At 72.7% G+C, this 115,343-nt stretch carries 83 protein-coding genes (2 of these 83 only partly in view); 38 read left to right on the plus strand and 45 right to left on the minus strand.

Translation table 11 applies throughout. The annotated features are described in order from the left end of the window. Window positions 1-223, minus strand: partial view of a trypsin-like peptidase domain-containing protein gene (locus tag AC5P1B_RS07185; RefSeq protein WP_493885699.1) — the 5' end (the start) only. It extends 4,751 nt beyond the left edge of the window; the window shows 223 of its 4,974 coding nt (coding positions 1-223); it begins with the start codon at window positions 221-223; the stop codon falls past the left edge of the window. Window positions 224-246: 23 nt separating this feature from the next. Continuing rightward, a complete protein-coding gene (locus tag AC5P1B_RS07190; protein WP_493885700.1) occupies window positions 247-552 on the minus strand; it encodes a trypco2 family protein in 306 nt (101 codons plus the stop codon). A gap of 281 nt (window positions 553-833) precedes the next feature. Here AC5P1B_RS07190 and AC5P1B_RS07195 point away from each other — a divergent pair, with 281 nt between their 5' ends. From AC5P1B_RS07195 to AC5P1B_RS07205, 3 genes are read left to right on the plus strand one after another with little or no spacing between them, the layout of a single operon-like run. Further along, a complete protein-coding gene (locus AC5P1B_RS07195; protein ID WP_493885701.1) occupies window positions 834-1,130 on the plus strand; it encodes an SHOCT domain-containing protein in 297 nt (98 codons plus the stop codon). After that, window positions 1,127-1,906: an ABC transporter ATP-binding protein gene (locus AC5P1B_RS07200; RefSeq protein ID WP_493885702.1), complete on the plus strand. Its 780-nt coding sequence runs from the start codon at window positions 1,127-1,129 to the stop codon at window positions 1,904-1,906. The genes AC5P1B_RS07195 and AC5P1B_RS07200 overlap by 4 nt, the downstream gene beginning before the upstream one ends. Next, window positions 1,903-4,470 (plus strand): FtsX-like permease family protein, encoded by a 2,568-nt coding sequence (locus AC5P1B_RS07205; RefSeq protein WP_493885703.1) that lies wholly within the window; start codon window positions 1,903-1,905, stop codon window positions 4,468-4,470. The genes AC5P1B_RS07200 and AC5P1B_RS07205 overlap by 4 nt, the downstream gene beginning before the upstream one ends. Before the next feature lie 129 nt (window positions 4,471-4,599). Here AC5P1B_RS07205 and AC5P1B_RS07210 read toward each other — a convergent pair whose 3' ends face one another. Further along, complete coding sequence (locus AC5P1B_RS07210; RefSeq protein WP_493885704.1) at window positions 4,600-5,148, minus strand: ATP-binding protein; 549 nt, start codon at window positions 5,146-5,148, stop codon at window positions 4,600-4,602. Between the two features lie 181 nt (window positions 5,149-5,329). Continuing rightward, entirely contained in the window at window positions 5,330-5,656 is a 327-nt protein-coding gene (locus AC5P1B_RS07215; protein ID WP_493885705.1) for a hypothetical protein, read from the minus strand. 181 nt (window positions 5,657-5,837) lie between these two features. Between AC5P1B_RS07215 and AC5P1B_RS07220 the strand changes: the two genes are divergently transcribed. After that, the gene (locus tag AC5P1B_RS07220; RefSeq protein ID WP_493885706.1) at window positions 5,838-6,941 is read left to right on the plus strand and encodes a PLP-dependent cysteine synthase family protein; all 1,104 of its coding nucleotides are present in this window, start codon (window positions 5,838-5,840) and stop codon (window positions 6,939-6,941) included. A 41-nt stretch (window positions 6,942-6,982) separates the two neighbouring features. Here the strand turns inward: AC5P1B_RS07220 and AC5P1B_RS07225 are convergent, their stop codons facing one another. After that, window positions 6,983-7,489, minus strand: coding sequence for an SRPBCC family protein (locus tag AC5P1B_RS07225; RefSeq protein WP_493885707.1), 507 nt, complete (start codon window positions 7,487-7,489; stop codon window positions 6,983-6,985). A 283-nt stretch (window positions 7,490-7,772) separates the two neighbouring features. Beyond that, a complete protein-coding gene (locus tag AC5P1B_RS07230; protein ID WP_493885814.1) occupies window positions 7,773-8,630 on the minus strand; it encodes a DeoR/GlpR family DNA-binding transcription regulator in 858 nt (285 codons plus the stop codon). 354 nt (window positions 8,631-8,984) lie between these two features. Between AC5P1B_RS07230 and AC5P1B_RS07235 the strand changes: the two genes are divergently transcribed. After that, entirely contained in the window at window positions 8,985-11,381 is a 2,397-nt protein-coding gene (locus tag AC5P1B_RS07235) for a hypothetical protein (RefSeq protein ID WP_493885815.1), read from the plus strand. Here the strand turns inward: AC5P1B_RS07235 and AC5P1B_RS07240 are convergent. The 6 genes from AC5P1B_RS07240 to AC5P1B_RS07265 all read right to left on the minus strand — a co-directional run bounded on the left by AC5P1B_RS07240 (window position 11,341) and on the right by AC5P1B_RS07265 (window position 17,635). Continuing rightward, window positions 11,341-13,773 (minus strand): right-handed parallel beta-helix repeat-containing protein, encoded by a 2,433-nt coding sequence (locus tag AC5P1B_RS07240; RefSeq protein ID WP_493885708.1) that lies wholly within the window; start codon window positions 13,771-13,773, stop codon window positions 11,341-11,343. The genes AC5P1B_RS07235 and AC5P1B_RS07240 overlap by 41 nt on opposite strands. A 102-nt stretch (window positions 13,774-13,875) precedes the next feature. Beyond that, window positions 13,876-14,478, minus strand: coding sequence for an Rv1733c family protein (locus AC5P1B_RS07245; RefSeq protein ID WP_493885709.1), 603 nt, complete (start codon window positions 14,476-14,478; stop codon window positions 13,876-13,878). A 164-nt stretch (window positions 14,479-14,642) separates the two neighbouring features. Further along, window positions 14,643-15,020, minus strand: coding sequence for an ATP-binding protein (locus AC5P1B_RS07250; protein WP_493885710.1), 378 nt, complete (start codon window positions 15,018-15,020; stop codon window positions 14,643-14,645). Window positions 15,021-15,061: 41 nt separating this feature from the next. Continuing rightward, window positions 15,062-15,877 (minus strand): MEDS domain-containing protein, encoded by an 816-nt coding sequence (locus AC5P1B_RS07255; RefSeq protein ID WP_493885711.1) that lies wholly within the window; start codon window positions 15,875-15,877, stop codon window positions 15,062-15,064. A gap of 219 nt (window positions 15,878-16,096) precedes the next feature. Further along, window positions 16,097-16,927 carry an MOSC domain-containing protein gene (locus AC5P1B_RS07260; RefSeq protein WP_493885712.1) on the minus strand — a complete coding sequence of 277 codons (831 nt, stop codon included), beginning with the start codon at window positions 16,925-16,927 and terminating at the stop codon, window positions 16,097-16,099. 222 nt (window positions 16,928-17,149) lie between these two features. Continuing rightward, window positions 17,150-17,635: a DUF6643 family protein gene (locus AC5P1B_RS07265; RefSeq protein ID WP_493885713.1), complete on the minus strand. Its 486-nt coding sequence runs from the start codon at window positions 17,633-17,635 to the stop codon at window positions 17,150-17,152. 210 nt (window positions 17,636-17,845) lie between these two features. On the opposite strand from AC5P1B_RS07265, the gene AC5P1B_RS07270 reads away from it, so the two are divergent. Further along, window positions 17,846-19,162, plus strand: coding sequence for a TerD family protein (locus AC5P1B_RS07270; protein WP_493885714.1), 1,317 nt, complete (start codon window positions 17,846-17,848; stop codon window positions 19,160-19,162). A gap of 49 nt (window positions 19,163-19,211) precedes the next feature. Here the strand turns inward: AC5P1B_RS07270 and AC5P1B_RS07275 are convergent, their stop codons facing one another. Beyond that, a complete protein-coding gene (locus AC5P1B_RS07275; RefSeq protein ID WP_493885715.1) occupies window positions 19,212-20,444 on the minus strand; it encodes a glycosyltransferase in 1,233 nt (410 codons plus the stop codon). Window positions 20,445-20,768: 324 nt separating this feature from the next. Here AC5P1B_RS07275 and AC5P1B_RS07280 point away from each other — a divergent pair, with 324 nt between their 5' ends. Together AC5P1B_RS07280 and AC5P1B_RS07285 are read left to right on the plus strand one after the other, a co-directional pair. Beyond that, on the plus strand, window positions 20,769-21,554 hold the full coding sequence (locus tag AC5P1B_RS07280; RefSeq protein WP_493885716.1) for a glutamate racemase: 786 nt from the start codon (window positions 20,769-20,771) through the stop codon (window positions 21,552-21,554). A gap of 132 nt (window positions 21,555-21,686) precedes the next feature. Next, complete coding sequence (locus AC5P1B_RS07285) at window positions 21,687-22,247, plus strand: hypothetical protein (RefSeq protein ID WP_493885717.1); 561 nt, start codon at window positions 21,687-21,689, stop codon at window positions 22,245-22,247. Between the two features lie 225 nt (window positions 22,248-22,472). Here the strand turns inward: AC5P1B_RS07285 and AC5P1B_RS07290 are convergent, their stop codons facing one another. Then, the gene (locus AC5P1B_RS07290) at window positions 22,473-23,498 is read right to left on the minus strand and encodes an O-antigen ligase family protein (RefSeq protein ID WP_493885718.1); all 1,026 of its coding nucleotides are present in this window, start codon (window positions 23,496-23,498) and stop codon (window positions 22,473-22,475) included. Between the two features lie 435 nt (window positions 23,499-23,933). Between AC5P1B_RS07290 and AC5P1B_RS07295 the strand changes: the two genes are divergently transcribed. Further along, a complete protein-coding gene (locus AC5P1B_RS07295; RefSeq protein WP_493885719.1) occupies window positions 23,934-24,416 on the plus strand; it encodes an NUDIX hydrolase in 483 nt (160 codons plus the stop codon). 27 nt (window positions 24,417-24,443) lie between these two features. Here AC5P1B_RS07295 and AC5P1B_RS07300 read toward each other — a convergent pair whose 3' ends face one another. The 5 genes from AC5P1B_RS07300 to AC5P1B_RS07320 all read right to left on the minus strand — a co-directional run bounded on the left by AC5P1B_RS07300 (window position 24,444) and on the right by AC5P1B_RS07320 (window position 29,639). Continuing rightward, entirely contained in the window at window positions 24,444-25,793 is a 1,350-nt protein-coding gene (locus AC5P1B_RS07300) for an erythromycin esterase family protein (protein WP_493885720.1), read from the minus strand. A gap of 146 nt (window positions 25,794-25,939) precedes the next feature. After that, window positions 25,940-26,320, minus strand: a complete 381-nt coding sequence (locus AC5P1B_RS07305) for a PTS-dependent dihydroxyacetone kinase phosphotransferase subunit DhaM (RefSeq protein ID WP_493885816.1) — start codon at window positions 26,318-26,320, stop codon at window positions 25,940-25,942. A 104-nt stretch (window positions 26,321-26,424) separates the two neighbouring features. Then, complete coding sequence (dhaL, locus tag AC5P1B_RS07310) at window positions 26,425-27,021, minus strand: dihydroxyacetone kinase subunit DhaL (protein WP_493885817.1); 597 nt, start codon at window positions 27,019-27,021, stop codon at window positions 26,425-26,427. Between the two features lie 194 nt (window positions 27,022-27,215). After that, a complete protein-coding gene (gene dhaK / locus AC5P1B_RS07315; protein ID WP_493885721.1) occupies window positions 27,216-28,208 on the minus strand; it encodes a dihydroxyacetone kinase subunit DhaK in 993 nt (330 codons plus the stop codon). A 483-nt stretch (window positions 28,209-28,691) separates the two neighbouring features. After that, entirely contained in the window at window positions 28,692-29,639 is a 948-nt protein-coding gene (locus AC5P1B_RS07320; RefSeq protein WP_493885722.1) for a methionyl-tRNA formyltransferase, read from the minus strand. 247 nt (window positions 29,640-29,886) lie between these two features. Between AC5P1B_RS07320 and AC5P1B_RS07325 the strand changes: the two genes are divergently transcribed. The 4 genes from AC5P1B_RS07325 (at window position 29,887) to AC5P1B_RS07340 (ending at window position 48,533) form a co-directional block, all read left to right on the plus strand. Continuing rightward, the gene (locus AC5P1B_RS07325) at window positions 29,887-31,239 is read left to right on the plus strand and encodes a lysine N(6)-hydroxylase/L-ornithine N(5)-oxygenase family protein (RefSeq protein WP_493885723.1); all 1,353 of its coding nucleotides are present in this window, start codon (window positions 29,887-29,889) and stop codon (window positions 31,237-31,239) included. A 91-nt stretch (window positions 31,240-31,330) separates the two neighbouring features. After that, window positions 31,331-32,374 carry an iron-siderophore ABC transporter substrate-binding protein gene (locus tag AC5P1B_RS07330; RefSeq protein ID WP_493885724.1) on the plus strand — a complete coding sequence of 348 codons (1,044 nt, stop codon included), beginning with the start codon at window positions 31,331-31,333 and terminating at the stop codon, window positions 32,372-32,374. 335 nt (window positions 32,375-32,709) lie between these two features. Continuing rightward, entirely contained in the window at window positions 32,710-48,327 is a 15,618-nt protein-coding gene (locus tag AC5P1B_RS07335) for a non-ribosomal peptide synthetase (protein WP_493885725.1), read from the plus strand. Further along, window positions 48,324-48,533, plus strand: coding sequence for an MbtH family protein (locus AC5P1B_RS07340; protein ID WP_493885726.1), 210 nt, complete (start codon window positions 48,324-48,326; stop codon window positions 48,531-48,533). The genes AC5P1B_RS07335 and AC5P1B_RS07340 overlap by 4 nt, the downstream gene beginning before the upstream one ends. A 183-nt stretch (window positions 48,534-48,716) precedes the next feature. On the opposite strand, the gene AC5P1B_RS07345 is transcribed toward AC5P1B_RS07340, so the two are convergent. Both AC5P1B_RS07345 and AC5P1B_RS07350 read right to left on the minus strand, forming a co-directional pair. Next, on the minus strand, window positions 48,717-50,561 hold the full coding sequence (locus AC5P1B_RS07345; RefSeq protein ID WP_493885818.1) for an ABC transporter ATP-binding protein: 1,845 nt from the start codon (window positions 50,559-50,561) through the stop codon (window positions 48,717-48,719). Between the two features lie 80 nt (window positions 50,562-50,641). After that, window positions 50,642-52,339, minus strand: coding sequence for an ABC transporter ATP-binding protein (locus AC5P1B_RS07350; RefSeq protein ID WP_493885727.1), 1,698 nt, complete (start codon window positions 52,337-52,339; stop codon window positions 50,642-50,644). Window positions 52,340-52,606: 267 nt separating this feature from the next. Between AC5P1B_RS07350 and AC5P1B_RS07355 the strand changes: the two genes are divergently transcribed. From AC5P1B_RS07355 to AC5P1B_RS07375, 5 genes are all read left to right on the plus strand, one after another. Next, window positions 52,607-53,626 (plus strand): FecCD family ABC transporter permease, encoded by a 1,020-nt coding sequence (locus AC5P1B_RS07355; protein WP_493885728.1) that lies wholly within the window; start codon window positions 52,607-52,609, stop codon window positions 53,624-53,626. Further along, window positions 53,623-54,747, plus strand: coding sequence for a FecCD family ABC transporter permease (locus AC5P1B_RS07360; protein WP_493885729.1), 1,125 nt, complete (start codon window positions 53,623-53,625; stop codon window positions 54,745-54,747). Before AC5P1B_RS07355 ends, AC5P1B_RS07360 begins: the two co-directional genes overlap by 4 nt. Continuing rightward, window positions 54,744-55,592, plus strand: coding sequence for an ABC transporter ATP-binding protein (locus AC5P1B_RS07365; RefSeq protein WP_493885730.1), 849 nt, complete (start codon window positions 54,744-54,746; stop codon window positions 55,590-55,592). Before AC5P1B_RS07360 ends, AC5P1B_RS07365 begins: the two co-directional genes overlap by 4 nt. 182 nt (window positions 55,593-55,774) lie before the next feature. Further along, entirely contained in the window at window positions 55,775-57,349 is a 1,575-nt protein-coding gene (locus AC5P1B_RS07370; protein ID WP_493885731.1) for an amidohydrolase, read from the plus strand. Further along, window positions 57,346-57,573: a hypothetical protein gene (locus AC5P1B_RS07375; protein WP_493885732.1), complete on the plus strand. Its 228-nt coding sequence runs from the start codon at window positions 57,346-57,348 to the stop codon at window positions 57,571-57,573. The genes AC5P1B_RS07370 and AC5P1B_RS07375 overlap by 4 nt, the downstream gene beginning before the upstream one ends. A 248-nt stretch (window positions 57,574-57,821) precedes the next feature. Here AC5P1B_RS07375 and AC5P1B_RS07380 read toward each other — a convergent pair whose 3' ends face one another. The 6 genes from AC5P1B_RS07380 to AC5P1B_RS07405 form a co-directional block, all read right to left on the minus strand. Beyond that, window positions 57,822-58,376: a DUF4396 domain-containing protein gene (locus AC5P1B_RS07380; protein ID WP_493885733.1), complete on the minus strand. Its 555-nt coding sequence runs from the start codon at window positions 58,374-58,376 to the stop codon at window positions 57,822-57,824. 197 nt (window positions 58,377-58,573) lie between these two features. Continuing rightward, on the minus strand, window positions 58,574-59,215 hold the full coding sequence (locus AC5P1B_RS07385; RefSeq protein WP_493885734.1) for a DUF305 domain-containing protein: 642 nt from the start codon (window positions 59,213-59,215) through the stop codon (window positions 58,574-58,576). A gap of 85 nt (window positions 59,216-59,300) precedes the next feature. Then, entirely contained in the window at window positions 59,301-59,729 is a 429-nt protein-coding gene (locus AC5P1B_RS07390; protein WP_493885735.1) for a DUF6153 family protein, read from the minus strand. 239 nt (window positions 59,730-59,968) lie between these two features. Continuing rightward, window positions 59,969-60,700: a DUF6766 family protein gene (locus AC5P1B_RS07395; protein WP_493885736.1), complete on the minus strand. Its 732-nt coding sequence runs from the start codon at window positions 60,698-60,700 to the stop codon at window positions 59,969-59,971. An 87-nt stretch (window positions 60,701-60,787) separates the two neighbouring features. Next, the gene (locus AC5P1B_RS07400; protein ID WP_493885737.1) at window positions 60,788-61,195 is read right to left on the minus strand and encodes a hypothetical protein; all 408 of its coding nucleotides are present in this window, start codon (window positions 61,193-61,195) and stop codon (window positions 60,788-60,790) included. 381 nt (window positions 61,196-61,576) lie between these two features. Beyond that, entirely contained in the window at window positions 61,577-64,882 is a 3,306-nt protein-coding gene (locus AC5P1B_RS07405) for a S8 family serine peptidase (RefSeq protein ID WP_493885738.1), read from the minus strand. A gap of 561 nt (window positions 64,883-65,443) precedes the next feature. Here AC5P1B_RS07405 and AC5P1B_RS07410 point away from each other — a divergent pair. Both AC5P1B_RS07410 and AC5P1B_RS07415 read left to right on the plus strand, forming a co-directional pair. Then, window positions 65,444-66,718: an HAD family hydrolase gene (locus tag AC5P1B_RS07410; RefSeq protein ID WP_493885739.1), complete on the plus strand. Its 1,275-nt coding sequence runs from the start codon at window positions 65,444-65,446 to the stop codon at window positions 66,716-66,718. Between the two features lie 404 nt (window positions 66,719-67,122). Further along, the gene (locus tag AC5P1B_RS07415; RefSeq protein ID WP_493885740.1) at window positions 67,123-68,283 is read left to right on the plus strand and encodes a CapA family protein; all 1,161 of its coding nucleotides are present in this window, start codon (window positions 67,123-67,125) and stop codon (window positions 68,281-68,283) included. Window positions 68,284-68,403: 120 nt separating this feature from the next. On the opposite strand, the gene AC5P1B_RS07420 is transcribed toward AC5P1B_RS07415, so the two are convergent. Genes AC5P1B_RS07420 through AC5P1B_RS07430 form a run of 3 tightly spaced genes read right to left on the minus strand, consistent with a single transcriptional unit; the run spans window position 68,404 to window position 69,924 of the window. Next, on the minus strand, window positions 68,404-69,213 hold the full coding sequence (locus tag AC5P1B_RS07420; RefSeq protein WP_493885741.1) for a hypothetical protein: 810 nt from the start codon (window positions 69,211-69,213) through the stop codon (window positions 68,404-68,406). Further along, on the minus strand, window positions 69,197-69,775 hold the full coding sequence (locus AC5P1B_RS07425; RefSeq protein ID WP_493885742.1) for an RNA polymerase sigma factor: 579 nt from the start codon (window positions 69,773-69,775) through the stop codon (window positions 69,197-69,199). The genes AC5P1B_RS07420 and AC5P1B_RS07425 overlap by 17 nt, the downstream gene beginning before the upstream one ends. Beyond that, window positions 69,772-69,924 (minus strand): hypothetical protein, encoded by a 153-nt coding sequence (locus tag AC5P1B_RS07430; RefSeq protein ID WP_493885743.1) that lies wholly within the window; start codon window positions 69,922-69,924, stop codon window positions 69,772-69,774. Before AC5P1B_RS07430 ends, AC5P1B_RS07425 begins: the two co-directional genes overlap by 4 nt. A gap of 331 nt (window positions 69,925-70,255) precedes the next feature. Here AC5P1B_RS07430 and AC5P1B_RS07435 point away from each other — a divergent pair, with 331 nt between their 5' ends. The 4 genes from AC5P1B_RS07435 (at window position 70,256) to AC5P1B_RS07450 (ending at window position 76,351) form a co-directional block, all read left to right on the plus strand. Further along, window positions 70,256-70,735 (plus strand): OsmC family protein, encoded by a 480-nt coding sequence (locus AC5P1B_RS07435; RefSeq protein WP_493885744.1) that lies wholly within the window; start codon window positions 70,256-70,258, stop codon window positions 70,733-70,735. Window positions 70,736-70,920: 185 nt separating this feature from the next. After that, window positions 70,921-72,120: an acyl-CoA dehydrogenase family protein gene (locus tag AC5P1B_RS07440; protein ID WP_493885745.1), complete on the plus strand. Its 1,200-nt coding sequence runs from the start codon at window positions 70,921-70,923 to the stop codon at window positions 72,118-72,120. A gap of 168 nt (window positions 72,121-72,288) precedes the next feature. Next, window positions 72,289-74,652: a serine/threonine-protein kinase gene (locus AC5P1B_RS07445; protein ID WP_493885746.1), complete on the plus strand. Its 2,364-nt coding sequence runs from the start codon at window positions 72,289-72,291 to the stop codon at window positions 74,650-74,652. A gap of 106 nt (window positions 74,653-74,758) precedes the next feature. Then, entirely contained in the window at window positions 74,759-76,351 is a 1,593-nt protein-coding gene (locus AC5P1B_RS07450) for a phytoene desaturase family protein (protein ID WP_493885747.1), read from the plus strand. Window positions 76,352-76,567: 216 nt separating this feature from the next. Here AC5P1B_RS07450 and AC5P1B_RS07455 read toward each other — a convergent pair whose 3' ends face one another. Then, window positions 76,568-78,787, minus strand: a complete 2,220-nt coding sequence (locus AC5P1B_RS07455) for an NADP-dependent isocitrate dehydrogenase (protein WP_493885748.1) — start codon at window positions 78,785-78,787, stop codon at window positions 76,568-76,570. A gap of 534 nt (window positions 78,788-79,321) precedes the next feature. Here AC5P1B_RS07455 and AC5P1B_RS07460 point away from each other — a divergent pair. The 3 genes from AC5P1B_RS07460 (at window position 79,322) to aroQ (ending at window position 83,220) form a co-directional block, all read left to right on the plus strand. Further along, on the plus strand, window positions 79,322-80,425 hold the full coding sequence (locus AC5P1B_RS07460; protein ID WP_493885749.1) for an NAD(P)H-dependent flavin oxidoreductase: 1,104 nt from the start codon (window positions 79,322-79,324) through the stop codon (window positions 80,423-80,425). A 144-nt stretch (window positions 80,426-80,569) separates the two neighbouring features. Then, window positions 80,570-82,123 (plus strand): acyl-CoA synthetase, encoded by a 1,554-nt coding sequence (locus AC5P1B_RS07465; protein ID WP_493885750.1) that lies wholly within the window; start codon window positions 80,570-80,572, stop codon window positions 82,121-82,123. A gap of 449 nt (window positions 82,124-82,572) precedes the next feature. Then, window positions 82,573-83,220, plus strand: coding sequence for a gamma subclass chorismate mutase AroQ (aroQ, locus tag AC5P1B_RS07470; RefSeq protein WP_493885751.1), 648 nt, complete (start codon window positions 82,573-82,575; stop codon window positions 83,218-83,220). A 238-nt stretch (window positions 83,221-83,458) separates the two neighbouring features. Here the strand turns inward: aroQ and AC5P1B_RS07475 are convergent, their stop codons facing one another. Further along, entirely contained in the window at window positions 83,459-85,111 is a 1,653-nt protein-coding gene (locus AC5P1B_RS07475; protein WP_493885752.1) for an acyl-CoA synthetase, read from the minus strand. 171 nt (window positions 85,112-85,282) lie between these two features. Here AC5P1B_RS07475 and AC5P1B_RS07480 point away from each other — a divergent pair, with 171 nt between their 5' ends. From AC5P1B_RS07480 to AC5P1B_RS07500, 5 genes are all read left to right on the plus strand, one after another. Then, on the plus strand, window positions 85,283-86,272 hold the full coding sequence (locus AC5P1B_RS07480; protein WP_493885753.1) for a crotonase/enoyl-CoA hydratase family protein: 990 nt from the start codon (window positions 85,283-85,285) through the stop codon (window positions 86,270-86,272). A gap of 78 nt (window positions 86,273-86,350) precedes the next feature. Continuing rightward, window positions 86,351-87,562, plus strand: a complete 1,212-nt coding sequence (locus tag AC5P1B_RS07485) for a Zn-ribbon domain-containing OB-fold protein (RefSeq protein WP_493885754.1) — start codon at window positions 86,351-86,353, stop codon at window positions 87,560-87,562. Beyond that, window positions 87,562-88,626, plus strand: a complete 1,065-nt coding sequence (locus AC5P1B_RS07490; protein WP_493885755.1) for a thiolase family protein — start codon at window positions 87,562-87,564, stop codon at window positions 88,624-88,626. Before AC5P1B_RS07485 ends, AC5P1B_RS07490 begins: the two co-directional genes overlap by 1 nt. Before the next feature lie 13 nt (window positions 88,627-88,639). Then, a complete protein-coding gene (locus AC5P1B_RS07495; protein WP_493885756.1) occupies window positions 88,640-89,830 on the plus strand; it encodes a thiolase family protein in 1,191 nt (396 codons plus the stop codon). A 191-nt stretch (window positions 89,831-90,021) separates the two neighbouring features. Then, window positions 90,022-90,261, plus strand: a complete 240-nt coding sequence (locus AC5P1B_RS07500; protein ID WP_493885757.1) for a DUF397 domain-containing protein — start codon at window positions 90,022-90,024, stop codon at window positions 90,259-90,261. A gap of 18 nt (window positions 90,262-90,279) precedes the next feature. Here the strand turns inward: AC5P1B_RS07500 and AC5P1B_RS07505 are convergent, their stop codons facing one another. The 4 genes from AC5P1B_RS07505 to AC5P1B_RS07520 form a co-directional block, all read right to left on the minus strand. Beyond that, complete coding sequence (locus AC5P1B_RS07505; RefSeq protein WP_493885758.1) at window positions 90,280-90,438, minus strand: hypothetical protein; 159 nt, start codon at window positions 90,436-90,438, stop codon at window positions 90,280-90,282. Between the two features lie 72 nt (window positions 90,439-90,510). Further along, window positions 90,511-91,239, minus strand: a complete 729-nt coding sequence (locus AC5P1B_RS07510; RefSeq protein WP_493885759.1) for a leucine-rich repeat domain-containing protein — start codon at window positions 91,237-91,239, stop codon at window positions 90,511-90,513. Then, window positions 91,236-91,796, minus strand: a complete 561-nt coding sequence (locus AC5P1B_RS07515; RefSeq protein WP_493885760.1) for a hypothetical protein — start codon at window positions 91,794-91,796, stop codon at window positions 91,236-91,238. Before AC5P1B_RS07515 ends, AC5P1B_RS07510 begins: the two co-directional genes overlap by 4 nt. Beyond that, on the minus strand, window positions 91,793-92,179 hold the full coding sequence (locus AC5P1B_RS07520; protein WP_493885761.1) for a PadR family transcriptional regulator: 387 nt from the start codon (window positions 92,177-92,179) through the stop codon (window positions 91,793-91,795). The genes AC5P1B_RS07515 and AC5P1B_RS07520 overlap by 4 nt, the downstream gene beginning before the upstream one ends. A 269-nt stretch (window positions 92,180-92,448) precedes the next feature. On the opposite strand from AC5P1B_RS07520, the gene AC5P1B_RS07525 reads away from it, so the two are divergent. Beyond that, a complete protein-coding gene (locus tag AC5P1B_RS07525) occupies window positions 92,449-92,946 on the plus strand; it encodes a hypothetical protein (protein ID WP_493885762.1) in 498 nt (165 codons plus the stop codon). 152 nt (window positions 92,947-93,098) lie between these two features. On the opposite strand, the gene AC5P1B_RS07530 is transcribed toward AC5P1B_RS07525, so the two are convergent. Together AC5P1B_RS07530 and AC5P1B_RS07535 are read right to left on the minus strand one after the other, a co-directional pair. Beyond that, window positions 93,099-95,105, minus strand: coding sequence for an N-acetylmuramoyl-L-alanine amidase (locus tag AC5P1B_RS07530; protein ID WP_493885763.1), 2,007 nt, complete (start codon window positions 95,103-95,105; stop codon window positions 93,099-93,101). 310 nt (window positions 95,106-95,415) lie between these two features. Beyond that, the gene (locus AC5P1B_RS07535; protein WP_493885764.1) at window positions 95,416-96,525 is read right to left on the minus strand and encodes an aminoglycoside phosphotransferase family protein; all 1,110 of its coding nucleotides are present in this window, start codon (window positions 96,523-96,525) and stop codon (window positions 95,416-95,418) included. Between the two features lie 328 nt (window positions 96,526-96,853). On the opposite strand from AC5P1B_RS07535, the gene AC5P1B_RS07540 reads away from it, so the two are divergent. Then, window positions 96,854-98,335, plus strand: coding sequence for a DNA-binding protein NsdB (locus tag AC5P1B_RS07540; RefSeq protein WP_493885765.1), 1,482 nt, complete (start codon window positions 96,854-96,856; stop codon window positions 98,333-98,335). A 259-nt stretch (window positions 98,336-98,594) separates the two neighbouring features. On the opposite strand, the gene AC5P1B_RS07545 is transcribed toward AC5P1B_RS07540, so the two are convergent. Next, a complete protein-coding gene (locus tag AC5P1B_RS07545; protein WP_493885766.1) occupies window positions 98,595-100,055 on the minus strand; it encodes a PP2C family protein-serine/threonine phosphatase in 1,461 nt (486 codons plus the stop codon). A 311-nt stretch (window positions 100,056-100,366) separates the two neighbouring features. Here AC5P1B_RS07545 and AC5P1B_RS07550 point away from each other — a divergent pair, with 311 nt between their 5' ends. The 3 genes from AC5P1B_RS07550 (at window position 100,367) to AC5P1B_RS07560 (ending at window position 104,717) form a co-directional block, all read left to right on the plus strand. Then, entirely contained in the window at window positions 100,367-101,794 is a 1,428-nt protein-coding gene (locus tag AC5P1B_RS07550) for a HEAT repeat domain-containing protein (RefSeq protein ID WP_493885767.1), read from the plus strand. Window positions 101,795-102,165: 371 nt separating this feature from the next. Continuing rightward, window positions 102,166-103,311, plus strand: a complete 1,146-nt coding sequence (locus AC5P1B_RS07555) for a glycosyltransferase family 4 protein (RefSeq protein ID WP_493885768.1) — start codon at window positions 102,166-102,168, stop codon at window positions 103,309-103,311. After that, window positions 103,308-104,717 (plus strand): glycosyltransferase, encoded by a 1,410-nt coding sequence (locus AC5P1B_RS07560; RefSeq protein WP_493885769.1) that lies wholly within the window; start codon window positions 103,308-103,310, stop codon window positions 104,715-104,717. Before AC5P1B_RS07555 ends, AC5P1B_RS07560 begins: the two co-directional genes overlap by 4 nt. Before the next feature lie 74 nt (window positions 104,718-104,791). Here AC5P1B_RS07560 and AC5P1B_RS07565 read toward each other — a convergent pair whose 3' ends face one another. Genes AC5P1B_RS07565 through AC5P1B_RS07575 form a run of 3 tightly spaced genes read right to left on the minus strand, consistent with a single transcriptional unit; the run spans window position 104,792 to window position 108,388 of the window. Continuing rightward, window positions 104,792-105,574, minus strand: coding sequence for a hypothetical protein (locus AC5P1B_RS07565; protein WP_493885770.1), 783 nt, complete (start codon window positions 105,572-105,574; stop codon window positions 104,792-104,794). After that, on the minus strand, window positions 105,561-107,144 hold the full coding sequence (locus tag AC5P1B_RS07570) for a vWA domain-containing protein (RefSeq protein WP_493885771.1): 1,584 nt from the start codon (window positions 107,142-107,144) through the stop codon (window positions 105,561-105,563). Before AC5P1B_RS07570 ends, AC5P1B_RS07565 begins: the two co-directional genes overlap by 14 nt. Then, a complete protein-coding gene (locus AC5P1B_RS07575; RefSeq protein ID WP_493885772.1) occupies window positions 107,141-108,388 on the minus strand; it encodes a hypothetical protein in 1,248 nt (415 codons plus the stop codon). Before AC5P1B_RS07575 ends, AC5P1B_RS07570 begins: the two co-directional genes overlap by 4 nt. 462 nt (window positions 108,389-108,850) lie before the next feature. Between AC5P1B_RS07575 and AC5P1B_RS07580 the strand changes: the two genes are divergently transcribed. Further along, complete coding sequence (locus tag AC5P1B_RS07580; RefSeq protein WP_493885773.1) at window positions 108,851-112,489, plus strand: hydantoinase B/oxoprolinase family protein; 3,639 nt, start codon at window positions 108,851-108,853, stop codon at window positions 112,487-112,489. Window positions 112,490-112,971: 482 nt separating this feature from the next. Here AC5P1B_RS07580 and AC5P1B_RS07585 read toward each other — a convergent pair whose 3' ends face one another. From AC5P1B_RS07585 to AC5P1B_RS07595, 3 genes are all read right to left on the minus strand, one after another. Beyond that, the gene (locus AC5P1B_RS07585) at window positions 112,972-113,841 is read right to left on the minus strand and encodes a 5-oxoprolinase subunit C family protein (RefSeq protein WP_493885774.1); all 870 of its coding nucleotides are present in this window, start codon (window positions 113,839-113,841) and stop codon (window positions 112,972-112,974) included. Then, complete coding sequence (locus AC5P1B_RS07590; protein WP_493885819.1) at window positions 113,838-114,491, minus strand: 5-oxoprolinase subunit B family protein; 654 nt, start codon at window positions 114,489-114,491, stop codon at window positions 113,838-113,840. Before AC5P1B_RS07590 ends, AC5P1B_RS07585 begins: the two co-directional genes overlap by 4 nt. Before the next feature lie 107 nt (window positions 114,492-114,598). Further along, window positions 114,599-115,343 carry the 3' portion of a LamB/YcsF family protein gene (locus tag AC5P1B_RS07595; protein WP_493885775.1) on the minus strand. The gene runs 35 nt beyond the window's last position, so only the last 745 of its 780 coding nucleotides appear in the window; the start codon falls outside the window, past its right edge; its stop codon occupies window positions 114,599-114,601.

Consider the following 115,343-nt stretch of genomic DNA (forward strand, 5'->3'; position numbering starts at 1 on the left):
CGAGGGCGGGGTCCGGCACCACGAGTTCGACCGCCGCCTCACCGGCGCCGCGCAGCGGGGCGGGGCGCAGCACGCGGTAGGAATAGCGGCTGTCGTCGACCACATGCCGTGCGGTCAGGACGAGTTCGCCGGTGAGCAGGAACCCCGAGCCGCCGTAGCGCGAGGCGCCGTCCGGCTGGCTGATTCTGACGACCTCGACGGCCCGGTCCGGCAGGTCACGCACGCCGCTGTCCCTTCCCGCACCGGTCAGTTGGGCCGCCGGTCAGGCTGGGCGGCGATGCGGACCGCTTCGCCCGTCTCCGTCTCGGCCGCGAGCTGCAACGCGAGGGTGTGGGTCGTGGTGGCGGTGGAGGAGGCGCCTCCCTGCCCCGAGACCACCCAGAACTTGACCCCCGCGTGGCCCTCCCTGGCATTCTCGACGGCGACCTGAAGCTCCAAACTGATCGATTCGATACGGAACTTGACCGTTTCGTTCTCCCCGTCAGCCATGGCTTCCGCCAGCTCCGCCCGCAGCCCGCGGATCGCCCGCGCGAGCCCAATGTCCGTCTCCATGGAACGCTCCCCTCCAGCAGGTTCCTCACCGTACAACGGGGTGATCGCACCCGATCACGCTCTTCCCGGCCACCCCTGCGGCGTTTCAGCCACGCCGTGGCTCCTCCGGCCGACCCTGAGGCGTCCGCCCGGAGTGTCACCACCGGAGGTACGCGGACGGCCCGGGCCTACTCCCCGCGGGGTACATCAGGTGCCGCTGGCCGTACGACGACCTCGGAGCCCGCGGCGACCACGCTCGGTAGTGACAGCACGAGCCATCCCTACCGAGGAGTCCGATCACGATGAACACTCTCGCGCACGCCTGGGGCGACGGCGGGGGACCCGGCCCCTGGATTCTGTTCTTCCCCCTCATCTGGGCCCTGGTCATCGGGGGTGGCTTCGCAGTGCTGCGACGCACCGTCTGGCGGGGCCGGGGACCGTGGGCACGGGGCATGGCGCCGTCGCACGGGCCCCAGTCACCCCTGAACGTCCTCGGCCGCAGGTTCGCCGCGGGCGAGATCGACGAGGACGAGTACTGGCGCCGCATGTCGGTCCTCGACGAGGAGTTCGGCCGCGGCCGGAAGGGCGGTGCGGCATGAGCGCCCCGCATGCCCCCGGCACCGAGTGCGCCGCCCGGGTGGTGGAAGCGGTGAAGGTCTACGGCTCCGGGGACACCGAGGTCCGCGCCCTCGACGGGGTCACCGTCGACTTCCCCACCGGGCGGTTCACCGCCATCATGGGCCCCTCCGGCTCCGGCAAGTCCACGCTGATGCACTGCGCGGCCGGACTCGACACCCTCACCTCCGGCTCCGCCTTCATCGCCGGGACCGACCTGAGCGCGCTCGACGACCGGCGGCTGACCCTGCTGCGCAGAGAGCGGATCGGCTTCGTCTTCCAGGCGTTCAACCTGATCCCCACCCTGACCGTCGCCGAGAACATCACCCTGCCGCAGGACCTGGCGGGGCAGCGCACCGACCCCGAGTGGCTGGACAGCCTCATCAGGGTCGTCGGTCTTGGCGAGCGGCTGCACCACCGGCCGAGCGAACTCTCCGGCGGCCAGCAGCAGCGCGTCGCCGTCGCCCGCGCGCTCGCCGGCCGGCCCGACGTCGTCTTCGCCGACGAACCGACCGGCAACCTCGACTCCCGCTCCGGCGAGGAGGTCCTCGGGCTGCTCGGCAGCGCCGTACGCACCATGGGCCGCACCGTCGTCATGGTCACCCACGACCCGGTCGCCGCCGCCCATGCCGACGAGGTCGTCATGCTCGCCGACGGGCGGATGGTGGACCGGATGCCGGACCCCACCGCCGAGCGCGTCCTCGACCGGCTCAAGGCGTTCGACCGGGGCGCCGAAGCCGTCAGGGAGGTGGCGTCATGAGCGGCGGCCGCGCCGCGCTGCGCATCAGCCTGGCGTCCCTGCGCGCGCACAAACGGCGCTTCGCCGGAACGTTCTCCGCCGTCCTGCTCGGCGTCGCCTTCCTCGGCGGCACCCTCATCATGGGCGACACGCTGCGCGCCAGCTTCGACACGATGTTCGGCAACGCCACCAGCGGCACCGACGCCGTGGTGCGCGGCGCCGACGCCATCACCACCCCCGACGACAACGCGGGGACCAGGGAGCCCGTCGCGACCTCCACCGTGCGGGAGATCGAGCGGGTGGACGGTGTCGCCGCCGCGGCGCCGAACATCCAGGGCGCCGGGCAACTCGTCGGCAAGGACGGCGAGGCGATCGGCGGCCAGGGGCCACCGACCCTCGCCGGCAACTGGATCGCCGACGACAAGCTCAACGCCTACCGGCTCGCCGAGGGCCGCGCCCCCAAGGCCCCGGGGGAGGCCGTCATCAACCGCGGCGCCGCGGACAAGGGCGACCTGGGCATCGGCGACAGCACCGTCCTGCGCACCCCGGAACCCGTCAAGGTCACCATCGTCGGCATCGCCACCTTCGGCGGCGAGGACGGGATGGGTGACGTCACCTTCACCGGCCTGACCCAGGCGGACGCCGGGAAGTACCTCACCGCCAAGCCGGGACTGGCCGCGAGCATCCAGGTCAGAGCCGGTCCCGGGGTCAGCCAGGAAGAGCTCGTCGACAAGCTGGCACACGTCCTCCCGCGGGGCGTCGAGGCCATCACCGGGCAGGAGTCCACCGAGGAGAACCTCGACAACGTCTCCGGGACCTTCCTGTCCCTGTTCACCACGCTGCTGCTGGTCTTCGCCGGCATCGCCCTGCTGGTGGCGACCTTCAGCATCCACAACACCTTCGCCATCGTCGTCGCCCAGCGCACCCGCGAGAACGCGCTGCTGCGGGCGCTCGGGGCCGCGCGCCGCCAGGTGATGGCCGGGGCGCTGGCCGAGGCCGCCGTCGTCGGCACCGTCGCCTCGCTCGCCGGGCTGCTCGGCGGCGTCGGCCTCGCGGCCGGGCTCCAGGCGCTCTTCCCAGCCGTCGGCTTCCCCTTCCCCGAGGGCGACCTGGTGGTCAGCGCGCTGTCGCTGCTGCTGCCGCTGGCGGTCGGAGTGGCGGTCTGCCTGGGCTCCGCGCTGGCGCCCGCCCTGCGCGCCGGGCGCACCGCGCCGCTGGCCGCGCTCCGCGAGACGGCCGTCGACCACTCCGGGGCCTCCCGCGCCCGGACGCTGGCCGGTGCGGCACTGGCGGTGACAGGCGTCGGGATCACCGTCGCCGGTGCCCTGGCCGACGACCCGTCCATCGCGGTGACCGCGACCGGCGCGGCTTTGACCCTGGCCGCCTTCGTGGTGACAGGGCCGGTCGCCTCCTCGCTGGCCGTACGGGTGTTCAGCGGCCCGCTCGGCGCGCTGCGCGGGGTCACCGGCGCGCTCGCCGGGCGCAACGCCCTGCGCAGCCCCAAGCGGACGGCGGCGACCGCCACCGCGCTGATGATCGGCGTGAGCGTGGTCTCGCTGTTCACGGTGTTCGCCGCGTCCCTGAAGGCGACGATGAACGAGACCGTCTCCCGCACCTTCGCGGGCGACGTCGCGGTCAGCGTCCCCGCGTTCGGCGGTGGCGGCTCCGGGCTCAGCCCCCGGCTCGCCCTGGCCCTCGGCAAGCTGCCCCAGGTGGACACCGCGCTCGGCCTCGGCCGCGGGGTGGCCAAGGTGGACGGCAGCGGGCGGCAACTGACCGTCACCGACCCGGCGGCACTGTCGGGAGTGCTCAACCTCGGCGACGTCGACGGCGGCTTCGGTGGCCTCGGCAAGACCGGCATCGCCGTGTCCGCCAGCGAGGCCGACAAGCACGGCTGGCGCGTCGGCAGCACGACCGAGCTGGCGTTCACCGACGGCGAGCGGCAGAGATTCACGGTGCGCGCCGTCTACGAGGAGAAGGACCTCGCGGGCGACTACATCATCACCCGCGACGGATGGGCCCCGTACCGGGCACAGGACGCCGACAGCCTCATCGCCGTCGCCTTCAAGGACGGTGTGTCCGTCTCCGAGGGCGAGAAGGCCGTCGAGGCGGCCGCCACCAGCTGGGGAAACCCCGAGGTGCAGACCCGCGACGAGTGGGCGGAGTCCTCGGCGGGCGGCATCGACATGATGCTCACCCTCGTCTACGCGCTGCTCGCACTGGCCGTACTGATCGCTCTGCTCGGCATCGCCAACACCCTCACGCTGGCCGTCCACGAGCGCACCCGCGAACTCGGCCTGCTGCGCGCCGTCGGCCAGACCCGGGCCCAGCTGCGTGCGATGGTGCGCTGGGAGTCGGTACTGGTCGCCGCGTTCGGCACCTTCGGCGGACTCGCGCTCGGCAGCTTCCTCGGCTGGGCGCTGGTGAAGGCGGCCGTCAACGCGGGCGACGGAGCCTTCGCGCTCCCGCCGGAACGGCTCGCGATCGTCGCCCTGGTGGGCCTGGTCGCCGGTGCGCTGGCCGCGCTGCGCCCCGCCCGCCGTGCGGCGAGGCTGGACGTGCTGCGCGCCATCGCCACCGAGTGAGCCGCGGCTGTACGGGCGCCGGCCGCCACGCGTGCGCGTGCGTCCGGCGCCCGTACGGCTCCGTACGGCATCCCGGTCGCCCTCAGGGGGACCCGGACAGCCCCGGTGCCCGGCGGGGGCGCCGCCCGGTCAGTGGACGGCCGCTGACCGGGCGGTCTGCCGTTCGCGCTGCGGCGCCGCGTGGCGAGCGGGCTCGGAACGTGTGAGCGGGGCGCTGTGGCCCGGTTCCGTGATGGGGAGAGCGGGATCGTAGGGGATACGCCGCCGCAGTACCTCGGTGGGCTGCGAGGCCGACAGGGTGAACCACACGGTCTTGCCGTCGCCGTCGTCCCTGGCGCGCACGCCCCAGCTCTCGCTGACGGCGGCGATCAGGGCGAGTCCACGGCCGTGGGTGCCCTCGGCGCCGTACGTGGGCAGGGGCTCCCGTGGGTCGCTGTCACGGACGGAGACCGTCAGCTGGTCGAGGACCCAGACGAGATCCACCGTGCAGCGTTTGTCCGGTTCGGCGTGGAGATAGACGTTGGTGAGCAATTCGGAGACGCCGAGCGCCGCCGTGTCTATCAAGGAATCCAGATGCCAGTAACGCAAGTGCGCCGATACGATTCTGCGGACCTGGCCGATCCGCTCCGGGAGAGCCTGGAGCTCCACGGTGCAATGCCTGCTAGTGCTGCTGATCACGGCTGCGACTCCCTGAGAAGTAGGGCTAGCCTGATTCAGGTGCGGGCGGAGAGCGACGCGTCGGTGTGACCGCCGCGCACGACCAGTGAGCTGGTTCTCAGCGTTACCACTGGTGAACTCTCGGTGACACTGATACTCGTCCCAGGGTCAGGTCATCCGCCCGATCGCGCAACTCGCGCGCTCAACTCGTCTCCGGATGCCTCTGCGCGGAGCGCACCGCGTCCAGGAACTGCCGAGCGGCCGCCGGGCCCTCCACGGCGCCTGACTCGCGCTGTCCGAGGGTCAGCAGATACCGCGTACCGTTCACGGTGGCGAGCGCGCGGTCCCTGGCCGCGAACCACGGCTTGCTCGCGTGCACCGACCGCAGCGGGGCGCTGTCGATCTCCCGGCCGTAGCTGGTCAGCAACTCCAGCCTGCCGTCCTTGATCAGCACCTGCCCGGCACGGGTCACCGAGCGAAGGAACCGCTCGATCCGCACCCCGGTCGCGTTGAACTCGGCATCCGCCACGGTCTTCGCCTCCCCAGCGACTCGGCGACCATGCCCGGCCGGACACCCGTCACCCGGCCGCGCTGTCACCGTCCTCCTGGGGGAAGTCTGCCTGGCCCGCGAGCCGGGCACCAGTGCCCATTTATGATCAGAACGGACCAGGGTGCGCCATCCCGGGTCCCGAACCAGTACAAGGAGCGGCGTGGACAGCACCGAGACCATCGACGTGGACCGTACCGATCACGCGTACCGGGCCTGGCTGAACGAGGCCGTGCGCAAGGTGCAGGCCGACGCCAACCGGTCGGCTGACACTCATCTGCTGCGTTTCCCGCTGCCGGAGGCGTGGGGCATCGACCTCTACCTCAAGGACGAGTCCACCCACCCCACCGGCAGCCTCAAGCACCGGCTCGCCCGCTCGCTGTTCCTGTACGGGCTGTGCAACGGCTGGATTCGTCCCGGCAAGCCGGTCATCGAGGCGTCCAGCGGCTCCACCGCCGTCTCCGAGGCGTACTTCGCGAAGCTGATCGGTGTGCCCTTCATCGCCGTCATGCCCCGCACCACCAGCCGCGAGAAGTGCCGCCTGATCGAGTCCCACGGCGGCCGGTGCCACTTCGTGGACGACCCGCGCACGATGTACGCGGAGTCGGCGACGCTGGCCGCCTCCTCCGGTGGCCACTACATGGACCAGTTCACGTACGCCGAGCGTGCGACCGACTGGCGCGGCAACAACAACATCGCCGAGTCGATCTACCAACAGCTCCGCCTTGAGCGGTACCCCGATCCCACCTGGATCGTGGCCACGGCGGGGACCGGCGGCACCTCGGCCACCATCGCCAGGTACGCGCACTACATGCAGTACGACACCCGGGTGTGCGTCGCCGACCCGGAGAACTCCTGCTTCTTCGACGGCTGGGTCTCCGGCGACGCGGAGGCGTGCAGCGAGCGCGGCTCCCGCATCGAGGGCATCGGCCGCCCGCGCATGGAGCCCAGCTTCGTGCCCGGGGCGATCGACCGGATGATGAAGGTCCCCGACGCGGCGAGCGTCGCCGCCGTCCGGGCCCTGGAGGGCGCCATCGGCCGCAAGGCGGGCGGCTCCACCGGCACCGGGCTGTGGAGCGCGCTGAAGATCGTCGCGGAGATGGTCGCCGAAGGGAGCACCGGCAGCGTCGTCACCCTCTACTGCGACCCGGGCGACCGCTACCTCGACAAGTACTACTCCGACGCCTGGCTCGCCGAACAGGGCCTGGACATCGAGCCGTATACCAAGACCCTCGAACTCTTCCTCGCCGACGGCCTCTGGCGCTGAACCCCGTCCGCCCGCTGAGGCGCCCCGTCGTCCGGCGCGCGTCAGCGGGCGGCCAGCCGCCGGTCAAGTGCGCGCAGCGCGCCCCGGAAGGACCCGCCGATGCCGGGGGCCACGAGCCGCATGGCGGCCCGGACCGGGGCGGAGGCGTCGAGCGCGAAGGTGTAGCGCACCCGCGTGCCGGCCACGGGGGTGCCGCCGGTGGCGACGGTGCGGTCGGCGGCCAGCGGGATGAGCCGCCACTCCTCCAGCAGGGCGCGCACCCCGGGAGCGTTGGTGACGTCCACCCGGTAGGCGTAGCGCTCCGCCGGGTCCGACGCCATGACCGTCTCCGCGAAGCGGGTGCCGCCGCGCAGCCGGATGTCACGCCCCCGGCCCCCGTGCGTGGGCCGGGCCGAAGCCACCGCGCTGAACCAGTGGGGCCACCCCGCGGTGTCGGCCAGTTCCGCGTAGACCGCCTCGGGCGGCGCCGCCACCTCGGTGGTGAACGGCAGCCGCAGTGGAGCCGTGTCGAGAAAGCCGAGCCCAACGGGCCGAAGTCGGCGAGGCATTGATCCGTACACCCCCGGTGCGGTCAGCGGACATCCGAGCCCGCACACTTTAGCGGGAGGGGCGTGAACTGTCTGCCGCGCGCCTCGCAATGCCCCTATGCGGTGCCCGGCGGGTCGTGCCGGGGGGGCTCCTGTCCGTGCGTCGCGGACGGCGGGTGCGTCGTGCCTGGTCGCGCGGTTCCCCGCGCCCCTGGTGGGGCACATCCCGGTGTTGTGCCAGGACTGCTTCCCCTCGGCCCGGCGGCCTCGGGAGGTCCCGTGCGCAGCCCGGTGCCCGAGAGTGTCACTGGCCGGTGTCCGCGGGCTCACCGGCGACCACCAGCTCCCGCAGCAGCTCCGACATCTCCTCCCGCGCCGCCGCGGGCAGCGCCGCGTCCGTCACCAGCGCGTCCACCTCGGACAGCGACGCGAACGAACTCAGGCCCACCTTGCCCCACTTGGTGTGATCGGCGACCACGACGACCCGCCGCGCCGACCGCACGAAATGCCGGTTCGTCTCCGCCTCGGCGAGATTCGGCGTGGAAAGCCCCGCCGTCGCCGAGATGCCGTGCACCCCGAGAAAGAGCACGTCGAAGTGCAGCGAGCGGATCGCCGCGTCGGCCACAGGACCCACCAGCGAGTCGGACGGCGTCCGCACCCCGCCGGTGAGCACCACCGTCGCCGCCCCCGCGGCCCGCTCCCGGGCTCCGGCCTGCGGCGCGGCCGCGTCGGCGGCCCGCCGCGCGCTGTGGAACACATCGGCGACGCGCATCGAGTTCGTCACCACGGTCAGGTCGGGGACGTCCACCAGATGCTGCGCCAGCGCGTACGTCGTGGTGCCCCCGGACAGGGCGATGGCGCTGCCGGGCGCGGCCAGTTGGACGGCGGCCCGCGCGATGTCCTCCTTCGCGCTCAGCTCCAGGCCGGACTTCGCCTCGAACCCCGGCTCATGCGTGCTCGCCTCGGCGACCGGCACGGCACCGCCGTGCACCTTCTCCACCACCCCGAGGCGGGCCAGCGCGTCCAGATCGCGACGGACCGTCATGTCCGACACGTTGAGCTTGCGGGTCAGCTCGTTGACCCGCGCCCCACCGCGCCGCCTGACCTCGTCGAGGATCAGGGCGCGCCGCTGCTCCGCCAGGAGGTTCTGGTTGTCGCTCACCTCGCCCGTCCCTTCCGCCCAGCCGCCGATTTCCGCGCTCATCCTCGCATGCGGACATGGCATGGACGGATCGGGCACAATCGGGTCGACAGCACAACACGCCAGCGCTCGCGCGGCGCGGCGCTACGGCAACACAGCACCGGATCGGGGGACACGGTGACGGCGACAGAGCGGCCGGGCGACGCGGCGGCCCACACGGGACAGAGCCGGCGGACGAACCGCGAGGACCGGAAGGTCGGGGCGGGCCGGGCCGCCCAGCCGGGCACCCGGGACCGGGACCAGCCCCCGCCGGGCGCCGAGGAAGCCCCCCGGCCCGAGGGCGGGGAACCGGACCGGGACGACCCCGGACTCGCGCTGGAACTCCTGGTGCACGGCGTCGGCGGCGCCACGCCCGCGCAGATGCTGGGCGACCCCAGGACGCGGCGCGTCACCGGCGACGAGACCGCCGGTGTCTACCGCCGCCCCGAGGACATCGACGCCGAGAAGCGCCCAGCGGACTACCGCGAGCGCCCCGTCGCCGAAGGCTACTGCTGGTCGGGCCTCACCTCAGGCGACGGCACCCGCGCCCTGTGGCTGCTGCTGCTCCCCTTCATGATCATCAACCTCGCGCACTGGATGCGGCCCGCGGCCGACCGCCGCGACACCACCCGCCGCGTCTACGGCGTCCTGGTGCGGCTCATCGCACTCAGCCTGACCTTGCTGCTGGTCGCCGCCGTCTGCGAGGTGGCGCTCGACCTGACGGCCTGGCAGTGCGCGGGCTCCGCCGCCTGCGCTGACGGGAAGTCATGGCTGGGCTTCGCCTCGCCCGGCCACGGCGGCTGGTGGGGCCAGCCCGGCCGCAGGCTCGCCCTGGCCGCCCTCGCGCCCATCGCCGTGACAGTACTGCTGTGGTATCTCTCCAGCCGCACATGGAGCGCGTACGAATCGCAGCCCCCGGCCGAGCGGCACGTGGACGACGACGACCCGGCGGCGGGTGACCGTCCGGCGCTGTGCCTGCCCGGCTTCTGGTACGGCCGCAGGCTCGTCGCCCGGCTGCGCGCCACGCACACCGCGGCCGGATTCCTGACCGTGGCCGGCGCGCTGACCACAGCGACGACCCGCTACGACCGAGCGCCGGGCGGCGCGGCCGCCCTCGACGTCACCGGCTGGCTGCTCAGCGGCCTGCTGGTGGCGGGCGGGCTGGCCGTCCTGCTCGCGATCTGCCGCAGGGGCCGCAGCGAGACCACACTCGACCACACGCTCGACCGGCTCACCGTGACCGTCCTGCCCGGCGCCTCGCTGGGCGTGCTCACGCTCGCCCTCGTGTACGCGGCCTGGTCGCGCCCCGGCTGGTCGTCCAGCGGGCGGCTGCCGGGTGACGCGGTGTTCGGTGTCCTCGCCCTCGCCCAGGGAGCCCTCATCACCGCCCTGGCCGTGGTCGCCATCGTGCTCTACCGCGCCGCCGCGCGCGACGCCGGACAGGGCAGGACCCCGCTGCGCGGCCTCGGCGGCCCGACGGTCGCGATGCTGGCGTGCGCGCTCGCCGGAGTGCTCTCCGGCGGCATAGCGCAACGGATAGCGGACTGGCTCGACGGCGGCGCCACCCCCGGCATGGGCGGCGGGCCGATCGAAGGACCGCCGGTGCTGCTCTCCTGGCAGGCGGCGATCATCCCGCCGCTGCTGATCATGCTGGTCCTGCTGCTCGCCGGCTTCGTCTGGCGGAGCTGGCGGATCAAGCGCGGGCTGATGCGCACGGTGCCCGACGGCTACCCGGGGGAGGAGCCCGACACCGTACGCACCAGCAAGATCGCGGGCACCATCGCGCGCGCCGGGATCACCGACTCCGTGCCGTGGATCGTCGGCCCCGTAGCGCTGATGACCCTGCTGCTCGGCTGTTTCGCCGTCGTCGGCGCATGGGCCACGGACGAGGTGCCGGGCCGGGCGGCGGACGGCACGCCCTCCGTGGTGGACGCCGCGGCACAGACCGCGCAGGCGCTCGGATCATGGCTGGTGGGCGTCGCGTTCGTCCTCTTCGTCACCTGGGGACGGCGCGCCTACCGGGACGCGGGAGCCCGCCGCACCATCGGCATCCTGTGGGACGTCGGCACATTCTGGCCGCGCGCCGCCCACCCCTTCGCGCCGCCGTGCTACGCGGAGCGGGCAGTCCCCGACCTCACCTGGCGGATGAAGACCTGGATCGAACGCACCCGGGGCCGCCTCGTCCTCTCCGGCCACTCGCAGGGCAGTGTCCTCGCCGTGGCCGCGGTCTGGCAGCTCGACTGGCGCACCCGGCGCCGCGTCGCGCTGCTCACCTACGGTTCGCCGGTCGAGCGCCTGTACGGGCGCTGGTTCCCGGCCTACTTCGGCCCGGCCCAGATGTCTGCCCTGCACCGCGAGGTGCACTGCTGGCGCAACCTGTGGCGGTTCACCGACCCGATCGGCGGCCCCATCGAGCCGCCCGGCGTCTGGACGGAGGAGCCCGCCTCCGAGCGGCCGCGGATCGACTGCGGCGCGCTCAGGGACCCGGTCGCCTACGGCCGGACCGCCGACCACCCGCTGCCCGCACCGATACTCGGCCACTCGGACTACCAGGCGGACCCGCTCTTCGCCACCGAGCGGGCCGGGCTGCTCGTCCGGCTGGAGAAGGAGGCCCTGCCCGGTCAGCGGGGCGCCGCGCCGCCCAGCGCGTCGGTGTCCACGGGGCCGTGCTCCGGGGCGGAAGCCGACGAGCTCACAGCAAGTCCGGCAAGTCCTCCGGATACAGCAGGGTGAGGTCCTCGGTGCTCGGGTCGGGCATGCGCGCGACCCGGCCCGCGTGCCGCTCGACCATCGCCTCGAAGGTCTGCCGCGCCGTGCGGCCGTTGCCGAACGCCGAGCCCTTGGGGATCGCCGTGAAGTACTTCAGCAGCGACTCGGCCGCGCCCTCGCCGAGATGGTACTCATGCTCCTCGGACTGCTGCTCCACGATGCGCAGCAGCTCCTCCGGCGCGTAGTCGTCGAAGGTGATGGTGCGCGAGAAACGGGACGCGACCCCGGGGTTGACGGACAGGAAGCGCGCCATCTCCGCTGTGTACCCGGCGACGATCACCACGACGGCTTCCCTGTGGTCCTCCATCAGCTTCACGAGCGTGTCGATGGCCTCGCGACCGAAGTCTCTCCCCGAGTCCTCGGGGGACAGGGCGTACGCCTCGTCGATGAAGAGCACCCCGCCGCGCGCCCGGTCGAACGCCTCCTGGGTGCGGATCGCCGTGGACCCGATGTGCTCGCCGACCAGATCGACGCGGGAGACCTCCACCAGGTGGCCGCGTTCCAGCACGCCGAGGGAGGCCAGGATCTCCCCGTACAGCCGCGCCACCGTCGTCTTGCCGGTGCCGGGGGAGCCGGTGAAGACCAGATGGCGGCGGGCCGACGCCGCCTTGAGCCCGGCCTCCTGGCGCCGCCGCCCCACCTCGATCATGTCGGTGAGGGCCCGCACCTCGCGCTTGACGCTCTCCAGGCCGACCAGGGTGTCGAGTTCGCCGAGGACGGCCTCCGGGGGCCGCACCCGCTCGGGTTCCGCGACGGGCGGCGCGGCCCGCTGGCTGGGCAGGCCGCTGAGCAGCCCGGCGGTCTGCACGGCGGGCTGGGCCGTGGGGGGCGCCGCGCCGAAAGCGCCGCCGGTGCCGGGGGAGCCGGTCGCCGCGGGTCCTGAGACCGTGGCGCTCTCGTCGCTCGTGCAGTCCTCGCTCACGGGGCCCGGCTCGGCGAACTCGTAGCCGCCGCGCGCGCACCGCTCCGTGCGGCAGCGCGTCAGCGTGGTCCGGCAGCCGTCGATGATGTGGAAGCCGTAGCCGCCGCTGCCGGTGACCCGGCAGCCGTGGAAGGTCCCACGCCCCTCAGCCGACACATAGAAACCGGCCTCCGTGGGCGAGGTCACGGTGCAGCGCTCGATCGTCGGGTCGGCGCCCTTGGTGACGATCACGCCGGTGGCCACGGTGTCGATGGTGCATCCGGCGAGCGTGCCGCCGCTCCCGTGGTCGCGGAACCAGGCACCGGTGGCCGCCTCCCGGATGCGGCAGTCGTCCAGTTGCGCGCTGGCGCCGTCGCTCACCGACACCGCGGTGTTCCGCACCTGGGACAGGTCGCTGTCGACGACGTCGACCCGTGAGCCGCGGTCGAGGACGAACAGCGCGTCCGGCACGTCGTGCACCCGGCACGAGTCGAGCACGGCGGCCGCCCCGTCGCTCACCCACACCGCCGGGTAGTCACCGGTGCTGTCGTATATCTCGCACTGGTTGGCGTCCACCCGGGTCCCCGGGTCCCACACCGAGAGGCCGTTGCGGCCGAAGCGGCGCACCGTGGACCGGGTCAGCGTCAGCACCGAACGCGAGCGCAGGTCGATGGCGTTCTCGGGTACGTCGTGGATGTCGCAGTCCGCCAGCGTCAGCACGGCGTCCGTGTCGAGGTTGACGCCGTCGGAGGTCGTGCGGTGCACCTGGCAGTCCGTCAGCAGGCCGGTGGCGCGGGAGGCGACCTGTACGCCGGCTCCCCTGATCTCGTAGACCTCGCAGCCGATGGCCTCCAGCGTGGTGCCCTCACCGGTCAGCGAGAACCCCGCCCCGCCCGCGTGGTGCACCCGGCAGCGCTCCAGGCGCGGACGCGCTCCGCCGCGTACCGATACGCCCGACTGCCCGGCGGCCACCACCTCGCAGTCCTCGAAGACGCCACCGGCGCCGTCGAGCACGCTGAAGCCGATGCCCGCCGGGTTGTCCACGGTGCAGCGGCGCACCGTGGGGCGCGCGGCGCCGCGCACCTCGATGCCCACCGCGGACCGCGTCGCGATCTTCAGGTCCGACAGCTCCGCCGTGCCGTCCTCGACCAGCAGCGCCGGGGCCGCCGCGTCCTGGCCCTCGATGTGCAGATCCCGGATGACGGCCGAGCCGCGCACGGTCAGCGCCACACCTTCGGTCGGGGCGATACGCACCGAGCCGCGCGAACCCTCGGGGCCGCGCAGCGTGACGGCCTGGGACACCACGACGTTCTCGCGGTACGTGCCCGGGGCGACGGAGAGCACATCGCCGTCCCCGGCGGCCTCCAGGGCCGCTGAGAGGGAGGCGTACTCCCCTGTGCGCCGCCGCCACCGCGACGTGCCGCTGTGCGTCACCTGGACCGAGCCCTGTGCCATGGTGCTGCCGTGCCCCCACCTCGTGCGTGCGCCGACCGGGTACGGCCGTGCTGCGTACCGGTTGGAACACCGTAGCGTGCGGCGCGTGCGGGAGTTGACCGGTCAGCTTCCCGCGCCCGCCCGGCCCCAGTCCTGACCGGCGCGCTCCCACGCCAGGTCCCACTGCCGGTGCCTGCGGCGGATCAGCCGCCACACCAGCGCCCGGCGTCCCGCCTCGGCCACGCCCGCGGCGGCGACGGCCGCGCAGACCCCGATGAGGACGGCGTGCGCGCCGACGGTGCCGGTGTCCAGCGGGCGCTCGGTGAGCCGTCCCCGGTCGTCGGTCCAGACGCGGAACCGGTCGCCTGGCGCTGTGGCGTGCCGGGTGCGCGCGATGCCGGAGCGGGTGCCTCCGCCGGGCGCGGGCCAGCGGGCGAGGACGCCGCGCAGCGCGTCGCGTTCGGAGGAGGTCTCCGCGTCGGAGTCGTAGGGCGGGGCGGACAGTACGCGTACCACCGTCGCCGGTACGAGATGCCGGTGGGCGCGGGTCTCCCGCGCCGACTGGAGCAGCGCCTGATGGGCGTACGAGCCCACCGCCCACCCGGCGGCGGGGGCGGCGCAGACGATCAGTAGGGCGGTCACGAGCGCGGCCCACCCCTCGGCGCGGTCGGACCGGCGGCGCAGCGGATTGCCCCGCCAGCGCCGTAGCCCCGCGGCGGTCCGCATGATCTCGCACGCCCTCACGGCTCAGTAGATACCGCATACCGGGGGGTGGTTGCGAGAGGCTGGTGTGGAGAACGACCGTGGGCGGGGTCGGCAGCGGCCCGGCGCGGGCCCGTGGCGCTCGCTCGGGGCAGGACGCGAGCCTGGTGACCCGGCCCCCGCGCCCCTCAGCGCAGCCGCATGGCCAGCGTCACGACGGCGCCCACGGCACCGGCGCTGATGACCAGCCGGTCGGAGACCAGCCTGCTCAGCCACAGGCCACGGCCGCTGGGGGCGCCGTCGAGCCCGGGCAGCACATCGGGGATGACGTCCGCGGTGAACCCAGGACCACTGTCGGCGATCTCGCACTCCAGCTCACCGCCCACCCGGCGCAGCGTCAGGTGGCCTCTGCCGCCCGCGTGCTCGATCGCGTTCGTGGCGATCTCGTCCACCGCGAGCACGAAGTCGCCGCGCCGGGCCTCGGTGAGCCCCGCCCACACCGCGCGCTCCTCGACGAGGACACGTAGCTGGGGGAGCTCACGGGCGGTGAAGTTTCTTTCCAGCAAGCGTACTTCCGCCTCGCCGTTCGTGGGTCGGCGGGGATCGGCTAGCACGGTCGGCTCACCTCGATCAACGCGAGCTGGGAGACGGAAGCGGCGCCGAGCCTGCGGAGCGTCTGCGCCACGAAGGGGGTGCATTCGACGGTGACGCTCTTGTGCATGTCGGCCGTTGCCATCAGCGACAGCAGGTCGGACGCGCACGCGAGCGAGAGGAAATGCAGCCGCGACAGATCCACTTTCAGCTGTCCCTCCACGGCGGTAGTCCTCAGTGCGTCACGCAGGGTACTGGTGAATCGCGTCCGGCCGGCGATGTCGGCTTCGCCGATCACCCGGAGACGCGTGGACTCCTGGGTGACACGCAGCGTGCCCAGCCGTTCGAGCAGCTGGCAGGGGTGTGCCTCAGCCATCGAGTCCAGCACTCCGCGGTCGAACCAGTGCTGGTCGTAGGCGCAGATCTCGCTGTAGGGGCGGTCGGCGAACAGCTGGTCGGCATGCGTCTCGCGGTGGATCATCACCTCGATGTCCGCGCCGAGGTCGCGCACCCAGGCCATGTCGATGAACGTACGGAAACCCGTGTAACCCTGCTGGAGCGCGCGTTCGGTCGCCTCGGCGAGCCGTGCCGTCTGGCGTTCCGCGGTGAACCGCGAGTCCGGGGCGATGAGCGCGCGCATGCTGCTGAACTGCAACTGGCCGCGTTCCAGGGCGGATTCCATGGAGGGGCCCTTGGCGTGCAGCGCGTTCAGCACCTCGGTCCCGTCCAGACCGGGATCGGCGAAGACCGTCACCTTCTCGCCGCGGGCCAGCCCGAGCCAGGCGAAGGCGGACATGATCTCCGTACGGGATTCATTGTCCCCATAGCTCACGAAAGCGTGATCCCCGGGGCGCATGTGCTGCACGGGCATCAGGCGGTTGCCTACTGCCTCCGAGGCAGACATCGTGTCTCCGCCCCCCTTGTCGGCATCAGCGTGCGGATGGTGACCTGCTGGGCCCCATACGGTCGGTGGCCCGCTCAGCGAGAGCAGAGACTACGGGGCCGGGACCGGCCTTCAGCGTCAATGACCGCGGTTGCCGCATAGTGATCACTATTCGAGGATTTTGACCGGGTCGCCCACGCGCACCGTCCCCCGGTGCTCCGGGATCAGGTTCTGGCCGAAGATGATCTTGTTGCCGATGCGGTGGTGGCGCGCCAGCGTGTGCAGCGGCTCCTTGCCGCGCTCGGCGGTCCGCTGGTCGGTCGTGGTGACCACGCAGCGGGCACTCGGCTTGGAGACCCGGAAGGCCACATCGCCGATCAGCAGCCGGCGCCAGCCGTCCTCGGCCCAGGCGTCGGTGCCGTCCACGACGATGTTGGGCCGGAACCGGTTCATGGGGAGCGGGCCCTCGCCCGCGTGGGCGCCGCGCGCGATCAGGGAGTTGAGGGCGCCGAGGGAGGCCGTCGTGGTGACCAGCAGCGGCATGCTGTCCGCCAGGCTGACCGTCTCGCCCGGGCGCCCGTACCGCGGATTGACCGGACGGCGGCGCGCCGGGTCGTCGAGATGGACCAGCCGGACCTCGGTCCCCAGGAACCGGCTCAGCCACGCGCTCTCCGCGCCGTCGCTCCACACCAGCTCGACGGGGTCCTGGAACACCCGCACCGCCGAGACGCGGCTGGTCGCCGGATCGGGCACGGCGACCGTCAGCGGTTCCTGGCCCTCCCCCGTGAACCGGACCCCGCCGTCGGGCAGCGGCTGCGCCGCCACGAGCGCCAGCTGAGGCAGCTGCCGCTGGGTGAGGAACCGCCCGTCGGGGTCCACCAGCATCCACCGGCGGTCCCCGGCGAGCCCCCACGGCTCAACGGCCGCCTCGCCGGGCGCGCACCCTCCCACAGACTTGACCGGATACACATGGACCGCGCTGAGCGCCGCGTGAGACATGCGCTCATTTTGCCAGGGGCCCCGGACAGTTGGCCGACCCCTTGGTCGTCTGGCGTCCCACTGGGCCGCCCGCGGCCTGTGGCGCCGGTCGGCCAGTCATCGGCACCCCGGCTGCGTCGCGTCCGCCGTGCCCGTCTTGTCTGCCGTGCTGACTGTCGTGCGTGTCTCAGGCGCGCTCACGCCCCCGTGCGGGTGCGCGCCCCCCTGCCGCCCCCGGGCGGCTCAGTACCCCTGACCCTGGTTGTACCCCTGACCCTGGTTGGGGTACGGGCGGCCGTACTGATCCTGGTACGGCGCCGGGTTCGGGCGCGGCGCCGCCGGGCGGGCCGCGATCGGACGCATCTGCTCATACCCGTTCGGAGCCGCCTGGCGCGGCTGCTGGTGGCCCTGCTGCTGACCCGGGTAGCCGCGCGGGCCGGTCGCCTGCGGCGGGATGTAGGGTGCGGGCGCCTGCTGCAGCGCCGGTTGCGCGGGCGCCTGGTGACCGTAGGGAGGCGGAGTGTGGTGGGACGGCCCGGCCGGGAGCGCGGGAAGCGCCGCGGGCAGGGCTGCCGGGAAGTGGCCGCCGACGTCGTAGGGCGAGGGAACTCTGATCGGGGCGATCTGGGGCGTTCCCCGCTCGGCGACAAGGCTGTCGTAGATCGGGGTGTCGGGGAAGGATGGCGCGGAGTAGTAGCCGCCGCCGTAGCCGCTGCGGGGGAGGGTCATAGCCCTTAAGTTAAGCCCACGATGTGCTGGTTGGGGAGCCCGATAAGAGGGTTGTTTCACGGGTTCCAAGTGGCCGCGGCCCCTAATACTAACCAATTCGGGAAAATCGGTCGCCGGGGTACGTTGAGATCCTGTAAAGAGCGCGATCCGGACGGGTTACCGGCGGTTGGTCAGGAACCCGGCAAGTGAAAGGACACAGGGGGAAGAAACATGACAATGAGCAAGGGCACCAACGTGCCCGTCCCCGCCCCGGCAGTACGGGTCGAACTCGGCTGGACCGGCGGAGCGGGAGTTCCCGACGTGGACGCGTCGGCACTGCTGCTGGCCGGAGGGAAGGTCCGCTCCGACGCGGACTTCGTCTTCTACAACCAGGCGACCCACAGCTCCGGCTCCGTGCGGTACGAGGGCAAGCAGACCGGGCCCCAGGTGACCGACGCGCTGTCGGTGAACCTGGGCCAGGTGGAGCCCGCGATCGAGACCATCGTCCTCGCGGCTTCCGCTGACGGCGGAACCTTCGGTCAGGTCCCCGGGCTGCACATCCGCGTGCTGGACGCGGCAGGCGGCGCGGAAATCGCCCGCTTCGACAGCCACGACGCCTCCGTGGAGACGGCGTTCGTGCTCGGCGAGCTGTACCGCAGGCAGGGCGCCTGGAAGTTCCGCGCGGTGGGCCAGGGCTACAGCAGCGGCCTCGCCGGGCTCGCCACCGACTACGGCATCTCCGTCGACGAGGCCCCGCAGGCCGCCGCCCCGGCCGCCCCGCCCGCGCCCACCCCGGTGACCGCACCGCCGCCGCCCGCCGCTCCCGCCGCGCCGCCGCCCCCGCCCGCCGCCGCGATGGCTCCCCCGCCCCCGCCGCCGCCCGCGGCTCCGGCGGCTCCCGCCGCCCCCGTGCGCCTCACCAAGGTCACGCTGACCAAGGAAGCGCCCTCCGTCTCGCTGACCAAGCAAGGCGGCACCTCGGGTGGGATGCGGGTCAACCTGAACTGGCAGGTGCACAAGCAGTTCAAGAGCTGGGGCCAGAAGCTCGGCAAGGCCATGGCCCTGCACTCCGACCTCGACCTGGACCTCGGCGCGTTCTTCGAGCTCTCCGACGGCCAGAAGGGCGTCGTGCAGGCGCTCGGCAACTCCTTCGGCGCCTTGCACCAGCCGCCGTTCATCCACCTCGACGCGGACGACCGCACCGGCGCGCGCGCCTCGGGTGAGAACCTGACGATCAACCTCGACCACACGTCGGCGTTCCGGCGGATTCTCGTCTTCGTCACCATCTACGAGGGCGCCCGCAGCTTCGCGAACCTGAACGCCACCGTCACGCTCACCCCGCAGAACGGGGCGCCGGTCGACTTCTCGCTCGACGAGTGCACGGTGCCGTCCAACGTGTGCGCCCTCGCGCTGATCACCAACACCGGCAACGACTTCGTCATCCAGCGCGAGGCCCGCTACCTGGTGCCGGACCGGGGCGTCAGCCCGCAGCGCACCCTGGACCGGGCGTACGGCTGGGGCATGAACTGGACGCCCGGCCGCAAGTAACGCCCGGCGCGCGAGCGCGCGGGGCGCCGGTCGGTGTGCCGGCGCGTGCTCACGGCGCGGCCTTGGGACGGGAGTACGTACGCCCCTTCCAGGCCGCGCCGCGCCCCTGGTAATGCCGCACCGCCGAGTCGAGCGTCATCAGCAGATAGAGCGCCGCGATGCCCGGCAACAGCGGCGCCAGCAACAGCGACTGCCGGTAGTAGCGCAGCATCGGCACATACGTGCCGGTCATGATCGCCCACGCCGCCGCGCCGGTGAGCAGCAGCGCCTGATCCCCCCTCAGCGCCCCGGCGCACACCGCCACCGGGGGAGCGAAGTAGAGCACCGCGAGGCCGGCGACGGTCGCGACGAGCAGCAGGGGCTGGTAGCGCAGCTGCGCGTAGGCGCTGCGGGCCACCATCTGCCACAGCTGGGCCAGCCGCGGATACGGCCGCACGCTGTCCACCCGGTCGGCGAGGCCCAGCCAGATCCGCCCGTCCCGCCGCTGCCGCCGCCAGCGGGTGCGCGGCGCGTCGCCACCCTCGGGGGCCGCGGCCTTCACCGCCCGGGCCAGGGCCACATCGTCGATCACCGCCTGCCGGATGCTTTCGGGGACCTGTGCCCGCTCGGCCGCCGTACGGCGCAGCAGTACGCAGCCACCGGCGGCGGCCGCTGTCCGCGCCCCCGCCCGGTTGACCCGGCGGAACGGGTACAGCTGCGCGAAGAAGTAGACGAACGCGGGGACGATCAGCCGCTCCCAGCCCGTCGCCACCCGCAACCGCGCCATCTGCGAGACCAGGTCGAGGTCGTGGGACCGGGCGGCGCCGACCAACTCCCGCAGGCTGTCCGGTTCGTGGGCGATATCCGCGTCGGTCAGCAGCAGGTACTCCGGCTCCAGCCGGGCCTTGGCCAGCGCCATGCCGTGCCGTACGGCCCACAGCTTGCCGGTCCAGCCGGGCTCCGGTTCGCCCGGCGCCGCCACGATCAGCGGGAGGCCCCCGCAGTCGGCGGACAGCTCGCGGGCGACCTTGCCGGTGCCGTCCGCGCTCCCGTCGTCGATCAGGAAGACCACGGCCTGCCCCGGGTAGTCCTGCTCAAGCAGCGACGGCAGGCTCGTCGGCAGCACCGCCGCCTCATCGCGCGCGGGCACGATGACGGCCACGGTGGGCCACTGGTCCGGTTCGGGTTCCGGCGCGGTACGCGGCGGCAGCCGGACATCCGTACGCCAGAAGAATCCGTGGCCCAGCAGCAGCCATCCCCAGGCGACCAGCGAGACGAGGGCGATCCAGGTAAGCGGGCTCATCCGCCGCAGTCTGCCCCAGCGGGCGCCCGTTGCGGAGGCATTGGCCGCATTCACGTGCGTCGTGCGCCGTCGGCACCCGGAGGCCAGGGGCGGACGGGCCACGCGGGCCGCCCCCCCGCTGTGGCGCGGGGGAACGGAGCGCCCGCTGAGGCGGCACGCACGCCCCGCCGCCGGGTGGCCGCCTCCGGTTCCGTACGCGCGATCGACTAAAGTGACCGGGTGCCGTGCTCGCGACGAGCGCCGCACCTGCCCGGAGAGCCGACGCCGGAAGTGGCGCGGCCGGGCTCGCTGAGGGGATGGACCTGCATTGCGAGGCGGACGCCAGTGAAGATCGCGCTCATGGACTCCGGCCTTGGCCTGCTGGCGGCAGCCGCCGCCGTCCACCGGCTGCGACCCGACGCCGATCTCGTTCTCTCCAGCGACCCCGACGGCATGCCCTGGGGGCCGCGTACGCCCGCCTACGTCATCGCGCACGCCCTGGCCTGCGCCCGGGCAGCCGCCGCGCACCGCCCCGACGCGCTGATCGTCGCCTGCAACACCGCCTCCGTCCACGCGCTGCCCGCGCTGCGCGCCGAACTGGAACCGGCGCTGCCGGTCATCGGCACCGTACCGGCGATCAAGCCGGCCGCGGCCGGCGGTGGCACCGTGGCCATCTGGGCCACCCCCGCCACCACCGGCAGCCCGTACCAGAGCCAGCTGATCAGGGACTTCGCGGGAGACGCCGCCGTCACCGGGGTGCCCTGCCCCGGCCTCGCCGACGCCGTGCAGTACGCCGACGAGGCGGCCATCGACGCGGCGGTGGCGGCGGCGGCCGCCCTCACTCCGACGGGCGTACGAGCCGTCGCCCTCGGCTGCACCCACTACGAGCTGGTCGCCGAACGCATCCGGGCCGCCGTCCAGCCCGAGGGCGCGCCGCCCGTCGTCCTCTTCAGGTCGGCCGAGGCGGTGGCCGCGCAGGCCCTGCGCCGCGTCGGTGCGCTGCCCGCCCCTGACGCCGCCCCGACCGGCACCCTCACCGTCCTGCTCAGCGGTCGCGAGTCCGCCCTCCCGGCCGCCGCACTGACCTACGCCGAGGGCCGTCGGCTCGCGCTGGCCGCCGCCCCCAGCTGAGCCCCGGCCGGCCGGACGGCTCCGCGCGGAGCCGGTGAGCGAGCGGACCGGCTCGTTCCGGCCCGTTCCGAGGTGCGGCCCCTGCTGGCGCGCGTCACTGCCGACAGGGCCGAACGTCGGTAGGCTGCCCACATGAGGGACCTCCCCGAGGACAAGAAGCCGGGGGCGGCCGAGCCACTCCCCGCCGTCTGGACCGGGCGTGCGACCAACCGTTTGCAGTGGGCGCTGGCGGCCGCCGGTGCCGCCTGCATGGCGCTCGGCATCGAGCTGGCCGTGGACTCCGCCTGGACCTCCGGTCTCGCCCCGTTGCTGATGTCCGTGATCGGCTGCGTGGCCGCCGGGGTCCTGATGCTGTTCGGCACGCTGGCCTTCGTGCATGTGGCCGTCCGTGTCGACGAGGAGGCGCTGGAAGTACGCTGCGGCCACATCGGCCTGCCCCGGCGCCGCATCCCGCTCGCCCAGGTGATCGCCGCCGAGTTCGCGCCGCGCGTCACCCCGCGCCAGTGGGGCGGCTGGGGCTACCGCTGGCGGCCCGACCAGGGCACCGCGGTGGTGGTCAGGCGAGGTGAGGGTCTGGTGCTGCGGCTCGGGGACGGCAGGATCTTCACCGTCACCGTCGACGACGCGGAGGCGGCGGTACGGGTCATCCGCGCGCGCCTCGGCCTGCGGGGCGGCGGCCCCTCACCGGCTTAGCTCGCGCGCCAGGTGGCACCAAGCCGTGTCCGGCGGACCATGCTGCGGGGAGCCCCTGTGCGTGGGTCGCGGAGTGCGGGTGCGTTGTGGCTGGTCGCGCGGTTCCCCGCGCCCCTGGCGGGGCGTATCCCTGGGCTGTGCCAGGGCTGCTCTCCCTGGGCCCGGCGGCCTGGGAGGCCCCGTGCGCGGCCCGAGCCGGGCTCGCCTGATCGGCCGGACGGCCGCCTAGCCGGGATCGTCGGCGCAGCCCCTGCGGGCGCTCACGTCCTCGCTGACCAGGTGCGCGGTGGCCAGCCCCGCCAGGAGCCCGGCGCCCGCCGTCACCTCGGGAAAGCTCAGCGCGTTGCCGACCGTCGCGGCCACGGCGAGCGCGGTCAGCGCCGCCCCGGCCGTCAGCGCGACCTGGGTGGTGCGCGAGGAGCACCACAGCGCGTACAGCATCCAGCCGAAGGCGGCCGCCAGCAGCGCCACGCCCGGTATGCCCTGCTCGGCGGCCTGCTGAAGGGGCGCCGAGTGGGCCCTGGTGTCCGGTTCCGCGGCCTGTCCGGCGGTCGGGCTCACCTCGCCGAAGCGGTCGGGGCCCACACCGCGCACCGGACTGTCCCGCGCGATGCCGATCGCGTCCTGCCACAGCCGCACCCGCTGCTCGGTGAGCTGGCCCTGGAGCGAGGCCGTGAGCCCGGAGGGCAGCGTGCGCTCGGCGGTGGCCCAGGAGGCGCCCACGGCGAGCACCGCGCAGAGCGCGAGCCCGGCCAGACCGAGCAGCCGGTTCGGCATCCGTGCGGCGGCCAGGGAACACAGCAGCACAGCCGCCCCCGCCAGCCCGCCCGGTGCCGCCTCCGACAGGAAGGTGGCGGCCACGATGACGGCGCCGAGCAGATGCAGCGCCACGCGCGCTCCGGCGGCCGGTGCCGCCCAGGCCGCGCAGCAGGCGGCGCCGGTGGCGAGCGCCGCCTCAGCCGTGATGACACCGGCGTGACCGGGCACGCCGGTGGGCGCCGTGAGGATGAAGCCGAGCCCGGTCAGGGCCAGCGTCGTGGCGGTCGCCACCGGCAGCAGCGCCCCGGCGATCCGGCCGCACGCGTAACCGGCGGCCACCGCGAGAACGGCGAGCAGGACCCCCTCCGGGCGCGCCGCGCGCCCAGCGGCGCTGAACAGCGACCAGGCGGCGCAGGAGCCGAGGATCAGGACACCCGCGAGATCGGGCGTGCTGCGCGCCGCGACAGCGGGGCGCACGGCAGAAGAGACCATCCCGTCGACCCCCCGAGTCGATGCGGGCACCGCTCGGCAGGAAGAACACCGCCTGCGTGCAAGGACTTTGGGACACCGTAGCCCCTGTCCTGCCAGGCTGTGGACATGTTGCGCAGGAACGATGCGGCAACTGTGCGAAACGTACGCCCCCGGAGGCCCCGGTTCCGGCGCCCGGCGCGGCTCCGGCCGGGTGTGCACCGGGCGGGGGCGGCGACGCGGACGGCTCTCGCGCCGTGGATCACAACGCACCGCGGCGGGCCACGGCGGATCATGTCCGACCACGGCGGCTCGCCGCGGCGCGCCGCGGATCGTCAGGGGGGACGGAGGCGCGGCTTCCGGGCTCGCAGTGGTGGTGTCACCGGACCTGCCCCTGGCCGACCGGGCTGGTGTCTGGCCTGGCGCCGGGCTCGCCGCGCGAAGGCTTACGCTCGGCTCATGGCTACCCCCGACTTCATCCGCGAGCTGCGGGCCAGCGCCGGTCACCAGCTGCTTTTCCTGCCCGGTGTGAGCGCCATCGTCTTCGACGACGACGGTCAGGTGCTGCTGGCCCGCCGCGCGGACACCGGCCGCTGGTCGATCATCGGCGGCATCCCCGAGCCGGGGGAGCAGCCCGCGCGGACGGCTGTGCGCGAGGTGTTCGAGGAGACGGCCGTGCGGTGCTTCCCGGAGCGGGTCGTGCTGGTGCAGGGGCTGCAACCCGTCACGTATCCGAACGGCGACGTCTGCCAGTTCATGGACACCACCTTCCGCTGCCGCGCCGTGGGCGGCACCGCGCGGGTCAACGATGACGAGTCGCTTGAGGTCGGCTGGTTCCCGGTGGACAACCTGCCGGACCTGGAGCAGTTCGCCGTCGACCGGATCAAGCTGGCGATGAACGAGGGACCCGCCTGGTTCGAGCCCGCCCCCGCGTCGAACTGATGACCGGCGGCCGGGCCGCTCGCGTCGCTACGACAGGGGTCGGGCGGTCCGGAAGCCGTGCAGGTGGATCAGGACGCTGTGCCCACCGGCCAGCGCGTACGGCCGGTACGGGTCGCCGGGCGGCCCCACGTCGCGGGTCGGGCGGACCTGGTGGAGCCACTCACGCGCGGCGGGCGGCGCGCTCCGCACATCGAGGAGGAAGCCACGGTCCCGCCTCCCGTGGCCCACCCGGTCCAGGATCTCCTCGCTGCTGCCCGCCCGGGGCGCGCCGAACCTCTCGGTCTGCCACTGCCCGTCGTCACCGGGCACGGTCGCGGCCCCGTGCCCGAAGGTCGTCCCCACGCTGAGGTAGTCGTCACCGAGCAGCTTCCGCAGATACGCGCCCTGGGTGACGGGGTAGTGCACGGGTTCGTACGTCTCGTAGGCGGTGTGCCCGTTGTGCGCGGACAGCAGGACCTTGTGCCCGGTCTGCCGGTGCCACCATGCCGTGTTCCGTGCCATCAGCTCATCGCGGTAGCGCATCGCCTCCGGAATCCGGGCCGGGTCCTTCAGGTCGAACGCCAGCAGCGTGGCGGTCTGGGCGATGACCCGGGCGTGCTGCACGGTCCACGCGTACCGCACTCGTCCCGACCCCGGGCGCAGGCCCTCCAGAAGGCGCAGCGCCTCCCGCGCCAGCCCCGCCAGCCGTTCGCGCTCCGCGGTCGGCAGCGCGCTGAAGTCGGCCTCGTCAGCGTGCCCCCACACCTCCCGGTAGAGCCCTTCGAGCCTCGGCCGCAGCGCCGGATACCACCGCCCGGCATACCCCAGGACGTGCTCGAACAGCGCGTCGTCGATCCGCGGATACGCCAGGTCGTTCCCCATGAACCGCACCGGGGTGCCCGGGCGGCGCACGTTGTGCTCGCGCATCCACGTGATCAGATCCAGGTACTCCCGTACGTTCCAGGGCCACTTGCCGTTCCCGAACTCCTCCTCCATGATCCTGCGCGGATCGCCCGTGCCGTGCCGTACGTACGCGTCGACGCGCAGCCCGGCGCCCCAGCCCGCCTCCAGAGCGAAGGTGGTGAAGCCCTTCTCCTCGACCAGGTACCGGAAGACCCGGTGCTTGAGCGTGAACAGCTCGTGCGCGCCGTGGACCGCCTCGCCCAGCGCGACCACGGGGACGTCACCGATCGCCGCGCCGAGCGGCCGCAGGTCGCCGAAGCCGCCGGACGGCTCGGTCGAACGCAGCGGGTGCGAGGCACGGGCGAGCGCCGCGATGACGGCGCCTTCGCCGCCGGGGGGACGTGGGGGAGTACCGGCCTGGGCCGGTCGCCCGATGGCGGCCAGGGCGACGGCGGGCGCGGCGGCGAGCAACGAGCGCCGTGGGAGGGAGGACATACGGGTCTCTTCCTGTGGTGGACGACCAGGGGGACCGATCCACCCTCCAGTCTCACCAGCCCGCCCGGCACCGGCGATCCCGCCACCCCCCTGCCTCGTGGTGGGGACAGCCCCACCACGGCGGCAACGACGTGGCGGGCCGCGGCTCAGACCTTGCGGTAGTCGTACGCCTCGGCCGCCGCGGCCACCACCGCTTCCAGGCCCGCGCCCGCCATGGAGGTGACGACGGCGGCCACCGCTCCCTCGATGAAGGGTGCGTCCACCAGCCGGGTGCCCTGGGGCAGTTCGTCCCCCTCGGCGAGGAGCGCCTTGACCGTGAGGACGGCGCTGCCCAGGTCGACCAGAATGGCGACGCCCGCGCCGCCGTCGACGGCGTGCGCGGCCTTGGTGATCAGCTCGGAACTGGTACCGAGACCGCCGTCCGGGGCGCCGCCCGCCGGGGCGACCGGCGCCGACTTCACACCGGCCAGTCCCCGCGCCAACTCGGCCACGTGCGTGGCGACCGGGCCGCTGTGCGAGACGAGCACGACGCCGACGAGCCCCCGCTGGGCGCTGCTGCCCGCCTCGGTCTCCCCGCTGCCGTCACTGTTGCCGCCGCCCGTGCCGCCGGTGTTCGCCGGCTGGTCTCTGCTCACTTGGCCACCTCCGCGAGCGCGGCGAAGAGCAGCGCGGAGGAGGTGGCGCCCGGGTCCTGGTGCCCGATGCTGCGATCGCCGAGATAACTAGCCCGGCCCTTGCGGGCGCGCAGTGGAATGGTCGCCCGCGCTCCGTCCTCGGCGGCGGTCCGCGCCGCCGTGAAGGACTCGCCCACCGCGTCGGCCGCGGGCACCAGCGCGTCCAGCATCGTCTTGTCGCCCTGAGCGGAACCGCCGAGCTGCGCCACGGCGTCCACTCCGGCGCGCAGCGCGTCGCGCAGTTCGCTCGCGCTGACCCGCTCGACGTCACCGAGGGCCTTGCCGGTGCGGCGCAGCAGCGTGCCGTAGAGCGGGCCGGAGGCGCCACCCACCGTGGAGATCAACTGCCGTCCGGCGAGGGTGAGCACCGCGCCCGGCGTGGCGGGCGGCTCCGCGTCGAGGGCGGCGGCGACGGCGGTGAAGCCGCGCTGGAGGTTGCTGCCGTGGTCGGCGTCGCCGATCGCCGAGTCCAGGTCGGTGAGATGGGACGCCTCGCGGTCCACGGCGGCGGCCGCCGCCGTCAGCCAGCGGTGGAAGAACGCGGCGTCGAGCACGGCATCGGAGCCTGCTCCGGTCGTGGCGGAGGGGTCGCTGCTGGACGCGGATGCACTGCCGGGCACGGTGGGGTCCCTTCGATCGGTCTCGTCCATCTCATCACTCTCACCGGTCTGACGTCAGCCCGGCTGCCGTCAGCGTACGCAGCGTGCGCGGCGGCACCCGGCCGCCGCCGCGCCCGGTCGACGAGCCGTCACAACCCCCAGCGGAGCGCCGCCGTCCGCACCGGCGCGTCCCACAGCCGCAGCAGCTCCTCATCGGCCTCGCACAGCGTCACCGAGCACCCCGCCATGTCGAGGGAGGTGACGTAGTTGCCGACGAGGGTACGCACCACCGGCACATCGCGCTCGATCAGCACCCGCTGCACCTCGGCGTTGAAGCCGTACAGTTCAAGCAGCGGTGTCCCGCCCATCCCGTTGACGAGCGCGATCACCGGGCTGTCGGGCCGCAGGTCGTCCAGGACCGTCTGCACGGCGTAGTCCGCGATCTCACGGGAGGTCATCATGGCGCGCCGCTCCCGGCCCGGCTCGCCGTGGATGCCGACCCCCAGCTCCAGCTCACCGGGCGGCAGGTCGAAGGTGGGACCGCCCTTGGACGGCGTGGAGCAGGCGCTGAGCGCGACGCCGAAGCTCCGCGTGCGCTCGTTGACCCGGCGGGCGATGGCCTCCACGCGCTCCAGTGGCGCGCCCTCCTCGGCGGCGGCGCCCGCGATCTTCTCCACGAACAGCGTGGCCCCGGTGCCGCGCCGCCCCGCCGTGTAGAGGCTGTCGGTGACCGCCACATCGTCATTGACGAGCACCTTGGCGACCTGGATGCCCTCGTCTTCGGCGAGTTCGGCGGCCATGTCGAAGTTCAGCACGTCGCCCGTGTAGTTCTTCACCACGAACAGCACGCCCTTGCCGCTGTCCACGGCGGCAGCGGCCTTCACCATCTGGTCGGGCACGGGAGAGGTGAACACCTCGCCGGGGCAGGCCGCGTCCAGCATCCCCGGCCCGACGAACCCCCCGTGCATCGGCTCATGCCCCGAGCCCCCGCCCGAGATCAGTGCGACCTTCCCGCCGACGGGCGCGTCGCGCCGCACGATCACCCGGCTCTCGACATCGACGGTCAGCTCGGGATGCGCGGCGGCCATTCCCCGCAGAGCGTCATCGACGACGGTGTCCGGCACGTTGATCAGCATCTTCACGGGTACCTCCTGGTGACGTTGGCGAACGAGCCCCCTGACCAGTCTCTTCGAAAGCCAGAGCGGTAAGGGTGCGACGCGGCTGACGCTCGATCCTGGCGGTCTCCGGCGGTCGCGGGCCAGCCCCGCGGGCACAGGAAAAGGCAGCGAGGAGCACGAACAGGCTCCGGCAGCCGCCGAGGGAGCCGGAGAGCGCGCGGCACCACCACCACGCGGACCGAATGATCCACGCGGCGGCGATGACCAGCCGATCCCCGATGCCATGGCGCAGGGCAGGGATGTGCCCCGTCAGGGGCGCGGGGAACCGCGCGACCAGCCACGACGCGCCCGCGGTACGCGACGCACGGGCAAGGGCCCCGCCCAGGGGGCCTACGGGATGGCCGGCCCGGCCGCGCCGGGCTCCGGCGAGGCCGGTCGTTCCTTCATCGTCAGGGAGGTCGTCAAGAAGATCGTCAGGAGGTTGTCAGGAGATCGCCAAGGAGGTCGTCAGGGGCGGCTGGTGAGGTAGCCGCCCATCGTGGCGAAGTAGTCGGTCGCCGGCATCTCCTCGCCGTTCTCGGTGCGTACGCGCGTGATGGCCAGGCCGTGGTTGCGGCCGGTGCGGGCGTCGGCTCCCGCGACGATCACCACGCCGTCGCCCTCGCGGTAGAAGATGCGGCCGGGGGTGCCGCCGTAGCGGCCTTCCGACACCACCGCGGACAGGATTTCGAGACGCTTGCCCTTGTGGTAGGTGAACGCGCTCGGATACGGGGCGGACTGGGCGCGTACGAGACGTCCGAGGTCTTCGGCGGGCCAGTTCCAGTCGATGCGGATGTCCTCGGCGGACCGCTTGTGGAAGAAGCTGGCCTGGGACCGGTCCTGCTTGGTGAAGTCGGTGTGCCCGGACGCGATGAGGGCGAGCGCCTCGGTGGTGACCGGGGCGATGAGGCCGACCGTCTTGTGGAACAGGTCCGTGGTGGTGTCCGTCGGTCCGACCGGCACCGCGCGCTGCACCACGATGTCACCGGCGTCGAGCTCGTCGTCCATCATGTGCGCGGTGACGCCCACTTCGCGCTCGCCGTTGATCAGCGCCCAGATCAGCGGGGAGAAGCCCGCGTACTTCGGCAGCAGCGAGTCGTGCACGTTCAGCGTGCCGTGGCGGGGCAGGGTGAAGATGCGCGGGGGTATCCACGTCCGCCAGTTGTTGGCCACGATGATGTCCGGGTCGGCTTCCTTGAGCCGGGCGAACAGCTCCTCGTCGTCGGGGCGGTTGCGGATCAGCACGGGAACGCCGTGCTGTTCGGCGAGGTCGGCGACCGAGTCGCTCCAGATCTTCTCGTACGCGTGCTCGCTCTTGGGATGGGTCACGACCATCACCACGTCGTGCTCGGAGTCAAGGAGAGCTTGCAGGGTGCGGTGGCCCCAGGTCTGATAACCGAACATGACGACCCGCATGGGGTTCCTCCTCGAAGCAGTGATGGACCGGCGCTAAGTGAAGCAAGCCTTACCTAAGTGCGCAACGGGGCGCCATTTCGGACCGCGTTTGCGTCGATGGCCCGCCGCTTGCCCGTTTTGCCCTATCGACAGGTTCGTAAGGTGAGGTTAGCTTTACCTAAGTCCTGCTCGGCCGCCAGACGTCGGCGAGCTCTGTTCTCGTTTTCCGTACGCCTGACAAGCGGCTGTTCCGCACGATGGGAGTGACATGTCCCAGGCTCTTCCTGACGACGCACCACCGATCCACGACCTCATAGGCATAGGCTTCGGGCCGTCCAATGTGGCCATGGCGATAGCGCTCAGCGAGCACAACGCACGCGTCGACAGGCAGGAGGCGGTCACCGCGCACTTCTTCGAGCGCCAGCCGCGCTTCGGCTGGCACCGCGGCATGCTGATCGACGACGCGACCATGCAGGTGTCCTTCCTCAAGGATCTCGTCACGCTGCGCAACCCGGCGAGTGAGTACAGCTTCCTGTGCTACCTCCAGAGCAAGGGGCGGCTGGTCGACTTCGTCAACGGCAAGAGCCTTTTTCCGCTGCGGGTGGAGTTCCACGAGTACTTCGAGTGGGCCGCGGCCCAGGTGGACGACATGGTGTCCTACGGGCACGAGGTCGTCGCCGTGCGGCCGTTCGTACGCGACGGAGTGGTCGAGTACCTGGACGTGACGGCCCGTTCCGGGTCGGAGGTCGTGGTCCACCGGGCGCGCAACCTCGTGGTCGGCACGGGGCTGCGGCCGCAGATGCCGGAAGGCATCGACCGGACGGACCGGATCTGGCACAACTCGGACCTGCTGGCGCGGGTGGACGACCTCGCCGATGTCCCGCCGTCCCGGTTCATCGTGGTCGGGGCCGGCCAGAGCGCCGCCGAGAACGTGGCCTTCCTGCACCGCCGCTTCCCCGAGGCCGAGGTCTGCGCCGTCTTCTCCCGTTACGGCTACAGCCCCGCCGACGACAGCAGCTTCGCCAACCGGATCTTCGACCCGCAAGCGGTCGACGAGTACTTCACGGCCCCCGACGAGATCAAGCGCAAGCTGATGGACTACCACGGCAACACCAACTACGCCGTGGTGGACATCGACCTGATCGACGGCCTGTACCGCCAGGCGTACCAGGAGAAGGTCCTGGGCACCGAGCGCCTGCGATTCCTCAACGTGTCCCGGCTCACCGACGTCGTCGAGACCCCGGACAAGGTCCGTACCACGGTCGAGTCGCTGGTCACCGGGGAGAAGACCCCGCTGGACGCCGATGTGGTCGTCTACGCCACCGGCTACCGGCCCGCCGACGCTCTCGGGCTCCTCGGCGATGTGGGGGCACACTGCCACCGTGACGATCAGGGGCGGGTCCGCGTCGAGCGCGACTACCGCGTGGCGACCGACCCCGAACTGCGCTGCGGGATCTACCTGCAGGGAGGCACCGAGCACACGCACGGCATCACGTCCTCCCTGCTGTCGAACACCGCGATCAGGGTCGGCGAGATCCTTCAGTCGATCGTCGGCCGGGGCCAGGAGCCCACGACCGGCCGCCCCCTGAGCGCCGCCGACGAGGTCAGCTCGTCCCTGTAGCGAACCAGACTTCCCCCCACATCATCGCGCCCGCCCGGTAGCCGTCCCCGCCGGACGGGCGCGGGACGCACTGTGAACCCCGTGAAAGGAAATGCCCGTGTCCACTGGTACACGCCCCGCGCTGACGAGGACCGTCAGAAACATCCCCCGCGTGGCCGTCGCCGTCGTAGCCGCGCTGGCGCTGACCGCCTGCGGCAGCGACAACGAGGAAGACGACGCGAAGTCGTCCGGGAAGACGGACGCCAAGTCCGCCGGCTTCCCGGTCACGGTCGAGCACAAGTACGGCAGCACGAAGGTCGAGGAGGAGCCGAAGAAGGTCGTCACCCTCGGTCTGTCGGACCAGGACGCGGTGCTGGCGCTCGGTATCAAGCCGGTCGGTTCGGTGGACTGGTTCAAGGAGGACCCGTACGGCAAGTGGCCGTGGGCCAAGAAACTGTGGGGTTCCACGAAGCCGCAGATCGTCGGCGAACGTGACGAGTTCAACATGGAGAAGATCGCGGCTCTCCAGCCGGACCTGATCATCGCTCAGTACTCGGGCATGAAGAAGGAGCAGTACGCGACGCTGTCCAAGATCGCCGACGTGGTCGCGCAGCCCAAGGGGCACGCGGACTACCAGGCACCGTGGGACGTCATGACCAAGCAGATCGGCAAGGCGCTGGGCAAGGACAGCGAGACCCAGAAGCTGATCTCCGGCATCGACGCGCGGTTCAAGGCCGTCCGTGACAAGCACCCGGAGTGGAAGGGCAAGACGGTCACCGTCGGCGAGCCCTACGCGCCGGGCAAGTTCTCCGCGTTCTCGCCCAAGGACCCGAAGGTCATCTTCCTGGAGGAGATGGGCTTCACGACCTCCGAGAAGTACCGCAAGGCACTGGGCAAGGAGGACGTCGCCGACCTCAGCTCGGAGCGCGTCGACGTCATGGAGGCCGACCGGACGGTGTGGCTGGGCACTCCCGACACGGAGAAGGCCATGAAGGCCGACCCGCTGTACAAGAAGACCAAGGTCCACCGGGAGAAGCGGGACCTGTTCCTCCCGTACGACAACCCGGACATCGGCGCCGCACTGTCCTTCAACACCGTGCTGAGCATCCCGTACGCCATCGACCAGATCGTCCCGAAGCTTGAGGCCATCAAGTAGGAATCGAGAAAGAGCGGAGAGCGCGTCTCCTCGGAGACGGCGACCTCCGGCGGTCGCGCCTGCCCGGTGCCGTCCCCGCCGGGCAGGGGCGGCGCGCCCCGCCCGGCCGGAACGTCGTCGCGGGTGCGGTCCACGGTCTCCCGGTCTCCCCGAAGAGGCGCGACCGCTTCGTGCCGTGCCAGGGACCCGCGTGCCAGGGACCCGTGTACCAGGACCGGCGTACCAGGACCCGCCGACGTGCCAGGACCCGGGCGTCGGCGCGGTGTTCTGGCGACACGGCTCAGTTCTGGCGACTCATCACTGACTGACGTACCACCAGGGAAGGCCCTTCGACGATGTCTGACGCCGAGCCGGACCGGACAACCGGTGCCGGAATACCCGTCACCGGTGGGCAATCCGGCATCTGGCTTGCCCAGCAGATCGAGCCGGACAGCTCGGCCTACAACATCTCGTACGCACTGGATCTGCGCGGCGGCATCGACCTCGGCCGACTGGCCGCCTCCGTACGGCGAGCGGTCGAGGAGGCGGAGTGCCTGCACGTGCGGATCAGCCCCGGGGACGGAGAGCCGCGCCAGATACCCACGCGGTTCCCCGTCGACGTTCCCACCGTCGACCTGCGCGGCGTTCCCGATCCCGCGGACGCCGCCAGGCGGTGGACGGAAGCCGACCGCGACCGGCCCGCCGACCTCGCGCGCGGTCCGCTGTTCGCCCAGGCCCTGCTCCGGCTCGCCGACGACCGCGTCGTCTGGTACCAGCGTTACCACCACATCGCCATCGACGGCGCGGGCATCGCGCTGATCACCCACCGGGCCGGTGAGCTCTACACCGCCGGTGAGCCGGCCGCGGGCACCGACTGGGCGCTGTCCCGGCTGGTGGACTCCGACCGGGCCTACGGCGCGTCCGAGCAGTACCAGGCGGACCGCGCGTACTGGCTGAGCCGGCTGGCTGACCGGCCGGAGCCCGTACGCCTCGTCCAGCGCGCCTCGGCGCCCATGACACGGCGGGTCCGGCGCACGGCGGAGCTGTCGCCGGAAGACACCGCCCGGCTGCGTGCCGCCGCGGCGGGCGCGGGCGTCCGCCTCTCCCGTCTGCTGGTGGCGGCCGTGGCGGCCTACCTGCACCGTGCCACCGGCGAGCAGGACCTCGTCCTCGGCCTGCCGGTCACGGCCCGGCGGGACGCCGAGTCCAGGGACGTCCCCGGCATGGTGTCCAACCTCCTCCCGCTGCGCGTCACCGTACGCGGGGGCATGACCGGGTCCGAGCTCGTGCGGGCGGTGCGGTCCGCGATCGGGGAGACGAGCGAGCACGGCCGCTACCGGGCCGAGGACCTGGCGAGGGAGCTGGGCCTGGTCGACGGCGTACCGGAGCTCGTCGGACCCACGGTCAACATCCTGCCCAGCGGCGAAGCGCTGCGCTTCGGCGACCACGAGACCGACCTCAAGGCCGGTTGGCTCGGCCCGGTCAGCGATCTGGCGGTCACCGTCGGCGAATCCCGGTCGGGCACGTGTGTCCGTATCCACTTCGACGCGGACGCGGACGTGTGCGACGAGCGGACGCTGCGCGCCCACGAGCGCCGGTTCCTCCTGCTGCTCGACGCCCTCGTCGCGGGCATGGACCGCCCCATCGGGCACATCGAGATGACCTCCGGTACGGAGCGGGCCCGGTTGCTCGACGTGTTCGGAGCCGCGCCATGCGCCGCGCCCGAACTGTCCTGGCCCGCCGCGTTCGAGCGGCAGGCGCGCCGCAGGCCGGACGCCGTGGCCCTCGTCTGCGAGGACCAGGAGCTTTCCTACGCCGAGCTCGACGCCGCCGCCAACCGGCTGGCCCGGCTGCTGATCGCGCGGGGCGTGCGCGCGGAGGACGTCGTCGCCGTGGCCGTGCCGCGCTCGCCCGGCCTGGTGGTCTCCCTGCTGGCGGTGATGAAGGCGGGCGCGGCCTATCTGCCGCTGGACGCCGACCACCCCCAGGACCGCATCGCCTACATGCTGTCCGACGCCGGAGCGCGCACCGTCCTCACCACGCGCGAGCTGGCGGGCGAGCTGCCGGCGGTGCCAGAAGTCGGGCACGTACTGCTCGACGCCCCGTCCATGGCCGCCGAGCTGGCCGCGCTGGACGCCTCGGGCCCCGGACTGCCGATCGCCCTGCACCAGGCCGCGTACGTCATCTACACCTCCGGTTCCACCGGCCGCCCCAAGGGCGTCGTCGTCTCCCACGACGGGGTCGGCAGCCTGATCGCCACCGCGACGCAGCGGATCGGCGTCGACGCGGACAGCCGCGTCGTGCAGTTCGCCTCGGTCGGCTTCGATGTGACGGTCTGGGACCTGATCATGTCGCTGTGCGTCGGCGGCCGGATCATCATCGTCCCCACCGGGCGCCGGGTCGCCGGGCCCGCCCTCACGGAGTACATCGAGGAGCACCGCGCCACCCACATGATCCTGCCCCCTTCGCTCGTCTCGGCGCTTCCGCGGGACTGTGAGCTGCCCGCGGGCGCGGTGCTCGTGGTCGGGACCGAGGCGGTGCCGAGCGAGCTGATCGCCCGCTGGGCCGAGCGGCTGCGCGTCGTGGTCGCCTACGGCCTGACCGAGGCGACGGTCAACTCGACGCTGTGGCTCGCCCAGCCCGGCTGGCAGGGACCCGCACCGATCGGCCGCCCCGACCCCAACACCCGTGCCTACGTCCTCGATGCGGCGTTGCGACCGGTTCCCGTGGGCGTCGAGGGCGAGTTGTACGTCGGCGGGCGCGGTCTGGCCCGCGGCTACCTGGGTCGGCCGGGCCTGACCTCGGAGCGGTTCGTCGCCGACCCGTTCGGGCCTGCGGGGGCGCGGATGTACCGCACGGGCGACCGGGTGCGCTGGAGCGCGGAAGGGGACCTGGAGTTCCTCGGCCGCGTGGACGGACAGCTCAAGATCCGCGGGCACCGCATCGAACCGGGCGAGATCGAGAGCGCGTTCATGGCTTGCCCGGGCATCGCCCAGGCCGCCGTTCTCGTACGGGAGGACCACCGGGGTGTGAAGCGCCTCGTCGCCTATCTGGTCGGTGCCGGCGGCGGAGGCGGCACAGACGGCGGAGACGACAGGGAAGCCGCCGCGGCCGTGGCGGCGGCGCGGATACGGGTGGCCGAGGCGCTGCCGGACTACATGGTGCCGTCGGCCCTCGTCGTCCTGGCCGGGCCCCTGCCGCTGACACCCAACGGAAAGCTCGACACCCGGGCTCTGCCCGAGCCGCGGTGGACGGCGATGACCGGTGACGCCGAGCCGACGACGCCCGCCGAGGCGGCTCTCGCCGCGCTGTTCGCCGAGGTCCTCGGCCTGCCGTCGGTGGGCGTCCACGACAGCTTCTTCGAACTCGGCGGAGACAGCATTGTCGCCATCCAACTCGTCACCCGGGCGCGTGCCGGGGGGCTGGCGATCAGCCCGCGCGACGTGTTCCGCCGCCGAACGGTGGCGGCCCTCGCGCGCGTCACCGACGGCGCGGACGGGCCGCCGCGTGCGCCGGACGCGGTTCCCGCGCCGTTCTCCCTGGTCCCGCTGACCGACGGCGAGCGCGCCGAGTTCGCTTCCGCCATCCCCGGTCTCCTCGACGCCGTACCGGCCATCCCCCTGCAAGAAGGCTTCTTCTTCCACGCCGCCATCGACGAGGGCGGGTCGGACGGCTACGCCGTGCAGGACACCCTGGAACTCACCGGTGACGTGGACGCGGAGGCCCTGCGGGCCGCCGCGCAGCGGCTGCTCGACCGTCACCCGCTGCTGCGCGCCGCCTTCCGCCAGCGCTCGGACGGCCGGCTGGTGCAGCTCATCGGCGAGCGTGTCGAGCTCCCATGGCGCTTCGCGGACCTGTCGGGACGCGACGCGGCGGACCAGTCCGCCGGTGCCGACGAGGTCGCGGCGGCCGAGCGGGCCGGGGGATTCGACCTCGGGGTCCCACCGCTGGTGCGGGCGGCGCTGATCCGGCTCGGCGAGCGGCGGTCGCTGCTGGTCCTGACCATGCACCACATCGTCGTCGACGGCTGGTCGGTCTCGCTCATCACGCGCGAACTGCTGGACGGCTACCGCCCCGGCGCCTCGGCGCGGCCGTCCGCGCCGGTCGGGCCGGTCACCGCCTACCGGGCGTACGCGGGCTGGCTCGCAGGACGGGACCAGGGCCCGGCGCTCAGCGCGTGGCGCGACGCGATGGCGGGTCTCGACGCTCCGGCCAGACTGCCCGTCCGCGCCGGTGACACGGGCCCCGCCGAAACGGGCAGGGTCACCCTGGAACTGTCGGCGCGGGACACGACGGCGCTGGTGGCGCGGGCCCGGCAGCTCGGGCTGACGCTCAGCACCGTCGTGCAGGGCGGGTTCGCTCTGGTGCTCGGCGACGTGACCGGCTCCCACGACCTGGTCTTCGGGACCACGGTCTCCGGCAGGCAGGCCCCCGTCGAGGGCATCGAAACGCTGGTCGGCCTGCTGATCAACACCGTGCCCGCTCGCCTGCGGTGGCGTCCGGAGCAGCCGCTCGCCGACGTCCTCGCGGGCTTCCAGGAGGGGCAGGCCGACCTGCTGGACCATCAGCACGCCGGACTCGCCGACATCCAGCGCGTCATCGGCCGTGGCGAGCTGTTCGACTCGCTGGTCGTGGTGGAGAACCTGCCCGACGCGGGCGAGCCGGTCGACCCGGCGGGGCAGGTCCGCGTCGCCGGATCGCACATCCGCGACTCCGTGCACTACCCGCTGGCGCTCACGGTGCTGGTGGGTGAGCGGCTTCAGCTGCGGCTCGAACACAACCCCACCCGGCTGGACGCCACGGCCGCGCGGCGGTTCGGCGCCCGGCTGCGGGCGCTGCTCGACCAGGTGACCACCGACCCGTGGCTCCCGGTGGCACGGCTGGCGGCGCGCCCGGCCGACGAGCCGCGGAGCACACTCGACCGCCTCATCGGGGCGGAGCGGGCTCTGCCCCCGGCAACGGTGCACGGAGCCTTCGCCGAGCAGGTCCGCCGTACCCCCGACGCGACCGCTCTCCTCCACGGCGGTGAGCGGACGACGTATGCCGAACTGGAGCAACGCGCCGAGGCACTGGCCCACCGGCTGCTGGCCCAGGGCGTCGGCCCGGAGTCCATCGTGGCCGTCGCCGTTCCCCGCTCGGCCGCGACGCCGGTCGCCCTCCTCGGCGTGCTCAAGGCGGGTGCGGCTTATCTGCCGGTCGACGTCGACCACCCGGCCGACCGGGTGCGCTACCTGCTCGCCGACTCCGGGGCCCGCACGGTCGTCGCCACCGAGGAGTCCTGGGCGCGTCTGCCCGCTCTCGACGGCGTGACGCGGGTCCTCATCGGCGAGGGCCACGGCGGCGCGGCGGGGCCGGCTCCCGCCGCGAGGGCGACCGTGTCCGTCCACCCGGACAGCGCCGCCTACCTGATGTACACCTCGGGTTCGACCGGTCGGCCCAAGGGCGTCGTGGTGCCGCACCGACCGGTCGTCGGCCAACTCGCGTGGACGGCCGAGCGGTTCGGGCTCGGGCCCGGCGAGCGGGTGCTGCACCAGTACTCGACCAGCTTCGACCCGTCGGTGCAGGAGATCTTCGCCCCGCTGCTGACGGGTGGGACCGTCGTGATCGCCAGGCCGGACGGCCACCGCGATCCGGCGTATCTCGCCCGGCTGATCCGCGACGAGCGGGTCACCAACGTCGACCTCGTGCCCTCGCTGTACGCGGCGCTGCTGGCCGAGGAGGAGACCGGTACGTGGTGGGCGAGCCTGCGCAGGGCGTTCAGCGGGGGAGAGGCACTGCCGGTCCCGCTCGCGCGGCGCTGGCGGGAGCGCACCGGGGTGCCGCTCTTCAACGTCTACGGGCCGACCGAGGCCGTCATCCAGGTCACCAGCTGGGAAGCGGGCCCGGCACCGGGTGAAGAGGGCACCGTGCCCATCGGGCGGCCGGTGTCCAACGTCCGGCTGTACGTACTCGACCGGTACCTGCGTCCCGTTGCCGACGGGGAGCCCGGAGAGCTCTACGTCGCCGGTGCGCAGCTGGCCCGCGGCTACCACGGACGCGCCGCGCTGAGCGCGGAGCGCTTCGTCGCCGATCCGTTCGGCGGGCCGGGAGGGCGGATGTACCGCACCGGAGACATCGCCCAGTTCAGCGAAGACGGTGTGCTCACCTACCTCGGGCGCACCGACCATCAGGTCAAGATCAGGGGAAACCGGGTGGAACTCGGCGAGATCGAGGCACGGTTGCGCGACGAGCCGGCCGTCGGCGACGCGGTGGTCGTGGCCCGCGACGACGACCGCGGAGCCAAGCAGCTGGTGGCCTACCTGGTCCCCGCCGCCGGAGCGGACCTGGATGTCGCGGCCGTACGAAGCGCGTTGAGCGGTTCGCTTCCCGCGCCCATGGTGCCCAGCCACTTCGTGGAGCTCGACGCGCTGCCGCTGACCCCGGGCGGGAAGACCGACCACCAGGCCCTTCCCGCCCCCGAGGTCAGGGGCGGGCGGCGGGGCCGGACGGCGCGTGAGGGGCGCGAGCGGCAGCTCTGTGAGATCTTCGCCGCCGTGCTCGGGATCGACGAGGTCGACGCCGACGAGGACTTCTTCATGCTCGGCGGCGACAGCATCCTGTCCATGGCGGTCGCGGGGCGGGCGCGCAAGTCCGGTGTGCCGGTCAGCCCCCGGGACGTGTTCGAACACCGCACACCGGCGGCGCTGGCCGCCACCCTCGCCGGGGCGGAGGACGCCGCGCGAGAGGACGCCGCGCGGGAGGACGCCGCGGACTCCGACGGTGTGGGCGACGTACCGCTGCTGCCCATCGTCCACCAGCTCCGCGAGGACGGCGGAACGGTCAGCCGCTTCAACCTCTCCATGCTGCTGCGGGCGCCCGCCACAGCGGACGCCGCCGCGCTGGCCCGGGTCCTGCAAGCGGTCCTGGGGCACCACGACGGTCTGCGGCTCACGCTCACCCGCACGGACCTCGGCCCGGCGATCCCCGCACTGTGGTCGGCCCGGACCCTCCCCGCGGACGCGGTCGACGCGGCCGCGCTGCTGCGTCGCGTCGACACACGCGACCTCGATGACGCCGGACTCCGTACGGTCATCGCCGAGGAGTCCGACGCCGCGGCCTCCCGGCTCGATCCGGACAGCGGCGCCATGGTGCGGGCCGTGTGGTTCGACGCGGGTGGCGAGCGGCCGGGCAGGCTGCTGCTCGTCGTCCACCACCTGGCGGTGGACGGCGTGTCCTGGCGGGTGCTGCTCGGTGACCTGGCAGCCGCGTGGGACGCCGTCGCACGGGGGGAGCGGCCCGTACTCGACCCGGTGCCGACGTCACTGCGGCGGTTCGCACGCGACGTCGCCGAGCAGGCGACCTCGCCACAGCGGCAGGCCGAACTGCCCCACTGGGCCGCGACGCTGGCGCACGGCGCTGAGCTGGTCCCCGGTGCCGGCCGTACCGGAACCGCCGGTTCGGCGCGGGAACACCTGGTGTCCCTGTCCGCCGACGACACCCGGGCGCTGCTGACGAAGGTGCCCGCCACGGCCGGAGCCGACGTCACCGAGGTCCTGCTCACCGCGCTGCGGATCGCCGTGTCGCGCTGGCGCGGTGCGGGCGACGGCGACCTGCTGGTGGACCTCGAACGGCACGGACGTGACGGCACCGACAGGGACCTGTCGCGCACCGTCGGCTGGTTCACCAGCCTGCATCCCGTACGGCTCCCCGCCGCCGACGGCGCGCTCGACGCGCTCAAGCTCGTCAAGGAGTCCGTGCGGTCGGCACCGGACTCCGGCGCGGGGTACGGCATGCTGCGCTACCTCAACCCGCAGCTCGCCCCGGTCTTCGCGCGGCTGTCCAGCGCCCAGGTGCTGTTCAACTACTTCGGCAGGCTCCCCGCGGAGCAGACCGGTGACTGGGCGCCCGCCGCCGAGGCCGACGCGCTGTCCGTGGAACCCGACGCCGACCTGGCCATGCCGTATCCGCTCCAGGTCAACGCGGTGTGCGCCGACACCCCAGGCGGCCCCGAGCTGCGCGCCACCTGGACCTGGCCGGAGGGCGGCGCACTGGCCGAGGAGGACGTACAGGCGCTCGGCCGCGAGTGGGCGGTGGCCCTGTGCGAACTCATCGCGCGGGCATCGCGGCCCGGCCCGGCGGTACGGTCCCTCACGCCGTCGGATGTGCCGCTGGTCCGCCTCTCCCAGGACGGCATCGCCCTGGTCGAGGGGGTCAGCCCGGTGCCCGTCGCCGACATCTGGCCGCTGTCGCCGCTCCAGGAAGGCATCCACTTCCACGCCAGCTACGACACGTCCGCGCTGGACGTCTACACCGCGCAGGACACCTTCGACTTCGACCACCGCCTTGACGCGGAGCGGCTGCGCGCGGCCTGCGCGACGCTGCTGCGCAGGCACCCCAGCCTGTGCGCGGGTATCACCAGCGACGGCCTGCCCGCGCCGGTGCAGTTCGTCTGTTCCGCGGCCGAGCTGCCGGTGCCCCTGACCGAGGTGGACGTGAGCGGTCTGAGCGAGCAGCGGCGGCGGGAGCGCCTCGCGGAGATCGCCGACGCCGGCCGAAGGGAGCGGTTCGACCTGGCCGCGCCCCCGCTGTTCCGGCTCACGCTGATCCGGCTCACCGAGAACACCGACCGTCTGATGCTCAGCCACCATCTGGTGGCCTGGGACGGCTGGTCGCAGTCGGTCTTCCTCGACGAGCTGCTTGAGCTGTACGCCGCGGCGGGCGACGACACCGCGCTGCCCACCCCCGGCAGTTACCGCGGCTACCTGAGCTGGCTCGCCGAGCAGGACTTCGACGCGGCGCGGCAGACGTGGCGGCAGGCGCTCGCCGGACTCGACGAGCCGACGCTCGTGGCGCGGAACCGAGGGGCCGAGCCGACGATCCCCCGGCGCCGCACCCTCGAACTGTCCCCGGAGCTCAGTGGCCGCCTGCGGGCAGCCGCCCGTGAGCACGGACTGACGATCAACGCGGTGCTGTCCGCCGCGTGGGCGCTCGTCCTGTCCGCGACCGTGGGCCGCCAGGACGTGGTGTTCGGGGCCACGGTCGCCGGACGGCCCGCGGACGTGGCCGGTGCGGACACGGCGATCGGCATGTTCCTCAACACGGTGCCCCTGCGGGTCACGCTCGACCCCGACGAGCCGGTCGTGGACCTGCTGCGCCGCCTGCGGTCCGAGCGGGTCGCGCTGATGGACCACGAATATCTCGGCCTGGCCGAACTCCAGCGGGCCGGCGGCCACACCACCCTCTTCGACACCCTCTACGTCCTTCAGAACTTCGCCGACGAAGGCGCGTTCCGGCGGCTGACCGAGCGCCACGGCATCACCGGCGTGGGCAGCGTGGACGCCACCCACTACCCCATGGCGCTGATCGTCAACCCGGCCGAGGTCATCCAGGCGAAGCTGGAGTACCGCTCGGAACTGATCGGCGACGAGCAGGCCGCGACCACGCTGGAGCGCTTCGGCGCGCTGGTGGAGCGGCTGACCGGGGATTTGTCGGCGCGCGTCGGCTCCCTGGACCTGCTGCTGCCCGGCGAACGCGCCGAGCTGCTGTCCGGGTGGGAGTCCAGCGCCGATCCGGTGCCGGACGAGACCGTCGCCGACATGCTCGGTTCCCAGGTCGCCCGCACCCCGGACGCGGTGGCGCTCGTGTTCGGCGAGCGGGCCCTCACGTACGCGGAACTGGACGCGCGGATCAACCGGCTCGCCCGGCTGCTGCTCTCCCGCGGAGCGGGACCCGAGCGGGTGGTGGCGCTGGCGCTGCCGCGTTCCATCGAGATGGTCGTGGCGCTGTTCGCCGTGCTGCGCACCGGCGCCGCCTACCTGCCGCTCGACCTCGACCACCCCGCCGACCGGCTGCGGCTGATGATCGAGGACACGGGGCCGCTGTGCCTGCTGTCCACGACGGCGGTCGCCCCGACGCTGCGGGGCGAGGCAGGAGCCCTCGCCCCGGAACTCCCGCTGGACGACCCGGCCGTCACCGCGGAACTCGCGGACCTCCCGGGCGCGGAGCTCGCCGACGCCGAACGGCCCGCGTTCGCGCATGGCGTGGCGGACCGCCTGGAGTACCCCGCGTACGTCATCTACACCTCCGGCTCCACCGGCAAGCCCAAGGGCGTCGTCACCCCGTACCGGGGACTGACGAACATGCAGCTCAACCACCAGAGGGAGATCTTCGACCCGGCGATCGCCTCGGCGGGCGGGCGGCGGCTGCGCATCGCGCACACCGTCTCCTTCGCCTTCGACATGTCCTGGGAGGAGCTGCTCTGGCTCGTCGAGGGACACGAGGTGCACGTCTGCGACGAGGAACTGCGCCGTGACGCCGAGGCCCTGGTGGCCTACTGCGACCGGCACCGTGTCGACGTGGTCAATGTGACACCCACCTACGCCCAGCTGCTGATCGAGGAGGGTCTGCTCGACCAGGACGAGAACGCCGGCAAGCACCGGCCCGCCCTGGTCCTGCTCGGCGGTGAGGCCGTGTCCGACGCGGTGTGGACGCGCCTGCGCCGCACCGAGGACTGCTACGGCTACAACCTGTACGGGCCGACCGAGTACACGATCAACACGCTCGGCGGCTCCACCACGGACAGCCCGACGCCCACGGTCGGCAGGCCGATCCGCAACACCCGGGCCCACGTGCTCGACGCGACGCTGCGCCCGGTCCCGCCGGGCTGTCCCGGCGAGCTGTACATCGCCGGGACGGGCCTCGCCCGCGGCTACCACGACAGGCCCGGCCTGACGGCGGAGCGGTTCGTCGCCGACCCGTTCGGCGCCCCCGGCGAGAGGATGTACCGCACCGGCGACCTCGTACGGCAGCGCCCTGACGGACTCATCGACTTCCTCGGCCGTACCGACGACCAGGTCAAGATCCGCGGCTACCGGATCGAACTCGGCGAGATCTCCACGGCCCTGGCCGCGCACCCCGACGTCGCGCACGCCGCGGTCGTCGTGGCGGAGACACCCGGGATGAGGCGCCTGGTCGGTTACGCCGTACCCGAGGAGGGCGCGGAACAGGGTGAGGGGCTGCTCCGGCGGCTGCGCGAGCACCTGAAGGCCGGTCTGCCCGACTACATGGTCCCGGCGGCGCTGGTGGCGGTGGAGACGCTGCCGCTGACCGTCAACGGCAAGCTCGACGTCAAGGCACTCCCCGCCCCTGACTTCGCCGGGCCCAGCGCCAGCCGCCCGCCCCGGTCACCGCAGGAGGAGACGCTCTGCGCCCTCTTCGCCGAGGTGCTCGGACTCGCCGCGGGCAGTGTGGGAATCGACAGCGACTTCTTCGAGCTGGGGGGCCACTCGCTGCTGGCCACCAGGCTGATCAGCCGTGCGCGCACCGCGCTCTCGGCGGAGCTGGCGATCCGGGACCTCTTCGAGGCGCCGACCGTCGCCGAACTGGTGGAGCGCGGCCGCGGCTCGCACGCCGCGGACCGCCCGGCGCTGACGGCCGGGGAGCGGCCCGCCGAACTGCCGCTGTCCCACGCCCAGCAGCGGCTGTGGGTCATCCAGCAGATCGAGTGCACCTCCGCCGCGTACAACTTCCCGCTGGTGATGCGGCTGCGCGGCCCCCTCGACACCGACGCGTGGCGGACGGCGCTCGCCGATGTGACGGGGCGCCACGAAGCCCTGCGGACGGTCTTCGCCGAACGCGACGGCCAGGCTTTCCAGCGCGTCCTGCCCATCGAGCGGGCGCGCCCCGTGGTGGAGTGCGTCAGCGCCGGTGAGGACGAGGTGGCCGGCATCGTCGACGCCGCCATCAACCGGCCGTTCGACCTCGCCGCCGAGCTGCCTTTGCGGGCCACCCTCATCGAGGTGGCGCCGGACGACCACGTCGTCGTCCTGCTGCTGCACCACATCACCACCGACGAGTGGTCGGACCGGCCCTTCCTGCGCGACCTGGCCACCGCGTACGCCGCCCGCCGCTCCGGCTCGGCGCCCGAGTGGGAGCCGCTGCCCGTCCAGTACGCCGACTACGCGCTGTGGCAGCAGCGGCTTCTCGGTGACCCCGCCGACCAGCGCAGCCTGGCCGCCCGGCAGCTGGAGTACTGGCGTACGACGCTGGAAGGCGCCCCGGAGGAGATCGAGCTGCCCGCCGACCGGCCCCGGCCCGCCCGGCCCGCCTTCACCGGAGCCGAGCTCGACATCCCCTTCGAGGCCACCGCCTACCAGGGGCTGAAGCGGCTGTCCCGGGAGACCGGCACCAGCATGTTCATGGTGGTGCACGCGGCGGTCGCCGCGCTGCTCCACCGCATGGGCGCCGGGCCGGACATCCCCCTCGGCTCGCCCATCGCCGGGCGGAGCGACGAGGCGCTTGACGAACTGGTCGGCTTCTTCGTCAACACGCTCGTCCTGCGCACCGACCTCAGCGGCGACCCGGGTTTCACCGAGCTGCTGGCACGGGTCCGCGACACCGACCTGGCCGCGTTCTCCCACGCGGACGTGCCGTTCGAGTCCGTCGTGGAGAAGCTGAACCCGACGCGCTCCCTCGCCCGCAACCCGCTGTTCCAGGTGATGGTCGGCTACCACAACCGCACAGGCGACGAGCTGGAGCTGCCCGGGCTCGGCGTGAGCGACGTTCCCTTCCGGATCAGGTCGGCCAAGTTCGACCTGGTCTTCAGCTTCACCGAGCGGGTGGCGAGCGGCGAGGACGACGGCGCGCTCAGCTGCCGCCTTGAGTTCGCCACCGAGCTGTTCGACCAGGAGACCGCCGAGCGGCTGGGCGACCGCCTGCGGAGGCTGGTCGCCGCGGTGGTCGCCGAGCCGCAGGCCCCGGTCTCCCGGGTCGACGTGCTCGCCCCCGAAGAACGGCGGTTGGTCCTCGAAGGCTTCAACGCCACCGAGCGGGTGGTCGACGAGTCCTCGCTCCCCGCGCTGTTCGCCCAGCGGCTCGCTGAGCGGCCCGACGCGGTGGCCGTCGTAGAGCGGTCCAGGTCGGTGAGCTACGCCCGGCTCGACGCCCGGTCCCAGCGGATCGCACGGCTGCTGGCCGCGCGCGGCGTGGGCGCCGAGAGCGTGGTCGGCGTGGCCGTGCCCCGCTCGGTCGACATGGTCGCGACGGTGCTCGCCATCCTCAAGCTCGGCGCCGCGTTCCTCCCGCTCGACCTGGTCCACCCCGCCGACCGGCTCGCCTACATGATCGAGGACTCCGGGGCCGTCCTCGTCGTCGGCACCGAGCCGGTGGCCGGGAAGATCCCCGACGTGGCGGGCGTCCCCGTCGTACTGCTCGACGCGCCGGAGGCCACGGCGGAACTCGACCGGTCGGCGGAGTCCGGGGCGGACGGGATTGCCGGGCCGCCGGTGAGCCTGGACCAGGCCGCCTACGTGATCTACACGTCGGGTTCGACCGGTCGGCCGAAGGGCGTCGTCGTCCCGCACGAGGGCATCTCCAGCCTTGTCGCCACCGCGGTCGACCGGATGGGTCTGGAACGCGACAGCAGGGTGCTGCAGTTCGCGTCGATCGGCTTCGACGTCGCGGTGTTCGAACTCGCGATGGCGCTGTGCCACGGCGGCCGGCTCGTGCTCATACCCGACGAGGCGCGGGTCGCGGGCCCGGCGCTCACCGACTTCCTGGCGGACCAGCGGATCACCCATATGATCCTGCCGCCCTCCCTGGTGGCGGCGCTGCCTTCGGGCTGCGAGCTGCCCGAAGGGTCGACGATCCTGGTCGGCACCGAGACGGTGCCGCCGGACCTGTTCGACCGCTTCGGCGCCACGGCCAACCTGATCGCCGCGTACGGGCTGACGGAAGCCACCGTGAACTCCACCCTGTGGCCCGCCCGGCAGGAGGGAGGACGGCCCACCGGGAGGGTGCCGATCGGCCGGCCGGACCCCAACACGCTCTGCTATGTGCTGGACGCCCAGCTGGGCCCGGTGCCGCCGGGCGTGGTGGGTGAGCTGTACGTCGCCGGACGCGGACTCGCCCGCGGCTACCTCGGCAAGTCCGCGCTGACCTCCGAACGGTTCGTCGCCGACCCGTTCGGCCCGCCCGGCAGCCGGATGTACCGCACCGGTGACCGCGCACGCTGGCGCACCGACGGCCATCTCGACTTCCTCGGCCGCGTCGACACACAGGTCAAGATCCGCGGGTTCCGCGTCGAGCTGGGCGAGATCGAGGCGGCCCTCGCCGGGCACCCGTCGGTCAGCCAGGCCGCCGTGGTGCCCGACCGCGAGGGCGACATCGTGCGGCTCGTGGGCTACGCCGTCCCGGAGAGCGGTCTGGAGAGCGGTCCAGAGGACGGCCCGGGCAGCACGGGCGGCCCGGGGCTCGACCCGCAGGCGCTGCGTACGCATGTCGCCGGACTGCTGCCGGAGTACATGGTGCCCGCCCTCGTGGTGGCGCTGGACGGTCCCCTGCCGCTCACCCCCAACGGCAAGCTGGACCGGAAGGCGCTGCCCGCGCCCGACTGGTCGGGCATGACCGGCGACGCCCGCCCGGCCACCGGGACACAGGCCCGCCTGGCCGAGCTGTTCGGCGAGATCCTGAAGCTGGACGACGTCGGTATCCACGACAACTTCTTCGCACTGGGCGGCCATTCGATGGCCTCGATGCGGCTGCTCGGCCGCATTCGCACCGAGTTCGGGGCCGAGCTGAGCATCCGGGACGTCTTCGACGCGCTGACCGTCGCCGGTATCGCCGCCAAGCTGGAGGGGGCGTCGGCCGCCCGGCCGCCGCTGCGCGCCGTCGAGCACGTGGACGGCGCACCGCTGCCGATCGCCCCCGTACAGCGGTGGCAGTGGTCCTCGCACCGACGGCGGACCGGCTTCGACCACGCACTCGCGCTGCGCTCCCCAGGAGGTTTTGACGCCGACGCGCTGTCAGCCGCCCTGGGCGATGTCGTGGCACGGCACGAGCCGCTGCGCACCGCCTTCACCGAGCAGGACGGCACCGTTCACCAGCGGGCCGCCGAGCCCCCGGCCCTGGAGCGGGAGCAGTGCCCCGACCTGGACGCCCGGCTCGGCGAACTCGCCGCGCGGACCCCGGACCTGACACGCGAGCCGCCCCTCCGGGCCCGGCTGCTCACCGGTGCGGACGGCGCCCAGGCAGTGCTGCTGACCACGCACTACCTCGCGGTGGACGAATGGTCGGTCGTACCCCTGTTCCGCGATCTCACGACGGCGTACGAGGCCCGCACGCACGGCCGGGAGCCCGGGTGGGAGCCACTGCCGGTGACGTACGCCGACTACACCCACTGGGCGCGCCAGGTACTGGGCGACCTCACCGACCCCGGCAGCCTGGGCGGGCGGCAGCTCGCCTACTGGCAGCAGACGCTCAAGGACCTGCCGCGTGAACTGGCGCTGCCGACGGACCGGCCGCGTCCCGTCGCGCCCAGCCTGCCGGGCCACGGCGGCGACCACGTCGGATTCGTCCTGGACGAGCGGCTGCACGCCGACGTGGACACGCTCGCCCGGACGACCGGCACCAGCATGTTCATGGTCCTGCACGCGGCGCTCTCGGCACTGCTCACCGCCCACGGCGCGGGCACCGACCTGCCGATCGGCACCATGGTCGCCGGACGCACCGACGACCAGCTGGCCGATCTGGTCGGCTGCTTCTTCAACACCGTGGTGCTGCGCACCGACACCGCGGGGGACCCGTCCTTCTCGGAACTGCTGACCCGGGTACGGGAGACGACGCTCGGCGCCCTCGACCGGCAGGACGTCCCGTTCGACGAGGTCGTACGGCGGACCGGACTGCCCCCGGAGGGACCGCGGGTCATGGTGATCCACCATGAGCAGGCGGACTTCGGCCGGCTTGAGGGCGGCATGGGCGCGTTCCTCGCCGTGCCCACCGGGGCGGCGAGGGCGGAGCTGACGCTCAGCTTCTACGAGCCGCGCGGCGACGGGCCGGTGCACTGCGAGCTGATCTACGCGACCGAGCTGTTCGGCCGGTCCAAGGCGCGGCGGCTCGCCGACGAACTCCAGGTGCTGCTGCGCAACGTGGCAGCCGACCCCGGACAGCCGCTTTCCGAGCTGTTCACCGTACAGTCCATGAGGAGTGACGACGCATGACGACCAACCCGTTCGAGGACCCGCAGGGCCGCTTCTTCGTGCTGGCCAACGACGAGAACCAGCACTCGCTGTGGCCGTCCTTCGCCGAGGTGCCGGCGGGATGGCGGACCGTCTTCGGTGAGGACACCAGGGACGTCTGCCTCGCGTACGTGGAAGCCAACTGGACCGACCTGCGGCCCGCGAGCCTGATTACGCGGCAAGTCTGACCCCTTAGGCGCGCGTGTCCTCAAACGCCGGACGGGCTGACACTCCAGCCCCTCCGGCGTTTGCTGAAGAAATCAGCCCCTCCGGCGTTTGCTGGAAAATCCAGCCCCTCCGGCGTTTGAGGAGCGGGGTCTGGGGCGGAGCCCCAGTGCCGGGAGAGGGCCACCCCACGCACACCCTTGCGCTCAGACCTCCACGGCCGACGCCCCGCCCCCGGGCCCGGGGGCCCGCCGCGTAGCGGACCACGCGGCCCACAGCGCGGCGTAGCGCCCACCCGAGGCCACCAACTCCTCGTGCGTACCGGTCTCCACGACCCGGCCGTGGTCGAGGACGACGACCCGGTCAGCGGCCGCCGCCTGGGGCAGCCGGTGCGCCACGATCAGTCCCGTGCGCCCTTCCAGCGCCCGCAGGGCGGCCGTCTCCAGGGTGCGGGCGCCCGCACTGCCCGCGTCCGCGGTGGCCTCGTCCAGGATCGCGACCGGCGGATCGGCGAGGACCAGGCGGGCCAGGGCCAGATGCTGGGCCTGGGTCACCGTGAGCCGGTGCCCGCCCTCGCCCACCACCGTGCCGAGTCCGTCGGGCAGCGCCTCCACCCAGTCCAGGGCACCGACCCGGGCCAGTGCGGCCCGTAGCTCCGCGTCGGTGGCCTCCGGCCGGGCCAGCCGCAGGTCCTCGGCCAGCGGCCCGGCGAACACATGGACCTCCTGGCTGATCAGCGTCACCGCCCGCCGGACGCCCGCCGGCCCGAGCTCCTGGGCGTCGACGCCGCCGAGGGTGACCGACCCGCCGGACGGCTGGTGGACGCCCGCGATCAGCTTCGCCAGGGTGGTCTTGCCCGCCCCGCTCGCACCGACCAGGGCCACCCGCTCCCCGCTGCGCACCTCCAGGTCGACCTCGCGCAGTACGGGGTGCCCGGATACGTACGCGTGGCTGAGCGAGACGACCTTGACGGACCCGTCCAGTGGCACGGAGGGCCGGTCCGGTCCCCGCTCGCCAGGCAGGTTCGACACGCCGACCAGGCGGGCCAGGCTCGCACCGGCGGACTGGGCCTCGTCGATGAGGAAGAGGGCGGCGTTGACGGGGTTGAACAGGCTGTGGAAGTAGAGTGCCGCCGCGGTCGCCGTGCCGATACTCACGGAACCGTTGTCCACCAGCACGAAGCCGGTGACGAGGACCGATGCCAGACCGACGAACTCGGCCAGGTTGAGCCGCGAGAAGAATCCGGAAACGAGCCGGATGCCGCGCAGCGCGATGTCGACGCTGTCCTGCGACCGCTGCTCCAGCAGATCCGCGTGCCTGCCGTTCAGCCGGAACGCGCGTACGGTCCTGACGCCGCCGAAGCTGTCGAGAAGCTGGTGCTGCAGGGCGCCGGTCGCCACCCGGTGCTTGGCGTAGACGGGGCTGGCGCGCGGCATGTACCACCGCACGGTGAGGACATGGATCGGCATGGCCAGCAGCGCGGCGAGAAGGAAGCGCCAGTCGAGCACGGAGAGCCCGACCAGCGTCAGCGCGATGGTCAGGAGCGCACTGCTGAATTCGGGCAGCGCCTCGCGTACCGCCTTCGCTATGAGGGTCACATCACCGGTCACCCGGGACGTCAGATCGCCCGAACCGGCCTTCTCGACGCGTTCGAGCGGCAGGCCCAGCGCCCGCTCGATGAACCGCTCGCGCAGGCTCGCGAGGATGTTCTCGCCGAGCCGGGCGACGAGGGAACTGCCGGCCGCGGTCGCGACGCCCCGTCCGACGGCCACGGCGAAGAGGAGGACCATCGGCAGCGTCAGCGAGCCGGTGCCCCGCTGCTCGGCGACGAGGTCGACGATGTGACCGAGGAGCGGGGCGGTCAGCAGACCGATACCGGTTCCGATGACCAGCACGGTCACCGCGGCCACGGCCAGCAACCGGTGACGGCGCAGCAACACGCCGACGACGGCGAGGGTCTGAGCAGCCGTGGCGATCGGCAGGAGTTCGCGTTCCGGCGCGCTCGTCCCGCTCATCGTCCGTCCCCCGTCGTCCATTCCCCCGCCGCTCATGTCCCCGCCGCTCATCTCACCGCCGCTCATCTCACCGTCGTTCTTCTCACCGTCGTTCATCTCGGCGTCGGTCACCGCCGTCATGTCAGTACCACCGAGCGGTACGCCTCGTCTGTGGCGACAAGGTCCGGATGGCGGCCGTCAGCGGCCACGGCGCCGTCGCTCAGCACGACCACGCGATCGGTCACGGCGAGGAGGGCGGGGCTCGTGGTGACCAGGATGGTGGTGCGGTCGCGGCGGAGTTCCCGCAGCCGGGCGGCGATCCGTGACTCGGTGACGGTGTCGACGGCGGTGGTCGGGTCGTGGACCACCAGGACCGGGTGATCCGCGGCGAGCGCCCGGGCCAGCGCGACCCGTTGCCGCTGCCCGCCGGACAGCGACCGCCCGCGTTCGGCGAGCATGGTGTCCACGCCCTGGGGGAGCGCCTGCGCGACGTCGTCCGCCGCCGAGGCGGCGAGCGCCGGTTCCACATCCGCCCTGCCGAGGTCCGTCCCGGCCAGTACGTTGTCGAGCAGGCTGCTCTCGAACAGGTCGGCCGCGTGGTGGGCGACGAGGATCGCGCGCCGCACGCCGTCGGGGTCGAGGCCGGCCAGGGACACGCCGTCGAGCTCGATCACCCCTTCGGCGGGGTCGAGTTCCCGGCCCAGGCACAGCAGCAGATCGGCCGCGGCGGCGGGGTCCTTGGCGACGACGCCGACCAGAGATCCGGGGCGGATATCGAGGTCGAGCCCGCGCAGGGCGCCGTGCGTGACGCCGCGCAGCCGGACGTGTCCGGCGACCGGGTGGGGCGGCGCCGCCGGTCCCGCCGTCACAGCGGGGGAGGACGCCAGTACCTCCGCGATGCGGTCGGCCGACGCCCGGCCCTGGGCGAATTCGCCGTTGACGTAGGTGAGGAGCTGGAAAGGACCGAGGAGGAACTGCGCGAGTCCGACAGCCGCGACCAGTTCACCGATGCTGATCGTGCCGCGCATCGCCAGCTGCGCCCCGACCAGTCCGATGACGGCGATGAAGATCCCGGTCAGGCTGAGGATCGCACCGTCATGCCAGGCCCGGCTGCGGGCCGCACGCAGCGCCGCCGCCAGCGAGTTCTGACTGGTCTGCCGGTACCGGGACACCGCGGCCGGTTCCGCTCCGATTCCCTTGAGCACCCGGAGCCCCGCCACCAGATCGGCGGCGACGCCGGAGGCGTGCGCGGCGCGCTCCTGCTCGACGCCGCTGCGCCGCTCCAGCGGCAGGCTGATCCGGTGACCGAGCCACAGCAAGGGAGGGATGCCGAGCAGGACGAGCAGCCCGAGGGGTACGGAGATCCGCAGGAGTACGACCGCGCTGATGGCCAGTCCGGCGACGGCCGATATCCCGTACGGCAGTGCCGCCGCGACCGCGCCCACGCGCTTGGCGTCGCCGGTGGCGATGGCGGTGAGCTCGCCGGGGAGCCGGCCCGTGTCCGCTCCGCCGCCCGGGTCGAGCACCCTGGCGCCGAGACGGAGCCGCAGCTGGTGCGCGGCCCGTTCACCGGCCCCGTCGGTGATCCTGGCGGAGGTCCGGTAGCAGGTGGACAGGACGAAGAAGAGCGCGGCGAGGGCGAGCAGCCAGCGCAGCAGGGCGCCTGAGTCACCGGTCGCGACCGCCTCGTCGATGATCAGGCCGATGACGACGGGAACCATGGCTTCGCAGCCCTGGTGGGCGATGCCGAGGAGCGATGCCCCGGCGACATGGCGACGCTGGCCTCTGATCGCCCTCTGGAGGACACGGCCCCCCGTCGGTCCTCCATCGCGCATGCGGTACCTCCGCGAAGATGGGCAGCTAGTTAGGTAAGGCTACTCTAATGAGTGGTCGGGCCAAGGTCTCGCGCCGCCGGTGTGCCTGCTGCGTACTGGCCGCTCATGCGCGCTCGTTGACCGTGCAGACCGGTTCGGTTAGCCTCACCTAAGTCAGTCTTTCCTGCCGTACGTCACACCTCTCGTGTGATGCGCAGCCGCCCGGGGGGTTCCTTGTTGTCGGTCGAGGCCCAGGCGGCATCAGGGAGCGAAGCTGACGCCCCACCCATGCCCTCGGCGCGCCGGACCACGGCGGCGGCGCTGCGCGGCCTGGGACTCCTGGTGGCGCTCGGCGTGCTCCTCCTGGTCGCCCTGCTCGGTGTGTGGCTGGGCACCAGGGACATCCCGTTCACCTCGACGTGGCACGTGCTGTGGCACAACGACGGGTCGGACGCCGCGGTCATCGTCCACGACTACCGGATACCCCGGACCCTGCTCGGCCTCCTGGTGGGCATGGCGCTGGGGCTCTCGGGAGCCCTGATGCAGGCGTTGACCCGCAATCCGCTCGCCGACCCCGGTCTGCTCGGTGTCAGCCTGGGGGCCTCGACCGGTGTGGTCGTGGCCATCGCGTTCCTCGGCGTGGGATCGGCCCTCGGCTATGTGTGGTTCGCCTTCCTCGGTGCGGCGATCGCCTCCGTGGTGGTCTATCTGCTCGGCTCGTCAGGCCGGTCACTCGCGACCCCCGACCGGCTGGTCGTCGCGGGGGCGGCGGTCACGGCGGTGCTGTTCGCCTTCAATTCGGCCGTGCTGCTGCTCGATCCGCGGGCGTTCGACAAGTTCCGGTTCTGGACGGTGGGCGCGCTCGCCGGCCGGAACCTCGACATCGTGTATGTCATCCTGCCCTTCGTCGTCGTCGGCCTGGTGATCGCCCTGGCGCTGGCACCCTCACTGAACGCGCTGGCCATGGGCGAACAGATGGGCCGCGCCCTGGGCGTCAACGTCGGCCGGACCCGGGTGCTCGGCATCGTCGCGGTGATGCTGCTGTGCGGCGCCGCCACCGCCGCGGCGGGCCCGATCGGGTTCGTCGGCCTCGCCGTGCCGCACGTGGCCCGACTCCTGGTGGGCCCGGACCAGCGGTGGGTCCTGGCGTACTCCATGCTCCTCGCGCCGATTCTGCTGATCGGCGCTGACGTCCTGGGCCGGGTGCTCGGTTCCCCCGGTGAGATCGAGGTCGGCATCGTCACCGCGTTCCTCGGAGCGCCCCTGTTCATCGCGCTGTGCCGCCGTCGAAAGCTGGTCATGCTGTGAGCCCTGTGCGGGAGGCCGGAACCTCCGCGACCGATACGGCGCTCGCGGCCGATCGCGTGGACGTCGCCCTGAAACCCCGCATCGTCAGCGGCCGCGTTGTCCGTACCCGCAAGGGGGCGCTCTCCCTGCGGGTTCACGGCCGTGCCGTGGTGGTGACGACGGCGCTGCTGGTCGTACTCACGGCGGTCATGGGGATCACCCTCACCACCGGGGACTTCCAGCTGTCGGTCACCGAGGTGCTCCACGCCCTGGTCGGCAACGGTTCGCCCGCCGCCGACTTCATCGTCAACACCCTGCGCATGCCACGCCTGGTGACCGCGTTGTGCGCCGGAGCGGCACTGGCGGTCAGCGGGGCGATCCTGCAGAGCCTCACCGGCAACTCGCTGGGCAGCCCGGACATCATCGGCTTCACGAGCGGGTCGGCGACCGGAGCCCTGGTGGTCATCGTCGTACTCCACGGAAGCATGACCGAGATCGCGTTCGGGGCACTGGCCGGTGGACTGGCCACGGCCGTCGCGATCTACCTGCTGGTGTTCAGCGGCGGCCTCCAGGGGTTCCGGCTCGTCGTCATCGGGATCGGTGTCAGCGCCCTGCTGCTCGCCGTCAACTCGTACCTGATCACCCGGGCGACCTGGCAGGAGGCCCTGGAGGCCCAGGCCTGGCTGATCGGCAGCCTGGGCAACCGGGGTTGGGACCACGCCAACGCGATCGGCGTCGCGGTCGCCATCCTGCTCCCCCTCGCCTTCTGCCTCGCCCGCAGACTGTCGATGGTGGAGATGGGCGACGACACGGCGATGGCACTCGGCGTCGATGTGGCGCGCACGCGGCTGGCCCTGCTGGGAATCAGCGTCGCGCTGGCCGCGTTCGCCACCGCGGTGACCGGGCCGATCCTGTTCATCGCCCTGGCGGCCCCGCAGCTCGCGCGGAGGCTGACCCGCTCGTCCGGCCCCGCACTGCTCTCCTCCGCCCTCATGGGCGCCGTACTCCTGGCCGGAAGCGACCTCGCGGTGCAACGGACCTTCTCCCCCACTCTCCTCCCGGTGGGCACGGCGACCGGCACCATCGGTGGGCTGTATCTCATCTGGCTGCTGGTCACGGAGTCACGAAAGAGCCGCGCATGACAGGAACGATCCCCCCGACAGCCCGGCTGCGAGCCGAGGACCTGACGCTCTCCTACGACCAGCGCACCGTGGCGACCTCCCTCGGCGTCGTCATACCCGACTACTCGTTCACGGTGATCGTCGGCCCGAACGCCTGCGGAAAGTCCACCCTGCTCAAGGCGTTGGCCCGCATGCTCCGGCCGAAGGCGGGAGAGGTCTATCTCGACGGGGCGGCCATCTCCTCCTACCGTTCCCGCGAAGTCGCGCGCAGGCTCGGGCTCCTCCCGCAGACGTCGAGCGCCCCGGGTGGCATCACGGTGGGGGACCTCGTGGCCCGCGGTCGCTATCCGCACCAGCGCATGCTGAAGCAGTGGTCCGCGGAGGACGAGGCCGCCGTGGCCGAGGCGATGCGGCAGACCGGCGTACTGGAGCTCGCCGACCGGCCCGTCGACGACCTCTCCGGCGGCCAGCGGCAACGCGTGTGGCTGTCCATGGTCCTGGCGCAGCAGACGTCCATCCTCCTGCTGGACGAACCGACGACCTTCCTGGACATCGCGCACCAGGTCGAGGTGCTGAACCTGTGCGCCGATCTGCACGAGCACAAGGGCCACACCATCGTCGCGGTCCTGCACGACCTCAACCAGGCCTGCCGCTACGCCACCCACCTGGTGGTGATGAGGCCCGGCGGCACGATCGCCGCCGAGGGGCACCCGGCGACGGTCATGACCGCCGAGCTGATCGAGGACGTGTTCGGCCTGCCCTGCCGGATCATCGACGACCCGGAGACCGGCACTCCGCTGATGGTGCCCATCGCCCGCAAGCGCCACGCCATGGCCGGTGACGCCGCCGTCGCGGAGACCTCCTAAGTGCGGTGCCGCTTCCGCACCCACCGGCTGGACGGCCGGTACGAGGCGCCGCGTCCCGGCGTCGGCGCCGCCCCGAAGACCCACGACGCGGGCGGGGCACGGGTCGGTCGACTCGCTTCGCGTACGCGAGCCCTGGGCCGGGTCGTACCGGTCCTGCCAGGACACCAGGGACGGGACTGCTCATGCTGTGTACGAGGCTGACGAACGCCCACATCATCACCATGGACCCGGACCACCCCGTCGCCCACGACCTGGGAATCTGGCACGGGCGCGTCGTGGGCCTGGACGACGCGGTGACCTCACTGCCCGCCCGAGAGGTGATCGACCTCCAGGGCGCGACCGTGCTCCCCGGCTTCATCGACAGCCATGTACACCTGGCCTGGACCGGTTTGAGGGCGGCAACCCCGAGCGTGGCCCCGTGCGACCGGGTCGATGACGTCCTCGGTGTCGTGGCGGAGGCCGCCGCCCGGCAGCCCCACGGCTCCTGGGTGCCGGTCTCCGGCTACGACCAGCGGGGACTCGGGCGCCATGTGACCGCGGCCGAACTGGACAGGGTCAGCGACGGCCGCAAGGTGTTCATGACGCACGACTCGGGACATGCCTGCGTGGTCAACACCGCCGTCCTTGACCTGCTTCCGGCTGACGTCCCGCACGAGAACGGCTACCTCGCCGAGAGCGCCATGGCCGCCGCCCGCAAGCTCCGACTGCCCCACTCGCAGGAGGAGTTGGTGGACGCGATCGCGCGAGCCGCCAGGACCTGCCTGTCGGAGGGAGTGACGGCCTGCGCCGAAGCGGGCATCGGCGGCGCCCTGTTCGGCCACAGCCCGGTCGAGCTGGCCGCCTACCAGCTGGCGCGGGAACAGGGCCGGCTCCCGCTGCGGGTGCGGCTCATGGTGGCCGCGGACACGCTGCACCCGGTCGGCGCGCACGCGGACGACGGCATCCCCCGCGCCCTTGACCTCGGCCTGCGCACCGGATTCGGCGACGACTGGCTGTCCGTAGGCGCGCTCAAGATCTGGACCGACGGCGGCATGATGGCCCGTACGGCCGCGCTGAGCAGCCCGTACCACGGCCTGGAACACGCGGGCCAGTTGCAGGACGACCCGGAGCTCCTCGCGCAGACCATCGTCGACGGCCATCTGGCGGGATGGCAGCTCGCCGTCCACGCCATCGGCGACCGCGCCGCCGACCTCGCACTGGACGCCCTGGAGCGGGCGCAGCGCGCCCGGCCACGCCCCGGCGCCCGGCACCGCGTCGAACACGCCGGCCTGATCAGGCCCGACCAGCTCGCCCGCTTCGCGGAACTCGGCGCCATCGCCGTGGTCCAGCCGAACTTCCTGCGCTACTTCGGTGACGACTACGCGTCGATCATGGGTGAGGACAGGACTCCCTGGTTGTACCGGGGCAGGGCCTTCCTCGACCACGGCATCACCCTGGTGGGCAGCTCCGACCGCCCCGTCACGGACGGATCACCGCTGCGGGCCATCCAGTTCATGGTCGAGCGCGCCTCCGAGTCGGGCCAGGTGATCGGCCCGGGCGAGGGCATCACGGTCGACGAGGCCCTGCACTCCTACACCGTCGGCGGAGCCTTCGCCTGCCACTGGGACGACATCGCGGGCAGCCTGACCCCGGGAAAGCGCGCCGACCTGGTCGTGCTGGGTGACGACCCACGGCGCGTCAGCACCTCGCGCATCGGCGACATCGACGTGGTCGCGACGTTCGTCGACGGCCGCAAGACCGAGAAGGCGGCACTATGAGCACGAACGCGGGCAGTATCGAGCGGTACGCGCATCTGTGGCAGGCATCCTCGTACCCGCGGCAGTGGGTCATCTGGAACACCGCCGCGGAGACCATGGTCTTCGACAAGGAGATCAACTGCCCTGTCGACATCGACGGCGAGGACCTGGACGAGGTCCTGCGCAGAATGCGCGAGGCGGGAGCACCGGAGAGCGACGAGTACCCGGGCCGCCCTTGCGCGTAGGGCCTTCCAGGCCGCCTTGGCGCCGCATCCCGGGCCGGGCCGACGAGTGCCCGGCGTAGGGGAGTGCGCGCAGCGTCGGCGAGAGCCGCGGGCGATGAGCGACGTGGCGGTGGCGGCGGTGGTGGCGCGGGCATCGGGGCGGGGCCTGGGGGACCCGCCACGGGCGATGGGGCAGATCACCCTCCTCGCCTGCGCGGACCTCCCTGAGCCGCCAGCCGTCGGCGAGGGCGCCGACCAGCTCGCGGGGGTCAGTGAGAGGCGTGAACCACCGCGTGCCCCTTGCCGCGGCCGATCATCCACTTGTTCAGCGGCGTGGTGATCAGGAACGCGACGGCGAAGCCGCCGAGGAGCGCGCCCCAGAACAGCCCGTCGGACAGGTGGGCGTCCATCGCGCCAGGGGTGAAAGCGATGATCACGTTGTCCACCGACTCCATCACGGCGATGGAAGCGGTGTCAGCGGCCAGAGCCGTACGGATGGCGGCCTTCAGGCCGAGGCCGGCCTTGCGTATCGCGTACATCGTGAAGGAGTAGCCGAAGACAAACGCCAGCGCGATCGCCAGCACCATCGTGGGGGCGTTACCCCAGCGCAGGGCGGTCCCGACGACCATGCCCAGGATCTCGCCGAGTGCGCACCCGGTCAGGCAGTGGGCTGTCGCCTGAGCGGCGGTCCCCCATGAGGCGCCGCCGGTCGAGTGACCGCTGTGCTCATGGCTGTCGTGATCAAGCCCGGCACGCCTCTCGTCCCCGTGCCGGGAGCCGGACGCGCTGCCGTGCGGGGCGGTGTGGTCCTCCGTGCGGTCCATGCCGTCCTCCCTCCTGCCTTTCCGGCCTCCCGCCCTTTCCAGGGTGCGCCCGGCGAGACCGTCCGGCACGGTACGGCACGCGTTCACGGAGAAGGCCGGGCGGGCCGCCGAAGTCGCGGACGCGGAAGGCGGCACCGCGCCGCCAGGCCGGACGCGGGGACGGCCGGCGGGCCGCCCCCGCGTGGCGACGCGTGCGGTCAGCTCGTGCCGAGCAGCTTCTTCATGCGCGTGATCTCGGCGTTCTGGGAGGAGACGATGGCCTTGGCCATGTCCTTGGCGGACCGGTTCGCCCCGTCGGACTGCTCGGTCTTCGCCATCTCGACCGCGCCTTCATGATGCTTGATCATCATCTTGAGGAACGCGGTGTCGAACGCCTTGCCGGAGGACTTCCCCAGCTTGTCCATCTGTTCGGGCGTCATCATCCCGGACATGGCGTGCCCGGCGTGCTCGCCGCCCTCGCCCTCCTTGGGGACCTCCTCGCCCCAGGCTGTCAGCCACCGGGACAGGGTCTTGATCTCCGGGCCCTGTGCCTTCTTGATCTCTCCGGCCAGCTTCTTGACCTCGGCGGACTGGGCCCGGGTCGCCGCCAGATCGGCCATCTCCACCGCCTGGCGGTGGTGCGGGATCATCTCCTTCGCGAAGGCGACGTCGGCGGCGTTCCGCGCCCCCTGCTCGGCGGAGGCCGACGCGGTGGGCGAGGAGGTCTTGTCGTGGCCGTCGTGGCCGTCGTGGCCGTCGGAGCTGTCATCTCCGCCGCCGCAGGCGGCCAGTACGACGGCTGCGGCGGTCGCGGCCACCGCAGCGGCGGCACGGCGGGTCAGGGAACGGTGTGCGGTCATGGTGGTGCGACTCCTGTGTACGGGCTCGATCAGCATGGCTTTCCACGGGCGGGCCCGGCCGAGGGGCTCGGGCACGCGGGGCCGCCTATATACGCAGGAGTCGCAGGTCGCTCAACGACGGCGGGGACCGCCCGCTCAAGGCCGCGGCGGGGACACCCGCGGGTTCGTCCGCGGTCGGGCACGTCACCACGCTCGCCAGGGCCGGCGCCGGCAGCGCGGGCCCTCCGCTCGTGCCGCCGGCAGCACACGTGGCATCGGCGTGCTCGGCATGACCACCGCCACCTCCGTCGTCATGACCGACGTGGGCGCAGTCCTCACCTCCGGCCGCGCCGACGTGTGACGCGGCCGCCGCCGTGACCGCGTGGTGGTCATCCGCCACAGCGGAGGACGACGCTGAAGGGACGGCAGGTCCCAAGCCATGCATGGCCACGACACCCACCAGCACAGCCAGCACCAGCAGCACGTACGCCCGCACCCCACCGGGCCGGGTCGCGCGCCGCGCCTGCCGTCTCATGCCCGCATCCTGGACGGCACCCCACAGGCCCGCAGATGAGCGGATCACCGACACGGCGCGGCCGGATGGGACCGCGGCCGTCAGAGACACGGGCCCGGCCCCGGCAGCCGCGGGTCGCACGCGAGGCCCGCCGGGCGGCGCCCGTAAGCGGCCGCGAGTGGCCGCTCATGGGAATCCCGTCGGTGTACGGGGGCTGGTAGGTGTGGGGCTGGCCGCGCCACCGCGACACGCCCGCTCGGTCAGCCTTCGACGCCCGTGGCGGTGTGCCGGGCTCCGACGGGTTTGGACTCCGGTGAGCCGCGCTGGCGCAGGTAGATGGACAAGACGGCCATGGATGCCACGGCCAGCAGTTCCGACTGCCAGTTCTGCAGCGTACGGCTCCAGAACTCGGCGGAACCAAGGTACTGGGACCAGGTGATGGGGGACTGGAGGCCGCGCAGTCGCTGTTCGTTGCAGGCGGCCACGCCGGTGACCGACTGGGCCAGCCAGGACAGCAGGAACAGAGCGCCCATGACCAGCCCGAGCGAACGGGAGAACAGGCACTGGCGCCAGCCCCGGGCGGCGGCCCAGCGGGGGGAGTCGGGGCGGGCGTACGCGCCGGTCATCTGCTCCTGGTCGGACTCGGTGCCGGCTCTGCCCATCTCCTTGGACTCGGGGGAGCCGCGCTGCAACAGCCATACGGTGGCGTGGATGTAGAGGTAGAACTGGAGGTACTCCGACTGCCAGTTCTCGGTGACGTCGACGGCGAAGTCCGAGGTGGTGAGGTAGGCGGCGAAGCCGACCCGGGTCAGGCCGTCGGCGACCAGCTGGTTGTTGAACTCGGCGTGCCCTGCCACCGCCTGCCCGCCCAGCGCGAGCAGGAAGGCCGTTCCGAACGCCAGGCTCAGACCGTTGTCGCGCAGGAAGTGCCACGCCCGGCCCCGGTCGCTGGCCCGTGCGCTGTCCGCATCCGGCGCCGGCGGGTGGTTCATCGCTGCATCAGCCCCAGCGCCGTGAAGAACGCCAGACCGCCGACGACCACCAGCAGGCATGAGGTGAACATGGTCCGCACCGTTGTCTCACCCGCCCTTGATCTCGCATTGGTACGGCTGCCGCGGGCGTGGCCGGCAACCCGCCGCTGTCACTTTCCACCCGGCGGGGAAGCGGGCCAGGAACACGGTGTCGTGTGCGAAGACGACACGGGCCTGGTCGCCGTGGACATCGACGCGTCGCACCGTCCCGGCCGGGGGCAGCTCCTCCTGGACCACCGCCTGGGCGCAGGGGCCTTTCGCGGACTGCTCCAGCTCGTCCCTGGTGCCTGAGGCGAGGGCGGCGCACAGCGCCGCGCTCTCCTTCGCCTCCCGTGCGTCCTCGAACCGTACGGCCGCCGAGGTGACGTCCTGCCGCCGCTCGGCGAGCGTGCCGCACCCGGTCACCGTGACGAGGACCAGCATCGCGACCGCCGCACCGCACCACCGTCTTCCCACCGCTACGGCCCTCACCGGCCGGCGCCCGCCGCCACGTTCCGTCGTGGCCCTGACCGGGGAGCGGGGTGCGCGCCGACCATCGGAGAATCGGTTCGCCCAGGCGCGCGCGGGGCACCGGTGTGCACCGTCGTCATCGTCATGAGAGGTCTAACGCGAGGGTGCCGAATCGGTCACCGGTGCGGACACGGGCGGTCCGCCAGGGCAGGGCGCCCGCGCGGTCCATCGCCCAGGGGCCGCGCTCCAGTGGGGACGAGCCGGGGGCCGCTGCCCGGTGAGGGGGCGGACACCAAGGCGGACACGAAGGCGGACACGAGGGCTGACGCGAAGGCCCGCCGGAGCGACAGCGCGCTCCGGCGGGCCAGTTCGGGGTGTGAGGGCGGGTTACTTGGTGCGGTAGGCGTTGAGGATGACCTGACTCACCGTGTTGCCCTTCTTGTCGCTGGCGTTCGCCTTGAACGAGACGCCCTTGCCCGCGCCGGGGTTCTTCACCGACACCTTGCCGCCGGTGACAGCGAGCTTCTTCCAGTGCGCGCCGTTGTCGACGCTGACGTACACCGCGAGCGACTTGAGGTTCCGGCCCGCGGCCGAGCCCCGCACCGAGACCGGGACCTTGAGCGTCGCACCGGCTTTGGCGGTACTGGCGGCCGACAGGGCCGGGGTGAAGCGCACCACCGAGGCCGGCAGCTTCACCTCACCGGTGGTCTTCTTCGAGGAGAAGGTCCAGCTACTGGTGATCTTGGTGGAGACGGCGGCGAGCTTGCTGCTGCGGGTGACCGAGGTGCTGAGCTTGTAATCCGCCTTGGCGGCGGGCACCTTGAAGACCTCCGCGCCGGACAGCGGGTCGGTGTTGGTGCCGACCTTCGCGCCGTTGCGGTAGAGGGTGGTCCGCACCTTGTCGTAAGCGGAAGCGCCGGAGTTGCCCTTGCCGTCAGCGAACAGCGGCAGCGCGCCACCGATCTCGTCGCCCGAGCGGAAGATTCCGTCGTCCGCGCCCAGGCCTGGCCCGAAGACGCCGACGTTCACCTGCTTGGAGTAGGACTTTCCGGCCTGGTAAGCGAGGTCGTCAGTGCCGTAAGCGGCCTCGGTCGCATCCTGGTCGTTGAGCTGCTCGAACGCCAGCTGCCACTTCAGGCCCTTGCCGATGACGTAGAGCGTGCTGGTGCGCGGCAGCTTGTGCTGGGAACTGACCGTCCAGGTGCCGCCCGCGTCCTCGATGACGGGAAGCGTGAACAGCAGGCCGGTCTTCTTCGGGGCCGAGGCGCCCAGCGTGGCGGTGATCTTGGCAAGGTCGGCCATCTTGGCGTGGCGTACGAATCCGGTCGACGCCTTCGTCACGTGACCGCCGTACGCCAGGTGGTACTCGGGGCCGTTGGCGCCCCGCTGGAAGGTGCTGGTGATCTGCTGGGTCATCTCACTGGCCGGGACGGCGGGCCCGAGGTGGGCGGTGCGGACGTTCTCGTACGAGTCCAGGAGCCAGCCGATGCCGATGGAGCCGTCACCCCTGGCGACGGAGAGGTCGAGGTAGGCGAGCCGTGAGGTGGCGCCCTGGTCCGGCACCGTGAGGTCGACCGGCTTGGCGGTGCGCGCGTCGATGGTCACCGTGGTGGGCTTGTTGACGTCCAGCTTGGGCTGGTTGATCCAGTCGAGGCCCTTGAAACCGTTGTCGCTGGGCACCAGGACGGAGCCGCTGACCCAGTAACGGCCCTTGGGGAGCCGGACCTTGCCGTCGCGCGTGGTCTCGTTGACGGACTGCTCATGGCCTGCGGCGAGGCCGCGGAGCCCGATCAGGGAGCTGTCGAAGGACTGGGCGGGCTTGCCGTCGCGGCCGATGTGCTTGACGGTCACGTCGTACGACTCGACCTCGCGCTCCACCGCCGCGGCGGTGCGGACGCTCTGCCCGCCACCCGTCGCGGTGACAGCGGCGCTGTAGGTGCCGTCGGCCGTGCCGCCGAGCCGGGTGTCGGTGGAGACGGATGTGGTCGCCGTGCCGTTCGCCGGGACGGTGAGCCGCTTGTCCTTGAGGGTGAAGAAACCGGCCGGGGCGGGCTTGCCGTCCGGGCCGGTGCCGCTGACGGACACGTCCACGGTGACCGGCTCGCTGCCCAGGTTGCGGTAGGTCAGCTCCTTGGTCTGCGGTTTGTCGTCGGTGTGCGGCCACTCCTGCTTGCCGAAGGAGAGTGAGCTCTGCTCGGTGATGACCGACTGCTTGATGGCCTTGCGCAGGTCGATGCGGCCGGAGCCCTGCTGGAAGGCGGTGTACTTGCCGGGAGCGGCGGAGCCGGTCAGCGCGGCCTTGATCCGCTCACCGGTCCAGTCCGGATGCTGCTGGGCGAGGATCGCGGTGGCGCCCGCCGTGTGCGGGGCGGCCATGGAGGTGCCGGAGATCGCCACGTAGCCGTCGGCGACCGGGGTGCCCTCCTCGGCGATCATGCTGCCGGGTGCGGCGGCGGCGCCGATGTCCACGCCGGGAGCCGTCACGTCGGGCTTGATGGCGCTGTCCCCCAGCCGGGGGCCCCTGCTGGAGAAGGCGGCGAGCTTGTCCTTCTTGTCGACGGCGCCCACGGTGAGGGCGGCGTCCGCGCTGCCGGGGGAGCCGATGGTGCCGGAGCCCAGCTCGCCGGAGTTGCCGGCTGAGATGACGAAGAGGGCGCCGGTGGCGGCCGACAGCTTGTTGACCGCGGCCTCCAGCGGATCATCGCCGGGGCTGTCGGGCCCGCCGAGGCTGAGGTTGACGACGTCGGCCTTCTGGGCGACCGCCCACTCAGCGCCCGCGATGATGTCGGAGTCGCCGCCGAAGCCCTCGTCGTTCAGGACCTTGCCGTCAAGGACCTTCGCGCCGGGTGCGACGCCCTTGTACTTCCCGCTCGACTTGGCGCCGGTACCGGCCGCGATGGACGCCACATGCGTGCCGTGGCCCACGCGGTCCTTGATGTCGGCGGCGTCGGAGAAGTTCTTCTCGGCGATCTGCTGACCGGCCAGGTCGGGATGGGTCTGGTCGACACCGCTGTCCAGGACGGCGATCGTGGTTCCCTTGCCGTCGTAGCCCGCCTTCCACGCCGCGGGCGCGCCGACCTGCGGCACGCTCTTGTCGAGGGTGGCCTTGCGTACCCCGTCCAGCCACACCGTGGCCACCCCGGAGGCGGCCGTACGGTGGAGGGCGCCGCGGGGCGCGTCGGTGAGCGCCTCCCAGGCGGCCTTGGCGTGCCGCGGCGTGGTCGTCACCGCGTCGGCGTTCAGGACCGGGAGGGTGCGCCGCAGCTTCGTGCCGTCGGCGGCGCGGAGTGCGGGTCTGGCGGCGGGGCGCTCGCCCTTGTAGGCCACGATGAGCCGCAGGCCGTCGTGCTGGCTCGCGACGTATTCGGGCGCGCTCAGTGTGGTGATGTCGAACAGCCGCTCATCCACCGTGCCCTGGGCGATCAGGCGGCGGGCGTCGAGCGGAATCGCGTACACATGCCCGGCGCGGCGCTCCGTCTGTACGGGTATGTGCTCGCGGCCCTCGGCCTGCCGGATTCCGGCCGGGCGGCCCTTGGCGTCGATTCCGATCTGGTCACCGGTGATCAAGGTGACCCAGGTCCGGGCGGCACCGGCCTTCCGCTGCTTGTCCGCCGACGCGGCGGGACGCTCGTCGGCCGACGCGGCCGGGGTGGTCATTCCCGCCGCGAGTGCGGTGGCCGCGGCAGCGGCCACGCCGGTAACCCACAACGCTTGTCTTCTTGTGCGCAACGTTCCCCCCAGTGAGGACAGCTCGCGAGAAGAGGCCACCAGGGCCCCTCGCATACCGTGTATGCACCGGCAGTATGTGGCGGGTGGGGCAGCCATCCCAAGGAAGTGGCGAAAAGGTGAAGTCCCCCTGAAACAAAGAGGCTTGATTGAGTCGGTGGGTCGTTTGGAGGGATTCCTTCCGGGGGGTTCCGGCCCGCCGCGCGCAGTCGTGTGACGCGGCGTCGGGTGGGGGCGGCGAAGCCGCAACCGCTCTTCGGCCGCGGGAGCGGCGGGGCCGCACGACGCGGGACGCGTGGCCGGCACCGCACGGACAGCGCCCATCGGACAGCGCCCACAGGTCACCACCCACAGGTCACCACCCCCCGTGCACCGGCTGGCCCTTCGGCTGCCGTCTCGGCCGGGCTAACGCATCCGTCAGTGGCGAAATCGCGCCACCGGCAGGGCACCCCCATTCAGTGGTGGGATCGCCGGCAGGGATGCTTGGCAGGCATCCACGCCGAGCGCGTGTTCACTCAAGGAGGACGTATGCGCACGACCCATGCCCTGCTGACGGGCCTCATCGCGGCTGCGGCGGTCGCCGCGCCGGTGCCCGCGGGTGCCGCCGCGCCGACCCGTACGACGCACGCCGACGCCTGTCCGCAGCTGGACAGAAGCATCAGCTGGTATGGCCAGAACCGAGCGATGCTCCAGCGGGTGATAGACCAGCGCGGCACGTGTTCCGGGACGGACCACGGAAAGCGTCCCGTGGCGGCGTTCGACTGGGACAACACCGTCGTCAAGAACGACGTCTCGGACGCGACGCTGGCGTGGATGCTCAAGCACGACAAGATCCTCCAGCCGAAGAGCTGGAAGTCCACCAACAAGTGGATGACGCCCGCCGCCCACCGCGCCCTCACCCGGGCCTGCGGCACCTCCGTTCCGGCGGGGCGGCCGCTGCCGACCTCGGCCGACACCGGCTGTACCGATGAGATCCTCGACATCTACCAGGACGCGAGGACATCCGGGGGCAAGGCGGCGTTCGCCGGTGAGTGGAACCACCGGCGCACCGTCCCCGAGTACGTGTGGATCACCCAGCTGTTCGCCGGGCACACCCCCGCCACCCTGACCGCGTACGCCAGGCAGGCGCGCGCCGAGAACCTCGCCGCGCCGATCGGCACTCGGCAGAAGGTCGGTACGCACACCATGGCCGGCTACGTGCGCTACTACGACCAGCAGCGTGACCTGATCCGCACGCTGCGCCGGGCCGGTTTCGACGTGTGGGTCGTCTCCGCGTCCGCCGAACCCATCGTCAACGCCTGGGCGCCCGGGGTGGCCGTGGCGCGCGACCACACCGTCGGCATCCGCAACGTCGTCCGGCACGGCCGTCTCACCACAGGCGTTCAGGGCTGCGGTGATGTCAAGGACGGCGGTGGTGAGGTGCTGACCTACCTCGACGGCAAGCGCTGCTGGATCAACCAGGAGATCTTCGGTGTCAAGGGCGCCAAGGCGTGGCAGCGGCAGGACGCCGCGCACCGCATCGCCTTCGGCGCGGGCGACGCGGAGACCGACGTGACGTTCGTGGACGACGCCACCGCCGGGCACCTGGCCGTCAACCGGAACAAGCCCGAGCTGATGTGCCGCGCGTACGACAACGCGGACGGCCGCTGGGTGGTCAACCCGATGTTCATCGAGCCCGGGAAGCGGCAGCGGGACCCGTACCCGTGCGCGAGCACCGGCTACACCCGCCCGGACGGCTCGGCAGCGCCGGTGCGGCGGGCTGACGGCTCGGTGATCCCGGACCAGCAGGACACCGTCTACTGAGCAACCCGGCCCCTGGCCCCCGGCCGCCCTCCCGCCTTCTCCGGCCCTGCCTTCCCGCCTGCCTGCCTGCCTTCGCTCGCTGCTGAGGCCGTCGCGGGGCGGCCGGTCGCCGGTGCCGGCTGCTGCCCTGCGCGCGCGTCGCCCGCCCGCCCGCGCGCGTCCTCGCTCCGTGCGGGGCGCCGCCGTGCCCGGCGCCACCGCGGGGGTCCCGGCCCCGGATCTCGCCCCCGGGCGCCGGGACCGCCGTGGCGCTCGGTGAGGTTCAGCGGCCGTTGCCTCCGTGGGGGCCGGATGGCGGTACGGGCTCCCTCGTTCGGGCGTCTCCCGTGGCGTGGCGCCCATATCCGGCAAATCCTCTTACCTGACAGGGCTTCAACCCAGGTGATTCAGTGAGGGGCGAGTCGGTGACGAAATGGATACGCCGTGGGGCGGTGCTGATAGCCGCCGGCGTACTGGCCGCGACAGCGGCGTGCACGGACCGGACAGACACGATCGGTGAGGGGAAAGCGGACCCCGGCTCGAAGGACGCCTCCCCGAGAGCGGCTCCCAAGCGGGGCGGCTTCAGCCTGGTCGCCACGGGGGACCTTCTCGTCCACAAGTCGGTCATCCGCCAGGCGCGCGCCGACGCCGACGGCTCCGGCTACGACTTCCGCCCGATGCTCGCCGCCGCCAAGCCGATGGTCTCCCAGGCCGACCTGGCGCTCTGTCACATGGAGACGGTGTACGGGCCCAAGGGCGGCCCGTACACCGGGTACCCGCTCTTCAGGACCCCGCAGCAGATCGCCGAGGCGGTGCGCGACATCGGCTACGACGCGTGCTCCACGGCCTCCAACCACACCCTGGACGCCGGTTCGCGAGGGGTGACCCGCACCCTCGACGCCATGGACGCCGCCGGGCTCCAGCACGCGGGCTCCGCCCGCTCCGCGCGTGAGCGCGCGCGTCCCACCCTGCTGCGGGCGGGTGGTGCCACGGTCGCCCAGCTCGCCTACACCTATGCCACCAACGACATCCCCGTGCCCGAGGGCAAGCCCTGGCTCGTGAATCTGCTCGACCCGGACCGCGTCATCGCCGACGCCCGCGCCGCGCGGCGCGCCGGGGCCGACGTGGTGGTGGTCAGCGTCCACTGGGGCACCGAGTGGCGGCAGGCCCCCGACCGCGACCAGCTCCTCCAGGCCCGGCGGCTGACCGCGGCCAAGACCGGCGGCCGCCGCGACATCGACCTGGTCATCGGCACCCACAACCACGTGCCGCAGGCGTACGAGAAGGTCAACGGCACCTGGGTGGTCTACGGTCTCGGCGACCAGATCGCGGGCCGGATGACCGACTCCCGCGGACAGCTGGGTACCGCCGCCCGCTTCACGTTCGTCCCGCCGGGCGAGCGCGGGGCCGCGTGGAAGGTGAAGAAGGCCGAGTACATCCCGTACGCGATGGAGAACACACCGCGCCTCAGGCTCGTCGACCTCACCAAAGGACCGGCCGCCGGCCGCGACGACGCGCGTGAGGAGATCCGCGAGGCGGTCCTCAGCCGTGGCGCGGACAAGGACGGGCTGCGCATGGGCAGGTGACCCGCCGTGTGCTCCCGTGCCGCCCGGCGGAGGGCGGCACGGGAGCACACGGCGGGCGTGGGCGTCCCCTGGGAGCCGGACCAAGTGGGCCCGGCCCCCAGGGGAGGCGCCGCCGACGGCTCAGGACCGGGTCGCGAGGCCCGCCGCGAGCGCGGGCGGGGTGCCGCCCGGCCGACGGCGCCGGCGGGTGAGCTCGGTCCGGTCCGATCTGCTGGGGCCGGGCTGGGCGGGGGCGGAGGGCGTCGTGGTGAGCACGGCGATGCGCGTGGCGAAGTCGGGTTCGGGAAGGGGCAGATCGACGTCGGGGTCGTCGGTGAAGTCCACCGCGCGCGGAACGTAGGCGAGGACCGCCCTGGTGATATCCGAGCGCGCACGGCCCGTACTGAGCGCGCGCAGCACCCGCAGGGCGATGGCCATCTCGTGGTCGGTGGCGGCGTCGGGGCGCTCGTGGTCGACGACGGGCGGTACGGCGGCGCTCGCCTGGTCGTGCCACCAGTTGAGCCACCAGTGGGCCTGCGCCTCCTCCCCGGCGGCCTGGTGGTGCAGGTAGAGGCAGTAGGCGGCGGCGGGATCGCCCGCACCGGCGGCGAACTGCCACCAGAACTGGGCGCTGTCCTCGTGGGCGGCCAAGTGCAGCACGCACCCGAGGACCCGGGCGCCCTGGGGTTCGAGTATCCGGCGGGTGAGGAATTCCCGGAGGTGGACCAGCGCACCCTCGCGAGCGAAGATCGCCTCACATAAGGTCCACAGGTCCCGGGACATCCGCTCGCCCGCCCCCGGAGACGATGCCGCCGTCTCGCACTGGGCGCCCGGCGCGGTGTGGGAGCCGGAGAGGCGGGCGGCGATGCGCGCTTCGGCCGCCCGGACGTCGGTGGGTGGCTGGGGAGCCACCAGAGCCCGGGCGAGGACCTGGTCAATCAGTGAGGTCATGAGTATTTCCTTTGTCGCTTTCCCAGAGTGGGGCCAGGGCGCGGCGGGCGTTGCGCGCGAGGGAGCGGGCACCGGCTTCGCTGATGCCGAGATGGGTGGCGACCTCGGCGTAGCTGTAGGCGAGGTACCAGTGGAGGATGACGACGTCCTTCTGACGTGGAGAGAGCCGCTGGTTGACGGCCTCGGACAGCGTCAGGCTCTCTTCGAGCTGCGCGATCCCGTCGGGGGCCTCCCGCAGCGCGAGCGCGTCGAAGGCCGCGTTGTCCAGCAGGGACGGGCGGCGCCGACGTGCTCGCGCCAGGTCTATGGCGCGGTTCTTCATCACCTGCCACGCGTACGCGGCCGGTTTCTCCATCGTCAGCACGTGCGACCAGCAGCGGGCCAGCTGCTCGAAGGCCTCGTCGACGGCCTCCTCGGCGTCCGTGTGGTTGCCCAGGAGGACCGTGGCGCGCCGGATGTAGGCGGGGCGATGGATCTCGTGGAACGCCCGGAAGTCCAGAGGCAGGTCGTCGGGGGTCAAGGGAGTCGTCGTCCGGCGTGAGGGCGGGAATTCTCTCGTCATGCCCCCTCCCCGTTACTGCGGTGCAGTTCGGCCGCGCCGACGCGTACACCCGCTGCGGCCGCGCGGCGCAGCAGGGCCATCAGGTCGCTGCCGAACACGCGCACCCCGATCACCGCGGTCACGAGGTCAGCTACGAGTTGAAGATTCACGAACGTTGGTCCTCTGGTCGTATCGCGCGGCTGCCCCGTCACCCACCCCGCACAGGCGCCTTGTTGCGCCCTCGCACCTCTAGCGCTCACCGACGCCTGTTCGTGCACCATTCGTGTCAACTTTCTTACGGAGTAGGGCAGTCCGGTGATGCGTGCCTGGGAAACCGCGGTGTGCGGCGCCTGCCGCTGGGCGCTGGTGAGCCCCTTGTCCCCGCGTGCTCAGGGGATGTCCCGCCCCGCCATGGGGCGACGGCGGCCACGGGCGCGACGTCCGGACAGCGGCGCGCCGGCGCCCGAGGGGCCGGACTCCGCACGGCTTAAGCTCTCCGCCATGACGCCAACGCATACCTACGATGTCACGGTCGAGTGGACGGGCGACCTCGGATCGGGAACGGTCGACTACCGGTCGTTCAGCCGTGCCCACGAGGTACTGGCGGACGGCAAGACCGGGATCGCGGCCTCCTCCGACCCGGCCTTCCGCGGCGACCCGACGCGCTGGAACCCCGAGGAACTGCTCACCGCATCCGTCGCCCAGTGCCACATGCTCTGGTATCTCCATCTCTGCGCCGCCGGCGGGGTCACCGTCATCGACTACGAGGACCGCGCGCACGGGGTGATGACGATGGACGAGAGCGGGGGCGGGGGCCGGATCACCGAAGTCGTCCTGCGGCCCGAAGTGACCGTCGCCGACGCGTCGATGGCGCAGAAGGCGCGTGCGCTCCACGGCGACGTGCCCGCACTCTGCTTCATCGCGCGCTCGGTGAACTTCCCCATCACCCACCTGCCCGTGATCCGCGTCCAGGGGGAATGAGCGGGCTCACTCCGGCACGGGCGCGGCCCGACCGCACCGGCCGCGCCGCCCCGCACCGGCACGCGGCCATCGCTTCCGTATTGCTGCAACACGTTCTACTCTGCCCACCGGTTCCCGGTCGCCGCGGGCGAGTTCGAGACCTCGGCGGCCGTCACGGGAGACCCAGGCGACCGAAGGAGCGGACCGTGCACCTCGCCTACACGCCCCAGCAGGAGCGGTTACGCGCCGAGTTGCGCGCGTACTTCGCCGGACTGGCCCCGGACGACGCCCGCACCGGCCACGCGGGGCCCGCAGAGCAGAAGCGCTACTACCGCGACACCATCCGCCGTCTGGGAGACGACGGGTGGCTCGGCGTCGGCTGGCCCAGGGAGTACGGCGGCCGGGGCCTGACCCCGATGGAGCAGTTCCTCTTCTTCGACGAGGCCGCCCAGGCCGGGGTGCCGCTTCCGCTGATGGCGCTCAACACCGTCGGGCCGACGATCATGCGGCACGGCACGGCGGAGCAGAAGGCGTACTTCCTGCCCCGCATCCTCTCCGGAGAGATCGACTTCGCCATCGGCTACAGCGAGCCCAGCGCCGGCACCGACCTCGCCGCACTGCGCACCCGGGCCGTGTGGGAGGCCCCGGACACCGACGGCGGGGAAGGCCACTACACCGTCACCGGGCAGAAGATCTGGACGACGAACGGCGACAGCGCGGACTGGGTCTGGCTCGCCGTGCGCACCGACCCCGAGGCGAAGCCGCACCGGGGCATCAGCATCCTCCTCGTACCGACCACCGACCCCGGATACTCCTGCACCGTCATCCACACGCTGGCCTCGCACCACACCACCGCCAGCTACTACGACGGCGTCCGCGTCCCCGAGAGCCGCCGGGTCGGCGCGGAGAACGAGGGCTGGCGGTTGATCACCCACCAGCTCAACCACGAGCGCGTCACCCTCGCCGCCCACGGGACGACGGCCATCCGCGCACTGCGCGACGTGCGGAACTGGGCCGCGGCGACCAAGCTCGCCGACGGCCGCCGGGTCATCGACCTGGGCTGGGTACGCGGACGCCTCGCCCGTACCCACACCAGGCTCGACGCGATGAAGCTGCTCAACTGGCAGATGGTGGACGCGCTCCAGCGCGACATCCTCACGCCGCAGGACGCCTCGGCCGTCAAGGTGTACGGCTCGGAGGCCCGGCGCGACGCGTACGCCTGGCTGATGGAGGTCGTCGGCGCGGCGGGGCCGCTCCAGGAGGGATCGGCGGGCGCGGTGCTGCACGGCGAGCTGGAGCGCGGCTACCGCAGTGCCGTCGTGTTCACGTTCGGTGGTGGGAACAACGAAATCCAGCGAGAGATCATCTCCTGGATTGGTCTCGGTATGCCCCGCGTCCGCCGCTGACGCGACGCGGTCAGCCCCTGACGTACGGGGACGCATGGGGACGCGGCCCGTTCCGGAAGGTGTGCCGCCCCTTACTCGCCCGTCCTCGCCTTCATGCCGCGCGGCCCGGCGGCCATACTGGACAGGCTGGGGAGGGCACAGCGACACAGACGGGGGCGGCGGCGTTTCATGGCGGACACCAGGCTGATTCAGGGCCGGTACCAGCTGCTTGAGCTCATCGGGCGCGGCGGCATGGGTGAGGTGTGGCGGGCTCGTGATGAATCGCTCGGCCGACTGGTCGCCGTCAAGTGCCTGAAACCCATGGGCCCGCAGCACGACCAGTCCTATCTGCGGGTGCTGCGCGAACGTTTCCGGCGCGAGGCGCAGGTCGCCGCCTCGCTCCAGCACCGGGGCGTGACCGTCGTGCACGACTTCGGCGAGTACGAGGGCGTCCTCTACCTCGTGATGGAACTGCTCGACGGCCGCAACCTCAGCCAGCTGCTCGACGACCACCAGCCGCACCCGCTGCCCGTCGCCGCGGCCGTGGACATCGCCGAGCAGGTCAGCGCCGCCCTCGCGTACACCCACCGGCAGGGCATCGTGCACCGCGACCTGAAGCCGGCGAACATCATGCGGGTCGCCGACGGCACGGTGAAGATCTGCGACTTCGGCATCGCCCGGCTCGGCCACGACATCGGCTTCACCTCCCGGCTCACCGGCACCGGCATCGCCATGGGCACCCCGCACTACATGTCGCCCGAGCAGATCTCGGGAGGCGTCGTGGACCACCGCAGCGACCTGTACTCACTGGGCTGTGTGCTGTACGAGCTGGCCACCGGCGCCCCGCCCTTCGACCATGAGGACGCCTGGGCCGTCCTCGTCGGCCACCGTGACACGCCACCCGAGCCGCCCCGCCGCCACCGCCCCGAGCTTCCCGAGCCCTTCGAGCTCGTCGTCCTCGACCTGCTCGCCAAGGACCCCGCGCGGCGCCCCCTGGACGCGGCGGCGCTGGGCGAGCGCATCGCGGCGTCCCGCCCGCTGGGTCCCGCACACCGTTCGCCTCACTGGCCGCCCACCCGCTCACACGCCCCACCACACACGGCGCCCACCGCCGGGACCGGGCAGGGCGGCGACCAGGGAGTGCCGGCCGTTCTCGCCCAGGCGCCGGGCTTTCCCACCGCGAGTATGGCCGAGCGGACCGGCGCGGCCCTGGCCCCCGCCCCGGCCGGGCCGGGCCAGCTCCCCGGCTGGGCCCGGCACATGACGACCGGCTCCAAGGCCATGGGCACCGGATCGGTGCGCGCCGCCCCGCTGGACCAGGCCGCGGGCCTCACCGGTTCGTGGACCGGTCCGCTGGCCACGCAGTCCGTGCCGCCAACAGCCGGACCGGAGCGCCCCACCCCGCCGCCCGGCCTCCTCGACCGGCTGGCCGTCCAGCACCACGCCGGGCTCAGCTTCGCCAGACTCGGCCGCTGGGAGGAGGCGGGAGAGGTGCACCGGGCGGTCGCCGCCGACCGGGAGCGCGCCCTCGGCCCCGACCACCCGGACACCCTCGCCAGCCGTTACGAGATCGCGTTCACCCTCGGACGGCTCGGCCGCCCCGCCGACGCGCTCGCGGAGTACGGGCAGGTGGCCGCGGGCCGCGAACGGGTGCTCGGCGCCGACCACCCCGACACGCTCGCCGCCCGCCAGGAGACCGCGTACGTACTCGGCCAGCTCGGCCGCCATCTGGAGGCCCATCAGGTCTACACCGCCGTGCTCGCCGACCGGGAACGCGTCCTCGGCCCCGATCATCCGGACACGCTGCGCTGCCGCCACAACCTCGCCTTCAACCTGAGCCGCCTCGGCCGCCTGGAGGAGTCGTACCGGATGGCGCATGAGGTCGCCGCCGCGCGCACCCGCGTCCTGGGCGCACAGCATCCGGACACCCTGGTCACGCACTACGAGGTGGCGTACGCGCTCGGGCAGCTCGGCCGCTGGGAGGAGGCCCTGCTGACCTACCGGCAGGTCGCCGCCGCCCGCGAGAGGGCCCTGGGCGCCGACCACCCCGACACCCTCGCCGCGCGGTACGAGGTGGGCATCAGCCTGGGCCGCCTGGGCCGCAGCGCGGAAGCGCTCGACCTCTACCGCGCCCTCGCCGAGGACCGTACGCGCGTGCACGGCGCCGCCGACGCGGAGACGCTCCGCGCCCGGCACGGCCTGGGCGTCAACCTCGGCCGCCTCGGGCGCTGGGAGGAGGCACTGGCCGAGGCACGCGACGTATGCGCCATCCGCGAGCGGGTTCTCGGCCCCGACCACCCGGACACCCTGGTCAGCAGGCGGGAGGTGGCGGTGGGGCTGGGCTGGCTCGACCGCTGGCCGGACGCCCTCGCTGTCTACCGGCAGGTCGCGGAGGCGCGCTCCCGCGTCCTTGGCGACGATCACCCCGACACGCTCGCCAGCCGCAACGACGAGGCCCAGTGCCTGGAGCGGCTCGGCCGCGACGACGAGGCGGTCGCCGCCTACCGCCAGGCCGCGGCCCTGCGCGACCGCGGCGGCCCGCACACCACCTGACCCGCAGCGGCCGTGGCGCCCCAGCCGCGGCCTCCCAGCCCCGGCCACCCGCCCCGACCGCCCAGGCGGCCTGGTCCGGCCGCGGCCGACGTGTTAGTCGTAGGCCATGCCGCGAAGCGATGCGTACGACGTCGTCATCGTCGGAGGCGGGCACAACGGGCTCGTCGCCGCCGCCTACCTCGCCCAGGCCGGGCGGAGCGTCCTGGTGCTTGAGCGCCTGGACCACACCGGCGGCGCGGCGGTGTCAGCGCGGCCGTTCGCCGGGGTGGACGCCCGGCTCTCCCGCTACTCCTACCTGGTCAGCCTGCTGCCGCCGAAGATCGTGCGCGACCTGGGGCTGCGCTTCGCCGTACGCGAGCGCTCCGTCTCCTCGTACACCCCCGCCGTGCGCGACGGACGCGACACCGGGCTGCTGATCGGCGGCGACCCGGACAGGACCCGGGAGGCGTTCGCCCGGCTGACGGGCTCGGACCGGGAGTACGCGTCATGGCAGCGGTTCTCCGCGATGACCCGGCGCGTCGCCGAACGCGTCTTCCCGACCCTCACCGAGCCGCTGCCGAGCAGGGCCGCGCTGCGCGCCGCGATCGGCGACGACGACGCCTGGCAGGCACTGTTCGAGCGGCCGCTCGGGGAGGCGATCGAGGCGTACTTCGCCGACGACCTGGTGCGCGGCGTGGTGCTCACGGACGCGCTGATCGGGACCTTCGCCGACGCCCACGACCCCGCTCTGCGCCAGAACCGGTGCTTCCTGTACCACGTCATCGGCGGCGGCACCGGCGACTGGAATGTGCCGGTGGGCGGCATGGGAGCGTTCACCGACGCGCTGGCGGACGCCGCGCGCCAGGCGGGAGCGGAGATCGTCACGGGGTGCGAGGCGACCGCGATCGCCACCGACGGCACACGGGCGGAGGTCGGCTACCGGTACGACGAGCAGGCGGGCGCCGGGGCAGGGGAGGCGGCGGAGGGCACCGTGGCGGCGCGGCGGGTGCTCGCCGGGGCCGCCCCGCATGAACTCGCGAAGCTGCTCGGCGAACCGCCCTCCGCCGCGCTGCCCTCCCCGCAGGGTGCGCAGTTCAAGGTGAACATGCTGCTCACACGGCTCCCCTCGCTGCGCGACCGGTCCGTGGACCCCCGTGCGGCGTTCTCGGGCACCTTCCACGTCGCCGAGGGGTACGAGCAGCTGGCCACCGCCTACCGGCAGGCCGCAGCAGGCGAGCTGCCGCACGCGCCGCCCTCGGAGATCTACTGCCACTCGCTGACCGACCCGTCGATTCTCGGCCCCGGACTGACGCGTACGGGCCACCAGACGCTGACCCTCTTCGGGCTGCACACGCCCGCGGCCCTGTTCGCCACGGACCATGACGCCGTACGCGACGAACTCCTGAAGTCCACCCTCGCCCAGCTCGACGCGCACCTCGCCGAGCCGATCGCCGACTGCGTCGCGCTCGACGCGCTGGGCGCACCGTGTATCGAGGCGAAGACCCCGCTGGACCTCGAACGGGAGTTGAGGCTGCCCGGCGGCAACATCTTCCACCGCGACCTGGCCTTTCCGTACGCGGGAGACGGCACAGGGCGGTGGGGCGTGGAGACCGCGCACGCCAATGTGCTGGTGTGCGGCGCCGGAGCGGTCAGGGGCGGCGGGGTGAGCGGGGTGCCCGGCCACAACGCGGCGATGGCCGTCCTGGAAGCGGACCGCTGACCGCGCGGGGGCGCCGGCCACCGGCCCGGCGCTGCCCGCGAACACGGGACCGCCCCGGCTGGGCGTGGCCCGGCCGGGGCGGAACAGGTGCGAGGGGAGGGCGGCCGCCCGGGCGGCGGAAGACCCCGAGGGGCCCGCGCCGGTCGATCGCCGCAGGGGCGATCAGCGCGACCTGGGCGGCCGCCCTCCTCACCCGCGCCTCTCCGCGGCTCCGCGTCAGGCGAGCATCGCCAGGGCCTGCTTGAGGGTCGCCGACGGACGCATGACGGCCGCAGCCTTGGCCGGGTCGGGCTGGTAGTAGCCGCCGATGTCGGCCGGGGAGCCCTGCACCGCGATCAGCTCGTCGACGATGGTCCGCTCCTTCTCGGCCAGCGTCTTGGCCAGGGGCGCGAACGCCTCGGCGAGCTGCGTGTCAGCGGTCTGCTTCGCCAGCTCCTGCGCCCAGTAGAGCGCCAGGTAGAAGTGGCTGCCGCGGTTGTCGATGCCACCCAGCTTGCGGCTCGGCGACTTGTCCTCGTTGAGGAACGTGCCGGTCGCGCGGTCGAGGGTGTCGGCGAGCACCTGGGCGCGCGCGTTGTCCGTGGTCTGCGCGAGGTGCTCGAAGCTGACCGCCAGCGCGAGGAACTCACCCAGGCTGTCCCAGCGCAGGTAGTTCTCCTTGACGAGCTGCTGGACGTGCTTGGGAGCGGAGCCACCGGCACCGGTCTCGAACAGTCCGCCACCGTTGATGAGCGGGACGACGGAGAGCATCTTCGCGCTCGTGCCCAGCTCAAGGATCGGGAACAGGTCGGTCAGGTAGTCGCGCAGCACGTTGCCGGTCACCGAGATGGTGTCCTCGCCCCGGCGGATGCGCTCCAGGGAGAACGCGATCGCGTCGACCGGCGTCATGATCTCGATCCGCAGCCCGTCGGTGTCGTGCTCGGCGAGGTACGTCCTGACCTTCCCGATGAGGTTCGCGTCGTGCGCGCGGCCCTCGTCCAGCCAGAACACGGCCGGGTTGCCGGTCGCGCGGGCGCGGGTGACGGCGAGCTTGACCCAGTCCTGGATCGGCAGATCCTTGGTCTGGCACATCCGGAAGATGTCACCGGCGCTCACCGTCTGCTCCAGCACGGCGTTGCCGCCCTCGTCGACGACCCGCACCGTGCCGGTGGTGGGGACCTCGAAGGTCTTGTCGTGGCTGCCGTACTCCTCGGCCGCCTGTGCCATGAGACCGACGTTGGAAACCGAGCCCATCGTCGAGGGGTCGTACGCGCCGTTCGCGCGGCAGTCGTCGATGACGACCTGGTAGATGCCCGCGTAGCTGCTGTCGGGGATGACCGCGAGGGTGTCGGCCTCCTGGCCGTCCGGACCCCACATGTGACCGGAGGTGCGGATCATGGCCGGCATGGAGGCGTCGACGATGACGTCGCTCGGTACGTGCAGGTTGGTGATGCCCCGGTCGGAGTCGACCATCGCGAGCTCGGGGCCCTCGGCGAGCTCGGCCTCGAACGACGCCTTGATCTTCGCGCCCTCGGGCAGCGACTCCAGGCCGTCGAGGATTCCGCCGAGACCGTCGTTCGGGGTGAGACCGGCGGCGGCGAGCGTCTCGCCGTACGCGGCGAACGTCTTCGGGAAGAAGGCCCGCACCACGTGGCCGAAGATGATCGGGTCGGAGACCTTCATCATCGTGGCCTTCAGGTGCACCGAGAACAGCACGCCCTCGGCCTTGGCGCGGGCGACCTGCGCGGCGAAGAACTCGCGCAGTACCGCCACGCGCATGACGGACGCGTCGACGACCTCGCCCGCGAGCACGGGAACCGACTCACGCAGGACAGTGGTGGTGCCGTCGTCCCCCACGAGCTCGATGCGCAGCGCGCCGGCCTCGGCGATGACCACGGACTTCTCGGTCGAACGGAAGTCGTCCGCGTCCATGTGCGCGACGTTGGTCTTCGAGTCCGCCGTCCACGCGCCCATCCGGTGCGGGTGCGCCTTGGCGTAGTTCTTGACGGACGCGGGCGCGCGGCGGTCGGAGTTGCCCTCGCGCAGCACCGGGTTCACGGCGCTGCCCTTGACCTTGTCGTAGCGCGCGCGGACGTCCTTGTCCTCGTCGGTCTTCGGGTCGTCCGGGTAGTCCGGCAGCGCGTATCCCTGCTCCTGCAGCTCGGCGATGGCCGCCTTCAGCTGCGGGATCGAAGCCGAGATGTTCGGCAGCTTGATGATGTTCGCCTGGGGCGTCTTCGCCAGCTGACCGAGCTCAGCGAGTGCGTCATCGATACGCTGGCTCTCCTGAAGACGCTCGGGGAAGCTGGCGATGATCCGCCCCGCCAGAGAGATGTCGCGGCTCTCCACACGGACCCCGGCCGTCGAGGCGTACGCCTCGACCACAGGCAAGAACGAATACGTCGCCAGGGCCGGGGCCTCGTCAGTGTGCGTATAGATGATGGTCGAGTCAGTCACCGGTGCTCCGCTCCACGTCTGCAACATTGCTCGACATCAAGATATCCCGTGACCGACCTCCCCTCGACAGGGCCCTGCCCACCCGTGGCGGAAACGCGTCATCGTTGTCCAACTGGTGGACAGGAGGGCGGGAGGCGCTACGGGATGGGGCGGGCGGGGACACGGTCGGGAGGCCGCCCGGCGCCGGAGGTCCGGGCTCGCGCCGTCCGCCCGGTGGCCTCTGCCGGCCGCGCCCCGGTGGCCGGTCCGCCTCGGCGCCGTTGTGGCCTTTGGTCTATTTTTTCTCGCTTTTCTCGTTTTTAATCGATGTCCTCTGGGCGTCTCCGTGTCGCCGAGGGGGCGGCCGCCGCGCGGCGCGGGAGGGTGGCTCGCCGTGCGGCTCGCGCGGGTCACCGGGTCACGCGGCGAGAACTGACACGAGTACCCGACACGAGTACCCGACACGAGTACCTGGCGCGAGAATCTGACCGAAGAACTGACACAGCATCAGAAAATCTCTTCCCTCCTCTGTCGGGCTGCGGCATCCTGCCGCCCATGGAGACGGACCTGAGCAGAACGCTCGGAGCCGAACACGCCATCTTCGGCTTCACGCCCTTCCCCGCCGTGGCCGCCGCGATCACCCGGGCCGGTGGCGTCGGCGTACTCGGCGCCGTACGGTATTCAGCCGCCGGGGAACTGGCGCGCGACCTGGACTGGATACAGGAGCACACCGACGGCAAACCGTACGGCGTGGACGTCGTCATGCCCGCGAAGACGGTGCGCGGGGTCACCGAGGCCGACATCGAAGCGATGATCCCCGAGGCGCACCGGGCGTTCGTCCGCGACACTCTCGCCCGGCACGACGTCCCCGGCCTCGCCCCCGGTGAGAGCACGGGCTGGCGCATCACTGGCTGGCTGGAGCAGGTGGCGCGCTCACAGACCGATATCGCGCTGGAATACCCGGTCAAGCTGCTGGCCAGCGCGCTCGGCCCACCACCGGCCGACATCATCGAGCGCGCGCACGCGCGGGGTGTTCTCGTCGCCGCGCTCGCCGGAAGCGCCCGGCACGCCAGATCGCACCGCGACGCGGGCGTCGACATCGTCGTCGCCCAGGGATACGAGGCCGGGGGCCACACCGGGGAGATCGCCTCCATGGTCCTCACGCCCGAGGTCGTGGCCGCGGTGGACCCGCTGCCCGTCCTCGCCGCGGGAGGCATCGGCAGCGGCGACCAGATCGCGGCGGGGCTCGCGCTCGGCGCGCAGGGCGTCTGGCTCGGCTCCCTCTGGCTGACCACAGAGGAGGCGGACCTGCACTCCGCGGCGCTGACCCGCAAACTCCTGGCCGCCGGGTCCGGCGACACCGTCCGCTCCAGGGCGCTGACGGGGAAGCCCGCGCGGCAGCTGCGCACCGAGTGGACCGAGGCGTGGGACGGCCCGGAAGGGCCCGAGCCGCTGCCCATGCCGCTCCAGGGGCTGCTGGTCGCCGATGCCGTCTCCCGCATCCAGAAGTACGAGGTGGCCCCGCTGCTGGGCACGCCGGTCGGCCAGATCGTCGGCCGCATGGACCGGGTACGCGGCGTACAGGCCGTCTTCGACGAACTGACCACCGGCTTCGAGCGTGCCCTCGACCGGCTCAACCGCGTCGCCGGCCGCGACTGAGCCGACGGCCGTGCGCGGGGCGGGGCCCAGTCGGTGGCGACGAGCACGCCGGGCCGCCCGCGTCGGCACCGGCACGCGCGCACGCTTACACGTACGGGGCCGCTCGTACGCCAGTGCCCGACCTCCCGGAAGGAGCCGCACCGCATGACACACCCCCCGAACGGGTTCTGGGCACAGGCCACGGCCAACCCCGATGCCAGGGCCCTGGTCGCCCCCGGTGGCGAGGAGTGGACCGCGGCCCGGCTGCACGCCCAGTGCAATCAGCTCGTCGGTGGCCTGCGAGACGCCGGGATGCGACCGGGCGACGCCTTCGCCGTGGTCCTCCCCAACGGCCCCGAGCTGCTGACCGCCTACCTGGCCGCCGCGCAGGCCGGGTTCTACCTCGTCCCCGTCAACCACCATCTGGTCGCCCCGGAGATCGCCTGGATACTCGCCGACTCCGGCGCCCGCGCCCTGATCACCCATGAGCGGTTCGCCGTCGCCACGCGGGTCGCCGCGGACGAGGCGGCGGTGCCCGGTGAGCACCGGTACGCGGTGGGGCGGGCCGGCGGCTTCAGGCCGTACGGTCAGCTCCTCGCGGGACAGCCGCCCGAGCCGCCCGCCGACCGCACCGGCGGCGCCGTCATGAACTACACCTCGGGGACCACGGGCCGCCCGCGCGGCATCCGCCGCCCCCTGCCGGGCACCCCACCGGAGAACGGCCATCTCGGGGGATTCCTCGGCTTCTTCGGCATCGCGCCGTTCGACGGCCACATCCACCTGGTGGGCTCGCCGCTCTACCACACGGCGGTCCTCCAGTTCGCCGCGGCCGCCCTGCACATCGGACACCCCCTGGTGCTGATGGACCGGTGGACGCCGGAGGAGATGCTGCGCCTGATCGACACGTACCGCTGCACGCACACCCACATGGTCCCGACCCAGTTCCACCGGCTGCTGGCGCTGCCACCCGCCGTGCGGAAGGCGTACGACGTGTCCTCGATGCGGCACGCCATCCATGGCGCCGCGCCCTGCCCCGAGCACGTCAAACGGGGCATGATCGACTGGTGGGGGGAGTGCGTCGAGGAGTACTACGCGGCCAGCGAGGGCGGCGGGACATTCGCCACGGCCGCTGACTGGCTGCGCAAACCGGGCACCGTCGGCAAGCCCTGGCCGATCAGCGAGATCGCCATCCTCGACGACGAAGGCGAGCGACTGCCCGCCGGTGAACTCGGCACCGTCTACCTGAAGATGAACACGGGCGGCTTCACGTACCACCGGGACCAGAGCAAGACCCGGCAAAGCCGCGTCGGCGACTTCTTCACCGTCGGCGACCTGGGCTTCCTGGACGAGGACGGCTATCTCTACCTGCGGGACCGCAAGATCGACATGATCATCTCGGGCGGCGTCAACATCTACCCTGCGGAGGTCGAGTCCGCCCTGCTGACCCACCCGGCCGTCGCCGACGCCGCCGTCTTCGGAACGCCGCACGACGACTGGGGCGAGCAGGTCAAAGCCGTCGTCGAACCAGCCGCCGGTTACCAGGTCGGCCCCGGCCTCGCCGACGCGATCCTGGCGCACTGCGGCCAACGGTTGGCGAGCTACAAGCGGCCGGCCTCGCTGGATTTCATCACCGACATGCCCCGCGACCCCAACGGCAAGCTCTACAAGCGAATACTGCGCGAGCGGTACGGGGGCGGCGCCGCCGACCGGGCGGTGTGACCTGGGCATCCGGAGTGCCCGGCGGATCACACGTGCCCGGCATCGGGCGTGCCCTGTCAGGGGCGCGAGGAACCGCGCGACGAGCCACGACGTACCCGCGGTCCGCGGCGCACGGGCAGGGGCTCGCTTCCACGCGTGTTCCGCCGGAGGGGGATAGGCGTCCTCTCCTGGCAGCCAGGCTCACCGGCGTTGGGCTGTGCCCTGTCAGGGGCGCGAGGAACCGCGCGACGAGCCACGACGTACCCGCGGTCCGCGGCGCACGGGCAGAGTTCCGCCGCACGGAGCGGCGCGCCCCGACGCGGAGCTGTGGCGCGGGGGCCCGCGGGGCCCGTGCGCGTGGCGCTTAGGCTCCTCGCGAGGGCTGGTCACGGTCCGACACGTCGTCACGGGCTCGACCCGCCACGTCGCAAAGAACTGATCCGCCACGTCGCCAAGAGAAGGGCACATCCGTGCGTTTGAGGAGTCTCCCCGGCCAGCTGCTGATCGCCACTGCGGCCATGGTCGCCCTGGCCACCGCGGCGAGCGGCGCCGTCGCGGCGCCAGGGCAGGTCAGCCGCCCCGCCGCCACGACCGCCGTCGCGCCCGCGCCCGCGTGGAACGCCGGAGACGTACGCGCCGGGCTCCGGCCGCTGGCCGAGCTGTCCGCGCGGCGGCTGCTGACGGCCGACCTGGTGGCGGCGGCGAAGTGGGGCACGGGCAGCCCCATCGACGACCCCGCACGGGAGCGGCAGGTCCTGGACGCCGTCGCCCAGCAGGCGCGTGAGGTGGGTGGCGACCCCGAGGTGACGGTGCGCGTCTTCCGTGACCAGATCGAGGCGAACAAGGTGGTCCAGCGTGGCCTGCACCGCCGCTGGGAGGCGGACCCGGCGCAGGCACCCGCCGAGCGCCCGGATCTGGCGAAGGTCCGGTCGGAGATCAACCGGATCAACGGCGAACTCGTGCGCGCCATCGCCGAGTCCGACTCCGCTCGCTCCGCGCCGGTGTGTGACGGCGTCCTGCTCGCCGAAGGCGTCCGCGTACGGCACGTGAAGGGGCTCGACATCCTGCACAGCGTGGCGCTGGCGCGCGCGGTGAACTCGGTGTGCGGCGCCGGATAGCCAACGCTGGAGACGTCGCTCCGCAAGCGCGGCGGCTCCGGCACACGGCACCCGGAGCGCAGACCCCGGCGCGGCGCACTCCCGCACTCCGGGGCGGGGGGAGCGGGGTAGCTGGGGAGCGAAGGTGCGCGGGCAGGCGCTGTCGTCGCGACGGCGTGCGGGCGAGCGGCCAGCCGACCCCGTGCCGTGCCCAGCCTGCGCCGTGCCCAGCCCGTGCCATGCCCGTCCTGAGCCGTGCTCAGTCCGTGGCGGCCAGTGCCACCGCCCGCGCCCACCGGTAGTCCGCCTTGCCGCTCGGTGAGCGCTCGACGCGGTCGGTGAACACCACGTCGCGGGGAACCTTGTAGCCCGCGAGCCGTTCGCGGCAGTGGGCGCGGATCTCCTCGGCGGTGGGCGGGGCAGTGCCGGCCCGGGGTTGGACGACGGCCGCGACGCGGTGTCCCCAGCGTGCGTCGGGAACGCCGGTGACCAGGGCGTCGTAGATGCCGGGGTGCGCCTTGAGGACCTGTTCGACCTCTTCGGGGAACACCTTCTCGCCACCGGTGTTGACGCACTGCGATCCCCGCCCGAGCACCGTCACCACGCCGTCGGCGTCCAGGGTCGCGAGGTCGCCGAGCAGGACCCAGCGCTCACCGTCCGCCTCGAAAAAGGTCTCGGCGGACTTCTCGGGGTCGTTGTAGTAGCCGAGCGGTACATGCCCGCGCAGGGCGACGCGACCGGTCTCACCGACCCGGGCCGGTTCGCGCGTGGCGGGGTCCACAACCGTCGTGCGGGCGTTCATCCGCAGCCGGAAGCCCGCCACGGGCCCCGAGTCGTCGGTGGCGGTGCCGTTGAATCCGGATTCCGAGGAACCGAAGTTGTTGAGCAGCATGGCGTGCGGGACGAGCGCCGCGAACTGTGCCCGCACCGTTTCCGACAGGACAGCTCCCGAGCTGCTGACGCTGAACAGCGATGAGCAGTCGGTGCCGCGCAGCGGGCCGGACAGCGCGTCGACCAGAGGCCGCAGCATCGCGTCGCCGACGAGCGACACGCTGGTGACCCGCTCCCGCTCGATGGTGCGTAAGACCTCCTCCGGTACGAACTTGCGGTGCAGCGCCACCTTCTGGCCGAAGTTGAACGCGATGAGCGCGGTCAGGGTGGATGTCCCGTGCATCAGCGGCGGGGTGGGGAAGAAGACGAGCCCATCGCCCCCTTCCGCCACGCGCTCGGCCAGTTCCTCGGGGCGCGTCACGGGCTCACCGGTCGGCGCGCCGCCGCCGAGGCCGGAGAAGAACAGGTCCTCCTGCCGCCACATCACCCCCTTGGGCAGGCCGGTGGTGCCGCCGGTGTAGATGATGAGCTGGTCGTCGGCGGAGCGGGGCGGGAAGTCGCGTATGGGTGAGCCGGATGCCTCGGCGTCGGCGAAGGGGACCGGAGCGGGATGCGGAGCGGGGTGCGCGTCCTGGTCGTCGGCGGACACGCCATCGGAGGGCGGGCCGCCGACTGTGATGAGGTGGCGGGGGCCGCCGGTGCCGGGGAGCGCGGCGGCTACCCGCCCGGTGAACTCGGCGTCGAAGACCAGCGCCGCGAGGTCGGCGTCCCGGTAGAGGTACCGCAGCTCATCGGCGACGTAGCGGTAGTTGATGTTCACGGGGACAGCGCGGATCTTCAGGCTTGCCCAGAGGGTCTGGAGGTATTCGACACCGTTGTAGAGATGCAGCCCGACGTGATCGCCAGGACGAACGCCCTGGTCCGCGAGGTGGTGGGCGAGCCGGTTGGCGGCCGCGTCGAGTTCCGCGTACGTCAGGCGGCGCACGGCTCCGCTCCCGGGATGGTCGAGGTACACCATCGCCTCGCGGTCCGGGACGGTGTCGACGACCGACTCGAACAGATCGGCAAGGTTGTACTCCACGGTTCCTCCTGACCTCGCGACGGGGGAGGCGCTGCTGTCGGCCATTAGAGCGCCGCGCCGAGGCCGGGGGGAAGCCGCCCGGCGAAGAAATCTGACTGATAGTCAGATAACTCTTGAAGTCGGCCGACGCCTCCTGCAACCTGTTCACGGTCACCGGACGGGAGGACTGTCATGGGCGACGAAGACGATGCCGGCGCTCGCCCCGCAGCGGGCGCCCGCGCCACACCCGACACCCGCACCACACCCGACACCCATGCCACGCCGGACACCCGAGCCGCACCGGGCGCCGGAGGCGCACCGGATGGCGCGAGTGCCGGACCAGCGGCACGTCAGGACGCGCGGCCGGGCGGCGGACCGGAGCCAGGCCCGCCGGAACACCTCACCGTGGAGCGCGTCGGCGCCACGCTCGTCCTCACCCTGAACCGCCCCGAGGCGAAGAACGCGCTCTCGCTGCCGATGCTCGTCGGCCTGTACGACGCCTGGATGACGGCCGACGCCGACGACGCGGTCCGCTCCATCGTGCTGACCGGCGCGGGCGGCTGTTTCTGCTCGGGAATGGACCTCAAGGCCCTGGCCGGGGCGGGCCTGCCGGGGGACGGGTACCGCGACCGGCTCGCCGCCGACCCCGATCTGCACTGGAAGGCGATGCTGCGCCACCACCGGCCACGCAAGCCGGTCATCGCGGCGGTGGAGGGCGCCTGCGTGGCGGGCGGCACGGAGATCCTCCAGGGCACCGACATCCGTATCGCGGGGGAGAGCGCCCTGTTCGGCCTGTACGAGGTGCGGCGCGGTCTCTTCCCGATCGGCGGCTCCACGGTGCGCCTGGCCCGCCAGATCCCCCACACCCACGCACTGGAGATGCTGCTGACCGGGCGGCCCTACCCGGCTCACGAGGCGGCGCGGATCGGGTTGATCGGCCATGTCGTTCCGGATGGCACAGCGCGTGAACGAGCCCTGGAGACAGCCGAGTTGATCAATGCCAACGGGCCGCTCGCCGTGGAGGCGGTCAAGCGTTGCGTCTACGACACGGCCGGGCTGACCGAGGCCGAGGGGCTGCGGCTGGAACTGGAGCGCGGCTGGCCCGTCTTCGGGACAGCGGACGCCAAGGAGGGCGCACGAGCCTTCACCGAGAAACGCCCGCCCGTCTACCGCCGCGCCTGACCCGGCAACCCGGCCCCGCGCCCGACCCGGCACCCGGCCCCGCACCGGCCGCGAGGCCACAAGGAGACGGATACGCCCATGACCACCCCGCACCCCGCGACCGGACCCCGGCCTTCCGCCACCCCGGCCCCTGCTCCCGACGGCACCGCTTCCGATGCCCCCGCTCCCGCCGAGGTCCCCGCGCCCGGGGCGCCGCAGCTGAGCGCGCCGCTCGTCGTCGAGTTCCCCTTCACCCGCTCCCTCGGGCCGGTGCAGAGCGCCTTTCTCACCGGTCTGCGGGAGCGCGTCATCCTGGGCGTACGGACCACCGGCGGACGGGTGCTGGTGCCGCCCGTCGAGTACGACCCCGACACCGCCGACGAGCTGAGCGACCTGCGTACGGTGGGCGAGCGCGGCACCGTCACCAGCTGGGCCTGGAACCCCGCGCCGCGTCCGGGCCAGCCGCTGCCGACCCCGTTCGCCTGGGTGCTGGTGCGCCTTGACGGGGCGGACACCGCCCTGCTGCACGTCCTCGACCCGCCGCCGGGCCCCGACGGGCGGCCCCCTGGCCCGCACGCCCTGCGGACCGGCATGCGGGTCCGCGTGCGCTGGGCAGGGCAGCGCACCGGCGCGATCACCGACATCGCCTGCTTCGAACCCTGCCCCGAGCCCGGCACCGACACCCTCGGCGTCGCGGATGGCGCGCTCACGCCCGCGCCCGCACGCGTAGCCCCGTACGAGGACACCCACGGGGCAGTGGACGAGGCAGCGCGGGAGGACGCGCGGGCGGACGCCGGGGGGAGCCGCCCCGGAGCGCTCGGCCGGCCGCACGACGGGGTGTTCACCGGCCCCGTCACCGGCCTGGTCGTCCCCGCCCGGCTCGACTACCGCTACACCCCCGGCCGCGCCCAGTCCCGCTACCTCACCGCCCTCACCCGGCAGAAGATCATCGGGGAGCGCTGCCCCGCCTGCCGCAAGGTCTACGTACCGCCCCGGGGCGTCTGCCCCACCTGCGGCGTCGCGACCGGCGAACAGGTCGAGGCCGGGCCGCGCGGCACCGTCACCACCTTCTGCGTCGTCAACATCAAAGCCAAGGGCGCCGCCATCGACGTGCCGTACGTCTACGCGCACATCGCACTCGACGGCGCCGACCTCGCCCTGCACGGCCGTGTGGACGGCATCCCCTGCGACGAGGTGCGGATGGGCCTGCGCGTCGAACCCGTCTGGGTCCCCGGCGTCCGCTACCCCGACCACTACCGGCCCACTGGCGAACCCGACGCCCACTACGACCGGTACAAGGAGCTGCTGTGATGCGGGACGTGGCGATCGTCGCCTTCGGGCAGAGTGACCACCGGCGCGACAGCAGCGAGGTCTCCGAGCTCGAAATGCTCATGCCCGTCCTGCACGCCACCCTCGCTCAGGTGGGGCTGGCGCCGGGGGAGGCCGACTTCACCTGCTCAGGCTCCAGCGACTACCTCACCGGGCGCGCCTTCACGTTCACGATGACCCTCGACGGGGTGGGCGCGTGGCCGCCGGTCGCCGAGTCCCACGTCGAAATGGACGGGGCGTGGGCGCTGTACGAGGCGTGGGTGCGGCTGCGCGCGGGCGAGGCGCGGACCGCGCTCGTCTACGCGCACGGCAAGTCCTCGGCGGGCGAGCTGCGCGACGTACTCAGCCGCCAGCTCGACCCGTACTACCTCGCCCCGTTGTGGCCCGACAGCCTCGCTCTCGCGGCACTCCAGACGCGTGCCATGCTCGACGCGGGGCTCACCGACGAACCGTCGCTGGCGGCCATCGCCGCCCGCAGCCGCACCGACGCGCTGGCCAACCCGCACGCCCAGCTGCGGGGTTCGCCCGCACCGGAGGCGCTGCTCACCGAGGAGTACGTGCAGCCTCCGCTGCGCCGCCACGACTGCCCGCCCGTCTCGGACGGCGTGGCCGTCGCCGTCCTCGCCGCCGGGGACACCGCACGCGCGCTGTGTGCCCGGCCCGTGTGGATACGCGGCATCGACCACCGGGTGGAGCCGCACAGCCTCGGTGTACGCGACCTCACCGACTCGCCGTCGACGCGGCAGGCCGCGGACCACGCCGGGGCGTTCGACGCGCCTGTCGACACCGCCGAACTGCACGCGCCGTTCAACGCGCAAGAGGTCATCCTGCGCTCCGCGCTGCGCCTTGACGACGCCACCCGCGTCAACCCGTCCGGAGGCGCGCTCGCCGCCAACCCGGTCATGGCGACAGGGCTGGTGCGGATCGGGGAGGCGGCCGCCCGTATCCGGCGCGGTGACTCCGCCCGCGCCCTCGCCCACGCCACCTCCGGGCCCTGCCTCCAGCAGAACCTGGTCGCCGTCCTGGAAGGGGACCCCACCACATGAGCGTGAGCGAGTCATGAGCGGCACGCGCGGGGACGCCACCGGCAAGGAGCCCGTCGCCGTCATCGGCGTGGGCCAGACGCGGCACGCGGCCGCCCGGCGCGACGTGTCACTGGCCGGCCTCGTCAGGGAGGCGGCCGTGCGGGCGCTGGCCGACGCGGAGCTGTCCTGGGCGGACATCGAGGCCGTCGTCGTCGGGAAGGCCCCCGACTTCTTCGAGGGCGTCATGATGCCGGAGCTGTATCTCGCCGACGCGCTCGGCGCGGTCGGCAAACCCCTGCTGCGCGTCCACACCGCGGGGTCCGTCGGCGGCTCCACCGCCCTCGTCGCCGCCAGCCTGATCGCCGCCCGGGTACACGGCACCGTGCTTACCGTCGCGTTCGAGAAGCAGTCCGAGTCCAACGCGATGTGGGGGCTCTCGCTGCCCGTTCCCTTCCAGCAGCCGCTGCTCGCCGGTGCGGGCGGCTTCTTCGCCCCGCACATCCGGGCCTATCTGCGGCGCAGCGGCGCACCCGTGGGCGTGGGCACGCGGGTGGCGTACAAGGACCGGCGCAACGCGCTGCGCAACCCGTACGCGCACGTACGGGAAGACGGCCTCACCCTGGAGCGGGTACGCGCTTCCCCCATGCTGTGGGACCCGCTGCGCTACTCCGAGACCTGCCCCTCGTCGGACGGCGCGTGCGCGATGGTGCTGTCGGGGCGCGCCGGTGCCGCCCGCGCCCCCGGGCCGCCCGCGTGGGTGCTCGGCGGCGCGATGCGCAGCGAGCCGACGCTGTTCGCGGGCAAGGACTTCGTCTCGCCGAGGGCGGGGCGGGACTGCGCCACCGAGGTCTACCGGCAGGCGGGGATCACCGACCCGCGCCGGGAGATCGACGTGCTGGAGCTGTACGTGCCGTTCAGCTGGTACGAGCCGATGTGGCTGGAGAACCTGGGCTTCGCCGCCGAGGGCGAGGGCTGGCGGCTGACCGAGTCCGGCGCCACGGAAATCGACGGTGAGCTGCCGGTCAATCCGTCCGGCGGGGTGCTGTCCAGCAACCCGATCGGCGCCTCCGGGATGCTGCGCTTCGCCGAGGCGGCACTACAGGTGCGCGGGCGCGCGGAGGAGCACCAGGTCGAGGGCGCCCGCACCGCGCTGGGTCACGCCTACGGCGGCGGATCGCAGTTCTTCGCCATGTGGGTGGTCGGCGCGGACCGGCCTGATGGCTGAGCTGGCGCCGGTGACCAAGGAGTGACGTCCGCAGTGCCAGGCGATGGCTGGTTCTGACCGCTTTCTGCGCTCCGTTGGCGGACTCATCGGGCCACCCCCCGATTCCGCCCAGGCATTTCGGTCGCGGCCTGTGCGGCACCGGAGACGATGGATAGTCTGGGCGCGGATGACGAACCGGGAGGAGTACGGACGTGGCCGACAGCACCACTGAACAGACGCTGGTAGGTGGCAAAAAGCCGCAACTCGACCTCAGTACCGCCGATTGGCAGTCGAGCAGCCAGGGGACGGGTGATGTCCAGATCGCCTTCATCGAGGGCTACATCGCGATGCGTGACGGCCGCAACCCGGAGGGCCCGTCGCTCGTGTTCACCCCGGCTGAGTGGCGCGCGTTCGTTCTTGGCGCCCGCGACGGCGAGTTCGACCTGACCTGACGCCCACGCCCGGTGGCCTCACCCGACGTCCTCGCCGGGTGCCGGCGCCTGGCGCGCACGCTGGGTGAGCCCGTCCGCGCGTGACGCCGGTACGAGCTGCCCGAGACGTCTCAGCGGCTTGGGCAGCTCGCCGCCGTCCGCCACGGTCAGCCGCCGGATGACCCGCGTGGTCACCACGTAGACGTCGTGACCACCTTGGGTGGAGCGCGCCCGCAGGGGCCGCGAGCACCGCCCGCGACAGGGCATCTCCTACGTGAGGACGGCGCATCCCCGCTCGCGCAGCGACCGCAGGGCGGGCGGCTCGTCGCGCAGGTCGGCGAACCCGTTCCAGCGCAGGTCGAGCTTCTCCAGCGACGGCAGTCCGGCGAGCCAGTCGGGCAGCTCCCGCAGCTGGTTGCTCCGCAGGTCCAGTTGGCGCAGGCGCGGCAGCGCCCGTAGCGGCTCGGGCACCGCGCCGAGCGCGTTGTCCCGCAGTTCCAGAGTGCGCAGCTGGGTCAGACCGCTCAGGGTCGCGGGCAGGCGCGTCAGGTGGTTGCCGCGCAGCCACAGTTCCCGCAGAGCGGCAAGCCGCCCTGCCGAAGCAGGCAGCTCGGTCAACTCGGCTCGCTGGGCCCGCAGTTCCACAAGACCGGACATGCTCCCCAGCTCCTCGGGCAGCCGCCCCAGCGGATTCTCCCCGACGTTGAGGTAGGCGAGGTCGCGCAACCGGACCAGGGAGCGCGGCAGCCGCGTGAGCCGGTTGTCATGCAGATACAGATACCGGCTCAGACCGTCGAGGTCGCCCAGTTCGTCGGGGACGGCGGACAGTTCGTTGTGACCGAGGTCGAGCGTGTGCAGCTGCCGCAGCCGCCCCAGGGCGGGCGGCAGCGAACGCAGCCCGTTGTCCGCCAGGATCAGCACCCGCAGCTCCGTACGCGACCACACCTCATCGGGAACGGTGCCAAGGCCCGCCCGCCACAGGTTCAGCGTCCCGGTCACGCGCGCGCCTTACGCGCGTGCCTGACGTCCGCGAGGGCGAACGGCAGCCCCGGCAGCGCCAGCAGCAACGAGGCCCACAACGGCCACCGCAGCACGACGCCGTCACCCCACAGGAGGTACGCCGCGAGCGCCGCCGGAAGGCCCACCACCACCGACAGCCCCCAGCCGGCGAGCAAGCCGAGCGTGCCCCGGCGCAGCTCCCACATCACCTCGACGGCGGCGCTGGCCACGAGGATCGCGGCCAGCGTGCCCGTGAACTCCACCACCGTGGTCCACCGCACCAGGTGGAGGAGGAGCGGTATCCCGGACGCGGCCAGCGGGATGAGGCACACCATGCGCAGCACGCGGCGGCCCAGCGGCTGCCGCTCCCGTGCCCACGACGCGGCGAACCGGGGCACATCGCCGCCGACGACATCCGTGGGCGTGCGACCGGCGGCCGTGGCCTCGTCGAGATGTCCCCCCAGCTCATCGAGCATGTCCCGCACTGTGGCGTCGTCGATGCCGCGGAACTCCCAGTTGGTCCGGCAGACGGCCAGGACGCGTTCCTTCGTGGTCATGATTCCCCCGTGGGTTGTTCTTGTTCTCCGGTGCTCAGAATCCGGCCGACGGCGTGGGCGAAGTCCCGCCAGGCGGTGCGGCCGGTGGTCAGCTCGGCCTGTCCGGCTTCGGTCAGCCGGTAGTACTTGCGTGGCGGCCCGCCCGTGGCGGACGGGGCGCGGAAGGTGTCCACGGTTCCCGCCCGCTCCATGCGGGCGAGGAGCGGGTAGATGCTGCCCTCGCTCACCAGCTCAAGCCCGCTGCCGGCCAGCGCTTCGACGAACTCGTAGCCGTAACGGGGCCGCTCGGCGATGAGGGAGAGCAGGCACAGGTCGAGGGTTCCGCGCAGCAGCTGACTGCGGCGCTGGTCGCCCGAGGAGTCCGGGGAAGCCGCCTTTGTCATGTGGTGCAAGGTAGTCGACGACAGCCTTGCGCCGCAAGGTAGTGCTGCTCGGGCCGGGACCGGCCGCGGGGACTAGCGGGGACCAGGGGAGACAGCGGCGGGCAACGGGTACGGGGTCGGGGCGTGTCGCCGGACTCGGGGGCACGCGCGAGCGGAGCCGCCCGCGCACGGCGCGCCGTGCGCCCCCCTAGCAGTGGCCGGGCTCCGCACTCGTGTCCAGGCGTCGCCCGGCGCCACGCCCGGCTGCACCGGGCACGTACCATGTCCTCATGTCGTTTCTCCGCCGCCGCAGCGCCGCCACGCCCATTGGGCCGGACTTCGACGTCCTCGCCATGGACCCGGGCGACTGGCCTGGCGATCTCGGCGCCGGACTGCTGCCCGCGCCGGACGGCAGCTGCCAGGGAGTCTTCCTGCGCTACGACCTGTTCGGCGGCCGTGGCCCCGCGATGATCATCGGAAACCTGCCCGAGGGTTCACCCGTGCGTGAGGTCGAGGAGGGCGTGCCGTTCGAGGTGACGCAGCTGCTCGACGCGCTCGGCAACGACGAGCCGGTCGAGGTCGTGGGCTCCGAGGACAACCCTGTGATGCACGACGACAACCTCCTCATCGTGCGCCGCGTCAAGCTCTCCGAGAGCCGCATCTCCTGTGTGCAGTTCGACCGCAACGACGGGGTGCTGGTCACCATCGCCAGCTGGGACCGGCCCATCACCGACGACCTGTACCGGCTGCTCAAGCCGCTGCCCGCGGAGCTGTTCCAGCAGGGCTGAAGCCCTCTGACAGCCCGGGCCCGGCGCCTCCTCGTCGTCCACGGACTGCCCCTGGTCTCCCGACCGACCGGGAACGGCTCCCGGCGCGTCGCGCGCGCCGGGAGCCGTTCGCCGTGCCGTGCCGCGCCCGGAAGCGCGGTCCACCGGCTCGCTCACTTGCGGGAGGGCCGCACCTCCACATCGGCTGCCCGCACGAACGCCACCCGGTGCCCGAACTGGATCTGGTAGTACGCGTCCTTCCCGCGCACCACCTTGTGACCGGCCGGGTCGTAGGTCGCCGCCCACAGATACTCGCCCCGGGTCAGCAGCCCGCCCGCGTAGCGCTGCCCCTCCAGGAACTTGTACGACAGCGGCGAGACCGCCTGGACCGGCACCCCCTCCGGGTACGCCTCCTTCTCCGGATAGGCCCTGCCGTACACGGGAATCTCGCTCGCGCCCGCCTTCGGCGTCACCACCAGGCCCTTGCCGGGCACCGCTGTCGGCTGCTTGGCCGGGTTGTGGAACCACGCCTTCTGCCCGAGATACCACACGGCCGTCCAGTCGCCGTCGCGTCCTGCGACCGCGTACCGCTGCCCGGTCGACGCGCGGGCGCCCGTGTCGTTGACGCCGGTCGTCGAGTCGGAGCCGTCGGGACGCAGGCCGATGTCCTTCACCAGCGGGGCGTCCGCACTGGGCGCGGTGTGCAGCCGTACGGCACCCGAGCCGTGCGGCGCGCACGCCTGCCCCGGCTTCTCGCAGCCCGTGTACACCGGCTGGTGCTTGCCGTAGTCGGGACGGATGGTCACCAGACCGCCGCCCGGTCCCGCCGTGCGGTGGAAGGGCGCGCCCAACAGCTCGAAGTAGTGCGCCCAGTCCCAGTACGGGCCGGGGTCGGTGTGCATGCCCCTGACGGTGGAGGTGACCGTGCCGGGAACGTTGTCGTGGCCGAGGATGTGCTGCCGGTCCAGCGGGATGTCGTACTTCTGCGCCAGGTACTTCACCAGCCGCGCGGACGTGCGGTACATGGCCTCCGTGTACCAGGCGTCGGGCGCGGCGAGGAAGCCCTCGTGCTCAAGCCCGACCGACTTGGCGTTCACATACCAGTTGCCCGCGTGCCAGCCGACGTCCTTGGTCGGCACATGCTGCGCGATATGCCCGTCCGAGGAGCGCAGGGTGTAGTGCCAGGACACATACGTCGGGTCCTGCACCAGCTTGAGCGCGGTCTCCCAGGACCCCTCGGTGTCGTGGATGATGATGTAGTCGATCTGCTGGGACTTCGGCCGGTCCCCCTTGTCGTGGTTGCCGTAGTCGCCGTTTCCGAGATCCTCGTACGGGGCGGGGACGGACTCGCACGCCACGCTCGACGGGCACTCGACGTCCCCGGCCGACGAGCCCTTGGGCAGACCGAGCCGGCGCAGCTGCGCGGTCTCGGGCCGCAGGTCCGGACGGCCTTCGAGGGTGACCCGCTGACCGGCGTCGGTGGTGCGCCGCTGGCCCGTGCGCAGTACGTCGTACACCTCACGGGCGAAGACCTCGGAGGACGCCGCGTCCTCGGCGCCCGAATAGCCCGCGACCGCCGCGTACCACTGGGCCGGATCATCGCTCAGCGGCAAGCCGAGACGTTTCTGCGTGGCGGCCAGCAGCGCCGCCCCGCCGCGCACATTGGCCGTGGCGCTGTCCCGCAGGTCGTCTGCGGGGATGCCGGTCAGCCGTTTCGCCTGCTCCAGGGTGCGCAGCCGAGCCGGGAGCCGCTCGGGGTCAGGCGCTTCCGGCGCCGGGTGCCCGGCGGTCTCGCGCGGTCGTGAGGTGTCGCCGCGCGCGTCCTCGGCGCCGTGGGAGTGGTGGGGCGCCTCGGCCAGCGCCGTCGAGGCGTCGGTCAGGTGCATCGGACCGTAGCCGCCGGTGACGCTCGGCGCACCGCGGTGGCCGTCCCAGCGGGACTCCAGATACGACACGCCGAGCAGCACGCTCTGCGGGACGTGATAGCGCTGCGACGCGTCGGCGAACGCCCGCTGCAGAGCGGTGCTCTCCGGCTGACCGGCCGTCGCGGACGGAGCCGACGACAGCAGCGGGAGCAGCAGGGCCACGGACGCGATCGCGCCCATCGCACGCGGCGACGGCCTGCGGCGGCTGCTTCTTCGGACACGCGTTCTCGCTTGTTCCTCGGCGGAACCTCGCAATGCAGCCTCCTCCAGCTGGGCCGTACCGTGGCACGCCGCGCGGGTGTGGCGGGCGTGTGCGATCGGGCGTGCGGGGCTGAACCCACCTAGAGGTATCCGTTGTCGGACGTTCCGTCAATCATGTCGGTAAGCGAGTCTCAACGCGTCGCCTGGATAGCGGAGTTCGCTTGTCAAAGCCCGTGCCGGGATGTTTCCCGACACGGGCTGACTCATCTGCCGCACGCCATCGGTACAGACCGGTGGCGCACCGCGGACCCGGCGCGATCCCTCCGCCGAAGGCGCCGGTGCACGAAGGCGTCGGCGTAACGGATCAGCGGGTGCCGACGGCGGCCCGCACGGCGCCGCGGGCGAGGGCGCAGTCGTCGTGCAGCCGCCGCAGGAGCAGCCGCTGCTGTTCTCCGGCCCCCGCGCCGACCTCGCCCGGAGCCACCGGAGCGGGGTCGCGCATGGTGCGTTGCACGGCCGTCTCGTACATCCGGATCTCGCGCGTCAGCACGAGCATGAGGTTCACCAGGAAGGCGTCGCGCGCCGCGGGCCCCGCCGCCTGCGCGAGCTGGCTGATCTGACGCCGTGCCGCCTGGGCGTCGGCTCCGAGCACCACCCACAGGGTCGCCAGGTCGTAGCCCGCGAGATACCAGCCCGCGTGGTCCCAGTCCACCAGCGTGGCTCCCGACGGCGCGAACAGGATGTTCGACAGCACCGCCTCACCGTGGCAGAACTGCGTCTGGCTCTGCCGCCCGGGAGCGTGCGCGATGCCGTGCAGCAACTTCTGCAGATCGCCCATGTCCCGGTCGGTGAGCAGGCCCAGCTCGTGATAGCGGGCGAGCCGCGCGGCGTAGTCGATCGGCGCGTCGAACAGCCCGGCTGGTGGCCGCCACGCGTTGACCCGGCAGATGGCCGCCAGCGCGCTCCGCACGTCCGTACGCGGCAGCGCGTCGACCGGATGCCGCTGGAGCGTCGCGACCCGGCCCGGCATCCGCTCGATGACCAGCGTGCAGTTGTCCGGGTCGGCAGCGATGAGCCTGGGCACGCGCACCGGCGGGCGGTGGCGCACGAAGGCCCGATATGCGCTTATCTCGTGCCTGAACCGTTCCGCCCAGGCGGGCGAGTGGTCCAGCAGGCACTTGGCGATCGCTGTACTGCGCCCGGTCGTCCCCATGATCAGGACAGAGCGTCCGCCGCGGCGCAGCACCTGGACGGGGTTGAACTCGGGGCACACCCGGTGCACCGCGGTGATGGCCGCGCGCAGCCGCGCGCCCTGTGGGCCTGACAGGTCGAGCCTTCCGCTGACGGGCTGGGGGCTGAGCCCCTGGGCGCGCCGCGCCCGCCCGCCGTGGCTGGGATCGAGGTAGGGGGCGCCGCCGCTTTGCTGGCGGTACGGCCTGACGGGGGCGGACACGGAGGACGATGCTGTGTACATGGGTGAGACAGATCCCTTCGTGTGCCGGCAAATGCGCGCCGCCCAGACCCGGTAGGAGAACGCACCCTGGGGAATGCGTTCCGCCTGCCGGGCTGGACCCCTCAGCCGGTGGGAGGTCGGTCGGGTGGTCGGCGGACGACCGGATGGGACCGGGCCCGCAGACCGCCCTGAGACCCCCCGTGGACCGAGGGAGGGTGGCGCGTTCCTACAGGACACCCGTACGCGGGTGGCACACCATCTGGCGGACCCTGGCGAACCCTGGCGAATGCTCGCAAGGCCCCTCACCGGCCGTTACTGTCAACACAGCCGAGGAACCTGGGGGCTTGACGTGACGAGGGAACCCAATACCCGTCTTGCGGACCTGTTCGGCCTCACCGGCTGGTCCAAGGGGGAACTCGCGAGACTCGTGAACCGGCAGGCGGCGGCCATGGGCCACCCCCAGCTGGCGACGGACACCTCGCGGGTTCGGCGTTGGATCGACACCGGTGAGACACCGCGTGATCCCGTGCCCAAGGTGTTGGCCGCCCTGTTCACCGAGCGACTCGGTCGTGTCGTGACCATCGAGGATCTCGGTTTCGGCCGCCAAGGACGCGTGGGGAAAGGGCAGTCCCATGAGGGAGTGCCCTGGGCGCCTGAACGGACGGCTGCGGTCCTCACCGAATTCACGGGAATGGACCTCATGTTCAACCGACGCAGCCTGGTGGGAGCAGGAGCCGCGCTCGCCGCGGGCTCCGCACTCAGCAGCGCCATGTACGACTGGCTGCACACCGACCCGGCCCTCGCATCCGACGCGCCCCGTACCGACAACCCGCTGTCCGCCGAATACGCCAGTTACGACCGCTATGACGCCGCCCCCGTGGGCTCGGCCGAGATCGACGCTCTTGAGCGCTCCGTCGAGGTCTTCCGCGCATGGGACGCGTCCCGTGGCGGCGGGCTCCAGCGCAAGGCGGTGGTGGGCCAGCTCAACGAGGTCGGCGGCATGCTCGCCTACCACCATCCCGACCATTTGCAGCGCAGGCTGTGGGGGGTGGCGGCCAACCTGGCGGTGCTCGCCGGGTGGATGTCGCACGACGTGGGCCTGGAGCCCACCGCCCAGAAGTATTTCGTGATCGCCGCGCACGCCGCCCGCGAGGGCGGCGACCGCCCCCGCGCCGGTGAGGCGCTGTCCAGGGCCGCCCGCCAGATGGTGCACCTGGGGCGGCCCGATGACGCGCTGGACCTGATGAAGCTGGCCAAGTCCGGGTCCGGTGAGGAGACCTTGCCCCGCACCCGGGCCATGTTGCAGACCATCGAGGCATGGGCCCAGGCGTCCATGGGACGCGGGCAGGCGATGCGCCGCACCCTGGGCGAGGCGGAGGAGCTGTTCGTCTCCGACAAGAGCGATGTGCCGCCGCCGAGCTGGATGCAGATGTTCGACGAGGCCGACCTGCACGGTATGCAGGCCCTGGCGTACCGCACGCTCGCCGAACACGACCCGGGGGCCGCGGTCGTGGCCCAGCAGCACGCCAAGGAGGCCCTGCGGCTACGGGTCGGCGGACGCCAGCGGTCGAAGATCTTCGACTACATCTCGCTGGCTTCGGCCTGCTTCATCGATGACGAGCCGGAGCAGGCGGACAGCTACGCCCGGCTCGCACTGGTATCCATCGGCGAGACGTCCTCCCATCGCACCTGGGACCGGCTGCGTGAGATGTACCGGCTGACCGGCCAGTACTCCCAGCACGCCACCATCAGGGAGCTGCGGCAGGAGATCGAGCAGGCGATGCCGAAGCGGGCCCCGGGCGGCGGCCTGGGGCGAAGCGCCATGGCGTGACCCCGGGCCTCGGCGAGATCCCGACGGGCCTGGGAGTCAGCGGCCGCGCGTCACCGAGCATGCGGTCACCGAGCGTGCGGTCACAGACGGGGCGTCACAGAAGCCACAGAGCGTCACAGAAGGAGTCTCACGGACGCGGCGTCACCGTCTCACAGCACACCGTCTGCCTCACAGCACACCGTGTCACAGCACCTGTGTTTACAGCACCTGTGTTACAGCACAATGCCACAGACGGTCCGTCAGAGACCTCTCAGAGACCTCAGAGACCGGGGTCGATTCTGACGACGAGTACGCACGCGTCGTCCTCGCGCTGCTCATCGCCGAATTCCTCGATCGCGCTCCGTACGCATTCCTGTGCGCTGCGGGCCACCGCGAACCGGGGGGCCAGCGACAGCAGCCGCTCGCTGCCCGTGAGGGAGTCGGCCTGGGCACTGCGCGGTGCGAGCCCGTCGGTGTGGAGGACGAGCAGGTCGCCGGGCTCCAGTGGCTCCGTGCGCTGCCCGTACGCCGCTCCGGAGGTGGCGCCGAGCAGGACGCCCTCCGGCGGGCGCAGCGCGCGCCCCGTCCCGCCGCGGAACAGCAGCGGGGCGGGGTGGCCTGCCTGCGACCAGGTGAGGGTGCGGGCGCGCGGGTCGTAGATCCCGCAGACGGCGCTGCCCAGGGCGGGCTGCGCCGAGGTGTCGAGCATCTGGTTGAGGAAGCCCATCAGCGCGCCCGGCTCCACTCCGGCGACCGCCATGCCGCGCAGCGCGCCCAGCAGTGTCGCCATGCCGGAGGTGGCGGCCACGCCATGGCCGGTGAGGTCGCCGACGCTGAGCAGTGTGCGCCCGTCGGGCAGGTGCAGCGCGTCGTACCAGTCGCCCCCGATCAGCGCGCTGGTGGCGGAGGGCAGGTAGTGAGCGGCGAGGTCGAGCGCTGTCTCGCCACCGGAGCGCGGGAGCCGCAGCGAGCCGCGCCAGGGCGGAAGGACAGCCTCCTGTAGCTCGACCGCCAGCCGGTGCTCGGTCTGCGCGATGTGCCGTTGGCGCTGCAACGAGTCCCGGCTCTCGCTCACGGCCTGCTGGGTGCGGCGCAGCTCGCTGACGTCGCGCAGCACGGCCCACATGGAGGCGGTGCTGCCGTCGGTGTCGAGGACGGGCTCACCCATCATGTGCACCGTGCGCTCATCGCCGTCGGCGCGCGTGATGCGGAACTCCCCGTTGATCGGCCGCCCGTCCACCAGGCAGTCCGTGACCATCGAGGTGAGCGACGCCTGATCCTCGCTGTGGACCCAGGACGGCAGCTCGTCAAGGGACAGGCCGCCGTCGGCGGGCTTCCGGCCGAAGATCTGGTACAGCTCGGCGGACCAGGTGACCTCGTCCGTCAGCAGGTCCCACTCGGCGCTGCCCACGCGGCTCAGCAGCGAGCCGCGCTCCTGCTCGGGAGGGGCGGCGGGCAGCCGATCGCGCGGCGGCGCCGCCTCCACGGGGTCGGCCGGCAGCCCCTCACGGAGCTGGCCGAGGTGCTCCCCGAGGTCGTCGAGGTGGTGCACGGCGAGATCGCACAGCGCGCGCTGCCACCGCGTCCGCGGGTCTTCCGGCTGTTCGTCCTCGATGGTGGAATCACGTCGTACCGCGTCGACCCCGCCGCGCAGCCTTCGCGTCTGCGAAATGAGCGCGTCGAGCACACCACGCTCAGGTGGCTGGGGGGCGGGATGATCCGCGAAAAGAGGGGACGGCATGACGTACTCCGATACAGGCGCGGCGCGACCAGTTGGACGGAAGGGCCGGTTACGACTGTTGCACAGGCTGCGACGACCCGTAAGGGGATTGGCCATACCCGATACGGTGGTGCACCTGACATATGCCACCGGCCTCATGGGGATATGCCGGGCGCAGCTGGGCGGAACATATCCTTCCGGGTAGGCTGCGGCCGCTCGGAACACCGCGATCTCTGCCGTTCATCAGGCATACCGACCGTGGACACCGGCAAGAATGCCGGTCGACGGAAATCCCGTTGCCAGCCGAACTCCCCGCACCGGATGCTGACCCCATGTTCGATCCAGACATAGCGCCCAGTGGCACCCTCCTCGGTCTCCTTCAGCGAGGCCGCGGTGACGGGACCCTGCACGCCCTCGCGGCGCCGCGGGCCGAGGCGCTCGCCGCACTGCACCAGTGCGTGCTGCGCGATCCCCGCCGTGACTGGCAGGCGGAGAACCGCTCCCTCTACTACGCCCGGCTCTGCATGGAGCTCGACGCCGGACTTGAAGAGATCGAACAACACCTCTTCCACCCCGACGACCTCCTCGACACCTCCGAGGAGCGCACGGGGCTCGCCCTCGCGGTCCTCGGCCACCTCGCCTCGTACGGCCGGGACGACGCCCTGCACCTGCTGCGCCGGTACGCCGCCACCGGCGGCAACTGGCAGTGGGCCCTGGACGAGCTGGCCCTGCGCGACGACGACAGCGGGCTGCGCGCCCTCAGCGGGCTCGTCCTCGCCCGTTTCCCGCGCACCGCGGCGGGCGAGGCGGCACTGGCCGTCACCGCGCGTGACGCCTTCGAGCCGCGCCCCTGGCGGCTGTGGGCCGAAGACGAGTCCGAGCCCGGCAACGCCGCCCGGGTGCGCACCGCCCTGGAGGACGGCTGCTTCGACCGCTGGCAGCGGCAGCTGCGGCCGACCGGACCCCGGCCGGGCTGGAGCGTCCGGGAAGTCCTCGACTGGGCCCAGCAGGGCCTCGACCAGCACCCCACCCAGCACCGGCACATCGCGGCGACGCGCTGCCTGACCGCCGTCGCCGGGCCGGAGGACCGCCCAGCGATCACCGAGGCCGCCGCGGAAGGTCCGGAAGCGGCGCGCGCCACCGCGCTGCGCTACCTCGCCGAGCAGCACGCCCCCGAGGCGCTGGCCCTCATCGAGGCCGGGGCCGCCGCCCCGTCGGTGCTCGTGGCCGAAGCGGCGATCAGCGCCTTCGAACGCATGCGCAGCGACGCCGCACTCGCCAGGGCCCGTGGCTGGGTCCACAGGGACGACGCCCTCGGTGGCGCGGCGGCCGCCTTGCTCGCCTGCCGCGGTGGACAGCACGACGCCCCGCTCATCCTGAGCGCACTGCGGCGGGCCGTCCGCACAGACGGGCCCGACGCGGGCGTCCTCTGGGACCTCGTGGACGGTGCGGGCCGCCTGACCATCGGCTGCGCGGCGCCCGTGCTGCGCCACATCTACCGCGAGACCTCCTCGTCCCAGCTCCGCGGCCGGGCGGCCCGGGCGCTGGCGGCCACCGACCCCACCTTCGCGGCGGGTTTCGCGGTGGAGTGCCTGTGGGACTGCGAGGAGACCACTCGGGAGCTCGCCGCCCGCCACGCCGCCACCGCCGACGCGCGCGTGGTCGACCAGCTCAGAAAACTCGCCACGGACCCGGCCGAGGAGGCCGAGGTGCAAACCGCCGTACGCAGCCGCATCGACCCGGACACCGCAGCGCTGTAGGGCGCCCCGAAGCCTTTGCGCCGGGCCCTCACCCGGCCCGAGCCCCGGGCGGTCCACGGGGGAGGCCAGGGCGTGCCAGGGCCGCACACGGCCGCGTAACGCCGGCGGCGGGCCCCTCGCGTGTCCGCCTCGCCACCGGGTGTCTCACGTGCCCCGTACGAGATGACCGGCAGCCGCCGCCCGGCCGCGGCTCCGTGCGGAGGGGACACCGTCGCCTCCCGTGCCTCCCGCGAGAGTCCTGGCCGTTATCCGGACAGATCCGCCCGGCAGTGCTGAACCCGCACTGGCCAGGGGCGAACGCTCATGGGACGTTCCTCGCGCCGAAAGATCCACTTGGCCGGGGTCACGTTCCGCACGCCGACAACACCGGTATGCGTGTCGCCATCGTCACCGAGTCCTTCCCGCCCGACATCAACGGCGTGTCCCACTGCGCCCTGCAGACCGCCCGGCACCTCGCCCGGCGCGGTCACGACCCCCTCGTCATCGCCCCCGCCGGAGCGCACGACTGCCCGGCCGACGCCGACGGGACCCACCCGTACCCCGTCGTCCGCGTGCCCTCCGTGCCACTGCCCGGCTACTCCCAGGTGCGTGTGGCCCTGCCGAGCCGCCGGGTGGCCGCCACCCTGGCCGCCCACCGCGCCGATCTCGTCCACCTCGCCAGCCCGTTCATCCTCGGCGTGCGGGGCATGGCCGCCGCGGCGCGGCTGCGCGTCCCCGCCGTCGCCGTCTACCAGACCGACATCGGCGGCTACGCCCGCACCTACCTGGGCACCGGAGAGGCCACAGCGTGGCGCCGTATCCGGGCCGTGCACGCCGCGGCCGACCGCACCCTCGCCCCGTCCACCGCCGCCGCCGACGACCTGGCCGCGCACGGGGTGCCCCGGATAGCGCTGTGGCCGCGCGGCGTGGATACCGGGCGTTTCCGGCCCGCGTGGCGCGACGCCGAGCTGCGCCGCACGCTCGCGCCCGGCGGGGAACTCCTCGTCGGCTACGTCGGCCGCCTCGCTCCCGAGAAGCGGGTCGACCTGCTCGCCGAGGTCTGCGCGCTGCCCGGGGTGCGACTGGTCATCGTGGGCGACGGGCCGAGCGAGCACGGGCTGCGTTCGGCGCTGCCAGGCGCTCGGTTCCTCGGCCGCCGTACCGGCACCGAGCTGTCCCGCGTGTTCGCCTCCCTCGATGTCTTCGCGCACACCGGACCCCAGGAGACGTTCTGCCAGACCGTGCAGGAAGCGCAGGCCAGCGGCGTAGCGGTGATCGCCCCCGCGGTCGGCGGGCCGGTCGATCTCATCGCGCACGGCCGCACCGGCCTCCTCGTACCGCCGGATGACGCGACCGCCGTACGGGACGCCGTCACCCTGCTGGCGGACAATCCCCGGCTGCGTGCCGAGCTCGGCCGGGCCGGGCGGATCAGTGTGGCGGGCCGCACCTGGGCGGCCGTGGGCGACCTGCTGCTCGACCACTACGCCGAGGTGCTCGCCGAACGCGCCGGGCGCATCATCGAAGGCAGGGCGGCATGACAAGCCACAGCCGCAGCCCGAGCACCAGCCACAGTCATGTCCACGGCCACGGTCACCGGGTCGGCTGCGGGCAACCGGTGGAGCACGAGGGCCACTCAGCCGCGCGGGAGGCGGAACACGAGCCCTGCGACGCGCCGAACGCCGGTGCGGACGCTGGTCCGGGCACGGCGGCGGGCACCGGAGCGGGTACCGGCGCGCTGCGCATCGTCCGGCTCGCCAACTTCGTCACCCCCACCTCCGGCGGGCTGCGCACCGCGCTGCGCGAACTGGGCGCCGGATACCGGGCCGCGGGCCACGAGCCCGTGCTGGTCATCCCCGGCGAGCGGGCCTCGGACGAGCACACGGCGCAGGGCCGGGTCATCACCGTCCCCGGCCCCGGACTCCCCGGCACCGGCGGCTACCGCGTACTGACCGGCCGACGGGCCCTGACCCGGCTGCTCGAACAGCTCTCCCCCGACCGGCTTGAGGTCTCCGACCGCACCAGCCTGCGCTGGACGGGGGAGTGGGCAAGGCGCGCCCGCGTGCCCTCGGTGATGGTCTCCCACGAGAGCGCCGACGGCGTGCTGCGCGCCTGGGGCGTACCTCGGAGCGCCGCACGCCACGCCGCCGACCGGCTCAACTCCCGCACCGCGCTGGCGTACTCGCGGGTGCTGTGCACCACGGAGTGGGCGGCGCGCGAGTTCCTCAGGATCGGCGCGCGCAATGTCGTACGAGCCCCCCTCGGCGTCGATCTCGAACGCTGCCACCCCGCCTCGTACAGCGCCGCTTTGCGAGCAGGCCACGCCGATGGCGCGACGGCACTGCTCGTGATGTGTTCCCGGTTGTCGCCGGAGAAACGGCCGGGCCGCGCTCTCGACGCGCTGGCCGAGCTCAGGCGGCGGGGCGTGCGCGCCGCGCTCGTCGTGGCGGGGGACGGGCCGCTGCACCTCCGGCTCGCGGAGACCGCCCGCGCGCGGAGGCTGCCGGTGACGTTCCTGGGGCATGTCGCCGACCGGGCGGCACTCACAGCACTCCAGGCGAGCGCCGATGTGGTGCTCGCGCCCGGCCCGGTGGAGACCTTCGGTCTCGCCGCGCTGGAGGCACTCGCCTGCGGCACACCCGTCGTCGTCAGCGCCTCGTCCGCGCTGCCGGGCATCGTCGGCGCGGCGGGTGAGAGCGCCGCTGACGACGGCGGCGCGTTCGCCGACGCCGTCGAACGCGTCCTGGCTCGCGCGGAGCGGGACCGCCGCGCGGCCGCCCGCGCGCGAGCCGAGGGCTTCGGCTGGCCCGCGGCTGTCGCGGCCTTCCTCGCCGCCCATGACGCGGCGCCCTCGGTGCGGCTGTCCGCACGCCAGAGCGCGCGCCCGTGCGCGCGTCCTGCCCCCGCCCGGCTCGGCCACGAAGCCATCGGCCAGCCGCCGCCGTGACCACCCGGAGGCCCCCAGGACGACCACCACCTTGACCGCCCGGCCCGCGCCCCCGCGCGGCCTTGCCCGCCCCGTCAGCGGAAGATCGCGATGGCCTGCACGCGCAGCTCGCTCCGCTCCGGGTTCCAGTCCTGCACCTTGCCGAGGCAGCGCGCCTGGAAGGCGCCGTCGGGGATCTCCTCGCCGCGCAGGCCCTCGGTGGCGCAGGTGACCCGGACCTGCGGGCCCTGGGCCGGGTCGTCGGGGTCGCCGTACGGGGCCAGGAACACGGTGCTCGCGGTGTCCTGGCCGACCCGGCGGAAGCGGCCCCGGATCGAGACGAAGTCCTCGATGTCGCGCAGCCGTACCCGCGTCTGCCGACCGGAGCCGGCGGGGGCGGTGGCGTCCAGGGCGCGCGTCAGCGCGCGGTTGGAGATGACCGACCGGTGCCGCAGGTCCACGGAGACGATGACGTCGGCGCGCTCCAGGACATCCATGATGATGCGGATGACCGTGATGGACTCGGCCTTCTCGATGTACGTGCTGAACTCCTCGCGGTTGACGGACTTCCCGCCGCCCGCGCTCAGCCCGAAGAGCCTGCCCCGTACGCTGCCTTCCTTGCCGCCGCTGATCCGGTGCTCGACCTCCTTCTCCAAGGCCGCACTGTGGCCGCCCATCTGGTAGAGGTCCATGACGGACTTGTCGTGCAGGTAGAAGCACATGCTGTAGGCGTGGTTCCGGTTCCCCGGGTGCCGTCCGCGCCGGGCCCACAGGACGGCCAGCAGCGCCAGCAGGGCGAGCACGCTGAGAAAGGTCACCGACCACAACAGCATCCAGGGCCACCAGACGCTCCACCACAGACCGCTATCGACAGCCACGGATCTCCTTGAAAGCGTCGGACAGCGAGGTGGCGCCCGCATCGACCACGCGGCCGCCGGTGGCGCGCGCCACGCGCTGGAGCTGCGCCATGTCGGCCTCGCCGAGGCGGACCGGGTAGGTGTGCACGGCCCGGAGACCGGGGGAGCGCGCCCGGTGCCGCCGGACGAAGTCGTCCAGGCTGCTGCCCGCGTTGTTCTCGCCGTCGGTCATGAGGACGATGGAGACCGGCCGGCCTGGCTGATCGCTGAGGGCCTCGGCCGCTGTCTTGTACGCGTGGTCGAGCGACGACCAGATGGCGGTCCGCTGGGCGAACCGGTCGGTGGCGACCGTGTCCCGCAGCGCGCTCAGGTCCTTCTCGCCCCCGACGGTGACGCTCCGCTCGTCGAGGACGTGGCCGCCGAAGCGGATCACGGTGACCCGCTCGCCCTGGTGGAACCGGACGAACTCGCCCAGCGGTGAGCCGTCGGCGCCGCTCAGCCCGGCGAACGCCGACCGCAGCGACGCGATGCGCGCGCCGCGCATCGAGCCGGAGAAGTCCAGCAGGAAGATCACCTGGTCGGGGATGCGGTCACCGGGGTCGCCGTAGTCGGCGAGCAGCCGCTCCACGACCGCGCGCTCGCTGGGGAAGTACAGGGCGTTGCCCACGGGTTCGCGTAGCCGGGGATCGCGGGTCACCCGCAGGTCGAGCGGTCGCCGCAGGGTCCGCTGCATGATCTTCTTCTGGGTCGAAGGGCGCGCCAGCCAGTCGGTGACCTTGTCGTACGCGGTGCGCCGCTCGGCGTTGAGCAGGAGAAGCGGGTACTCGGCCAGCACCATGCCGTCCCTCGGATAGATGATCTCCAGCGGGTCCCGCAGCTTCCCGCCGGCGTTCAGGCCCAGCAGCTCCGACTCGTAGCCGATCAGCGCGTCCGCACTGCTTTGCTGTTCCACGTACGCGTCCAGCAGGGCGGTGCTGGTCTTGGCCGTCAGTGTCTGGCCGCCGCGGAAGCCGCGGAGCCGGTCGCAGGAGACGTCCCTGGCGCGCAGCGCGTCGCCGGTCCCCGCGGCCGCCGTCGCCACTCCGACGAGCGCGGACAGCCCGCTGTTGGTGCGCCGGGGGTCGGCCATGCCGAAGCGCAGCGATCCGGTGGCGGCGCCGTCGGCGAGGTCGGCCCAGGACAGCTCCCGGTGCCCCGTGCTCGCGCGCAGGCGGTCGGCGGCCCGCGGCTTCATGCCGATGACCACGGGGGAGAGCATGGTGTTCGTGCTGAGCGGCCGGGGGGCGTTCTTCCCTGACTCCTTGAGCTTGAGCCGGAAGTAGCGGTCGGAGGAGAGCCAGGCGAGGTCGTGGTCGTAGTCGCCCGGGGTGAGCGCGTTGCTGGCGTCCACGGTGCCCCGGTAGTCCACCTTGAGCCGGACACCGGTGTCGTCGCGCAGTTCGTCCAGCAGCGGGCCGAGGTCGGCGAGTTCGGCGCTGGCCAGTACCCGGAGTGTGGTGGGCTCCTCGTCGCCGGAGGAGCAGGAGACACCGGTGGCGAGCAGCACGGCGCTGAGCGCGAACACGCCGAGCCGACGCGCGGACGGCCTCACGAGGTCCCGCTTCCGGCGGCCTCGGCGGCCGGGCACTCCCCGACGATGGAGATCATGCGTTCGAGCAACGGCAGGTCGGGCATGGTGGACTTCGTGTCGCTGGCGCTCATGTCGGGAGCGGGAACACCATGGTCGGCGAGGTGGCGCGGCAGACCGCCGTCCGCCGGGCTGCCGGGGGCGGCGAGCGTACGGAAACCGAGCTCCAGGGCGCGGCGTTTCAGTTCGGGGTCGGTGGTGACCAGCTCGCCCAGCCGGTCACCGTCCGGGGTGAGCGCGACGAGTTCGGGCTGGGTCACGAAGTGCCGCGTCGGATACAGCAGGACGCGCTGCCGGTCGGGTTTCCCCTCGCGTTCGCGGTGGCCCAGCTGATAGGCCAGATACTGGTGCTCGTAGACCACCACGACCGGGGCGATTCCCTTTCCTTCCGGGGCGGTGTACGTCCGGAACATCTCCGATGAGGGCTGTCCCTGGGCGACCAGCAGCGGCTTGATCTCCTCGGCGAGCTCGTCCGCCTTCTTCCTGGTCTTCGGGGTGTCGTCGCCGTTCTTCACGAAGGCGACCAGGCCCAGATAAGTGCCCGCGGAGTTGGATTCGCAGACGTCCGGGGTGTGGGCCACGACGACGTTGTTGTTGCTCGCCCCGTACTTGGAGACGTTGAGGGTGTTCCAGCGGTCTCCTCTCTCCGTCAGCCTGAGGAATCTCTCCATGTCCAGGTCGTAGTACAACTCGCTCGGTCCGTCCGCCGTCTTCTGCGGAGTGGCGATTCGCTCGCCCTTGTCCCGGAGCGCCTCCGCGTACTCGCGATAGGTGGCGAGCACGATCGGGGTGATGAACGGCCGGTGCACCGCGGCGAGCTTCTTCTCGTTCGCCCGCTGAGTGGTGATCAGTTCGGCCGCCGGGGTGCCGGAAGGGAAGACGAAGTCGTAGGCGTCGAGGTCCCGGATCGCCAGCTCGCGGGAACCCATCTTGGTGACGCGCACCCGGATGTTGCGCTTCATGAGCAGCCTTTTGACTTCCTCATCCTCAAAGAATTCCGACTTGGACGCCATCTTGGCCTCCAGCGTGACCACACGCTCGAAAGGCAGCAGCACATTGCCCGACAACGCGAGCACCAGGGTGCCGACGACGGGCAGCAGGAGCGCGGGAGCGAAAAAGCGGAGGAAGCGGCGCTCGGTGAACGAGGACCGGGGCGGGCGCTGAATGGTCAACCGGGGTTCTTCCGGGGACGGGGGACCCGTGGTCACGGGATGCCTCCTGCTCTGGGCGAGAGAAGAGTGCGCTGTCCAGCGTGGCGGGGGAGTCGTGGCCATCCCACGAGAACACGCTCCGTCCCCGGGGCGGACGAAGCGCAGCGCTTCGAGAGTACACCTGGCATCGTTGTACGGCGCCCGTTCGCCGCTCAATAGGCCTACACGCAACGGCGGTTGGACGTACGGTGAACGCGCGGCGCCGCACAGGGCGGGACGCCGGACTCCTGCCGCCTCGCGGGGCGCCGCGCTCGGGCGGGAGCGGAACGTCCGCATCCACGAAACCGCCACCCGCCACCCGCTGCCCGCCGCCCGCTGCCTGCCGTCCGCCGCCTACCGCTCGCTGACCGGCCCGGCGCCGCTGCCGGCCCCCGTAGCCCGGTCGCGCCCGCGGCGGCGCCTCGTACGCGCCCGCTCCGCCTCACCGCCCATGCCACCGTCCGCTGAGACAATGCCGGGATGACGACGACGGGACGCTGGGAGTTCTGGATCGACCGTGGCGGCACGTTCACGGACGTCGTGGGCAAACGCCCGGACGGCCGCCTGGTCACCCGCAAGCTGCTCTCGCACCACCCGGAGCGGTACGAGGACGCGGCGGTCGCCGGAATCCGGCAGACGCTCGGCCTCGGCCCGCGTGACCCCCTCCCCGCCGACCGGATCGCGGTCGTCAAGATGGGCACGACCGTCGCCACCAACGCCCTGCTGGAGCGGGCCGGTGAGCCGACCGTCCTCGTCGTCACCGAGGGCTTCAAGGACGCGCTGCGCATCGCGTACCAGAACCGCCCCCGCCTCTTCGACCGCCGCATCCAGCTGCCGGAAGCCCTGTACGAGCGCGTCATCGAGGTCCCGGAACGGGTGGACGCGCACGGTGGCGTCGTACGGGAACTCGACCTGGACGCCACGGCGCGGGCCCTGCGCGCGGCGCACCGGGACGGCTTCCGCAGCGCCGCCGTCGTCCTCACGCACGGCTACCGGTACGCGGCGCACGAGCGTGCCGTCGGCGCGGCGGCCCGCGAGGCCGGATTCACCCAGGTCAGCTGCTCGCACGAGGTCAGCCCGCTGATGAAGCTGGTGCCGCGTGGCGACACCACCGTGGTGGACGCCTACCTCTCGCCGATCCTGCGGCGCTATGTCGAGGACGTGGCGAAGGAACTGCGCGGCATCCGGCTGATGTTCATGCAGTCCCACGGCGGGCTGCGGGAGGCGGCGCACTTCCGGGGCAAGGACGCCGTGCTCTCCGGCCCGGCGGGCGGCGTGGTCGGCATGGTGCGCTCCGCCGCCCAGGCCGGGCACGACCGGGTCATCGGCTTCGACATGGGTGGCACCTCGACCGATGTGTCGCACTACGCGGGCGAGTTCGAGCGGGTCTTCGGCACCGAGGTCGCCGGTGTGCGGATGCGGGCGCCGATGATGAACATCCACACCGTCGCCGCGGGCGGCGGCTCGATCCTCCGCTTCGACGGACGGCGTTACCGCGTCGGCCCCGGCTCGGCGGGCGCCGTCCCCGGCCCCGCCTGCTACCGGCGGGGCGGCCCGCTGACCGTCACCGACGCCAACGTGATGCTCGGCCGCGTCCAGCCCGCGCACTTCCCCTCGGTGTTCGGCCCGCACGCCGACGAGCCCCTGGACGTGGAGACCGTCCGCACGCGCTTCACCCGCCTCGCCGAGGAGATCGCCGCGGCGACGGGCGACCGCAGGGGCCCCGACGAGGTCGCGGCCGGTTTCCTCGACATCGCCGTGCTCAACATGGCGACCGCCGTCAAGAAGATCTCCGTGCAGCGCGGCTACGACATCACCCGCTACGCGCTGACCAGCTTCGGGGGCGCGGGCGGCCAGCACGCGTGCGCGGTCGCCGACGCGCTCGGCGTCAGCACGGTGATCGTCCCGCCGCTGGCCGGGGTGCTCTCCGCGTACGGCATCGGGGTCGCCGACGCGGCCGCGATGCGCGAACAGGCCGTCGAGGTGGAGCTGGCGAGTGAGGAGGCGCTGCCCCGGGTGCGCGCCGAGTGCGCGCGACTGGCCGGGCAGACCCGCGCCGAACTCCTCGCCGACGGTGTACCCGAGGCGTCCCTCAGCACCTCGGCGCGCGTCCACCTGCGGTACGCGGGCACCGACTCCGCCATCGCCGTGCCGCTGGGCACCGCCACCGAGATGGCGGAGGAGTTCGTACGGACGCACCGCACGCGCTACGCCTTCACCATGGACAAGCCCCTCGTGGCGGAGGCGGTGTCGGTGGAGGCGGTGGGCGCGGCGGACGCCGCGGCGCCCCCGGTCCTCGCGCCCGGCCCCGGCGGGCCCGAGGACGGACCGGCGCCCACGACCGTGCGGATGTTCGCTGACGGACGCTGGCAGGACACCCGGCTCTTCCAGCGGGCCCGGCTGCGGCCCCAGGACACGGTCAGCGGGCCCGCGATCCTCGTCGAGGAGGACGCCACCACTGTCGTCGAGCCCGACTGGCAGGCCGTCATGGGCGAGCACGGGCATCTCCTGCTGACCCGGGTGCGGCCCCGCGCGCGCACGGTCGCCGCGGGCACGGAGGCCGATCCCGTGCTGCTTGAGGTGTTCAACAGCCTCTTCATGGCCATCGCCGAGCAGATGGGCGTGCGCCTGGAGAACACCGCTCACTCCGTGAACATCAAGGAGCGGCTGGACTTCTCCTGCGCCCTCTTCGACGCCGGGGGGAACCTCATCGCCAACGCTCCGCACATCCCCGTGCACCTGGGCTCCATGGGCGAGTCCATCAAGGAGGTGCTGCGGCGCAACGCGGACCGGATGCGGCCCGGCGACGTGTACGCGATCAACGACCCGTACCACGGCGGCACGCACCTGCCGGACATCACCGTCGTCACCCCCGTCTTCGGTCCTGACCCGGCGGACGCCCGCGCCGGGGACGCGGGGCGGCTGCTGTTCCTGGTCGCCTCGCGCGGCCACCACGCCGACATCGGCGGCACCACCCCCGGCTCCATGCCCGCCTTCAGCCGCACCATCGAGGAGGAGGGCGTCCTCTTCGACAACTGGCTTCTCGTACGCGACGGCGAACTGCGCGAGCGGGAGACCCGCGAACTGCTGGCCGCCGGCCGCTACCCCTCCCGCGCGCCCGACGCCAACCTGGCCGACCTGCGCGCCCAGATCGCCGCCAACGAGAAGGGCATCCACGAGCTGCGCCGGATGATCGAGCAGTTCGGGCTCGACGTGGTCCACGCCTACATGGGCCACGTCCAGGACAACGCCGAGGCGTCGGTGCGCGCCATCATCGCCGGGCTCACCGACGGTTCGTACCGCTACGAGACGGACAGCGGCGCGGTCATCGAGGTCGCCCTGCGCGTGGACCACGCCTCCCGCGGTGCCGTGCTGGACTTCCACGGCACCTCACCGCAGCAGCCCGGCAACGCCAACGCGCCGAGTTCGGTGGTGATGGCGGCGGTGCTGTACGTCTTCCGGACGCTCGTCGCCGAGGACATCCCCCTCAACAGCGGCTGCCTGAAGCCGCTCGACGTCCGCATCCCCGCGGGCTCCATGCTCGCCCCCACCTACCCGGCGGCCACCGTCGCGGGAAACGTCGAGACCTCGCAGGCGGTCACCGGCGCGCTGTACGCGGCGCTCGGTGTCCAGGCGGAGGGGTCCGGCACGATGAACAACGTGACCTTCGGCAACGAGCGCGTGCAGTACTACGAGACGGTCGCCAGCGGCTCGGGCGCCGGGGACGGGTTCGACGGCGCGGACGCCGTGCAGACCCATATGACCAACTCCCGGCTGACCGACCCTGAAGTGCTCGAATGGCGCTACCCGGTGCGGGTGGAGAGCTTCGAGGTGCGCCGGGGCAGCGGCGGGCGGGGCCGGTGGCACGGCGGCTGCGGGGTCACCCGGCGCATCCGCTGCCTCGAACCGATGACGATCGCGCTGCTCACCGGGCACCGCAGGGTCCCCCCGTACGGCATGGCGGGCGGCGAACCCGGCGCGCTGGGCGCGAACTCCATCGAGCGCGCCGACGGTTCGGTGGACACGCTGAACGGCTGCGACGTGGCGCATGTGGCGGCGGGTGATGTGCTGGTCGTCCGGACGCCGGGCGGCGGCGGTTACGGAACGCCGCCAGATTGAGCCCCGCCCGGCCGCCGGAGTCTGGCGCCGGACGGGCTCCGCGCTCACCGCGAGCGCTGAACCCGTCCGGCACTGATGGTCAGCCGCACCGGCCTGCCGCAGAGGAGCGGCCGGGCCGGGGAGCGCTCGGAGGCCGTCTCAGGCGCCACCGGTTCTGCTGGTACCGCCGGCGCGGACTGGCGCCCCGCGCGGTGGGCTTCCCATCCCCCCGTCGGATGTCCCCCAGGGGCCGCGGCCGCTGTAGCCCTGACCCCTCATCCAGGTTTCAGAATCACCGCTGACGGTCCCGGCGACAAATACTTTGAGGTTCCTCGAAAAGTCCGGTGTCCGCCGGCCCCGAACGCGATCCCCGAACGCGATCCCCGGACGCCGGGCCCGGCAGCCCGCGGGCCAGCTCACGCGGGCCCCCGCGCGCGGGGACGAGGACTGACGCCCGGCGCGACGGGGCCGCCCGGAGTGCGGCGCGTGGTGAGGCAGCCGCTCTACCAGCGTGCCCGCCGGGGCAGGAAACGAACCGGGGTGCCGGGCGCCGCCTGCGCCGCCGAGGCCAGCCACCGCTCCGGCACGACACCGATGACGGGATAGCCGCCGGTCGTCGGGTGGTCGTTCAGGAAGAGCACGGGGCGGCCGTCGGGCGGTACCTGCACAGCGCCGAGCGCCATGCCCTCGCTGGGGAGTTCGCCGTCCTTCGCGCGCGCGAGAGCCGGTCCTTCGGTGCGCAGCCCGATCCTGTTGCTCGCGGGCGACACCCGGTAGGCGCCGTACGCGAGCGTGCGCAGCGCGCCTTCGGTGAACCAGTCGTCGCGTGGCCCGAGCAGCAGCGGCAGCACCAGTTCGCGTACCGGACCGGCGCAGGGCGCCCCGTCCGTGTGCGGCGCGCGCGGCGGCGGGCCGAGCCGCAGTACGGCGCCGTCGGTCAGCGGCGCCGGGCCGAGTCCGGAGAGCACATCGGTGGAGCGGCTGCCGAGCACGGGTTCGACGTCGATGCCGCCGCCGAACGCCAGGTAGCCGCGCACGCCGCCGGTCACAGCGCCGGTTTCGATCACGGCGTCCGCCGGTACCCGCACGGCCGTCCCCCAGGCGGCGGGGCGGCCGTCGACGGTCACGGGGCAGGGCGCGCCGGTGACCGCCACCGTCGTCGCGCGGCGGACCCGCACGGCGCAGCCGGTGAGCGTCGTCTCCAGCGTCGCCGCGTCGCCGGGGTTGCCCACCAGGCGGTTGGCGAGCCGGTGGGCGGGCTCGTCGAGGGCCCCGGAGCGGGGGACACCGAGGTGCGCGTGGCCCGCCCGTCCCAGGTCCTGGACGGTGGTCAGGGCGCCCGCCCGGACGACCGCCAGGGCGCTGTCCGTCATCGGGGCGCTCCCTCGGCCGTACCGCGCGCGCCCGGCGCGTCCTGGGGCACGAAGCGGACGCGGGTGCCGGGCGCGAACAGCGCGGCGGGGTCGCGCGCCGTGTCCCACAAGACGACGTCGGCTGTGCCGATGAGCTGCCAGCCGCCGGGCGAGGAACGCGGATACACCCCGGTGTACGGCCCGGCGAGGGCGAGCGAGCCGACGGGGACCCTCGTCCTCGGGGTGGCGCGGCGCGGCACGTCGTAGCGGTCGGGCAGGCCCGTCAGATAGCCGAAGCCGGGCGCGAACCCGCAGAAGGCGACGCGGAATTCGGTACCGGAGTGGATGCGTACGGCCTCGGCCGGGGTGACGCCCCACAGGTCGGCGACGTCGCGGAGGTCAGGACCGTCGTAGCGCACGGGGATCTCGACGGCCGTTCCCCGGTTGCGGGGCAGCGGCGGGATGTGCCAGGTGGCGAGGCGGGCGGCGAGGCGGCCGGGGTCCTCCAGGCCGTCGAGGAGGACGGTCCTGGCGGCGGGCACGATCTCGCGTACGGCGGGCAGGTCCTGGGTGCCGACGCGGCGCAGGAGTTCGGCGTGCAGGGCTTCCACGGAGTCACCGGGGCCGACTTCGAGCAGCAGCCCGCGCGCGCCGACCGGCAGGGCGCGCACGTTCGCCGCCGGGCCGCCGGTGGCCCGGCGGCGGCCGGTTCCCCGCGATCCACCTGGTCCGCCCGGGCCGTCACCGGCGGGCCGCCCGGCGCCGTCGTCGGCGCCGCTCACGTGAACGCCTCGACCCGGATGCCCGCGCCCGCGAGTTCGGCCCGCACCCGGCGGGCGAGCGCGGCCGCGCTGGGCGTGTCGCCGTGCAGGCACAGCGAGCGCGCGCTGACCTCGACCCGCCGGCCGTCGACGGAGGTGACGGCGCGGTCCCTGGCGATGGACAAGGAGCGTTTGACCACGGCGTCGGCGTCGGCGATGACGGCGCCGTCCGTGCCGCGCGGCACGAGGGTGCCGGACGCGGTGTAGGCGCGGTCGGCGAACGCCTCGTTGACGACGGGCAGCCCGGCCGCCGCCGCCGCCTCGTGCAGCCGGGAGCCGGGGAGGCCCAGGACGGGCAGCGGCGAGTCACTGGCGTGGAGCACGCCGGCGACCACGGCCGCGGCCTGCTCCTCGTCGTGCACGCTGCGGTTGTAGAGCGCCCCGTGCGGCTTGACGTAGCCGACCCGGGCACCGGCGGCGCGGGCGAAGACCTCCAGCGCGCCGATCTGGTACGTGACCTCGTCGGCCAGTTCGCGTGGCGGCACATCCATGGCGCGGCGCCCGAAGCCCGCCAGGTCCCGGTAGGAGACCTGCGCACCGATCACCACGCCGCGCTCGGCGGCCAGGTCGCACACCCGCCGCATCGTCGAGGGGTCCCCGGCGTGGAAGCCGCACGCCACGTTGGCGCTCGTGACGACGGACAGCAGGGCGTCATCGTCGGTGAGCTGCCAGCGGCCGAAGCCCTCGCCGAGGTCGGCGTTG

The organism is Streptomyces sp. A01, from assembly GCF_059026195.1.

Excerpts from the sequence above, each read along its gene's own strand:
- AC5P1B_RS07190 (WP_493885700.1), bottom strand. The coding sequence starts at position 552 with ATGGAGACGGACATTGGGCTCGCGCGGGCGATCCGCGGGCTGCGGGCG.
- AC5P1B_RS07195 (WP_493885701.1), top strand. The coding sequence starts at position 834 with ATGAACACTCTCGCGCACGCCTGGGGCGACGGCGGGGGACCCGGCCCC.
- AC5P1B_RS07200 (WP_493885702.1), top strand. The coding sequence starts at position 1,127 with ATGAGCGCCCCGCATGCCCCCGGCACCGAGTGCGCCGCCCGGGTGGTG.
- AC5P1B_RS07205 (WP_493885703.1), top strand. The coding sequence starts at position 1,903 with ATGAGCGGCGGCCGCGCCGCGCTGCGCATCAGCCTGGCGTCCCTGCGC.
- AC5P1B_RS07225 (WP_493885707.1), bottom strand. The coding sequence starts at position 7,489 with ATGCCTCGCCGACTTCGGCCCGTTGGGCTCGGCTTTCTCGACACGGCT.
- AC5P1B_RS07240 (WP_493885708.1), bottom strand. The coding sequence starts at position 13,773 with ATGGCACAGGGCTCGGTCCAGGTGACGCACAGCGGCACGTCGCGGTGG.
- AC5P1B_RS07245 (WP_493885709.1), bottom strand. The coding sequence starts at position 14,478 with ATGCGGACCGCCGCGGGGCTACGGCGCTGGCGGGGCAATCCGCTGCGC.
- AC5P1B_RS07260 (WP_493885712.1), bottom strand. The coding sequence starts at position 16,927 with ATGTCTCACGCGGCGCTCAGCGCGGTCCATGTGTATCCGGTCAAGTCT.
- AC5P1B_RS07265 (WP_493885713.1), bottom strand. The coding sequence starts at position 17,635 with ATGACCCTCCCCCGCAGCGGCTACGGCGGCGGCTACTACTCCGCGCCA.
- AC5P1B_RS07270 (WP_493885714.1), top strand. The coding sequence starts at position 17,846 with ATGACAATGAGCAAGGGCACCAACGTGCCCGTCCCCGCCCCGGCAGTA.
- AC5P1B_RS07275 (WP_493885715.1), bottom strand. The coding sequence starts at position 20,444 with ATGAGCCCGCTTACCTGGATCGCCCTCGTCTCGCTGGTCGCCTGGGGA.
- AC5P1B_RS07285 (WP_493885717.1), top strand. The coding sequence starts at position 21,687 with ATGAGGGACCTCCCCGAGGACAAGAAGCCGGGGGCGGCCGAGCCACTC.
- AC5P1B_RS07290 (WP_493885718.1), bottom strand. The coding sequence starts at position 23,498 with ATGGTCTCTTCTGCCGTGCGCCCCGCTGTCGCGGCGCGCAGCACGCCC.
- AC5P1B_RS07295 (WP_493885719.1), top strand. The coding sequence starts at position 23,934 with ATGGCTACCCCCGACTTCATCCGCGAGCTGCGGGCCAGCGCCGGTCAC.
- AC5P1B_RS07300 (WP_493885720.1), bottom strand. The coding sequence starts at position 25,793 with ATGTCCTCCCTCCCACGGCGCTCGTTGCTCGCCGCCGCGCCCGCCGTC.
- AC5P1B_RS07320 (WP_493885722.1), bottom strand. The coding sequence starts at position 29,639 with ATGCGGGTCGTCATGTTCGGTTATCAGACCTGGGGCCACCGCACCCTG.
- AC5P1B_RS07325 (WP_493885723.1), top strand. The coding sequence starts at position 29,887 with ATGTCCCAGGCTCTTCCTGACGACGCACCACCGATCCACGACCTCATA.
- AC5P1B_RS07330 (WP_493885724.1), top strand. The coding sequence starts at position 31,331 with ATGCCCGTGTCCACTGGTACACGCCCCGCGCTGACGAGGACCGTCAGA.
- AC5P1B_RS07335 (WP_493885725.1), top strand. The coding sequence starts at position 32,710 with ATGTCTGACGCCGAGCCGGACCGGACAACCGGTGCCGGAATACCCGTC.
- AC5P1B_RS07340 (WP_493885726.1), top strand. The coding sequence starts at position 48,324 with ATGACGACCAACCCGTTCGAGGACCCGCAGGGCCGCTTCTTCGTGCTG.
- AC5P1B_RS07345 (WP_493885818.1), bottom strand. The coding sequence starts at position 50,561 with ATGAGCGGCGGGGGAATGGACGACGGGGGACGGACGATGAGCGGGACG.
- AC5P1B_RS07350 (WP_493885727.1), bottom strand. The coding sequence starts at position 52,339 with ATGCGCGATGGAGGACCGACGGGGGGCCGTGTCCTCCAGAGGGCGATC.
- AC5P1B_RS07355 (WP_493885728.1), top strand. The coding sequence starts at position 52,607 with ATGCCCTCGGCGCGCCGGACCACGGCGGCGGCGCTGCGCGGCCTGGGA.
- AC5P1B_RS07365 (WP_493885730.1), top strand. The coding sequence starts at position 54,744 with ATGACAGGAACGATCCCCCCGACAGCCCGGCTGCGAGCCGAGGACCTG.
- AC5P1B_RS07370 (WP_493885731.1), top strand. The coding sequence starts at position 55,775 with ATGCTGTGTACGAGGCTGACGAACGCCCACATCATCACCATGGACCCG.
- AC5P1B_RS07375 (WP_493885732.1), top strand. The coding sequence starts at position 57,346 with ATGAGCACGAACGCGGGCAGTATCGAGCGGTACGCGCATCTGTGGCAG.
- AC5P1B_RS07380 (WP_493885733.1), bottom strand. The coding sequence starts at position 58,376 with ATGGACCGCACGGAGGACCACACCGCCCCGCACGGCAGCGCGTCCGGC.
- AC5P1B_RS07385 (WP_493885734.1), bottom strand. The coding sequence starts at position 59,215 with ATGACCGCACACCGTTCCCTGACCCGCCGTGCCGCCGCTGCGGTGGCC.
- AC5P1B_RS07390 (WP_493885735.1), bottom strand. The coding sequence starts at position 59,729 with ATGAGACGGCAGGCGCGGCGCGCGACCCGGCCCGGTGGGGTGCGGGCG.
- AC5P1B_RS07395 (WP_493885736.1), bottom strand. The coding sequence starts at position 60,700 with ATGAACCACCCGCCGGCGCCGGATGCGGACAGCGCACGGGCCAGCGAC.
- AC5P1B_RS07410 (WP_493885739.1), top strand. The coding sequence starts at position 65,444 with ATGCGCACGACCCATGCCCTGCTGACGGGCCTCATCGCGGCTGCGGCG.
- AC5P1B_RS07420 (WP_493885741.1), bottom strand. The coding sequence starts at position 69,213 with ATGACCTCACTGATTGACCAGGTCCTCGCCCGGGCTCTGGTGGCTCCC.
- AC5P1B_RS07425 (WP_493885742.1), bottom strand. The coding sequence starts at position 69,775 with ATGACGAGAGAATTCCCGCCCTCACGCCGGACGACGACTCCCTTGACC.
- AC5P1B_RS07435 (WP_493885744.1), top strand. The coding sequence starts at position 70,256 with ATGACGCCAACGCATACCTACGATGTCACGGTCGAGTGGACGGGCGAC.
- AC5P1B_RS07445 (WP_493885746.1), top strand. The coding sequence starts at position 72,289 with ATGGCGGACACCAGGCTGATTCAGGGCCGGTACCAGCTGCTTGAGCTC.
- AC5P1B_RS07450 (WP_493885747.1), top strand. The coding sequence starts at position 74,759 with ATGCCGCGAAGCGATGCGTACGACGTCGTCATCGTCGGAGGCGGGCAC.
- AC5P1B_RS07460 (WP_493885749.1), top strand. The coding sequence starts at position 79,322 with ATGGAGACGGACCTGAGCAGAACGCTCGGAGCCGAACACGCCATCTTC.
- AC5P1B_RS07465 (WP_493885750.1), top strand. The coding sequence starts at position 80,570 with ATGACACACCCCCCGAACGGGTTCTGGGCACAGGCCACGGCCAACCCC.
- AC5P1B_RS07480 (WP_493885753.1), top strand. The coding sequence starts at position 85,283 with ATGGGCGACGAAGACGATGCCGGCGCTCGCCCCGCAGCGGGCGCCCGC.
- AC5P1B_RS07485 (WP_493885754.1), top strand. The coding sequence starts at position 86,351 with ATGACCACCCCGCACCCCGCGACCGGACCCCGGCCTTCCGCCACCCCG.
- AC5P1B_RS07490 (WP_493885755.1), top strand. The coding sequence starts at position 87,562 with ATGCGGGACGTGGCGATCGTCGCCTTCGGGCAGAGTGACCACCGGCGC.
- AC5P1B_RS07495 (WP_493885756.1), top strand. The coding sequence starts at position 88,640 with ATGAGCGGCACGCGCGGGGACGCCACCGGCAAGGAGCCCGTCGCCGTC.
- AC5P1B_RS07515 (WP_493885760.1), bottom strand. The coding sequence starts at position 91,796 with ATGACCACGAAGGAACGCGTCCTGGCCGTCTGCCGGACCAACTGGGAG.
- AC5P1B_RS07520 (WP_493885761.1), bottom strand. The coding sequence starts at position 92,179 with ATGACAAAGGCGGCTTCCCCGGACTCCTCGGGCGACCAGCGCCGCAGT.
- AC5P1B_RS07525 (WP_493885762.1), top strand. The coding sequence starts at position 92,449 with ATGTCGTTTCTCCGCCGCCGCAGCGCCGCCACGCCCATTGGGCCGGAC.
- AC5P1B_RS07535 (WP_493885764.1), bottom strand. The coding sequence starts at position 96,525 with ATGTACACAGCATCGTCCTCCGTGTCCGCCCCCGTCAGGCCGTACCGC.
- AC5P1B_RS07545 (WP_493885766.1), bottom strand. The coding sequence starts at position 100,055 with ATGCCGTCCCCTCTTTTCGCGGATCATCCCGCCCCCCAGCCACCTGAG.
- AC5P1B_RS07550 (WP_493885767.1), top strand. The coding sequence starts at position 100,367 with ATGTTCGATCCAGACATAGCGCCCAGTGGCACCCTCCTCGGTCTCCTT.
- AC5P1B_RS07555 (WP_493885768.1), top strand. The coding sequence starts at position 102,166 with ATGCGTGTCGCCATCGTCACCGAGTCCTTCCCGCCCGACATCAACGGC.
- AC5P1B_RS07560 (WP_493885769.1), top strand. The coding sequence starts at position 103,308 with ATGACAAGCCACAGCCGCAGCCCGAGCACCAGCCACAGTCATGTCCAC.
- AC5P1B_RS07580 (WP_493885773.1), top strand. The coding sequence starts at position 108,851 with ATGACGACGACGGGACGCTGGGAGTTCTGGATCGACCGTGGCGGCACG.
- AC5P1B_RS07585 (WP_493885774.1), bottom strand. The coding sequence starts at position 113,841 with ATGACGGACAGCGCCCTGGCGGTCGTCCGGGCGGGCGCCCTGACCACC.